The 105,657-nt window shown below is 69.0% G+C and carries 96 protein-coding genes and 1 pseudogene; 46 read left to right on the top strand and 51 right to left on the bottom strand.

Annotated features, from left to right (window positions below; all coding sequences use genetic code 11):
- The first annotated feature begins 329 nt into the window (after positions 1 to 329).
- Positions 330 to 1,541: a DUF1444 domain-containing protein gene (locus BSE24067_RS16130; protein ID WP_151067700.1), complete on the top strand. Its 1,212-nt coding sequence runs from the start codon at positions 330 to 332 to the stop codon at positions 1,539 to 1,541.
- Between the two features lie 136 nt (positions 1,542 to 1,677).
- Here BSE24067_RS16130 and BSE24067_RS16125 read toward each other — a convergent pair whose 3' ends face one another.
- Positions 1,678 to 2,316, bottom strand: coding sequence for a LysE family translocator (locus BSE24067_RS16125; protein WP_151067702.1), 639 nt, complete (start codon positions 2,314 to 2,316; stop codon positions 1,678 to 1,680).
- Between the two features lie 184 nt (positions 2,317 to 2,500).
- Here BSE24067_RS16125 and BSE24067_RS16120 point away from each other — a divergent pair, with 184 nt between their 5' ends.
- From BSE24067_RS16120 to BSE24067_RS16100, 5 genes are all read left to right on the top strand, one after another.
- Positions 2,501 to 2,965, top strand: a complete 465-nt coding sequence (locus BSE24067_RS16120; protein WP_151067704.1) for a GNAT family N-acetyltransferase — start codon at positions 2,501 to 2,503, stop codon at positions 2,963 to 2,965.
- 8 nt (positions 2,966 to 2,973) lie between these two features.
- The gene (locus BSE24067_RS16115; protein ID WP_151067731.1) at positions 2,974 to 3,564 is read left to right on the top strand and encodes a hypothetical protein; all 591 of its coding nucleotides are present in this window, start codon (positions 2,974 to 2,976) and stop codon (positions 3,562 to 3,564) included.
- 160 nt (positions 3,565 to 3,724) lie between these two features.
- Positions 3,725 to 5,101: an FAD-containing oxidoreductase gene (locus tag BSE24067_RS16110; RefSeq protein ID WP_151067706.1), complete on the top strand. Its 1,377-nt coding sequence runs from the start codon at positions 3,725 to 3,727 to the stop codon at positions 5,099 to 5,101.
- Positions 5,102 to 5,217: 116 nt separating this feature from the next.
- Positions 5,218 to 6,120: a LysR family transcriptional regulator gene (locus tag BSE24067_RS16105; protein ID WP_151067708.1), complete on the top strand. Its 903-nt coding sequence runs from the start codon at positions 5,218 to 5,220 to the stop codon at positions 6,118 to 6,120.
- Between the two features lie 136 nt (positions 6,121 to 6,256).
- Positions 6,257 to 7,246 (top strand): zinc-dependent alcohol dehydrogenase family protein, encoded by a 990-nt coding sequence (locus BSE24067_RS16100; protein WP_151067710.1) that lies wholly within the window; start codon positions 6,257 to 6,259, stop codon positions 7,244 to 7,246.
- Between the two features lie 58 nt (positions 7,247 to 7,304).
- Here the strand turns inward: BSE24067_RS16100 and BSE24067_RS16095 are convergent, their stop codons facing one another.
- On the bottom strand, positions 7,305 to 8,198 hold the full coding sequence (locus tag BSE24067_RS16095; protein ID WP_151067712.1) for an SDR family oxidoreductase: 894 nt from the start codon (positions 8,196 to 8,198) through the stop codon (positions 7,305 to 7,307).
- Positions 8,199 to 8,293: 95 nt separating this feature from the next.
- Between BSE24067_RS16095 and BSE24067_RS16090 the strand changes: the two genes are divergently transcribed.
- Both BSE24067_RS16090 and BSE24067_RS16085 read left to right on the top strand, forming a co-directional pair.
- A complete protein-coding gene (locus tag BSE24067_RS16090) occupies positions 8,294 to 9,151 on the top strand; it encodes a helix-turn-helix transcriptional regulator (RefSeq protein WP_151067714.1) in 858 nt (285 codons plus the stop codon).
- Between the two features lie 238 nt (positions 9,152 to 9,389).
- Complete coding sequence (locus BSE24067_RS16085) at positions 9,390 to 10,625, top strand: cyanate transporter (RefSeq protein ID WP_151067716.1); 1,236 nt, start codon at positions 9,390 to 9,392, stop codon at positions 10,623 to 10,625.
- Between the two features lie 147 nt (positions 10,626 to 10,772).
- On the opposite strand, the gene BSE24067_RS16080 is transcribed toward BSE24067_RS16085, so the two are convergent.
- A complete protein-coding gene (locus BSE24067_RS16080; RefSeq protein WP_151067718.1) occupies positions 10,773 to 11,210 on the bottom strand; it encodes a hypothetical protein in 438 nt (145 codons plus the stop codon).
- On the opposite strand from BSE24067_RS16080, the gene BSE24067_RS16075 reads away from it, so the two are divergent.
- Positions 11,209 to 12,687 carry an alkaline phosphatase family protein gene (locus BSE24067_RS16075; RefSeq protein WP_151067720.1) on the top strand — a complete coding sequence of 493 codons (1,479 nt, stop codon included), beginning with the start codon at positions 11,209 to 11,211 and terminating at the stop codon, positions 12,685 to 12,687. The genes BSE24067_RS16080 and BSE24067_RS16075 overlap by 2 nt on opposite strands.
- Positions 12,688 to 13,133: 446 nt before the next feature.
- Positions 13,134 to 14,696, top strand: coding sequence for a methyl-accepting chemotaxis protein (locus tag BSE24067_RS16070; protein ID WP_151067722.1), 1,563 nt, complete (start codon positions 13,134 to 13,136; stop codon positions 14,694 to 14,696).
- 126 nt (positions 14,697 to 14,822) lie between these two features.
- Here the strand turns inward: BSE24067_RS16070 and BSE24067_RS16065 are convergent, their stop codons facing one another.
- Genes BSE24067_RS16065 through BSE24067_RS16055 form a run of 3 tightly spaced genes read right to left on the bottom strand, consistent with a single transcriptional unit; the run spans position 14,823 to position 16,339 of the window.
- On the bottom strand, positions 14,823 to 15,206 hold the full coding sequence (locus BSE24067_RS16065) for a hypothetical protein (RefSeq protein WP_151067723.1): 384 nt from the start codon (positions 15,204 to 15,206) through the stop codon (positions 14,823 to 14,825).
- A gap of 30 nt (positions 15,207 to 15,236) precedes the next feature.
- The gene (locus BSE24067_RS16060) at positions 15,237 to 15,425 is read right to left on the bottom strand and encodes a hypothetical protein (protein WP_151067725.1); all 189 of its coding nucleotides are present in this window, start codon (positions 15,423 to 15,425) and stop codon (positions 15,237 to 15,239) included.
- A gap of 14 nt (positions 15,426 to 15,439) precedes the next feature.
- The gene (locus tag BSE24067_RS16055; protein WP_151067727.1) at positions 15,440 to 16,339 is read right to left on the bottom strand and encodes an IclR family transcriptional regulator; all 900 of its coding nucleotides are present in this window, start codon (positions 16,337 to 16,339) and stop codon (positions 15,440 to 15,442) included.
- Positions 16,340 to 16,632: 293 nt separating this feature from the next.
- Here BSE24067_RS16055 and BSE24067_RS16050 point away from each other — a divergent pair, with 293 nt between their 5' ends.
- Genes BSE24067_RS16050 through BSE24067_RS16020 form a run of 7 tightly spaced genes read left to right on the top strand, consistent with a single transcriptional unit; the run spans position 16,633 to position 23,493 of the window.
- Complete coding sequence (locus BSE24067_RS16050; protein WP_151067729.1) at positions 16,633 to 17,715, top strand: ABC transporter ATP-binding protein; 1,083 nt, start codon at positions 16,633 to 16,635, stop codon at positions 17,713 to 17,715.
- On the top strand, positions 17,716 to 18,720 hold the full coding sequence (locus BSE24067_RS16045) for an ABC transporter permease (RefSeq protein ID WP_174904796.1): 1,005 nt from the start codon (positions 17,716 to 17,718) through the stop codon (positions 18,718 to 18,720).
- Positions 18,717 to 19,511: an ABC transporter permease gene (locus tag BSE24067_RS16040; RefSeq protein WP_151064397.1), complete on the top strand. Its 795-nt coding sequence runs from the start codon at positions 18,717 to 18,719 to the stop codon at positions 19,509 to 19,511. The genes BSE24067_RS16045 and BSE24067_RS16040 overlap by 4 nt, the downstream gene beginning before the upstream one ends.
- Positions 19,512 to 19,513: 2 nt before the next feature.
- Positions 19,514 to 19,858: a (2Fe-2S)-binding protein gene (locus BSE24067_RS16035; RefSeq protein WP_151064398.1), complete on the top strand. Its 345-nt coding sequence runs from the start codon at positions 19,514 to 19,516 to the stop codon at positions 19,856 to 19,858.
- Positions 19,855 to 21,300: an FAD/NAD(P)-dependent oxidoreductase gene (locus BSE24067_RS16030; protein ID WP_151064399.1), complete on the top strand. Its 1,446-nt coding sequence runs from the start codon at positions 19,855 to 19,857 to the stop codon at positions 21,298 to 21,300. The genes BSE24067_RS16035 and BSE24067_RS16030 overlap by 4 nt, the downstream gene beginning before the upstream one ends.
- The gene (locus tag BSE24067_RS16025) at positions 21,293 to 22,444 is read left to right on the top strand and encodes an NAD(P)/FAD-dependent oxidoreductase (protein WP_151064400.1); all 1,152 of its coding nucleotides are present in this window, start codon (positions 21,293 to 21,295) and stop codon (positions 22,442 to 22,444) included. The genes BSE24067_RS16030 and BSE24067_RS16025 overlap by 8 nt, the downstream gene beginning before the upstream one ends.
- Entirely contained in the window at positions 22,441 to 23,493 is a 1,053-nt protein-coding gene (locus BSE24067_RS16020) for an ABC transporter substrate-binding protein (protein ID WP_151064401.1), read from the top strand. The genes BSE24067_RS16025 and BSE24067_RS16020 overlap by 4 nt, the downstream gene beginning before the upstream one ends.
- 321 nt (positions 23,494 to 23,814) lie before the next feature.
- Here BSE24067_RS16020 and BSE24067_RS16015 read toward each other — a convergent pair whose 3' ends face one another.
- From BSE24067_RS16015 to BSE24067_RS15990, 6 genes are all read right to left on the bottom strand, one after another.
- Positions 23,815 to 24,216, bottom strand: a complete 402-nt coding sequence (locus BSE24067_RS16015) for a BON domain-containing protein (RefSeq protein ID WP_151064403.1) — start codon at positions 24,214 to 24,216, stop codon at positions 23,815 to 23,817.
- Between the two features lie 38 nt (positions 24,217 to 24,254).
- Positions 24,255 to 25,313 carry a porin gene (locus BSE24067_RS16010; protein WP_151064404.1) on the bottom strand — a complete coding sequence of 353 codons (1,059 nt, stop codon included), beginning with the start codon at positions 25,311 to 25,313 and terminating at the stop codon, positions 24,255 to 24,257.
- Positions 25,314 to 25,428: 115 nt separating this feature from the next.
- Positions 25,429 to 26,727, bottom strand: coding sequence for an MFS transporter (locus BSE24067_RS16005; protein WP_151064405.1), 1,299 nt, complete (start codon positions 26,725 to 26,727; stop codon positions 25,429 to 25,431).
- A 44-nt stretch (positions 26,728 to 26,771) separates the two neighbouring features.
- Positions 26,772 to 27,932, bottom strand: a complete 1,161-nt coding sequence (locus BSE24067_RS16000) for a CaiB/BaiF CoA transferase family protein (protein ID WP_244130582.1) — start codon at positions 27,930 to 27,932, stop codon at positions 26,772 to 26,774.
- Positions 27,929 to 29,116, bottom strand: coding sequence for an acyl-CoA dehydrogenase family protein (locus BSE24067_RS15995; RefSeq protein WP_151064406.1), 1,188 nt, complete (start codon positions 29,114 to 29,116; stop codon positions 27,929 to 27,931). Before BSE24067_RS15995 ends, BSE24067_RS16000 begins: the two co-directional genes overlap by 4 nt.
- 11 nt (positions 29,117 to 29,127) lie before the next feature.
- A complete protein-coding gene (locus tag BSE24067_RS15990) occupies positions 29,128 to 30,681 on the bottom strand; it encodes an AMP-binding protein (protein WP_151064407.1) in 1,554 nt (517 codons plus the stop codon).
- Positions 30,682 to 30,782: 101 nt separating this feature from the next.
- Here BSE24067_RS15990 and BSE24067_RS15985 point away from each other — a divergent pair, with 101 nt between their 5' ends.
- Together BSE24067_RS15985 and BSE24067_RS32980 are read left to right on the top strand one after the other, a co-directional pair.
- Positions 30,783 to 31,673, top strand: a complete 891-nt coding sequence (locus tag BSE24067_RS15985) for a LysR family transcriptional regulator (RefSeq protein WP_151064408.1) — start codon at positions 30,783 to 30,785, stop codon at positions 31,671 to 31,673.
- A 155-nt stretch (positions 31,674 to 31,828) separates the two neighbouring features.
- Positions 31,829 to 31,909: pseudogene (locus BSE24067_RS32980) on the top strand (FMN reductase); the annotation flags it as partial.
- A 70-nt stretch (positions 31,910 to 31,979) separates the two neighbouring features.
- Here the strand turns inward: BSE24067_RS32980 and BSE24067_RS15980 are convergent.
- Both BSE24067_RS15980 and BSE24067_RS15975 read right to left on the bottom strand, forming a co-directional pair.
- Positions 31,980 to 33,230, bottom strand: a complete 1,251-nt coding sequence (locus tag BSE24067_RS15980; protein ID WP_151064409.1) for a YbfB/YjiJ family MFS transporter — start codon at positions 33,228 to 33,230, stop codon at positions 31,980 to 31,982.
- Between the two features lie 388 nt (positions 33,231 to 33,618).
- Positions 33,619 to 34,164 (bottom strand): RBBP9/YdeN family alpha/beta hydrolase, encoded by a 546-nt coding sequence (locus tag BSE24067_RS15975; protein WP_151064410.1) that lies wholly within the window; start codon positions 34,162 to 34,164, stop codon positions 33,619 to 33,621.
- A gap of 117 nt (positions 34,165 to 34,281) precedes the next feature.
- Here BSE24067_RS15975 and BSE24067_RS15970 point away from each other — a divergent pair, with 117 nt between their 5' ends.
- The 4 genes from BSE24067_RS15970 (at position 34,282) to BSE24067_RS15960 (ending at position 36,297) form a co-directional block, all read left to right on the top strand.
- Positions 34,282 to 34,737, top strand: coding sequence for an Lrp/AsnC family transcriptional regulator (locus tag BSE24067_RS15970; protein WP_151064411.1), 456 nt, complete (start codon positions 34,282 to 34,284; stop codon positions 34,735 to 34,737).
- Between the two features lie 55 nt (positions 34,738 to 34,792).
- On the top strand, positions 34,793 to 34,987 hold the full coding sequence (locus BSE24067_RS15965; RefSeq protein WP_151064412.1) for a hypothetical protein: 195 nt from the start codon (positions 34,793 to 34,795) through the stop codon (positions 34,985 to 34,987).
- A 175-nt stretch (positions 34,988 to 35,162) separates the two neighbouring features.
- Complete coding sequence (locus tag BSE24067_RS32790; RefSeq protein WP_006479692.1) at positions 35,163 to 35,285, top strand: hypothetical protein; 123 nt, start codon at positions 35,163 to 35,165, stop codon at positions 35,283 to 35,285.
- 58 nt (positions 35,286 to 35,343) lie between these two features.
- Positions 35,344 to 36,297 carry a CgnE/CgnB domain-containing protein gene (locus BSE24067_RS15960; protein WP_151064413.1) on the top strand — a complete coding sequence of 318 codons (954 nt, stop codon included), beginning with the start codon at positions 35,344 to 35,346 and terminating at the stop codon, positions 36,295 to 36,297.
- A gap of 8 nt (positions 36,298 to 36,305) precedes the next feature.
- Here BSE24067_RS15960 and BSE24067_RS15955 read toward each other — a convergent pair whose 3' ends face one another.
- The 3 genes from BSE24067_RS15955 to BSE24067_RS15945 form a co-directional block, all read right to left on the bottom strand.
- Entirely contained in the window at positions 36,306 to 36,815 is a 510-nt protein-coding gene (locus BSE24067_RS15955; RefSeq protein ID WP_151064414.1) for a GNAT family N-acetyltransferase, read from the bottom strand.
- 533 nt (positions 36,816 to 37,348) lie between these two features.
- Positions 37,349 to 39,367, bottom strand: coding sequence for an LssY C-terminal domain-containing protein (locus tag BSE24067_RS15950; RefSeq protein ID WP_151064415.1), 2,019 nt, complete (start codon positions 39,365 to 39,367; stop codon positions 37,349 to 37,351).
- A gap of 102 nt (positions 39,368 to 39,469) precedes the next feature.
- Positions 39,470 to 39,922, bottom strand: coding sequence for a hypothetical protein (locus BSE24067_RS15945; RefSeq protein ID WP_151064416.1), 453 nt, complete (start codon positions 39,920 to 39,922; stop codon positions 39,470 to 39,472).
- 306 nt (positions 39,923 to 40,228) lie between these two features.
- On the opposite strand from BSE24067_RS15945, the gene BSE24067_RS15940 reads away from it, so the two are divergent.
- Together BSE24067_RS15940 and BSE24067_RS15935 are read left to right on the top strand one after the other, a co-directional pair.
- Positions 40,229 to 40,876 (top strand): response regulator, encoded by a 648-nt coding sequence (locus tag BSE24067_RS15940; RefSeq protein ID WP_151064417.1) that lies wholly within the window; start codon positions 40,229 to 40,231, stop codon positions 40,874 to 40,876.
- Positions 40,873 to 42,675, top strand: a complete 1,803-nt coding sequence (locus BSE24067_RS15935) for a sensor histidine kinase (protein WP_151064418.1) — start codon at positions 40,873 to 40,875, stop codon at positions 42,673 to 42,675. Before BSE24067_RS15940 ends, BSE24067_RS15935 begins: the two co-directional genes overlap by 4 nt.
- A 30-nt stretch (positions 42,676 to 42,705) precedes the next feature.
- Here BSE24067_RS15935 and BSE24067_RS15930 read toward each other — a convergent pair whose 3' ends face one another.
- Entirely contained in the window at positions 42,706 to 44,019 is a 1,314-nt protein-coding gene (locus BSE24067_RS15930; protein ID WP_151064419.1) for an MFS transporter, read from the bottom strand.
- 113 nt (positions 44,020 to 44,132) lie between these two features.
- Positions 44,133 to 45,158, bottom strand: a complete 1,026-nt coding sequence (locus BSE24067_RS15925) for an ABC transporter substrate-binding protein (RefSeq protein WP_151064420.1) — start codon at positions 45,156 to 45,158, stop codon at positions 44,133 to 44,135.
- Between the two features lie 235 nt (positions 45,159 to 45,393).
- On the opposite strand from BSE24067_RS15925, the gene BSE24067_RS15920 reads away from it, so the two are divergent.
- Both BSE24067_RS15920 and BSE24067_RS15915 read left to right on the top strand, forming a co-directional pair.
- Positions 45,394 to 46,059, top strand: coding sequence for a response regulator transcription factor (locus BSE24067_RS15920; protein WP_151064421.1), 666 nt, complete (start codon positions 45,394 to 45,396; stop codon positions 46,057 to 46,059).
- Entirely contained in the window at positions 46,046 to 47,467 is a 1,422-nt protein-coding gene (locus BSE24067_RS15915; protein ID WP_151064422.1) for a sensor histidine kinase, read from the top strand. Before BSE24067_RS15920 ends, BSE24067_RS15915 begins: the two co-directional genes overlap by 14 nt.
- Before the next feature lie 21 nt (positions 47,468 to 47,488).
- Here BSE24067_RS15915 and BSE24067_RS15910 read toward each other — a convergent pair whose 3' ends face one another.
- From BSE24067_RS15910 to BSE24067_RS15895, 4 genes are read right to left on the bottom strand one after another with little or no spacing between them, the layout of a single operon-like run.
- Positions 47,489 to 48,253 carry an ABC transporter ATP-binding protein gene (locus tag BSE24067_RS15910; RefSeq protein WP_151064423.1) on the bottom strand — a complete coding sequence of 255 codons (765 nt, stop codon included), beginning with the start codon at positions 48,251 to 48,253 and terminating at the stop codon, positions 47,489 to 47,491.
- A complete protein-coding gene (locus BSE24067_RS15905) occupies positions 48,250 to 49,107 on the bottom strand; it encodes an ABC transporter ATP-binding protein (protein ID WP_151064424.1) in 858 nt (285 codons plus the stop codon). The genes BSE24067_RS15910 and BSE24067_RS15905 overlap by 4 nt, the downstream gene beginning before the upstream one ends.
- 11 nt (positions 49,108 to 49,118) lie before the next feature.
- Positions 49,119 to 50,930, bottom strand: a complete 1,812-nt coding sequence (locus BSE24067_RS15900) for an ABC transporter permease (RefSeq protein ID WP_151064425.1) — start codon at positions 50,928 to 50,930, stop codon at positions 49,119 to 49,121.
- Between the two features lie 19 nt (positions 50,931 to 50,949).
- On the bottom strand, positions 50,950 to 52,143 hold the full coding sequence (locus BSE24067_RS15895; protein WP_151064426.1) for an ABC transporter substrate-binding protein: 1,194 nt from the start codon (positions 52,141 to 52,143) through the stop codon (positions 50,950 to 50,952).
- A gap of 354 nt (positions 52,144 to 52,497) precedes the next feature.
- On the opposite strand from BSE24067_RS15895, the gene BSE24067_RS15890 reads away from it, so the two are divergent.
- Genes BSE24067_RS15890 through BSE24067_RS15875 form a run of 4 tightly spaced genes read left to right on the top strand, consistent with a single transcriptional unit; the run spans position 52,498 to position 56,096 of the window.
- Entirely contained in the window at positions 52,498 to 53,511 is a 1,014-nt protein-coding gene (locus BSE24067_RS15890; RefSeq protein WP_151064428.1) for a LysR family transcriptional regulator, read from the top strand.
- Entirely contained in the window at positions 53,508 to 54,980 is a 1,473-nt protein-coding gene (locus tag BSE24067_RS15885; RefSeq protein WP_151064429.1) for an NAD(P)-binding domain-containing protein, read from the top strand. Before BSE24067_RS15890 ends, BSE24067_RS15885 begins: the two co-directional genes overlap by 4 nt.
- The gene (locus BSE24067_RS15880) at positions 54,973 to 55,503 is read left to right on the top strand and encodes a CMD domain-containing protein (RefSeq protein ID WP_151064430.1); all 531 of its coding nucleotides are present in this window, start codon (positions 54,973 to 54,975) and stop codon (positions 55,501 to 55,503) included. The genes BSE24067_RS15885 and BSE24067_RS15880 overlap by 8 nt, the downstream gene beginning before the upstream one ends.
- The gene (locus BSE24067_RS15875; RefSeq protein WP_151064431.1) at positions 55,500 to 56,096 is read left to right on the top strand and encodes a peroxidase-related enzyme; all 597 of its coding nucleotides are present in this window, start codon (positions 55,500 to 55,502) and stop codon (positions 56,094 to 56,096) included. The genes BSE24067_RS15880 and BSE24067_RS15875 overlap by 4 nt, the downstream gene beginning before the upstream one ends.
- A 61-nt stretch (positions 56,097 to 56,157) precedes the next feature.
- Here BSE24067_RS15875 and BSE24067_RS15870 read toward each other — a convergent pair whose 3' ends face one another.
- From BSE24067_RS15870 to BSE24067_RS15860, 3 genes are read right to left on the bottom strand one after another with little or no spacing between them, the layout of a single operon-like run.
- Entirely contained in the window at positions 56,158 to 58,920 is a 2,763-nt protein-coding gene (locus tag BSE24067_RS15870; protein WP_151064432.1) for an Hsp70 family protein, read from the bottom strand.
- Positions 58,921 to 58,925: 5 nt separating this feature from the next.
- Complete coding sequence (locus tag BSE24067_RS15865; RefSeq protein WP_151064433.1) at positions 58,926 to 60,767, bottom strand: Hsp70 family protein; 1,842 nt, start codon at positions 60,765 to 60,767, stop codon at positions 58,926 to 58,928.
- Positions 60,764 to 61,366: a DUF2760 domain-containing protein gene (locus tag BSE24067_RS15860; protein ID WP_151064434.1), complete on the bottom strand. Its 603-nt coding sequence runs from the start codon at positions 61,364 to 61,366 to the stop codon at positions 60,764 to 60,766. The genes BSE24067_RS15865 and BSE24067_RS15860 overlap by 4 nt, the downstream gene beginning before the upstream one ends.
- 444 nt (positions 61,367 to 61,810) lie before the next feature.
- On the opposite strand from BSE24067_RS15860, the gene BSE24067_RS15855 reads away from it, so the two are divergent.
- From BSE24067_RS15855 to BSE24067_RS15840, 4 genes are all read left to right on the top strand, one after another.
- The gene (locus tag BSE24067_RS15855; protein WP_151064435.1) at positions 61,811 to 62,755 is read left to right on the top strand and encodes a LysR family transcriptional regulator; all 945 of its coding nucleotides are present in this window, start codon (positions 61,811 to 61,813) and stop codon (positions 62,753 to 62,755) included.
- Between the two features lie 93 nt (positions 62,756 to 62,848).
- Entirely contained in the window at positions 62,849 to 63,979 is a 1,131-nt protein-coding gene (locus BSE24067_RS15850) for a DSD1 family PLP-dependent enzyme (RefSeq protein WP_151064436.1), read from the top strand.
- 156 nt (positions 63,980 to 64,135) lie between these two features.
- The gene (locus tag BSE24067_RS15845; protein WP_151064437.1) at positions 64,136 to 65,107 is read left to right on the top strand and encodes an ornithine cyclodeaminase family protein; all 972 of its coding nucleotides are present in this window, start codon (positions 64,136 to 64,138) and stop codon (positions 65,105 to 65,107) included.
- A gap of 29 nt (positions 65,108 to 65,136) precedes the next feature.
- Entirely contained in the window at positions 65,137 to 65,859 is a 723-nt protein-coding gene (locus BSE24067_RS15840; RefSeq protein WP_151064438.1) for an HAD family hydrolase, read from the top strand.
- A 72-nt stretch (positions 65,860 to 65,931) separates the two neighbouring features.
- Here BSE24067_RS15840 and BSE24067_RS15835 read toward each other — a convergent pair whose 3' ends face one another.
- Positions 65,932 to 66,549, bottom strand: a complete 618-nt coding sequence (locus tag BSE24067_RS15835) for a glutathione S-transferase family protein (protein ID WP_151064439.1) — start codon at positions 66,547 to 66,549, stop codon at positions 65,932 to 65,934.
- 147 nt (positions 66,550 to 66,696) lie between these two features.
- The gene (locus tag BSE24067_RS15830; RefSeq protein ID WP_151064440.1) at positions 66,697 to 67,065 is read right to left on the bottom strand and encodes a hypothetical protein; all 369 of its coding nucleotides are present in this window, start codon (positions 67,063 to 67,065) and stop codon (positions 66,697 to 66,699) included.
- A gap of 82 nt (positions 67,066 to 67,147) precedes the next feature.
- On the opposite strand from BSE24067_RS15830, the gene BSE24067_RS15825 reads away from it, so the two are divergent.
- Positions 67,148 to 67,615 carry a MarR family winged helix-turn-helix transcriptional regulator gene (locus BSE24067_RS15825; protein WP_151064441.1) on the top strand — a complete coding sequence of 156 codons (468 nt, stop codon included), beginning with the start codon at positions 67,148 to 67,150 and terminating at the stop codon, positions 67,613 to 67,615.
- Between the two features lie 19 nt (positions 67,616 to 67,634).
- Here BSE24067_RS15825 and BSE24067_RS15820 read toward each other — a convergent pair whose 3' ends face one another.
- Positions 67,635 to 68,228 carry a TetR/AcrR family transcriptional regulator gene (locus BSE24067_RS15820; protein WP_151064442.1) on the bottom strand — a complete coding sequence of 198 codons (594 nt, stop codon included), beginning with the start codon at positions 68,226 to 68,228 and terminating at the stop codon, positions 67,635 to 67,637.
- 119 nt (positions 68,229 to 68,347) lie between these two features.
- Between BSE24067_RS15820 and BSE24067_RS15815 the strand changes: the two genes are divergently transcribed.
- Together BSE24067_RS15815 and BSE24067_RS15810 are read left to right on the top strand one after the other, a co-directional pair.
- The gene (locus BSE24067_RS15815) at positions 68,348 to 69,403 is read left to right on the top strand and encodes a saccharopine dehydrogenase family protein (protein ID WP_151064443.1); all 1,056 of its coding nucleotides are present in this window, start codon (positions 68,348 to 68,350) and stop codon (positions 69,401 to 69,403) included.
- Positions 69,390 to 70,157: an isocitrate lyase/PEP mutase family protein gene (locus BSE24067_RS15810; protein ID WP_151064444.1), complete on the top strand. Its 768-nt coding sequence runs from the start codon at positions 69,390 to 69,392 to the stop codon at positions 70,155 to 70,157. The genes BSE24067_RS15815 and BSE24067_RS15810 overlap by 14 nt, the downstream gene beginning before the upstream one ends.
- Positions 70,158 to 70,288: 131 nt before the next feature.
- Here BSE24067_RS15810 and BSE24067_RS15805 read toward each other — a convergent pair whose 3' ends face one another.
- Positions 70,289 to 71,497: an MFS transporter gene (locus BSE24067_RS15805; RefSeq protein WP_151064445.1), complete on the bottom strand. Its 1,209-nt coding sequence runs from the start codon at positions 71,495 to 71,497 to the stop codon at positions 70,289 to 70,291.
- A 116-nt stretch (positions 71,498 to 71,613) separates the two neighbouring features.
- On the opposite strand from BSE24067_RS15805, the gene BSE24067_RS15800 reads away from it, so the two are divergent.
- On the top strand, positions 71,614 to 72,603 hold the full coding sequence (locus tag BSE24067_RS15800) for an AraC family transcriptional regulator (protein WP_151064446.1): 990 nt from the start codon (positions 71,614 to 71,616) through the stop codon (positions 72,601 to 72,603).
- A gap of 72 nt (positions 72,604 to 72,675) precedes the next feature.
- On the opposite strand, the gene BSE24067_RS15795 is transcribed toward BSE24067_RS15800, so the two are convergent.
- From BSE24067_RS15795 to BSE24067_RS15785, 3 genes are all read right to left on the bottom strand, one after another.
- Complete coding sequence (locus BSE24067_RS15795) at positions 72,676 to 72,843, bottom strand: hypothetical protein (protein ID WP_170297455.1); 168 nt, start codon at positions 72,841 to 72,843, stop codon at positions 72,676 to 72,678.
- An 83-nt stretch (positions 72,844 to 72,926) separates the two neighbouring features.
- Positions 72,927 to 74,828 (bottom strand): DUF3857 domain-containing transglutaminase family protein, encoded by a 1,902-nt coding sequence (locus tag BSE24067_RS15790; protein WP_151064447.1) that lies wholly within the window; start codon positions 74,826 to 74,828, stop codon positions 72,927 to 72,929.
- Between the two features lie 192 nt (positions 74,829 to 75,020).
- Complete coding sequence (locus BSE24067_RS15785) at positions 75,021 to 75,326, bottom strand: hypothetical protein (protein ID WP_170297454.1); 306 nt, start codon at positions 75,324 to 75,326, stop codon at positions 75,021 to 75,023.
- Between the two features lie 301 nt (positions 75,327 to 75,627).
- Here BSE24067_RS15785 and BSE24067_RS15780 point away from each other — a divergent pair, with 301 nt between their 5' ends.
- Positions 75,628 to 75,786 carry a hypothetical protein gene (locus tag BSE24067_RS15780; RefSeq protein WP_170297456.1) on the top strand — a complete coding sequence of 53 codons (159 nt, stop codon included), beginning with the start codon at positions 75,628 to 75,630 and terminating at the stop codon, positions 75,784 to 75,786.
- Here the strand turns inward: BSE24067_RS15780 and BSE24067_RS33190 are convergent.
- Positions 75,777 to 76,898, bottom strand: a complete 1,122-nt coding sequence (locus BSE24067_RS33190; RefSeq protein ID WP_428839511.1) for a DUF4892 domain-containing protein — start codon at positions 76,896 to 76,898, stop codon at positions 75,777 to 75,779. The two genes, BSE24067_RS15780 and BSE24067_RS33190, sit on opposite strands and share 10 nt — an antisense overlap.
- A 432-nt stretch (positions 76,899 to 77,330) precedes the next feature.
- Here BSE24067_RS33190 and BSE24067_RS15765 point away from each other — a divergent pair, with 432 nt between their 5' ends.
- On the top strand, positions 77,331 to 78,194 hold the full coding sequence (locus BSE24067_RS15765) for a crotonase/enoyl-CoA hydratase family protein (protein WP_151064449.1): 864 nt from the start codon (positions 77,331 to 77,333) through the stop codon (positions 78,192 to 78,194).
- Between the two features lie 56 nt (positions 78,195 to 78,250).
- Here BSE24067_RS15765 and pdeR read toward each other — a convergent pair whose 3' ends face one another.
- From pdeR to BSE24067_RS15745, 4 genes are all read right to left on the bottom strand, one after another.
- Entirely contained in the window at positions 78,251 to 80,254 is a 2,004-nt protein-coding gene (gene pdeR / locus BSE24067_RS15760) for a cyclic di-GMP phosphodiesterase (RefSeq protein WP_151064450.1), read from the bottom strand.
- A gap of 652 nt (positions 80,255 to 80,906) precedes the next feature.
- Positions 80,907 to 84,545 (bottom strand): hydantoinase B/oxoprolinase family protein, encoded by a 3,639-nt coding sequence (locus BSE24067_RS15755; protein WP_151064451.1) that lies wholly within the window; start codon positions 84,543 to 84,545, stop codon positions 80,907 to 80,909.
- 131 nt (positions 84,546 to 84,676) lie between these two features.
- Positions 84,677 to 85,981, bottom strand: a complete 1,305-nt coding sequence (locus tag BSE24067_RS15750) for an MFS transporter (RefSeq protein ID WP_151064453.1) — start codon at positions 85,979 to 85,981, stop codon at positions 84,677 to 84,679.
- Positions 85,982 to 86,195: 214 nt separating this feature from the next.
- Positions 86,196 to 86,969, bottom strand: coding sequence for a putative hydro-lyase (locus BSE24067_RS15745; protein ID WP_151068289.1), 774 nt, complete (start codon positions 86,967 to 86,969; stop codon positions 86,196 to 86,198).
- A gap of 208 nt (positions 86,970 to 87,177) precedes the next feature.
- On the opposite strand from BSE24067_RS15745, the gene BSE24067_RS15740 reads away from it, so the two are divergent.
- Entirely contained in the window at positions 87,178 to 88,110 is a 933-nt protein-coding gene (locus BSE24067_RS15740; RefSeq protein WP_151068291.1) for a LysR family transcriptional regulator, read from the top strand.
- 67 nt (positions 88,111 to 88,177) lie between these two features.
- Here the strand turns inward: BSE24067_RS15740 and BSE24067_RS15735 are convergent, their stop codons facing one another.
- The 5 genes from BSE24067_RS15735 to BSE24067_RS15715 all read right to left on the bottom strand — a co-directional run bounded on the left by BSE24067_RS15735 (position 88,178) and on the right by BSE24067_RS15715 (position 93,383).
- Entirely contained in the window at positions 88,178 to 88,504 is a 327-nt protein-coding gene (locus BSE24067_RS15735; protein ID WP_151068292.1) for an antibiotic biosynthesis monooxygenase family protein, read from the bottom strand.
- Positions 88,505 to 88,569: 65 nt separating this feature from the next.
- On the bottom strand, positions 88,570 to 89,571 hold the full coding sequence (locus BSE24067_RS15730) for a YkgJ family cysteine cluster protein (RefSeq protein ID WP_151068293.1): 1,002 nt from the start codon (positions 89,569 to 89,571) through the stop codon (positions 88,570 to 88,572).
- Positions 89,565 to 90,377, bottom strand: coding sequence for a MetQ/NlpA family lipoprotein (locus BSE24067_RS15725; RefSeq protein WP_151068294.1), 813 nt, complete (start codon positions 90,375 to 90,377; stop codon positions 89,565 to 89,567). The genes BSE24067_RS15730 and BSE24067_RS15725 overlap by 7 nt, the downstream gene beginning before the upstream one ends.
- On the bottom strand, positions 90,374 to 91,423 hold the full coding sequence (locus BSE24067_RS15720; protein WP_151068295.1) for a formylglycine-generating enzyme family protein: 1,050 nt from the start codon (positions 91,421 to 91,423) through the stop codon (positions 90,374 to 90,376). The genes BSE24067_RS15725 and BSE24067_RS15720 overlap by 4 nt, the downstream gene beginning before the upstream one ends.
- 10 nt (positions 91,424 to 91,433) lie before the next feature.
- Positions 91,434 to 93,383 (bottom strand): arylsulfatase, encoded by a 1,950-nt coding sequence (locus BSE24067_RS15715; RefSeq protein ID WP_151068296.1) that lies wholly within the window; start codon positions 93,381 to 93,383, stop codon positions 91,434 to 91,436.
- A 281-nt stretch (positions 93,384 to 93,664) separates the two neighbouring features.
- On the opposite strand from BSE24067_RS15715, the gene BSE24067_RS15710 reads away from it, so the two are divergent.
- From BSE24067_RS15710 to BSE24067_RS15695, 4 genes are all read left to right on the top strand, one after another.
- On the top strand, positions 93,665 to 94,378 hold the full coding sequence (locus BSE24067_RS15710) for a hypothetical protein (protein ID WP_151068297.1): 714 nt from the start codon (positions 93,665 to 93,667) through the stop codon (positions 94,376 to 94,378).
- Positions 94,379 to 94,658: 280 nt separating this feature from the next.
- Positions 94,659 to 94,949 carry a co-chaperone GroES gene (locus BSE24067_RS15705; protein ID WP_011356207.1) on the top strand — a complete coding sequence of 97 codons (291 nt, stop codon included), beginning with the start codon at positions 94,659 to 94,661 and terminating at the stop codon, positions 94,947 to 94,949.
- Between the two features lie 12 nt (positions 94,950 to 94,961).
- Positions 94,962 to 96,602, top strand: coding sequence for a chaperonin GroEL (gene groL, locus BSE24067_RS15700; RefSeq protein WP_151068298.1), 1,641 nt, complete (start codon positions 94,962 to 94,964; stop codon positions 96,600 to 96,602).
- Positions 96,603 to 96,780: 178 nt separating this feature from the next.
- Positions 96,781 to 97,395 carry a LysE family translocator gene (locus tag BSE24067_RS15695; protein WP_151068300.1) on the top strand — a complete coding sequence of 205 codons (615 nt, stop codon included), beginning with the start codon at positions 96,781 to 96,783 and terminating at the stop codon, positions 97,393 to 97,395.
- A gap of 94 nt (positions 97,396 to 97,489) precedes the next feature.
- On the opposite strand, the gene BSE24067_RS15690 is transcribed toward BSE24067_RS15695, so the two are convergent.
- The 8 genes from BSE24067_RS15690 to BSE24067_RS15655 form a co-directional block, all read right to left on the bottom strand.
- On the bottom strand, positions 97,490 to 99,502 hold the full coding sequence (locus BSE24067_RS15690) for a family 2A encapsulin nanocompartment cargo protein cysteine desulfurase (protein WP_174904795.1): 2,013 nt from the start codon (positions 99,500 to 99,502) through the stop codon (positions 97,490 to 97,492).
- The gene (locus tag BSE24067_RS15685; protein WP_124621999.1) at positions 99,477 to 100,409 is read right to left on the bottom strand and encodes a family 2A encapsulin nanocompartment shell protein; all 933 of its coding nucleotides are present in this window, start codon (positions 100,407 to 100,409) and stop codon (positions 99,477 to 99,479) included. The genes BSE24067_RS15690 and BSE24067_RS15685 overlap by 26 nt, the downstream gene beginning before the upstream one ends.
- A 96-nt stretch (positions 100,410 to 100,505) precedes the next feature.
- Positions 100,506 to 100,763, bottom strand: coding sequence for a helix-turn-helix domain-containing protein (locus BSE24067_RS15680; RefSeq protein ID WP_244130581.1), 258 nt, complete (start codon positions 100,761 to 100,763; stop codon positions 100,506 to 100,508).
- Complete coding sequence (epsC, locus tag BSE24067_RS15675) at positions 100,760 to 101,725, bottom strand: serine O-acetyltransferase EpsC (RefSeq protein ID WP_151068646.1); 966 nt, start codon at positions 101,723 to 101,725, stop codon at positions 100,760 to 100,762. Before epsC ends, BSE24067_RS15680 begins: the two co-directional genes overlap by 4 nt.
- Positions 101,726 to 101,753: 28 nt before the next feature.
- Positions 101,754 to 102,224, bottom strand: coding sequence for a rhodanese-like domain-containing protein (locus BSE24067_RS15670; protein WP_151068647.1), 471 nt, complete (start codon positions 102,222 to 102,224; stop codon positions 101,754 to 101,756).
- 430 nt (positions 102,225 to 102,654) lie between these two features.
- Complete coding sequence (locus BSE24067_RS15665) at positions 102,655 to 104,058, bottom strand: amidase family protein (RefSeq protein WP_151068648.1); 1,404 nt, start codon at positions 104,056 to 104,058, stop codon at positions 102,655 to 102,657.
- 74 nt (positions 104,059 to 104,132) lie between these two features.
- A complete protein-coding gene (locus tag BSE24067_RS15660) occupies positions 104,133 to 104,924 on the bottom strand; it encodes an alpha/beta fold hydrolase (protein ID WP_151068649.1) in 792 nt (263 codons plus the stop codon).
- Positions 104,925 to 105,009: 85 nt separating this feature from the next.
- Entirely contained in the window at positions 105,010 to 105,372 is a 363-nt protein-coding gene (locus BSE24067_RS15655; RefSeq protein ID WP_151068650.1) for a DUF4148 domain-containing protein, read from the bottom strand.
- Positions 105,373 to 105,657 lie beyond the last annotated feature (285 nt).

The following is a 105,657-nucleotide window of genomic DNA, read 5'->3' as shown; positions in this document are numbered from 1 at the left end:
GGCTGCGGGGCACGGCCGGCGCCGGCCCGAACGCTCGGCCACGCGCAGGCCGCGCGCCGAAACCGCCGCGTCGCGCACCGGCTGCCCGCCCGCCGGCCATGCTCGATAAACCGCGATTCCGTCGCGGACTGCGGTACCATCGCGACACCCGCCGCGTGATCGCGCCCCGATGCGGGCCCGCGCCGCCGGCAACCGGCGTGCGAGGCCGCCGGATGCGTCACGGATGTCCGGCCGATATCCGCGGGAAGCAGGCAGCGTCCCGGAAGACAGGCGGCGCGGCCCATGACAACGAAAGACCAACAAGAGACGGGCCTGCCCGAACGCACACGATGCTCTTCGACTTCGTCGCGCGCCTGCGCGAGCGCTTCGCCAAACCGCCGACCCAGCAGGACTTCGCCGAGCGCCTGATCGCCGCATTGCGCGCGACCGGCGACACGCGGCAGTGGCTTCACGACGACGACAAGGGCCGCCTCGTGCAGGCCGACGCGCCGTCCAACATCATCAATCTGCACAACCTGTTCCGCGACTATGCGGGCGCGACGCCGGCCGAGCGCGAAGCGACGCTCAAGCGCCAGGCGAACGCGATGATGCAGCACGAGATTCCGTCGGACTTCGCGCAGGTCCGTGCGCGGCTGCGCCCGGTGATCCGCAGCGCGACCGAGCGCGGCGTGGTCGCGCTGCAGCTCGCCGGCCAGCCGGCCGCGTCGGAAGTCGCGTTCCGGCCGCTGTGCGAGAACCTCGAGATCGGCATCGCGTACGACGGCGAGTTCAGCGTCGCGCGGCTGACGACCGCGCGGCTCGCCGAATGGGGCGTGGGCTTCGACGAAGCGTGCGACATCGCGATCGACAACCTGCGCGGCGTGTCGTCGGCGCCGTGGGCCGCGCTGCGCGACGGCGTGTTCGTGTCGCAGTTCGGCGACTACTACGATGCCGCGCGGCTGCTGCTGACCGACCTGCTGCATCGCCAGCCGATTTCGGGCGCGCCGGTCGTGATGGCGCCGAACCGCGCGGTGCTGCTGCTCACCGGCGACCGCAACACGGCCGGGCTCGCGACGATGGTCGAACTCGCCGAGCAGGCGCGCGCGCAGCCGCGTCCGCTGCCGCCGCTGATGCTGCGCTGGGACGGCGCCGCGTGGCGGAATTTCGTGCCGGCGGGGCTCGAAGCGAAGCTGCACGCGCTGCGCGTGGACGAACTCGCCGGCGACTACCAGGATCAGCGAACGCTGCTGGACGATCTGAACAAGCGCAACGGTATCGACATCTTCGTCGCGAGCTATACCGTGTACCGGCGGCAGAACGGCGAGCTGTTCAGCGTCGGCGTGTGGAGCGACGGCGTGCCGACGCTGCTGCCCGACACGGACATCGTCGTGCTTTATCGGGAATCGACGCGGCAGTCGGCCCACGTGCCGATGGCGGAGTTGCGGCACGCGTGCGGCGATCTGATGACGGCCACCGCGCATCATCCGGTGCGCTATGAAGTGACGGCCTTTCCGGACGAAGCGCGGTTCGCGGCGCTGCTCGAGCGGTTTCCCGCGGCCTGACGGCGAGCTTGCGCGGCGCGGCCGCGCCGGCTGGCCCGGATGAATGGGGCTGCCCGGCCGTCAGCCGGAATGATCGGCGACGGCATGCCCGCGACGAATGAAGCGGACGTCAGGCTCCCGCTGACACCGACCGCAGTCAGATCCCCGCTTTCGGCGCGTTCAGGATCAGCCGCAGCCCGAGCAGCGTGATCGCGCCGGCCGCGATGCGGTCGACCCACTTCTTCGCGCGCAGATAGAGTTCGCGCGGCCGGCGGGTCGAGAAGCACAGCGCGACGATCGTGTACCAGCCGAATTCGACGCCGAACACGAGCGGCGGCAGCGCCAGGTAGCACCACAGCGGCGGATGCTGCGGCAACAGCGCCGCGAAGATGCTGCCGTACCAGATCGCCGTCTTCGGGTTGCTCAGCTGCGTCGTGAGGCCGGTCCAGAACGACTTGCGCGCGCTGCCGCCGGCGCCCGCCTGCGGATCGTCCATCGCGATCGGCCGATCGGCGCCGCGCCAGATCTTCGACGCCATGTAGATCAGGTACGCGCCGCCCGCGAGCTTGAGCCCGACGTACAGCCATTCGACCGCCTGCAGCAGCGTGTACAGCCCGGCCAGCGCGACGCCGCCGAACGCGATCCCGCCGACGCCCATGCCGAGCGCGGTCGCGAGCCCGTCGCGGCGCGACAACCCGATCGAATTTCGGGCGACCAGCACGAAACTCGGGCCGGGAATCATCGCGCCGAGCCACAGCGCGGCCAGGATCGCGAGTACGGCAGCCGATGCAGTCATCGAAATCTCCTTGATCAGCGACGCCGAAGCGCCGGCGCCTGCGTGTCGGATCGCGACGCTGTCGTGTCGCGGTGCGTCGATTCCCGACGGTGAAGCGGTTGATTCTGGCACGCTTCGCGGGCCGCCGAAAGCACCCGCGCGCTGCTATGCTGGCGGCCGTTCCCGCCCTTTTGCGCCGCCAGCCATGATCGAAATCCGCGCCGCCCGCTATCCGGACGATGCCGCCGCCGTCGAAGCGATCTTCCGCGAGTACATCGCGAGCCCGAGCGTCAGCCTCGCGTTCCAGGACTACGAGCCCGAGCTTGCCGCGCTGCCGGGCAAATATGCGGCGCCGCGCGGGCAATTGCTGCTCGCATGGCGCGGCGAGCGCGCGGTCGGCTGCGCGGCGTTCCGCGAGATCGACGCAACCACGTGCGAGATGAAGCGCGTGTACGTGTGCCCCGAAGCGCGCGGGCTGAACGCGGGACGCCAGCTCGTCGAGCGGCTGCTGCGCGACGCGAAGGCGGCCGGTTATGCGCGGATGTGTCTCGACGTGCTGCCCGAGTTCGTCGCCGCAAGGCAACTGTATGGTTCGCTCGGCTTCGCGCCCGCGCCGCCCGTGGCGTTCAATCCGGTGCCCGGCGCCGCGTTTCTCGGGCGGGATCTGTGATGGCCACGATGCGCGCGCCGGCCGCTTGCCGGGCGCTCGTTCCGCTCGCCGCCGCGTGGTGCTGTCACGCGCACGCGGCGCCCGCGTTGCCGCCGTTGCCGCCGTCGATCGCCGCGCAATTGCCGGCCGGCTACCAGCCGTTCGTCGCGCAGCAAGGGCCGGCGCTCGGCAACGGGCTGCACACCGTGCTCGTCGTCGTGCACCGCGCGACCGATACGCGCGAGCAGCCGTCGCCGCGCCCGCTGCTCATCTACGAGGAACAGGCGGACCGCGCCTACCGGCTCGCGGCACGCAACGACGACGTCGTGATGCGCGCGAACGACGCGCCGCAGTGCGACCCGTTCGACCCGGAATACGCGGCCGATGGCGGGATCGCGGTGAACGGACGTTACTTCACGGTGCAGAACGACGTCGCGTGCGGGCAGCACTGGAGCGACTACGTGACGTTCCGCTACGACGCGCACATGCGAGCGTGGCTGTTCTCCAGCGACATCCATACCGAGTCGTTCCCGCTGGACGGCAAGCCGGATTCCGTCAGCGCGGTGCGCGCGGATCCGCGAAAGCCGGTTTCGTTCGGCGCGTGGAAACGCACGGAATAGACCGTGCGCACCGCACGCAGGCCCGCTGCCTGCACGCGCCGCGCGCGCACGTACCGGCCAACGGGTCTACCATAGTCGCTCGTCGCCGTTCCGGCGCGCGCCGCCGCGGCATGCGGCTTGCGCGTGCCGTTCCCACGTTGAACCAGCGCAGGAGGACGTCATGACGCAACACTTCGACGCGATCGTCATCGGCACCGGGCAAGCCGGGCCGCCGCTCGCCGCGCGGCTCGCGGGCGCCGGCATGAAAGTCGCGATCATCGAGCGCGGCCGCTTCGGCGGCACCTGCGTGAACACCGGCTGCATCCCGACCAAGACGCTGATCGCGAGCGCGTATGCGGCGCAGCTCGCGCGGCGCGCGGAAGAATACGGCGTGTCGGTCGGCCCCGTCAGCGTCGACATGAAAGCGGTGAAGGCGCGCAAGGACCGGATTTCCGGCCGCTCGAACCACGGCGTCGAGCAGTGGGTGCGCGGCCTCGACCACACGTCCGTGTTTCAGGGTCATGCCCGATTCGAGCGCCCGAATGCCGTGCGCGTGGGCGACGAACTACTGGAGGCCGAGCGCGTGTTCATCAACGTGGGCGGACGCGCGCAGATCCCGAAGATGCCGGGCCTCGACTCGGTGCCGTACCTGACCAACTCGACGATGATGGACGTCGACTTCCTGCCCGAGCATCTCGTGATCGTCGGCGGCAGCTACGTCGGGCTCGAATTCGGCCAGATGTACCGGCGCTTCGGCTCGAAGGTCACGATCATCGAGAAAGGCGCGCGCCTGATCCATCGCGAGGACGAGGACGTGTCGCAAGCCGTGCGCGAGATTCTCGCGAACGAAGGCATCGACGTGCAGCTCGACGCGAACTGCCTGAACGCGCGGCGCGACGGCGACGGCGTCGTGGTCGGTCTCGACTGCACCGGCGGCGGCCGCGAAGTCGCGGGCTCGCATCTGCTGCTCGCGGTCGGCCGCGTGCCGAACACCGATGACCTGGGCCTCGAGCTCGCCGGCGTCGCGACGGACTCGCGCGGCTACATCACGGTCGACGACCAGCTGCGCACCAACGTGCCCGGCATCTGGGCGCTGGGCGACTGCAACGGGCGCGGCGCGTTCACGCACACCGCGTACAACGACTACGAGATCGTCGCGGCCAACCTGCTCGACGACGATCCGCGCAAAGTGTCCGACCGCATCCCCGCGTATGCGATGTACATCGATCCGCCGCTCGGCCGCGTCGGCATGACGCTCGCCGAAGCGAAGCAGACCGGCCGCAGGCTGCTGGTCGGCACACGCCCGATGACGCGCGTCGGCCGCGCGGTCGAGAAGGGCGAGAGCCAGGGTTTCATGAAGGTGATCGTCGATGCGGACAGCCATGCGATTCTCGGCGCGTCGATCCTCGGCGTGACGGGCGACGAAGTCGTGCACGGGCTGCTCGACGTGATGGCCGCCGGCGCGCCGTACACGACGATCAGCCGCGCGATGCACATCCACCCGACCGTGTCGGAACTGCTGCCGACGCTGCTGCAGGATCTGCATCCGGTTCAATGATCGGCGGCGCGCGGGCACCGCCCTGCCCGCTCGGCGCCCGCATGCGCACCGCGCACCGCGCACCGGCTTCGAACCGTGTGCGAAGATCGCCGTTCGTCACGACTCTCGACAATGCCATGGATCGTCTGCAAACGATGCAGATCTACGTACAGATCGTCGAACGCGGCAACTTCACGCAGGCCGCCGATGCGCTGCAACTGCATCGGCCGGCCGTCACGAAAGCCGTGCAGCAGCTCGAACAGGAACTCGGCATCCGGCTGCTGAACCGCAGCACGCGCCGTGTCAGCGTGACGGCCGAGGGCGAGGCGTTCTATGCGCGCTGCGTGCAGCTGCTCGGCAGCATCGACGACGCGTTCGCGTCGTTCCCGAAGCAACGCGCCGTACCGAAGGGGCGGTTGCGGCTCGATATCGCCGTCGCGCTCGCGAAGACGGTCATCATTCCCGCGCTCGCCGAATTCCAGCAGCGTTATCCGCAGATCGAACTCGTGCTCGGCGCGAGCGACCAGCCCGCCGACCTGATCGGCGAAGGCATCGACTGCGTCGTGCGGGTCGGCACGCTCAAGGATTCGAGCATGGTCGCGCGCACGGTCGGCGCGGTGCCGATGGTTACGTGCGCGTCGCCCGCATATATCGTCCGCCACGGGCTGCCGCGCACGCTCGACGATCTGCGCACGCATCGCGCGGTCAATTTCTTCACGGGCGCGAATCGCAAGATACTCGAATGGACGTTCCGCGCGAACGGCGAGCGCGTCGACGTGAAGCTGCCGAGCAGCCTCCTCACGAACAACTCCGAAGCGCTGCTGTCGTGCGGGCTGGCCGGGCTCGGCATCGTTCACGCGCTGCGCCCCGCGCTGCAGCCGCATATCGATTCGGGCCAGTTGATCGAGTTGCTGCCCGGCATTCGCGCCGAACCGAAACCCGTGTCGGTGATGTATCCGAACCGCGCGCATCTGCCGGAAAAGGTGCGGGTGTTCATCGACTGGCTCACGGACCTGTTCGCGCGCCGCTATCCGGCGTAACGCGTACACGCACGCCAGCCGGCGACACGATTGTTATTCGACGAATAACAATCAGTGATCGCGCCGCGCGTTTTTCGGGCGCAGGCGGCCGCCTACAGTTCTCCTTCATCGTCCCCGTTCATCGAAGGAGTTCACCATGCCCCGCATCGTTCGTTTCCATCGTGTCGGCGGCCCCGACGTGCTGCAGATCGACACCGTCGACGTCCCCGCGCCCGGCCCCGGCGAAGTGCAGCTGCACGTGAAGGCGATCGGCCTCAATCGCGCGGAAGTCATGTACCGCAGCGGCGAATACACGATCCAGCCGCGCTTTCCGGCGTCGCTCGGCTACGAGGCGTCGGGTGTCGTCGCCGCGGTCGCGCCGGATGTGACCGCATTCGCCGCAGGCGACGCGGTGAGCGTCGTGCCCGCGTTCTCGTTCGCCGATTACGGCATGTACGGCGACGTGGTCAACGTGCCCGCGCATGCGCTCGTTCGGCATCCGTCGAATCTGTCGTTCGAGGAAGCCGCGGCGACGTGGATGATGTTCGTCACCGCATGGGGCGCGCTGATCGAACTCGGCGGGCTCGCGCGCGGCGACGCGGTGCTGATCGGCGCCGCGTCGAGCAGCGTCGGACTCGCCGCGATCCAGATCGTGAACCGGGTCGGCGCCGTGCCGATCGCACTGACGCGCAACGATGCGAAGCGCCGGGCACTGCTCGATGCGGGCGCCGCGCACGTGATCGCCGGCAGTCCGGCCGACCTGCCGCGGCAGGTCGCGGAGCTGACGGGCGGCGCGGGCGCGCGCATCGCGTTCGATCCGGTCGGCGGCCCAGCCGCGGCGAACCTGCTGCGCGCGCTGCGCACCAACGGCACGTTCTTCCAGTACGGCGCGCTCGACACGCGCGACATCCCGGTGCCGTTGATGGACCTGCTCGCGCGCCACCTGACGCTGCGCGGCTACGAATTGTTCGAGATCACGCGTGATGCGGAACGACTCGAGCGCGCGAAGCGCTTCATCGTCGCCGGGCTCGCGGCCGGCGCGCTGAAGCCGACGATCGACCGCACGTTCGCGTTCGACGACATTGCCGATGCGCACCGGTACATGGAAGCCGGCGCGCAGGTCGGGAAGATCGTCGTCACGGTCTGAGCGCGGCGGCGGCGGGCGTGCCGGCCGGCCACGGCGGCACGCCGCACGCACGCGTGCGTCAGGCTTCGAAGTATTGCGGCCGGTCGATGTCGGCCAGCAATCCCGGCTGCGTCGGCGCCCACCCGAGCAGTGCGCGCGTGCGCTCGCTCGTTGCGGGCGCATCCATTCCGGCGAACCGCGCGAACCAGCCGAAGTGTTCGGCGGCCTGCTCGGCGGATTTCGACACGACCGGCACGTTCAAGCGGCGGCCGATCACCGCCGCGATTTCGCGAAACGGCACGCCGGTATCGTCGACCGCGTGATAGCGCTCGCCGCCGGCACCGCGCTCGACCGCGAGCCGGTACACGCGCGCCGCATCGAGCCGGTGCACGGCCGGCCAGCGATTGCCGCCGTCGCCGAGATAGGCCGACTCGCCCTTCTCGCGCGCGAACGCGATCAGCCGCGGCACGAACGCGTGATCGCCGTCGCCGTGCACCGAAGGCGGCAGGCGCACGACGGACGCGCGCACGCCGCGCGCTTCGAGCGCGGCGGCGGTTGCTTCGGACGCACGCGGATAGCCCGGCGACACCGGCACGTGCGGATCGTCCTCGGTCGCCGCACGGCCGGGCGCGACGAGCGCGAGGCCCGACGTGACGAGCAGCGGCCGTGCCGACCCGGCGAGCACCGCGCCGATCGCGTCGATCGCGCGGCGGTCGAGTTCGCAGTTTTCCGCGAAGCGCGAGAAGTCGTGGTTGAATCCCGTGTGGATCACCGCGTCGGCGGCGTCGGCGCCGCGCGCGAGGCTTTGCAGATCCTCGAGCGACCCGCGATGGACGTCGGCGCCCGCGGCCGCGACCGTCGCCGCGGCCGCGTCGGTGCGCGCGAGGCCGAGCACCGAATGCCCGGCCGCCACGAGTTCGGCGACCACGGCGGAGCCGACGAAACCCGACGCTCCCGTAACGAAGACACGCATGTTCGATACCTCCGGATGAAATGGAGGCTTACTATCTGTCGTCCGTCGCGCGCCGTGAAGACGTGACGGTTTACCGGTAAACGAACTAACAGGCTATGGCAGACGCATCCGACAACCTGCTCGGCGCGTACCTTCGGGACCGCCGCGAAAAACTCGACCCGGCCGCGCTCGGGCTGCCCGTCGCACGCCGCCGCACGCCGGGCCTGCGGCGCGAGGAAGTCGCGCAGCGCGCGAACGTGAGCGCCGCGTGGTACACCTGGCTCGAACAGGGCCGCGGCGGCGCGCCCTCGGCCGACGTGCTCGACCGGCTCGCGCGTGCGCTGCTGCTCAACGACGCCGAACGCGAGCACCTGTTCCTGATCGGCCTCGGCCATCCGCCCGAGGTCCGGTATCACGCGAGCAGCGGCGTGACGCCGAGCCTGCGGCACGTGCTCGATTCGCTCGAGTCGAGCCCCGCGATCGTGCGCACGGCGACGTGGGACGTCGTCGCGTGGAACGACGCGGCCGCGGCCACGCTGACCGACTACGCGACGCTGCCGCCGTCCGCGCGCAACATCCTGCGGCTGATCTTCGTCGATGCCGGCGTGCGCTATGCGCAACCGAACTGGGAACGCGTCGCGCGATTCGCGGTGGGCGCGTTTCGCGCCGATGTCGCACGCTGCGGCGCGACGCAGGCCGTGCAGGCATTCGTCGGCGAGATGCGCGCGACCAGCGCCGAATTCGACGCGATGTGGCGCGATCACGACATCCATTCGCAGCACGAAGGAACGAAGGAGATCCGCCATGCGCAGGCAGGCAGGATCGCGCTCGAATATTCGGCGTTCTCGGTGATCAGCCATCCCGATCTGATGCTCGTGGTCTTCACGCCAGCGACGCCAGCCGACCGTGCGCGAATCCGCGCGCTTGTCGCCGCGCGTGCCGCGGCACGGGCATCGCACGCGCCGGCTGCGTAGCCGCGCGCGGATCCGCGGCGCCGATCCCGCGCCGATCCGCGCCGACCCCGCATCGACCCCGCGCTTGCCCTGCGCAGGTGCCGCGTCCGCCACGCCGGTCCAGCCCCATCACGCCGCACGCCGCCATCGCAATCCGCACTGATTCCCAGTCGAATATTTAATTTTCCTCTGGATGGGCGCGCCTTTACCCTTTCGGCATCGCATCGCAGGGCCACGGCCCTCCCACTGGAGCATTCCGATGACCGATCCCGGCACCGCGCAGGCCGTTCCCCGCACGCACGCGGCTTCCGTGTCCTATGGCGCGCTCGCGCTGCTGGTGCTCGCCGGCCTCAACCTGCGCCCGTTCCTGACCGCGTTCGGCCCCGTGCTCGACGTCGTACGCGCCGATACCGGCCTCGGCTTTCGCGCGGCCGCGCTGCTGACCACGCTGCCGTTCGTGCTGATGGGCGTCGTCGCCGGCATCGGCGTGCAGCTCGCGCGACGTGTCGGCGAACGACGCGCGCTGCTCGCCGCGCTCGCACTGATCGCGGCGGGCTGCATCGCGCGCCTGCGGACCGGCGGCAGCACCGGCCTCGTCGTCACGGCGATCGTCGCCGGCGCGGGCGTCGCGGTGATCCAGTCGCTCGCGCCCGGCCTCGCGAAACGCTGGTTCGTCGACCGGCTGCCGCTCGCGATGGGCCTCTATTCGGCCGCGCTCGTCGGCGGCGGCGCATTCGGCGCAGTCGCGAGCCCGTGGCTCGCCGCGCACGGCGGCTGGCATCTGTCGCTCGCCGTGTGGGCGGCGCCCGCGCTCGTCACGCTCGCGCTGTGGCGCGCGAAGGCACCGCGCGATGCTGTGCCGGCCGCGACGGTATCGCCGCGCGTGACCGCGTTCGTGCGCATTCCGCGCGCATGGCAGCTCGCGCTGTTCTTCGGCCTCAGCAACAGCGGCTATGCGAGCCTCGTCGCGTGGCTGCCGGCGTTCTATCGCAGCGCCGGCATGAGCGCACAGGCGAGCGGCAACCTGCTCGCGTGGATGGCGCTGCTCCAGGCGGGCGGCGCACTCGCGATGCCGTTGCTCGCGAAACGTTCGCCCGATCGCCGCCCGGCGCTGTGGCTCACGCTCGCGTTGCAGGCCGCGGGCTTCGCCGGGTTCGCGACGATGCCTGCGTTCGCGCCGTGGCTGTGGGTCGCGAGCGCCGGCCTCGGGCTCGGCGGTTTCTTCTCGATGAGCCTGATCGTCACGCTCGATCATCTGCCCGATGCGCGGCTCGCCGGCGCGCTCGCCGCATTCGTGCAGGGCATCGGCTTTCTGATCGTCGCGGCGAGCCCATGGTTGATCGGCTGGCTGCGCGACGCGGGCGGCGGCTTCGCGATCGCGTGGTGGATGCATGTCGGCGTGATCGCGGCGATGGCCGCGCTGAACGCCGCGTTCGCGCCCGCCGGCTACCGGCGCGGCATGGCGCGCACCGCCGGCGCCACGCACCGGCACTGACCCGCCGCATTCCCTGATCCGCTCGAGCCGGCATCTCCCGCCGCGCGTCCAGCCGACGATGACGACGCGCGGCGCAAGCAGATCGACCACGCATTCGCGAGTCTGATCCAGGACGGCATCTATCAGCGCATCGCGAAGAAATACTTCTCATTCGACATTTGCGGCCGACGAGCCCGGCCCGCGGTAGCCGGCGACACGTGCAAAGGAACGTCGCGCGCGAATACGGCGCCTCCATTCGTTTGCGATGAGCGCGCCGCTTCCTTTTTGCTCGACGGGCCGTGCAATGGCGTCGAACAAACGTATGACGATCGCGTCGTCATCGGCATGTCGGCGAATGATGCGCTGCATCGCGCAGGCGCAGCGTGCTTGACACCTCAACACCGCACTACCGGTGCGACAGGCCTGCACGCGTGCTTCCCGCACCGCGGCGCACTGACGAACGCGCACGAATGCATGCCGGCGGGCATGGGGTTTGCGCGTTTGCGCCGCTCGCATTCCTTTCGACGCGAGTGCGCGTCGCTCCGCGGCTGCGATGCGTGATGGGCTGGCCAGCGCCGCATCCAATAACGAAGGAGACGCAGTCATGGACGACACGAATGCATATCGGCGCCACGATCGCCGCCGTTTTCTCGCCGGTGTCGCCGCGGTGGCCGGCAGTGTCGCGCTGCCCGGTTGCGGCGGCGGCGGCGACGGCGACATATCGAGCCCCGACGGCAATGCGGCCGCACCGTCGATCGGCGATACGCCGTCGCCGAACGGCGGCAATCGCTACAGCCTGCCGCGGCCGGCGTTGCCCGACCCCGCCAGTTCCGGCATCGACCATATCGTGCTGGTCACGATGGAAAATCGTTCGTTCGATCACTACATGAGCTGGGTTCCGGGCGCCGAAGGCATGCCCGCCAACCAGCAGTTCAAGGATGCGTTCGGCGCGACCCACGCGCCGTTCGCGCTGTCGGCCGATCCCGCGTACGGCTATCAGGCCTGCGCGTACCACGACCCGAACCATACGTACGAGGGCGGCCGCACGCAACTCGCTTCGGGCGAGATGAACGGCTGGCTGCAGACGCCGGGCACGAACCTGACGCAGGGCGACCTGCTGCCGATCGGCTACTACACGCAGGCGGACCTGCCGTTCTTCAGCGCGGTCGCGAGCAGCTACACCATCGGCGATTTCTACTTCAGCGGCATCCTGGCCAACACGTTTCCGAATCGCATCTACCTGCACAGCGGCGCCACCGACCGCCTCACCGATACCGTAGACAATTCGTCGCTCCGCACGATCTGGGACAACCTCAGCGACGCCAAGGTCGGTTGCAACTACTACTATCACGACGTGCCGTTCACCGCGCTGTACGGTACGCGCTATCTCGGCATCTCGCATCCGTTCTCGTCCTTCCTGTCGGACGCGGCGGCCGGATCGCTGCCGTCGTTCTGCATGGTCGACCCGGCGTTCGCCGGCGAGCAGGAAGGGACGTCCGCCGACGACCATCCGCATGCTGACATTCGCAACGGGCAGGTGTTTCTGAACCAGGTGTACGACGCGCTGCGCACCAGCCCGACCTGGAGCCGCACGCTGATGATCATCGTGTACGACGAATGGGGCGGCTTTCTCGAGCACGTCGTGCCGCCGACCCGGCCGATCAGCAATAGCGAGCTGGCACTCGGCAACGACGGCAAGCTCGGTTGCCGCGTGCCGCTCGCGCTGCTCGGCCCGCGGGTTCGCGCGGGCGCGGTGACGCGCTATCCGTTCGATCCGAGTTCGATTCACGCGCTGCTGCAATGGCGTTTCGGGTTGAAGCCGCTCGGCGTGCGCGGCAGCGCGCCGGCGACGTTCAACCTTGCGTACGCGCTCGATCTCGCCGGCGCGCCGCGCACGGACGCGCCGGCGTTCACGGTCGCGCAAGGGCCGTTCTCCGGCGCATGCTCGGGCGCGACCGCGCCCTCGCCGTCCAGTTCGGTGTCCGGCGTGGATCCGTCGAAAATGGCAGCCAATCCAACGGCCGAACGTTTCTCGGAGCTGCGCGCGAAGGCGGCGGCGCTGGGGTTCCGGACGGGCGGTTGATTCGCACCGTGCGCGGCAGCCGCGATCGAATGCGATACGGCCGTCCGCGTACGGCCGTGCCGGACTTCCACTTCCACCTTCTTCAGACCGGTGTTTTCGCTTGCCACGCACGATGCGCGTTCCCTGCCGCATTGCGCGGAAGTCGAGCGCCGATAACCGCAGCCGCGAAACATTCTGGTGCACGGCGGGCGCACGATGCGCGCTCGCCGACCGGCCTGCTGCCGTTTCGCCAGCGCCGCGTTCCGTTCCCGCTTCCGCATTTCGAACGCACGTGTCGCGCACGCTCAGATCGACGTCGCGTGCAGACAAAACCGTTCACTCGCCCGTGCCGTTAACCCGTTCGCAATCCCGGCGCCCCGCATTGCGACGCGGCGCCCGTCGTCGTTCGTGATCCGGAATTCATAGCCGCCGTCGGCCGCCCTTCGGGCCTCCAGCAAGGGAACGTCATGCGAAAACTCACCATCCGCGGCGGACTCGTCGCGACCATCGCCGGTTATACGATGCTGCTCGTGCTGGTCGTCGGCGCTTGCATTGCCGCGCTCTACGCGGGCAACAACTCGCTCGAGGCGATGTACCGCGACGACACCGCGTCGCTGCTGCACCTGAAAACCAGCTCGGAGCGGATGCTCGTGCTGCGCGAACGCGTGAGCGACGTCGCGCAGATCATCAGCGCCGGACAGCCGGCCAAAACGGAAATCGCGCAGCTCCATACGCTCCTCAAGCAGAGCAACGACGAACTGGATGCGTACGCGCAGCTGCATGCGCGCGACGCCGACGAGCAGGCGCTGTTCGATACGCTGCAGAGCCGTCGCCGCACGCTGCTCGACCGGGTTTTCCTGAAGGCGATGTCGCAACTGGATCAGGACAATTCGTTCGACTTCCTCGACACGCACCGCAATACGCCGCCGGCGCTCTTCACTGCGTACCAGGATGCAATCGACGCGCTCGAAGCGTTCCAGGTCGCGCGCCAGAAGGCGCGCTACGATGCGGCCGGCGAGCGTTTCCACCGGATCGTGTGGGCGATGGCGGCGGTCGCCGTGTTCGCGCTGGTGATCGGCTTCATTGCCCAGCGCGTGCTCGCGAAGGCGATCATCGAGCCGATCCACCTCGCCGTCGCGCATTTCGACAGGATCTCGAAAGGCGACCTGACCGGCACCGTCGCCATTCCCGGCGAAAACGAAATGGCATATCTGCTGAACGCGTTGAAGCGGATGCAGGACGGTCTCGTCGAAACCGTGACGCAGGTGCGCGCGAGCACGGAGACGATCGTCGGCGACGTGCGCACGATCGCGAGCGGCAACGTCGATCTGTCCGCGCGCACCGAGCAGCAGGCCGTGTCGCTGCAGCAGGCGGCGGCGAGCGTCGAGCAGCTGACGGCCACCGTTCGCCAGAACGCGGACAACGCACGCGATGCCCGCACGTACGCAGAGGGCGCCGCCGGAATCGCAACGCGTGGCGGAGACGCGATGCAGCGCGTCGTCGCAACGATGTCGTCGATATCGAACAGCTCGGCGCGGATCTCCGGCATCGTCGGCGTGATCGAAAGCATCGCATTCCAGACGAACATCCTCGCGTTGAACGCCGCCGTCGAAGCGGCGCGGGCGGGCGAACAGGGGCGCGGTTTCGCGGTGGTCGCGACCGAGGTGCGCGGGCTCGCGCAGCGTTGCGCGTCGGCGGCGAAGGAAATTCGCGAACTGATCGGCGATTCGACGCAGCGCGTCGAGGACGGCAGCAGTCTCGTCGCGCTCGCCGGCGCCGCGATGACCGAGCTCGTCGCGGCGGTCGAGCGCGTGAACGCGATCATGGGCGAAACGAGCATCGCATTCGACGAGCAGACGTCCGGCATCGAACAGGTGAATGCGGCCGTGATCCAGATGGAGCAGACGATGCAGCGCAACGCCGCGCTCGTCGAAGAGGCCGCCGCCGCGGCGCTGTCGCTCGAGGATCAGAGCGCGCGGCTGAGCGACGCCGTCGCGCAGTTCCGGTTGCGGGAAAGCGCGGCGGCATGACGTTGCCGGCCGGCCGCGATCCGGCTCGTGCTCGACGGAACGTCACGCCGCGTCACGACACGCGCGCCGCGGTGCGGCGTGGTGTCGTGACGGCAGAATGCAGATGGGTGGCTTTGCGGTTCGCGACTAGGCGGCCCGTTGCAGCAGGTCAGTCGCGAACGACCTCGCATGCGCGACGGCTTGCTGTGCATCGGAGAATACGCCGAGCTCGTCCCAGCGCTCTTCGGCCGCGTAGGTTCCTTTCACGGCGAGCGCACGCTGAACGCGCAGCTGCGCTGCGAACCGGCCGTCCTCCAGCGCGCGGGCCGTCGCGATGACGCGGTGCGGCGGGCCGGCCCGCTCCGGCTGAATCAACTCGACGGGACCGCCCGGCGCGCCGATATCCTTCAACTCGTTCCTCGCCTTGCAGTCCGGGCAGTAGAAGCACCACCCGGCGTCTTCGTGACTGGATCTGACTTGCCCGCGAGCCAGCACGGCACGGCATTCAACGTTTTCGCAGATGAACGGCATGGCAGTCTCCGGAGTTGTTTGACGGAAATCCTAGCATGCCCGGTCGACGGCGAAAGCAAAAAAACCGGCCGAAACCGGGCTGGCCTCCGCCGACGTCGCGCCGCGCGAATCGCCGCGAATGCGGCAGCGCTCGATAGCGGATGCGCGCCACGGCGTCTTCGGTTCGTCGAGCAGATGACGCAGGCCGCTGCGCTCGACCATCATGTCCGCGACCGTCATCGCGCGTTCGAGCGCTATACCGTTTTCCCGGCTAGCCCGTGCATCGGCCGCCGCAGCGCGGCGTCGAACGGATTCGTGCGCGGGCCGATCGCTTCGGCCTGACGCCGCAGCAGCTCGACGACCATCGGCATCCGGTCGTCGCCGAGCCGCGACGCGAGCGTGCCGACGCTCAGCGCGCCGACCGGATAGCCGGTGCGATCGAGGATCGGCACCGCGACGCCGGCCATCCCGTCGAGCACGCCGCTGTTGCGGCCCGCGTAGCCGAGCTGCCGCACGCGTTCGATCTCGGTGCGCAGATACACCTCGTCGAGCACGCCGTAGCCGCGGATGCGCGGCACGTTGAAGCGGATCACTTCCTCGCGCTCCGCTTCCGGCAGGAACGCGAGGATCGCGAGGCTGCCCTGCCCGACGCCGAGCGCGATCCGCCCGCCGATGTCGCCGGTAAACGACCGGATCGGAAACGGCCCTTCGCACAGATCGAGACACACGGCGTCGAAGCCGCTCTTCACGAGCAGAAAGATCGTCTCGCCGAGGCTCGCGCACAGCCGCAGCAGCGCGGGCCGGCACAGCGTGCGCATGCTGCTCGGGTTGCCGGCCAGCGCGGCGAGCGCGAAGAAGTCGACGCTCAGCCGGTACAGCTTCGACTGCTCGTCCTGCTCGACCATCCGTTCGGCGATCAGCGACTGCAGGATCCGGTGCGCGGTGCCCTGCGTGAGGCCGACGGCCTTCGCGAGATGCGTGACGCGCACGCCGTCCTGCTGCATGGCGGCCAGCGCGCGCAGGATCGCGAACGCGCGCTGCAGCATGCCGGTGCCGGGCGTGCCGGCTGCGCCGGCCGCATCTGCTGCCGCGTCCTCGTCCGGATGTGCCAACCGCGCGGCACGCGGCGTTCCGCGCGAATGGGGTTCCTGCATGCCGGCTCTCCTCGATGATTTCGTTCAATGGAATAGGCGAGCCGCCATTGTCGCGCCGCCGAAAAACGCCGGGCATCCGGGTGTGCACGGGATTGACGCGCGCTTTTCACCGTCGCGGCGCCTTCATTAAATGGAACGATTTTCCGTCGCCGTGCCGATCCATTCCGTTCACCGGAATTTTTCGAAAATTCCTCTCGTTGAGCAGAATTCGAAATTGACGCTCCGAAATATGGCTGGCTAGAGTCCGCGTCAATGACGCACCGGCCATCCGGTGCGCGCACCCGGAGCCTCCCATGTCGTTTCTCACGCTTACGGATCTGACGAAATCGTTCGGCGAGCTCACCGCCGTCGCCGACGTCAACCTGTCGGTCGAACAGGGCGAATTCGTGTCGCTGCTCGGGCCGTCGGGCTGCGGCAAGACCACGACGCTGCAGATGATCGCCGGCTTCGTCGACGTCACGCGCGGCCGCATCGCGCTCGACGGGCAGGACATCACGCACATGAAGCCGAACCGGCGCGGGCTGGGCATCGTGTTCCAGAGCTATGCGCTGTTTCCGCACATGAGCGTCGCCGAGAACGTCGGCTTCGGGCTCGACATGCGCGGCGTCGACAAGGCCGAGCGCGCGGAGCGCATCCGCGCCGCACTCGCGCTCGTGCGCCTCGATGCGCTCGCGCACCGCTTTCCGCGCGAACTGTCCGGCGGCCAGCGGCAGCGCGTCGCGATCGCGCGCGCGATCGTCATCGAGCCGCCGGTGCTGCTGCTCGACGAGCCGATGTCGAACCTCGATGCGAAGCTGCGCGAGGACATGCAGTTCGAACTGCGCGCGATCCAGCGCAAGATCGGCACGACGACGATCATGGTCACGCACGATCAATCGGAGGCGCTGTCGATCAGCGATCGCGTGGTCGTGATGGAAGCCGGACGCATCACGCAGACCGACACGCCGTACCGCGCGTACGAGCGCCCGGAGAACCACTTCGTGTCGCAGTTCATCGGCAAGGCGAACCTGCTGCCCGGCACGATCGTCGCGCACGACGGCGATGCGATCCGGATCGACCTCGGCCACGATCTCGCGGAAACGGGGCGCACCGCGCATCTTCCGGCGCGCGAGCGCGACGTGCGCGTCGGCGACGCCGTGTCGGTCTGCATCCGCCCCGAGAAGCTGCGGCTGTGCGCGCCCGGCGCGGGCCGCTTCGCCGCGACCGTCACGAGCCGCTTCTTCCTCGGCAGCCAGTGGCTGTACCGCGTCGACAGCGCGCTCGGCGAAGTGCTCGTGTGCTGCCAGAACGAAGGCGCGGAGCCGCTCGCGGAGGGCGCGCCGGTCGGCGTCGACTGGCACAGCGATGCGGTGCGCGTGATGCGCCGGGAGGCCTGAATGGGACAGCCTACCCGCCCGCTGCCGAGCGACGGCGCATCGGTCCGGCTCGCGCAGGCGGGCGCGAGCCCGACCGCCGCGGCCGCCGCCACGGCCGATGCCGTGGCGCCCCACGCCCGCGGAGGCGCCGCGCCGCGCGCGACCTGGCGCGCCCATGCGCCGCTGTGGCTGATGTGCGCGCCCGCGTTCGCGCTGTTCGCCGCGCTCGTGCTCGTGCCGCTCGCGATGACGTTCGCGCTCACGTTCTACCGTTACGATCCGGCCACCGGCCCGATCGCCGCGCTCCAGTTCGGCAACTACGCGGAAGTGCTCGGCGCGTCGTATTTCCACACGATCTTCGCGCGCACGTTCGGCATCGCCGCGCTGACCACCGCGATCTGCGTCGCGATCGGCACGCCGGAAGCGTACGTGCTGTCGAAGATGCGCGACCCGTGGCGCTCGCTGTTCCTGCTCGTGATCCTCGCGCCGCTGCTCGTATCGGTCGTCGTGCGCGCGTTCGGCTGGAGCATGCTGCTGAACACGAGCGGCCTCGTGAACCAGGCGCTCGCGCTCGTGGGCCTCGGCCCGTACAAGCTCGAATACACGACGTTCGCGATCGTGATCGCGCTCGTGCACGTGATGCTGCCGTTCATGGTGATTCCCGTTTGGACGGCTTTGCAGCGGCTCGATCCGCAGACCGAGCATGCGGCGCTGTCGCTCGGCGCGTCGCCGTTCACGACGCTGCGCCGCATCGTCGTGCCGCAGCTGATGCCAGGCGTGCTGTCGGGCAGCCTGATGGTGTTCGGGCTGTCGGCGAGCGCATTCGCGATTCCCGGCCTGCTCGGCGGGCGACGCCTGAAGGTCGCGGCGACCGCCGTCTACGACGAATTCCTCGGTTCGCTGAACTGGCCGCTCGGCGCGACGATCGCGGTGCTGCTGCTCGTCGCGAACCTCGTCGTGATGCTCACCTACTATCGCGTGCTGGAACGCCGCTACGCGCGCAGCCTCGGAGGCGCTTCCCGATGAGAAAGAATGGCCCGTTCGCGCTCGCGTTCCATACGCTCGTGATCCTGTTCGTGCTCGCGCCGCTCGCGATCGTCGTGCTGGTCGCGTTCACGCCGGACGAAACGCTGACGCTGCCCACGCACGGACTGTCGCTGCGCTGGTTCCGCGCGATCCTCGACTATCCGGATTTCGTGACCGCGTTCGCGAACAGCGTGAAGCTCGCGTTCGCATCGGCGACGCTGTCGCTCGCGATCGCACTGCCGGCCGGGCTCGCGATCGGCCGCGCGGCGTTTCCCGGCCGCGCGTTCCTGAACGGCCTGCTGCTGTCGCCGCTCGTGATTCCCGGCCTCGTGCTCGGCATCGCGCTGCTGCGCTTCTTCGCGCTGATCGGCGCGACGGACTCGTTCGCGTGGCTCGTGGTCGCGCACATGATCGTCATCACGCCGTTCGTGATGCGGCTCGTGCTCGCGTCCGTCGCGGGCCTCGACCGCAGCGTCGAGCAGGCCGCGTGCTCGCTCGGCGCCGATCCGTGGACGACGTTCCGCCGCATCACGCTGCCGATGATCGTGCCCGGCATCACCGGCGGCTGGCTGCTCGCGTTCATCAACAGCTTCGACGAACTGACGATGTCGATCTTCGTCACGTCGCCGCAGACGGTCACGCTGCCGGTACGCATGTACATGTACGCGACCGAATCGATCGATCCGATGATGGCGTCGGTATCGGCGCTCGTCATCTTCATCACCGCCGGCGCGATGCTGCTGCTCGATCGCGTGTACGGCCTGAACCGCATCCTGATCGGCCAACATTGACGATGACTTCCGTTTCCCGTTCAACCGACACCGTCGACGACGGCGCGCAGTTCGTGCGCGTCGCCGAACGCGGGCGCGACGCCGTGGCGTTCACGCTCGATGGCCGCCCCGCACACGCGCTCGCCGGCGACACCGTGCTCACCGCGATCCTCGTCTCGCAGCGCCGCGTGCGCGTGAGCGAATTCAGCGACAAGCCGCGCGCGGGCTTCTGCCTGATCGGCGCGTGCCAGGACTGCTGGGTGCGCACCGAAGCCGGCGCGCGCGTGCGCGCATGCTCGACGCCGATCGCCGCCGGCATGCGGATTCTCACCGATGCGCGGCACGCGACGGCCGGAGACGCATCATGAGCGACGCACTGCGACCGGTGATCGTCGGCGCAGGGCCGGCCGGCGTGCGCGCGGCCGAGGCGCTCGTCGACGCGGGGCTGCGCCCCGTCGTGATCGACGAGAACGCGCGCTGGGGCGGGCAGATCTATCGGCAGCCGCCGGCCGGCGCCGCGTTCGCGCGCGGCAAGCGCGCGCTGTACGGCTTCGAGGCCGCGAAAGCCGATGCCGTGCACCGGACGATGGCCGCGCTGCTGCCGCACGTCGACTACCGGCCGAACACGCTCGCGTGGGCGTGCGGCGCGGGCCGCATCGACACGCTGCAGGACGGCCGCGAGACGACCGTGCCGTTCTCGCATCTGATCGTCGCGAGCGGCGCGACCGACCGGATGCTGCCGGTGCCGGGATGGACGCTCGCGGGCGTCTATACGCTCGGCGGCGCGCAGGTCGCGCTGAAATCGCAAGGCTGCGCGATCGGCAGCCGCATCGTGTTCGCGGGCACGGGGCCGCTGTTGTATCTCGTCGCGTATCAGTACGCAAAGGCGGGCGCGCACGTCGCGGCCGTGCTCGATACGAGTCCGCTGCGCCGCCAGGCCGCCGCCGCGCCGGCGCTGCTGCGGATGCCGTCGACTTTCGCGAAGGGGCTGTACTACATCGGCTGGCTGCGCGCGCACGGCGTCGCGATCCAAACCGGCGTCACGCTCGAGCGAGTGCTGGGCGAACGGCACGTCGCCGCAATCGGATGGCGTGCAGCAGGCCCTGACGCACCGCCGCGGACGATCGACTGCGACGCGCTCGGCCTCGGCTTCGGGCTGCGTTCGGAAACGCAGCTCGCCGATCTCGCCGGATGCCGGTTCCGTTTCGATCCGCTCAACGGCGCATGGCTGCCGGAACGCGACGCGGCCGGCCGCACGTCGGTGCGCGGTATCTACGTCGCGGGCGACGGCGCCGGCATCGCCGGTGCGGATGCGGCCGAGGCGTCCGGGCGCCGTGCGGCGCTCGCGCTGCTCGACGATGCGGGCATCGCGCCGCCATCGTTATCGCCGTCTCGCGCCGGCAAGCCCGATGCCGCCGCGCTCGAGCGCACGCTCGCGCGGCTCCGCGCATTCCGCGTGGGCCTCGAAGCGGCGTTCGCGCCGCCGGCCGCGCTCGCCGCGCGCTGCCCGGACGACACGATCGTGTGCCGTTGCGAGGACATCGACGCGGGCACGCTGCGGCGCTGCATCCGCGGCGGCGAAGCGACCGAGCTGAACCGGCTGAAGGCGCTCACGCGCGCGGGCATGGGGCGCTGCCAGGGCCGCATGTGCGGCGATGCCACCGCGCTCGTGCTGGCCGCCGAAACCGGCCGCCCGCTCGCCGATGTCGGACGGTTGCGCGCGCAACCGCCTGTGAAGCCGTTTCCGATCTCGGCCGCGCTCGCGGGCGACGACGTCGCGGCGATTCCCGACGAGGCGCGCGATGAGTGAGCGCCGTCACTACGATGTCGCGATCGTCGGCGGCGGGCTCGTCGGTGCGTCGGCCGCGCTCGCACTGACGCGACGCGGGCTGCGCGTCGCGCTGTTCGAGCGCCGCGATTGCGGCGCGCAGGCGAGCGGCGTGAACTACGGCGGCGTGCGCTGCCAGGGCCGCCCCGTCGAACAGCTGCCGCTCGCGCTGCGCGCGCGGCGCATCTGGGATCGCCTGCCCGAGCTGATCGGCATCGACGGCGAGTTCGTTGTGTCCGGCCACTTGCGGCTCGCGCGCAGCGACGCCGATCTCGATGCGCTCGACGCTTACGCCGCGCTCGCCGGCGAGCACGGCCTGCCGCTGCAAGTGATGCGCGGCGACGCGTTCCGCCGCCGCTATCCGTGGCTCGGCCGCGCAGCGCTCGGCGGCTCGCTGTGCGCGACCGACGGACACGCGAATCCGCGCATCGTGTCGCCCGCGTTCGCGCGTGCGGCCCGCGCGGCCGGTGCGGACGTGTTCGAGCACACACCCGTCAACGACGTCCGGCACGACGGCGCGCGGTTTCATATCGATGCGGATGGCCGTGCCTGCACCGCGACCTGGCTGATCAACTCGGCCGGCGCGTGGGCGAACACGATCGCCGAGCGCTTCGGCGAAGCCGTGCCGATGGAGCCGATCTACCCGAACATGTGGGTGACGGAACCGCTGCCGCCGTTCATCACGCACAACCTCGGCGTGTACGGCGGCGGCGTATACGCGCGGCAGGTCGCGCGCGGCAACTGCGTGATCGGCGGCGGGCGCGGCCGCGGCGACGGCGAATTCGGTCAGCCGTCGGTCGACACGACGCGCGCGGTGATGCGCGATGCGTGCGCGCTGTTGCCCGCGCTGCGCGACGCATTGCTGATCCGCACGTGGAGCGGCGTCGAAGGCTGCACGCCGGACCACAACCCGATCATCGGCGCGAGCCGCACCACGCCGAACCTGCTGCACGCGTTCGGTTTTTCCGGCGGCGGCTTCCTGCTCGCGCCGGGCGTCGGCGACGTGCTCGCCGATCTCGTCACGACCGGCGACACCGCCACGCCACTCGATGCATTCTCGATCGGCCGCTTCTTCCCCCAAGCCGCGCCGACCGCCCCTTCCCGTCTAGAGGAGACCCAACGATGAAACTGCTCGGAACGATCGCGGCGGCTGCCGCACTCTGCGTGGCGGGCGTCAGCGCGCCCGCGCCCGCGTTCGCACAAACGAAGACGATCTACATCGGCATGAACGGCGGACCGATGGAGAAGGCCTATACGAGCCAGGTGCTGCCCGACTTCGAGAAGGCGAACAACGTGAAGGTGGTCGTGGTGCCCGGCACGTCGTCGGACGTGCTCGCGAAGCTGCTCGCGAACCGCAACAAGCCGCAAATCCACGTCGCGTTCCTCGACGACGGCGTGATGGCGCGCGCGGTCAGCCTCGGCGTGTGCCAGAAGCTCGACGATTCGCCGGTGCTGAAGGAGTTGTACCCGTTCGCGCGGATGAAGGACGACGTCGGCGCGGGCGTGCAGCTCGGGATGACCGGCATCGCGTACAACAAGAAGCTGTTCGCGGACAAGGGCTGGGCGCCGCCGACGTCGTGGATGGATTTCGCCGATCCGAAATACAAGGGCAAGGTCGTGTTCCAGTCCGCGTCGAGCAGCACGTTCGGGCTGCACGGCTTCCTTGCGATCAACCGGCTGCTCGGCGGCAGCGAGCAGAACGTCGAGCCCGGCTTCAGCAAGTGGGCGAGCACGGTCGGGCCGAACGTCGTCGAATACATTCCGAACTCGGCGAAGATCTCCGAGATGGTGCAGACGGGCGAAGCCGGCCTGTTCCCGCTGACGCCGACCGGCGTCGGCGACCTGCAGGACAAGGGCATTCCGGTCGCGTACGCGAACCCGAAGGAAGGCCCGGTGCTGCTGCTCGTCGACCTGTGCGTGGTGGCGAACAATCCGGATCCGCAACTCGCGCAAAAGCTCGCGCAGTTCCTGCTGTCCGCGCCCGCGCAGACGAAGGCGGCCGAGGCCGGCAAGCAGATCCCGACCAACCGTCTCGCGAAGATGCCGGCGGCGATGCAGCAAAGCCTCGGCAGCGTCGACGATCTGGTGCGCAAGGTGACGGTGGTCGACTGGACCGCGATCAACGCGCGCCGCGCGCAGTGGGATACGCGCTGGAACCGGCAGATCGAGCGGTAATCGACATCCGGTGCGCGGCTGCGTTACCGCAGTTTCTCCGCGACCGTGCGGGCCACCGCGCTCAGCGCATCGCCGCGCTCGAGCGCCGCACGCGGCGGGGTCGCCTCGCGCTGCGCGTCGAAAGCGCGCGGTGCGAAGTCATCATGCTCGTCGGCGGAGCGCCGTCGGCTGCTGCGGCGACCATGGCCGCCAGCGCGAGCCCGCCGGCGAGCGCGAACGTTCCGCCCCCTGGCAGCCCCTGCGGATCGCGGTAAAGCGCCGATGAAATTGCATTGACTCATGCCTCGTCGTGGAAAGGGATCGGGCGATGAGCGCGGGACATCATGGTTGCTGGCCATCGACGCGCAACTCGTTCGATACCGACGTCACGCCGTCGACGCGCCGCGCGACTGCCGCGGCGAGATTCACCTGAGCCGTATCGGTGACCGAGCCGGCGAGCGTCACGCCGCCGTCGCGCACGCGCACGAGGATGCGCGTTGCGTTCAGGTTCTTCGTGCGGGCGAGCGCGGTGCTGACGCGACGCTTCAGCTTGCGGTCGGCGGCCTTGCGCTGCCCGGGCGGCATGCCTACCGACGCCGGTGCTTGCGCTTGCGCCGATTCCTGCATGGCCCGAATCGATGACGATGGAACCGCCGCACTCGCGGCATCGGATTGCGCCTGCGCGGTGACGGTCCAGCACGCTGCCATCAGCAGCCCCGCAACCCATCCGGATGATGTACGCATGATCGATCACGCTCCTGAAAATCGTTGAATAAAATGGCTCAGAACTGCGTCATCAGCCCGATCGACACGCCGGTCGTCACGCTCGCGCCGCGTCGCAGGTTCAGCGCCGCGATGGTCGCCGGGTCACGCATGTACGCGCCGGTCATTCCGTTGCGGTCGACTTCGACATACAGCTCGGTGCGCTTCGACAGGAAATACTCGGCGATCGCGTAGGTCGTCAGCTTGTGGCCGTCCACACCCGACACGTTGCCGAGATTGCGCGCGCGGTCGTAGAACGCGGCCGCGCTCAACTGCACCGACGGCAGCGGCTGCACGACGACGCCGAACGACGGGATATCGTCGCGTCGCGACGGCGCGCCGGCCTTGTTCGCGCGCACGTTCAGCGACGCATAGCTCAGGTAGAAGCGCGCGCGGCCGAGCTGCAGCGTGCCGCCTGCCTGGATCGTCTGCGCCGACTGCGAGCCGTCCGGGCTGTACGTCTTCGCGTACGACACGCCGCCCATCAGGTCCGAATACGTGTACATCGCGGCCGCCGAATAGCTGGTGCCCGCATGCGAGCTGCCTGCCACGCCGCCCGGCGAATAGTTCGCGCCGAAGCGCAGGCCGCCCACCTGCCCGAGATACTTGATCGTGTTGTTGAAACGCGAGTCGAGCGTGAAGAAGTTGCCGTCGAATTGCACGCCCGGCTCGACCGCGAGCGACTGACCACGCCCGCCAAGCGGATCGAGCGCGATGCCGAGATCCTCCGCGACGTTGAACTGACGGCCGAGCGTCAAGCGGCCGAAATCGCCGGCGAGGCCGACATAGGCGGCCTGCGAAAACAGCGTGCCGGGCATCTTCAGCGCACCGGTGCCGCTGTTGAACGCGCCGTCGAGCACGAACAGCGCCCTCAGCCCGCCGCCGAGATCCTCCCGGCCGCGAATGCCGAACTCGTTGCCCGCGATGATGTTGTTGTTGAAGCCGACCTGGCTGCCGCCCGGCAGCCCGTTGACCCACCGCACGCCGCCGCCGATGCGGCCGAACAGCGTCACGCTCGACTGCGCGTGCGCGCTTGCGCACAGCGCGCCGACCAGCGTCGCCGCGATCATCTTCTTCATGTCTCCTCCTGCCGCGTCGTTGCGCGGCGTATCGTGGTACTACCCTGCCGTCGAGCGGCGCCGCCGCCCGGCAAGCGGTCCACGCGCCGAAAAGGATCCGATGCGGTGCACCGTGCTAGCGGCCGCACGCGCCGACCGGCGGCGCGACGCGCGCCGGTTCGCCCGCGAGACGGCGCAGCGAGCGCTGCGGATCGAGGCACCAGGCGCCAAGCGCGCCGCATGCGATCAGCACGACGCCGCACACGAGGCTCGCCTGTTCGAAGCCGCGCGCGACCGACGCGCCGGCACCCTCGATCAGCATCCCCGTGACGACCGGTGCGCCCAGGCCCGCGAGCGACGCGAAGCCGTTGCTGAGCGCGAGCACGCCGCCGCGCTGCGCATCCGGCGTCACTTCGGCGAGCATCGCGGGGCCGATCGAATACATGGTCAGCGTCAGCCCGCTGCCAAGCGTCAGCAGCACGAGCTTCGCCGCGCGCGGGACGTCCGGCACCGGGAGCATGGCCAGCATCGCGCCGGCGACCGCCAGCGTGACCGCGATGAAGGTGCCGCGTCCGTGCCGCGACGGCATGCCGCGCGCGAGCAGGGTTTGCGACAGCCACGCGAGCGCGAGGCTGAGCGGCGACGTGACCGCGACGAACAGCGCGAACATGCGGCCGGCCGCATGCGGTCCGAAGCCGAGCCCGAGTTGAAGGTAGGTCGGCATCCATGTGAGCGTCATCGCGAGAATCCAGTTCGCCGCGAAATGACCAAGGAAATTGCCGAGCACCGTTCGGTCGGTCAGCAGCAGCCCGTACGGCACGCGGTCGCCACCCGCCGCGCGCGGCGCACGCGCCAGCGCGCCCTCCTCGCCGAGCACGGCCCACGCGGCGCACCACGCCGCCCCGAGCAGCGCGAGCACCGCGAAGTTCGCACGCCAGCCCCAATGCGTCGTGACGACCGGAATCGTCAGCCCCGCGATCAGCAGGCCGAGCGCGCTGCCCTGGTGCAGCAACGCGACGGGAAGGTTGCGCCGCGTATCGGGAAACCACTTGTAGATTGCGTGCGTCGCGACCGGCGACGCCGGCCCTTCGCCGATGCCGAGCAGCACGCGGCACGCGACGACGACCCAGATCGAGCCGGCCAGCAGCATCGGCAGTTGCAGCAGCGCCCACGCGGCCGCCATCGCGAACAGCAGCCATTTCGCGGGCCAGCGGTTCGCGGCGATGCCGCCCGCGACCGCCGCGACCGCGAACAGCCAGTTGAGGCTGCCGCCGATCACGCCGAACTGCGTCGGGCTCAGATGCAGGTCGCGCATCATCGGCACGGACACGAGGCCCAGCACGACCTTGTCGAGAAAATTCACCAGCATCATCAGCGCGAGCATCGTCGCGATGGACCACGCCCGGCCGGGGCGGTACTGCGCACCATTCGTCATGGCTGTCTCCTGTTTCGTTATCGTGGGCGGTCGGCGGCGACGCGCTATCCGCCGCCGTGCTCGCCGGGCACCGGTACACGGTCGTCGCCGTCCGGCAATCCGAGCGAGAATTTCACCGGGAAGCGCACCGCAAGCGTGTGGTCGGCGCTCACCTCGCGCGCGACGGCGCGGGCACGCACGTGCGGATCGTCGAACACCTCGCCGGCATCGGGCACGCGCGACACCGGCAGCCCGAGCGCGCCGAGCACGCGCATCCACTCGTCCTGCGCGCGCGTCGCGAAGAGCGCGCGCAACTGCGCGCCGAGCGCATGCCGATGCTGCTGCCGGCCCGCGCGCTGCGCGTAGCGCGGCTCGCGCAGTGCCGGACAGGTCTCGCCGAGCGCATTGGCGAACACGGCCCAGAACTTGTCCTCGACCGTCGCGAGCACGATGTGCCGCCCGTCGGCAGTCTCGAACAGGTCGTTGTCGGGCATCACCCAGCGCGCGGCGCCGGGCGTGTCGCGCCCCGTGCGCAGCGCCCATGCCGCCGGCGCGGTCCACGCGAAGATCGCGTCGTGGATCGACACATCGAGGTACTGACCGAATCCGTTCGCCCGTGCGCTCATCACGGCGACGACCAGCGCGAGCGCGGCGTGCAACGCGGCCGCGTGATCGGCGAGGCGCACGCGCGGCCGCGCGACGGTGTCGTGCAGTTGCGCGGGCACCGCCCAGTAGCCGGCATCGGCGAGGAAGTTCAGATCGTGGCCGGGCCGGTTCGCATACGGGCCGTCCTGCCCATAGCCGGTGATCGAGCACAGCACGATGCGCGGGTTCGCGCGGGCCAGCGTCGCGTAATCGAGCCCGAGCCGCGCCATCACGCCAGGCCGGTTGCCTTCGACCACCGCATCGGCGTCACGCACGAGATCGAGAAAGCGCGCGCGGCCATCCGGCGTCTTCAGGTCGAGCACCAGCGAACGCTTGCCGCGGTTGAACTGCGCGAACGTGTCGGCGCCGAACTGGCGCAGCGCGTCGCCGCCGGGCGGCTCGACCTTGATCACGTCAGCGCCGAGCTGGCGCAGCAGTGCACATGCATGCGGACCCGGCAGCAATTGCCCGGCATCGACGATGCGCACGCCGCGCAGACATGACCAGGCGGGCGCGCCGCCCTGGCCGTCAGCGGTCGGCCACGCACCGTGCGTGCCGCGCACGCTTTCCTGCGCCGTCATGCGCGACCACCCGCCGCTGCCGGTTCGAGAATCGCCTTCGCAATCGTGTTGCGCTGGATCTCGCTGGTACCGGTCAGGATCCGGAACATGCGCAGCTTGCGGAACGTCTGCTCGACCGGATGGCCGCGCGTCACGCCCGCGTTGCCGTGAATCTGCACGGCCTTGTCCGCGACCTCGAAGCAGCGCTCCGACACGAACAGCTTGCAGGCGGACGCCATCATCCGCAGGTCCGCACCCGCATCCGCGAGCGCCGCGGTGTGCGCGATCATGCTCTCGCAGGCCCATAGTTCGGCGGCCATGTCCGCCAGCATGTGCTGGATCGCCTGGAAGCGCGCGATCGGGCCGCCGAACTGCTGGCGCGTGCGGGCATAGTCGAGCGCCGCCCGGTACGCGGACATCGCGAGGCCGAGCATCGTCGGGCAGTGCAGCAGCCGGTTCACGCTGATGCGCGACATGCCGAGCCTGAATCCGTTACCGATGCCGCCGAACACGTTCTCGCGCGGCACGCGCACGTCGCTGAAACAAATGTCCGCATCGATGTACTGGCCGGACATCGGCACGTACTCGTGATCGACGCGCACGCCCGGCAGGTCGAGATCGACGAGCACGGCCGTGATCTGCGGCGGCGTCGCGGTCGCGTCGGTCACGCACATCACGATCGCGAAATCCGCGAACGGCGCGCCGCTGATGTAGTGCTTCGTGCCGTTGATGACGAGCGCATCGCCGTCCTCGATCGCCGTCGTGCGGATGCTCATCGCGTCCGAGCCCGAGTGCGGTTCGGTCAGCGCGAAGCACGTCGATTTCTCGCCGCGCATCACCGGCTTGAAATAGCGGTCGAGCTGCGCGGGCGTCGCGTACTTCAGCATGTTGCCGATGCGCGGCGGCCCACCGAGTTCGCCGAGTACGTGCGGCGCGAGCGCCGCGCCGCTCGCAGCCAGGTCGGCCTTCAGCGCGCACACCTCGGCGATCGACAACCCCTGGCCGCCGATCTCGACGGGCAAGCTCGCGGTATAGAAGCCGAGCGCGGCCGAACGTTTCCACACGCGGCGCAGCACGTCGCGCGGCCACACGTCTTCCGAGTCGAGCCCCAGCTCGCGCTCGATCGGACGCAGCTCGTCGTCGACGAAGCGCAGCACGGCCGCGCGCAGCGCGACGAATTCGGGGCGTTGCAGATGATCGAACATGGTGGGCTCCTTCAGTTGACGCGACGCGTAACGCCGTTCCAGTACGGCTCGCGCACGAGCTTGCGGGCGATCTTTCCACTCGCGTTCTTCGGCAGTTCCGCGACGAAATCGATGGCGCGCGGCGCCTTGTAGTCGGCAAGCTGCGCGCGGCAGTGCGCGACGAGGTCGGCGGCTTGCGTGCTGCGGCCCGACCGCAGCACGACGACGGCCTTCACGGCCTCGCCCCACTTGTCGTCGGGCACGCCGATCACACATGCTTCCAGCACGTCTGCGTGCCGGTACAGCGCCGCTTCGACTTCGGTCGGATACACGTTGAAGCCGCCCGAAATGATCATGTCGTGCTTGCGATCGACCAGGTAAATGAAGCCGTCGCGATCGGTGCGGGCGAGATCGCCCGTATGCAGCCAGCCGTCGACCAGCACCTCGCGCGTGAGCTCGGGCGCATTCCAGTAGCCGTGGAACACGTCCGCGCCGCGAATCACGATCTCGCCGATCGCATCGCCTTCGACTTCTCGCCCGTGCGCATCGACCACCCGCACTTCCGTTTCACCGAGCGGCCGGCCGCACGATGCGAGCCGCTCGCGGTCGTGCAGCAGCGCATGCGCGTGATCGGCGATCCCGAGCCGCGTGACACCCGACGTCGATTCGCTCGCGCCATAGCCCTGTGACAGCACGGGGCCGATGCGCGCCCATGCTTCCTCGATGCGCGCGGGCGCCATCGGCGCGGCGCCGTAGCCGAGCACCTTCAGGCTGCGCAGGTCGGCCTGCGCGAGCGCCGGCGTGTTCAGCAGCATGTTGACCATCGCCGGCACCATGAAGGTGTGCGTGATGCGCTGGCGCGCGACTTCGGCGAGGAATTGCGCGGGCTCGAACGCGTCGAACAGCACCAGCGTCGCGCCGCAGAACAGGTACGGCTGCATCAGCATCCCCGACGCATGCGTAATCGGCCCGATCAGCGCGAGCCGGTCGCCGGGCTGCGCGGGACGATCCATCCCGAGCACGATCTTGCGCAGCGATGCGAGCCGGTTGCCGTAGCTCTGCATCGCGGCCTTGATGCGCCCGGTCGAGCCGGACGAGAAGTGCAGCACCGCGAGGTCGTCGGCAGCCGGCACGTAGTCGGGCGGCGTGTCGCCGCCCTTCGCGAGCAGCGTTTCGTAGTGGAGATAGCCGGTGGCCGCGCCGTCGAGCGACACGAACCGCTCGACCGACCCGAAGCCCGGCGAATCGGGCGTGTAGTCGGTATAGCCGCGCCCGCCGATGAACGCGACGGGCGTGCAGTTGCCGACGACGTCGGCGGCCTCGGCCGCTGTGAAACGCGGGTTCAGCGCGGCCTTCACGAGGCCAGCCTTGTACAGCGCACACTCGATCTCGACGAGCTCGACGCAGTTGCGCGCCTGCACGGCGATGCGCTCACCGCGCGCGAAGCCGAGGCCGCGCAACGCGTTCGCGAGCCGTGTCGAACGTTCGTCGAGCTGACGGTACGTGACAGCACGATCGCGATGGATCACGGCGGGCTGGCTGCCCCAGTAGCGGGCCGCGCGCCGCAGGAAATAGGTGAAGCTCAAGACGATTCTCCTGGTCGAACAGTGCCGCCAGTCTGTAAGATGCGGGGGCATCACCACAATGCATCACCGGATATAAAGTCATAACCGACAGGAATCGCCTGATGGATACGCGCGATCTGGAGTACCTGCTGGCCGTGGAACGAAACGGCAGCATCGGCAAGGCGGCCGACGCGCTGGGGCTGTCGCAGCCTGCACTGACCAAGGCCATACAGCGGCTGGAGGCGCAAGTCGGCGTGACGCTGTTCGAGCGCACCGCGAACGGCATGACCCCGACGTCGGCGGGCGCGCGCTTCGTCGCCCGCGCCCAGCGGATCGCGCTCGAATTCGACGATGCGATGCAGGAGATGCGCGCGATCCGCGGCGGCGAACAGGGCGTCGTGCGGGTCGGTTACTCGCCGACTGTGCCCAACGCGTTCGTGCTTGGCGCGTGCCGGCAGCTGATTCGCGAACGGCCGGCCGCGCGGCTGCGACTACGCTGCCGGCTCGCCCGCGAATTGCTCGACCTGCTCGCGGCCGGCGAACTCGACCTGGTCGTGGCGCCCGAGCCGCAGCAGCCGGACCCGGCGCTCGACACGATCCCCCTGTTCGACGACCGGCTCACGGTGCTCGCCGGGGCCGCCCACCCGCTGCAGCGCAAGCGCGCGCTCACGCTAGCGGATCTCGCCGACCAGGAATGGCTGCTGCCGGAGACGACGATCCCGGTACGGCACCGGATCGACGACGCGTTTCGCGCACGCGGGCTCCCGGCACCCCGCCTGCGCGTGGAGACCGATTTCGGCAACACGTCGCTGCTGCAGTTGCTGCACGGCACGTCGCTGCTGTGCGTCGGCGGCGCCGACGCGCTCGACCAGGTGACCGGGCTGCGCGCGCTCGACCTGCGGGCCGGTGAACTCGAGCTGGACCGTCGCATCGGCGCGATGCACCGCGCGGGCGCGTACATACCGCCGCTCGCGCAACGGATGATCGCGCTGCTGCAGGAAAGCGCGGCATAACGGGCCGATCATCATTTGCGGGAGTGACGACACCGCCCTTTCTTTGCGGGTTTGACCGGGGCAGAGGTACCGACAACGCCGGTCGGGAGTGCCGCATGTATTGCAAAGACGGCACGCAGCGGCCCGTTTCAGAGTCCGCCCCCCCTCCAACCGGCATCGACGCGACTTCGCTCCGCTTGCGCGACGACGGCGACGGCCTCATCTACTTCAATCGCGCGTTCCATCGCGTGTCGCGCGGCGTGCGTGCGGTAACGGTCGCGCCGCATTGCGTGGGCCGCCCGAAGCGAACCCACGCCCGCCCCCGCACTACGCCGAAGCACGCAACGCACGCTGTCCGGCCGCGAGCGCCGCGCCCGCGAACAGCGTCAGCGCCGAATACACGAGCCCGCGTGCGAGCCCCGCGCTGTCCGACACCCAGCCGATCGCGACCGGCCCGGCGATCTGTCCGAACGCGAAGATCGTCGTGAACGCGCTGATCCCTTTCGCCCAGCCTTGCGGCGGCAGGTTGTGACGCACGAACGCGGTCGTCGCCGCGACCGCCGACAGGAACGTCGCGCCGAACAGCACGCCCGACGCGAACGCGGCCGCCGGGTGCACGAACAGCGCCGGCATCAGCGTCGCGACGCCGAGCAGCGCATTGAGCACCGCGAGCGCCTGGCCGCCGCGCATCCGGTCGAGCAGCGCCGACCACAGCCGCGCCGACACGACGGTCGCGACGCCGAGCATCACGTAGAACGCGGATACGACCGTGCCGCTCATCCCGGCGCCACGCAGCAGCGCGACGATGAACGTCATGTAGCCGATGTAGCCGACGCCGAAGAGGCCGTAGCCCGCGAGCGCGAGTGCGAAGCGTGCGGGGCTCGCGGTCGCGGCGCGCGCGGCGCCGTCGCGCGGTGCGGCCGGTGCCGCATGTGCACGCTCGATCCGGCGGGCCGCCGACACGGCCATCGCCGAGAACAGCACGCACGCGAACGCGAGCGCGAACCACGCGGGCTGCCAGCCGTGCGCGCGATGCACGAGCGTCGCCGGCACGAGCAGCGACGACGCGACGATGCCCCACCCCGTGCCGCCGTAATACAGCCCGAGCAGCAGCCCCGCATCGCGCGGCGACGCGGACGCGAGCCGCGCGGCCAGCACGCCGCCGCTGATGAAGATCAGCGCGCTGCCGACGCCGGTCGCGAGCCGCTCGACGAGCAGCGCGTTCATGGCGGACGTAAGCCCGCATGCGGCCATCAGCAGTGCGGTCAGTGCGCAGCCGGCCGCGAGCAGCGTGCCGCTGCGCCAGCGGCGCGACAGGAACGGGAAAACGAGCGCGCCGATCAGGTAGCCGGCCGCGTTGGCGGTGTTCAGCGCGCCGGCCTGCGCGAAGGTCAAGCCGAGATCGGCTTTCATCGGCGGCAGCAGCAGCGCATACGAGAAGCGCGCGAGGCCGAGCGCGATCGCGCTGCCGAGCGACAGGCAGACCGCGAGCCGCCACGCGGCCACGCGGTCGGGTTCGGTGGCGCCGGTGTCCGGCCGTGCTCGGCCGGCGTGGTCCGGCTGCGGCGCTGCGCGCATCGCGGTGTCTCCATCGTGGTTCGGGCCGGGGCGGCCTCGGCCCCGCATCGGCGACGCGCTCGCGAGCGTGCGCGGCGTGGCGTCGTCGATACGGAAGCCGTATTGTGGCGGGCGCCGATCGCGTTTGCCGGGACCGGTGCGCCGATCGGCCGATGATACTTGAGCGGCCGCGAGCCCGCCGGAGCCAAGCGACGATGCCCCGCACACGCCGCGCACGCGCGCGCAAGCCGACGCAGGCGAGCGCGTGCGGACCCGTGCCGGCGTGCACCGATGCGTGCCGCCCCGTTCCGAGGTTCCGAGGTTCCGAGGTTCCGAGGTTCCGAGGTTCCGACGTGCCGAGGTTCCGACGTGCCCACGCACGCCGACTCGCACCAGCACGCATCACCCGCTACGCGCCCAACCCGGCGCTGAACGCTGCGAACAGCGCCCGCCCCTCGTCCCACGCCGCCAACCCCGACGCCGCGTTCAAGTGCCCGCGCGCGCCGAGCACGACAGGCGTCGCGCCGCGCGCCACCGCCCACGCGATCGCGCGGCCGGACGGATCGTACGGATCGTCCGTACTCGCGATCGCCAGCACCGGCCGGTCGCCGAAGGTGCCGTCCGGCAAACGCGCGAACGCGTGCGCGGCGACCGGAAAATTCGGCCCTTCCGGGTCCGGCACCGCGACGAGAAACGCCCCGTGCACCGCGCGCGCCGCAGCGGCACGCCAATGCGCGAACAGCAGGCAGCCGAGCGAATGGCACACCACGACCGGCGGCGTCGGCGCCGCCGCGACCGCCGCATCGAGCGCCGCGATCCAGTCGCGCAAATCCGGCGCGTCCCACGACGCCGGCGCGATGCGCGCCGCGCGCGGGCACGCCGTTTCCCAGTGCGACTGCCAGTGATCCGCGTCCGAGTTGCCGATCCCCGGCACGATGACGATGCTTCGCTCCATTCCCGCCTCCATGAACATGAGAGCGCTCAGTCTGACCGGCCGGAAAATCATGCGGAATGGCAAGTCATCGGATATTCGGCCAGAATTCCGATGAATCAACGGAACAGGAACGCCGAGATGCCCGACGGAGAACTGGATCGCCTGGATATTTCGATCATCGAGGCGCTGCAGGAAAATGCGCGCACGCCGTTGTCCGAAGTCGGTCGGCGCGTCGGGCTGTCGCAGCCGGCGACGTCCGAACGCGTGAAGCGCCTGGAGGAACGCGGCATCATCGCCGGCTACACCGCGCGAATCGATCCGGCCGCGCTCGGGCTCGGAATGATGGCCATCATCCGGCTGAAGACGACGCACGAGCACATCAGGCCCGCATTGAACGCATTCGCCGAGATGCCGCACGTGATCGAGGTGCACCGGATGACCGGGGAAGACTGCTTCCTGCTGAAGGTGCTCGTGCCGACGCCCGGCCAGCTCGAAACCATCATCGATGCAATTGCCCGCTTCGGCGCGGTCACGACGTCGCTCGTGCTTCGCTCCGAGCCCGTCAAGCCGCTCGGCAAGGCGCTGCTGGGCTGACGCCGGCAACAGCTTGGGCCATGCCCGCCGGGCGGAGGCGGAGACGTCCCCTGTCTTGCGTCTCGCTTCTGCCGCGCCGGGCAGCGGCGAATCCATCGTCCGGCAAATGACGCAAACCGAAACGATCGATGCAATTGAACTCGGATTTAAAAAATCCACCCGTCGATTATTTCGAAATGAGCCCTATATTCCACGAAAAAAACGGCCCGCATTGCTGCTTTTTATCGATTCCCATCGAAAAATCACCTGAAAAATCCGGATGTTTAGCAAGTCTCGGCTAAAAACATCGTGATGCATTGCATTCGCGAAATCGTCAGACTAATATCGACGCCACTCGTCCGGTATTCAAAAAATACCGAATGAGCGGCGGTAAATCCTTTACCGCGCTTTCATGTTGAATCGCTGTTCACCACAGGAGAATTGACATGCAGGAAACCCAGCAGATCGAATTGCTTGACTGGATGCAGGAAGACACGCACCCCGAGGCCGTCGACATGATGGTCGAGGATGCCGTGGTGCCGTTCGGCACCGCGCTCTGGCCGGTCTGAGCGGCCAGTTCGTTCCTTCGGAAGGGCCGCGGCCCTTCCGCCGCTTCCGGAGACACGCATGCAGAACCTGCACCGCGCGCTGGGTTTCCATCCGGCGCTGCGCGACAAGCTCGCACGCGGCGAGACGGGCAAGCTGCTGGTCGGCTACGACACCCGCAACCGCGACACCGCACTGCGCGCGTTTTCCGCGCTGCCCGGCTCGCTCGACGCGACGACCCTCTGCCTCGAAACCACGCCGGCCGCCGACATCGCCGCCGCGCTCACGCACGCGGATCTCTTCGTGCTGCTGTACGACTCGTCGTGCCTGCCGGCGCCGTCGCCGAGCGGCCCGCCGTTCCTTGCCGCGATCCGCCCGGCGATCGTCGAGCACTGGAGCAAGTCGGTGCTGTTCAAGGATTACGGCCCGCATCTCGACGAAGCGTTCGCCGAATCGCTCGACGACATCGCCGCGCGCAACGGCCGGTTGATCGAAGCGGCCGCGCGCGCGTCGCAGCTTCACTTCATCGACGAAGCCGGCAACACGCTGACCGGCTCGCTCACACCCGACCAGAAATGGACGAGCGTCGACGGGATGGGCAATCTCGACGTCGTGCCCGGCGAGATCGCGACGCACGTCACCGATCTGCGCGGCTCGATCGTGTTCAGCGGCACGTTTCTCGGCACCGTGCCGTTCGCGATCAAGTACCGTGTGGCCGAGCGGCTCGCGACGCTGCACGTCGAAGACAGCCTGATCGTCGATTTCGACAGCGACGACGCCGGCTTCCGGCGCGACTTCGCGGCCTATCTCGACCGGCATGAAAACCACCGGCGCATCGAGGAGTTCGGCATCGGCACGAACCTCGGGATCCGCGGGCTGTACGGCCGCAACGCCGGCTTCGAGGAACGCCATCCGGGCCTGCACCTCGGCCTCGGCGGCGGCGCGAACGGCAGCCACCATCTCGATCTGATCTTCGCGCGCGGCACGCTCGCGTTCGACGAGCGGATCGTGTTCGACGGCGCGTTCGCCGTGTGACTGCGGAATCAGGCGCCGGCTGCCGCCGCGTCGCCGAGCCATTTGTACATCACGAGGCAATCGACGAAGCCGAGCCGCGCGTGACGATACGCGCGCGGCAGCCGGCCGACGATGTCGAAGCCGAGCTTCTGCCACAGCGCGACCGCGACCTCGTTCGTCGCGACCACCGAGTTGAACTGCATCGCGAGGAAGCCGCGGTCGCGCGCGACCTGCTGCGAGTGTTCGCACATCAGCCGTGCGACGCCCTTGCCGCGCGCGGCTTCGTCGACCATGTAGCCGCAGTTGCACACGTGATTGCCGGGGCCGGCCGCGTTCGCCTTCAGGTAATACGAGCCGAGCAGCACGCCGTCCTCTTCGGCCACCCATGTGCAGAGCGGTGCGTCGAGCCAGATCGCGCGCGCGGCTTCGCGCGTCGGTGCGGGATCGAATGCGTAGGTCTCCTGCGCGGCGACGATCGCGTGGTACGTGGGCCAGAAGCGCGGAAAGTCGTCTTCGGTCATCGGGCGAAGCGTGATCATGCGGGGTCCTTTCGAAGCGAGGGATTGAAACGGCATCGCAACAGTAGAGCCGCGTGCCGCGGCATATCGCGCGATGGTGCCAGAAACGCGTTGGCCGTGTCGCTCCATCCGGGGACTGCCAACGAGATTGCCGCGCTCCCTCCGCATGCGCGGCCGTCGAACACACCGTCGGCGCCAATGAGATCGACCGTCCGGCCGAATCGCCATCGTACGCGCCGAATGAAAGAATGATTGTCGTTCGGAAAGCCGCCCTCAATGGCCGAAACCCGGAGCCGCGAAGGCGGCAGACACATTCCCCGTGCAGCGCGTTGACGTTGCGCTTCGTCGCGATCCGGCCGTCGACCAGCGTGCATTCCGCTTCATCGGCCCGATCCGACACCTCACCCGGCCACGTCGATACTTCTATTCGCCGTCGCCGAACGGCCCCCCCGCTCAAAACGCTACCCGCGGTGCTCGACACGGTCGGCCTGCGCCTGTCCGTCGTCGCCGCGCAACCGTCCCGGCCGTCGCACGCGTAACGTCGCACGCGCGCTTCACGGCTGCACCATCCACACGAGCAGCATCGCGCGCGGCGCCGTGCTCATCCCCGCCGGCGGCTGTTCGATTCTCGGCTCGACGTTGAGCGCCTGCGCGATCGTCGCCGCATCGTCGACCGTCGCCGTGCGTACGAACGTCATCAACCGCGCAGGCCGATGCAGCGTCTCGCGATACAGCGCGCCGTACCACAGCGGCCGCGTCCCGAGCGCATCCTGCAGCACGTACGGATACCGCCACAGCCGCAACACGAGCCGGCTGTCCGGATGCGCCGGATCGACGCGCACGAACACGCGGCGCGTGCTCTCGCCGTGCGTGTAGCGCGGCAGCACCGGCAACGCATCGGCCGGCGCCTGCGGCAGCAACCAGCGCAGCGCGGTCGCGGGCGACCACGGCGTCGCGCGCTGCCAGCCGGCCAGCGCAAGATGGCGGTCGAGCGTGTCCGACGTCGCGCACCACTGCAGCGACAGATGTTCCTCGCGATCGCCGCCGATCTCGGTGCGCCGCGTCGGCACGCGTTGCCAGCCGCCGCGCAGCCACTGATCGACGGTCATCGCGACGACGTCGCCCCCATGCGGACGCGCCGCGCGATCGAGCTGCCATTGCGCGGGCACCGTCCATACGCCGGCCGTCGCGAGCACGACGAGCACGGCGACGAGCGCGCCGCGCGGCTGCACGTGCTCGCGCACCTGCCAGTACGCATACGCGCCCGCCAGCACCGCGAACCATCCGAGCCCGAGGCTCCATCCGCCGAGCAGCCCCGACAGCCACGTCTCGCCGACGTACAGCCGCGCGAAGCCGCCGAGCACGATCCACAGCACGACCGCCGTCACGACCGGAATGCGCCACAGCGCGGGCCGGTCGCGCGTCAGCACCCAGCCGATGCCGCTGCTCGCGAGCATCGCGAACGCCGCATCGGCGTCGGCCAGCGGCATGTGCGGCGCGCCGGGCGGCAGGCTCGCGGGCGTCGTGCCGGGCAGGCCGACGCCGAACGCCGGCACGAGCACGACCGCGATGCCGATCGTGCCGAGCCACCACGCCGCCGTCCACCAGCAGCGATGAATCAATAGCCATACGAGGAACGCGGCCGCGACGATCAGCCCCGTATCGTGGCCGTGCAGCACTGCGAGCGCGCGCATCGCCGCATCGACGGGTGGCGTGCGCAGGTTCTGCAGGAACGCATAGAGTGCGATGTCGGCGTGCATCAGCGGATCGTTCGCGACGACGTCCTGCACGATGCGGGCGAACAGCCATACGCAGCCGACGAACAGCAGCGCGAACACGGGCACCGCGCCCGGCAGGCGGCGCACCTTCACGATCGCGTCGTGCAGCCACGCGCCGAAGCGCGGCCAGTGCTCCATGCAGGCATGGATGGCCGCGGCGGCCGCACGGCACAGCAACGGCCAGCCGCGCCGCAGTGCGACACGCACGCCGATCCACACGAGCGCGACCAGCGCGGCGACGACAAGCAGGATCGCGGCGACCCGCACGCTGATCGCCGCGGCGAGCGCGGCCGATGCACCGAACAGGATGCCCGGTGCGACGTGCACGGGCGCCCAGATCAGCGCCGACACGACGTTGACCGGATAGAACGAACGGCGCGGCAGTGTCGCGCAGCCCACCACGACCGGCACGACCGCGCGCACCGGCGCCAGGAAGCGCGCGAGCACGATGCTCTTCATCCCGTGGCGCAACACGAACTGCTCGCCGCGCGCATAGGCATCCGCGTAACCCAGCCTGACCCAGCCGTTGCGCACCGCGCCGCGGTAGCGCCGTCCGAGCTCGTAGCTGATCCCGTCGCCGGCGATCGCGCCGGCGGCCGCGACGCCGATCGTCGTCCACGCATCGAGCGCGCCCGCGCCGATCAGCGTGCCGGCAGCGAACATCACCGCGCCGGCCGGCACGACCGTGCCGATCAGCGCGATCGCCTCCGCACAGGCGGTGGCGAACACGATCGCCAGCACGAGCGCCGGATGGGCGCCGATCGCGCCGAGCCACGCGTGGATCGTCTCGCTCATCGCGGGCCGCGCGGCGTGACGGCGCCGGGCGCGTGCAGCGGGCCGGCGGGGGCGTCGGGAGCGTTCATCGGCACGTGCGTGCGTTCGCGGCGGCCGGCGGCGTCAGTCGAACTCGTGCTGCCGCGCGTCGGCTTCGAGCGGCGCGTCGTGATAGCCGACGGTTGCAATCTCGTGCAGATAGCGCGCGAGAAACGCACCGATCGACCCGGCTGCCTCGTACTGATGCACATGGCGGAATTCATGGGTAAGCAGGCGTCGCGTGTCGTGGCCGCGCAGCACGAACACCGCATGGCCGAGCGTGAGGCCGATCGTTCCGGGCGACAGCAGCCCGGTGTCGCGCGCGATCGCGCCCAGCGCCGGCGTGTCCGGAAACGGCAGCCGGTCGACGATCACGACGCGAATCCGCTCCGGCTGCGCGACGCCCACGGCGCGCGCGTCGTCGGCCTGCGCAGGCGTCAGCGGCACACCGCTTGCGAGCCCGTGCGCCGCTTGCGCACCTGCCCACGCGACGGCATCGGGCAGCGCGGACGGCAGTATCTCGGCGAGGTCGATCATCGTGAGTGCTCCTGCGGGCGGAACAGTGCAATCGGGCACCAGTTTATCTCCTAATCGGCGTGAGCCGCGAGGCGCCGGGGCCGCCGAAAGAACGCGGCTCAGCCGGAATGCCGGCCCCGTCTGGCCGCGGGGCTTGTACCATTTCGCGCGGACTATTTCCTTTCAAGATACATTCGCCCCCCGGATGTCTCAAAAATTTCCTTCAGATGCAGCATTTCCCGCTTCGGCGGAATATATTGATCAGAAGAACGGCCGCGGCGACACCCGGCAGCGCAGCCCGCGGCGCCATCCCGAAGAGGTCGCTAGATGATCAGGGTAATTCTGGCTGACGATCACGCAGTCATGCGGGACGGGCTGCGTCACATCCTGGAAGCGGCCGGCGGATTCGAAGTCGTCGGCGAAGCGAGCGACGGCGCCGCCACGCTCGCGCTGGCCGAGCGCCGCATCGCCGACGTGCTGCTGCTCGACCTGTCGATGCCGGGGCCGACCGGCATCGATCTGATCCGGCTGATCAAGACGCATGCGCCGTCGCTGCGGATGATGGTGCTGACCATGCACGCGGAGACGCAGTACGCGGCGCGCGCGTTCAAGGCCGGCGCGACCGGCTACCTGACGAAGGACAGCGCGGCCACGGAGCTCGTCGAGGCAGTCGCGAAGGTCGCGGCGGGCGGCGTCTACGTGAGCCCGTCGGCGGCCGAAAGTCTCGCGCGCACGCTGCGCTCGCCGGCCGGCATGCTGCCGCACGAACGGTTGTCGGCGCGGGAGCTCGACGTGATGCGCCGCATCGTCGCCGGCCAGACGGTCACGCGAATCGCATCGGACCTCACGCTGAGCGCGAAGACGGTCAGCACGTACAAGACGCGCATCCTCGAGAAGATGGACCTGCCGCACGAAGCCGCGCTGGTGCGCTACGCGGTGCGCCACGCTCTCGACCTCGACGTCGGCGACGCATGATGGGCGCGTTGCGCTTCCGCTCCGCCGCCGGCGGCGACGACGATAACGACGCGCCGGACCCGTCGCGCCTGTTCATGTCGTCGCTGCCGCCCGGCCGGCGCGAGCGGCGGCTCGCGATCGCGACGGTGCTCGTGTCGGCGCTGATCTTCGTCGCGATCGCGCCGTTCGCCGGCATGCCGCTTGCTCGCGTGTGGGGCTTCATTCCCGTGTACCAGTCGGCGATCGTCGTCAACGACATGGTGACGGCCGGCCTGCTGCTCGGCCAGTACGCGATCCTGCGCGAGAAATCGCTGCTCGCGCTCGCCGGCGGCTACCTGTTCACGGGCTTCATGGCCGGCACGCACATGCTGACCTTTCCGGGGCTGTTCACGCCGACGGGCCTGCTCGGCGCGGGCGAACAGACCACCGCGTGGCTGTATCTGTTCTGGCACGGCGGCTTTCCGCTGGCGGTCGCCGCGTACGTGCTGCTGCGCGCGGCGTCGCGTGCGCGCCCGGCGTCGCTCGAGCAGCGCCGCGCCGCGATTCCGATCGTGCTGTGCATCGTGCTCACGGGCGGCGCGACCGCCGCGCTCGCGCTGCTCGCGACCGCCGGCCACGACCTGCTGCCGCGGATCATGCAGGGCAACCGGATGACGCCGACGATGACCGACGCGATCGTCATCGTATGGACGCTCAACCTCGGCGCGCTCGTGCTGATGTGGCGGCAGCGGCGCCGCCATTCGGTGCTGGACCTGTGGGTGATGATCGTGCTCGTCGCGTGGCTGTTCGACATCGCGCTGGCATCGATGCTGAACCATGGGCGCTTCGATCTCGGCTTCTACGCCGGCCGCACCTACGGTCTCGTCGCGTCGGGCATCGTGCTGTTCGCGCTGCTGTTCGAGAACGGCCGGCTGCATGCGCAGACGGTGCGTGCGCTCGCCGGTGCGCGCGACCAGCATCTGCTCGTCGTGCAGAAGAGCGCGCAGCTCAACGACGCGAACGAACGGCTCGAACAGCGCGTCGCCGCGCGCACCGCGCAACTGAGCGCGTCGAACCGCGACCTGCGGCGCGAAGTCGAGGAGCGCGTGCGTGCCGAACGCGCGCTGCAGGCGTCGCGCGAGGAGCTGCGCGAGATCGCGGCGATCAGCGCGACCGCGCGCGAGGCGGAACAGCGGCGCATCGCGCGCGAACTGCACGACGAACTCGCGCAGACCCTCGCGACGCTGAAGAACGATCTCGAATGGCTGCTCGATCGCGTGCCGCAGGACGACGCGCTGCTCGCGCGCAAGATCGCGGCGATGCATGCGCTCGCGCGCGGCGCGGTGACGGCCACGCGGCGCATTGCATCCGACCTGCGTCCGCTGATGCTCGACGATCTCGGGTTCGCGGCCGCGATGCAATGGCTCGTGCAGGACTTCCGGAACCGTCACGGGATGGCGTGCACACTGCACGTCGAGCCGGGCGAACTGCAGCTCGACGAACCGTATGCGACGGCCGTGTTCCGCATCGCGCAGGAGGCGCTTGCCAACGTCGCGCGGCACGCGGCCGCGTCATGCGCGACCGTCGAGCTCCTGTACCGCGACGAGATGATCGCGCTGACGATTCGCGACGACGGCGCGGGCTTCGATCCGGGCGCGCCGCGCAAGTCGGCTTCGTTCGGGCTGGTGGGGCTGCGCGAGCGCGCGTATCTCGTCGGCGGCACGCTGCGGATCGATACGACGCTCGGCGAAGGAACGACGGTGGAGGTGGATATTCCGGTGTCGTCCACGCATGTGACGGTCGCGCATGAAGGAACGGACGCGCCGGGGACGAACGGGTAAAGCGGTCAACGCGGACCGCCGACGGGACGCTCACGCCCGCGCCGCCACCATCCCGCGCTCCGAACGCGTCCACGCGACCAGCGCGCCGATCCCGAGCAACGCGAGGCACACGATCGGCACGATCATCGGCCCGAATGCGGTGCCCGTCGCCTTGCCGGCGAACGGCATCAGGTTCTGGCTGAAGAAGCCGCCGAGGTTGCCGATCGAGTTGATTGCCGCGACGCTCGCCGCCGCACGCGCGCCGGTGAAGTAACGCGGCGGCATCGACCAGAAGCACGGATACAGCAGCGGAATGCATGCACCGCCGAGCACGAGCGCGATGAAGCGCAACGGCGTCGACGGCAGCACGAGGCTCAGCAGGAAGCCGAGCGCACCGAGCGCCGCGACGATCGCGATCGTGCGCAGGATGCTCTTCGCGCGGCGCAGCTTCGACGGCAGCCACACGAGCAGCACCACCGCGAGCGCCCACGGCAGCATGCTCAGGAAGCCGTTCGTCGTGCTCGACACGCCGAACGATTTCACGAGCGTCGGCAGCCAGTACGTGACGCCGTACAGCGACGTCGACATCAGCATGTAAGTCGCCGCGAACAGCATCACGCGCGGATCGAGCAGCGCCTTCCACGGCTGCGCATGCTCGGCATGCGTCGGCTTCTCGCGCTCCAGCGCGGCCGCGACGATCTGCTTCTCGCGCTCGTCGAGGAACGGCGCTTCGCGGAACGACGCCGGCAGCACGCGGAACACGACGATCGCGACGATCACGGCCGGCAGACCCGTCGCCACGAACACCCACTGCCAGCCCGCGAGCCCCCACACGCCGTTCAGGCTCAGCAATACGCCGCCGACCAGCGATCCGAGCATGTTCGCGAGCGCACTGCCGAGCGTGAAGATGCCGAGCACCTTCGCGCGGTAGCTCTGCGGGAACCACAGCGTCAGGTAATAGATCACGCCTGGATAGAAGCCGGCTTCGGCGATCCCGAGCAGAAAGCGCAGCGAACAGAACGCGGGCATCGACGTCGTGAAGCCCATCAGCACGGTGATGAGTCCCCACGTCAGCATGATCCGCGCGAGCCACACGCGGGCGCCGTAGCGATGCAACGCGAGCGTGCTCGGCACCTCGAACAGCAGGTAGCCGATGAAGAACAGCGACGACGCGAGACCGAACGCGGCCTCGGTCATCCCGAGGCTGTGCACCATCTGCAGTTTCGCGAAGCCGACGTTCTGCCGGTCGATGAACGCGATCAGGAACATCACGACGAGGATGGGCAGCAGGCGCCGCGCCATCTTCGACATGATGCGCTGCTCTTCGGCGGACGCGGGGTCCAGGGTTTCGGTGGTGGCATTCACTGCGGGCTCCTCCGTGAATCGGTTGCTTGTCGGTTGATTCGGCGCCGCGCGCGACGAACGCGCGTGCGCCATGGTGTTCGAGGAAATCGTGGCCGGCTGTCGGATGGAAGCCGTCAGCCGCTCGGGTAATCGTCGAGCATCGGCGCGAACATCTCGTGCCACGCGCGCGGCTTCGCCTTGATCGTGCCGGCGAGATACAGGAACTCGACGTAGTCCATCAGCTGGTTCGGCCGCACCGAGAACCGCGTGTCCGGCGCGGCGAGCATCCGCATCACGTCGTCGTGCGACACGCCGACACCCGACGACGCCGCATACAACGCGGCCGCCGTGCGCGGGTCCTGCGCGATCAGCCGGTTCGCTTCGTCGAGCGCGCCGAGGAACGCGCTGGCGAGCGCGGGCTCCGCATCGACGAGCCGCTTCGGCGCGAACACGACGTCGAGCGTCATCGGGCCGAGCACGTCGATCGAGTTCACGACGCGATGAATGCCCGGCTGCCGCAACTCGAGCGTCGAGAACGGCGGCGACGTGAAGTGCGCGGTGACGCCGCTCTCGCGCCGAATCAGCGCCTGCATCGCCTGCGGATGCGGCAGGTTCACGGTGATCGAATCCAGTTGCGCGAAATGCCGGGCGCCGAGTTGCCGGCTCGCGACCATCTGCAGCACGACCGCCGACAGCGACGTGCGGATGCCCGGCACCGCGATCCGGTCGGACGGCGTGAAGTCGCGCAGCGACGCGAGACCGGGACGGTTCGCGTTGAGCGACAGCGACGTCGTCGACAATCCGCTGATGCCGATCACCTCGACGTTCGGAATGCCACGCGCCCGCGCCCACAGCTCGATGAAACCCGGCGCGCCGGCACCCGCGAAGTCGAGCGTGCCGGCCATCATCGCGTCGTTGACGGAATTGCCGCCGTCGAGCAGCACCCATTCGACCGCGACGTCGCGCAGCCCGTGCCGCGCCGCGTGCCGCTCGAACAGCCGCTGCTTCTCCATCACGAGCAGCGGCAGATACAGCACGCCATAACCCTTCGAGATCCGCACCGTGCGCGGCTTCGCGCGCACCAGCGACGGCGCGCCGAGCGCGCCCAGCATGCCGAGGCCGGCGGCGAGCATCGTGCGGCGGCGGGCTGACGTCAACATTCGCGCGTCTCCGTGCGGCGCGCGGCATGCGCCGGCGCGGCAGCCGCCATCGCGCTACGCCGCCGGTCCGGCCGCGCGTTCGTCGTGCGCGTGACATGCTGCATGTTGTCGTCTCCTCTGGTATTAATGCCGTCGTCGCTCGTTCCGGCTGAACACAGGTTATCGAGCGAGTCTGAGAAAATGCTGACATCCCGGCCTCGGGAAAACCCCTAACCCTCACCCTTCAAACGGCACCATGCGCATTCTCGTCGTGGAGGACGATGCCGAAATCGGCGCGGCGATCCGCAGCCGGCTCGCGCGGCTCGGCCATGCCGTCGACCTCGAAACCGACGGTTCGACCGCGAACAGCCTGCTGCGCGTCGAGCGCTTCGATCTCGTCGTGCTCGATGCGAACCTGCCCGGCCTCGACGGCTTCGCGGTGCTGCGCAACCTGCGCGCAGCGGGCAGCACGACGCCGGTGCTGCTCGTCACCGCGCGCTCGGCGATCGACGATCGCGTGAGCGGCCTCGGCCTCGGCGCCGACGACTATCTCGTGAAGCCGTTCGATTATCGCGAGCTCGATGCGCGCGTGCAGGCGCTGCTGCGCCGCAACAGCGGCCACGCGAACGACGTGCTGACGCTCGGCGGCCTCGTGATCGACCGCAGCAGCCGGCTCGCGGAACTCGACGGCCAGCCGCTGTCGTTGTCGCGCCAGGAATTCGCGCTCCTCGAAATTCTCGCGAGCCGCCCGCAGCGGATCTTCTCGAAGGACGAGCTGCTGAACCAGTTGTTCAGCTTCGGCAACGAGCCGAGCGCGAACGCGGTCGAGCAATACGTGACGCGCGTGCGCAAGAAGCTGCAGGGCAGCTCGGTCGAGATCCGCACCGCACGCGGGATGGGGTATCAGATTGCCGCGCATTGACTGGTTCCCGAAGACGCTGTTCGGACGCACGCTGCTGTTCATCGCGCTCGTCGTCGCGACCGGCGCGCTCGCGCTCGCCGCGATCGCACGCTACTACGCGGGCGTCGCCGCCGAGCGCGCGTACGACCAGCTGCTCGCCGGCGCGTCGATCCAGGTCGCGGAGAACCTGTACGTGCAGGGCGGCGTGCTCGCGCTGAATCCGCCGGTCGCTGCGCTGTCCACGCTGTCGCGCTACGACCTCGTCTATTACAAGGTCGTCGATTCGCGCGGTGTCGTCGTCGCCGGCTACAACGATCTCGGGACCCCCGCGACGCTCGCCGCCGCGAAGCAGGGGCCGGCATTCGCGAATGCCGTCTACCAGGGGCACCGGATCCGCACTGCCACCATCGCGCGCTACATGCCCGAGGAAAGCACGCCGGGCTGGGCGCTCGTGACGGTTGCGCAGACAACCAACGCGCGGCAGCAGCTGACGAACGACATGAGCATCAAGGTATGGACGCTGATCCTGCTGATGAGCGTGCTCGCGATCGGTGCGAGCGGGCTCGCGATCCGGCGCGGGCTGCGCCCGCTCGCGCAGATCGGCGCGATCATCGCCGCGCGCGATCCGGCCGACCTGCGGCCGGTGGCCGTCGATACGCCGAGCGAGATCGACGCGATCATCGGGTCGATCAACGGGCTGATACGCCGGCTCGCCGAGCGGATCAACGCGATGCAGCGCTTCATCGCCGATGCCGCGCACCAGATGCGCACGCCGCTCGCGCGACTCGATGCGCAAATCGAATTGCTCGACGGGGAAGCCGATCCGGCCCGTCATGCGGCGCGGCTCGATGCGTTGCGCGCGACGTGCTCGGACGTCGGGCGTCTCACGGGGCAGTTGCTCAATCATGCGATGGTGATTCATCGAACCGAGGCCGTGCCGCTGCAACCCGTCGAACTCGTCGCGCTCGCGAAAGAGGTGCTGGGCCGCACGATTCCGCTCGCTGGCGAGCGCGACGTGGCGGTCGCGTTCGCCAGCGATGCGCCGCAGGCATGGATCGACGGCGATGCGATCAGCTTGCAGGAAGCGTTGTCGAACGTGCTGCACAACGCGCTGCTGCATGGGCACGCGGACGACATCGTCGTGTCGGTCGCGACTTCGGGCAACGTTGATGGTGCGGTCACGCTGACCGTTACCGACAACGGTCCCGGCATTCCGCGCGAGCATTGGGACGCGGCATTGCAGCCGTTCGTGCGGATCGCGCCGGACGGCAGCGAGCGCCGCACCGGGTCGGGGCTCGGGCTCGCGATCGTGCAGGAAGTGATGAAGGCGCACGGCGGGCGCGTCGGGTTCGCGTTTCCGGACGCGGGCGGGTTTGCGGTGGTATTGACGTTTCCGCGGGGGACGACGAGGCACACAAACGAAGCATGATTCTGCTCCGCGTATCGGCACTTACACTGCCACCGCCTCCCCACCGAGATAAGCATCGCGCACCCGCTCGTCGTCGAGCAGCACCTTCGCCGGCCCTTCGAGCACGACCCGCCCCGTCTGCAGCACGTAACCATAGTGCGCGATCTCCAGCGCGAGGCTCGCGTTCTGCTCGACCATGAACACCGTCACGCCCTGCTGGTTGATCGCATCGATCAGCTCCAGCACCTTGTCGACGTAGAGCGGCGACAGCCCCATCGTCGGCTCGTCCATGCAGATCAGTTTCGGCCGCGCCATCAGTGCACGCGCCATCGCAAGCATCTGCTGCTCCCCGCCGGACAGCGTGCCCGCGCGCTGCGCGAGCCGTTCGCGCACACGCGGAAACAGGTCGAGCACGCGTTCGTAGTCGTCGGCCACCGCCGCACGATCGCCGCGCGTGTACGCGCCCATCAGCAGGTTCTCGCGCACGCTCATGTCGCCGAACAGCCGCCGCGCCTCCGGCACGGCCGCGATCCCGCGCCGCACGCGCTGCGGCGTCGCGAGCGCGGTCACGTCGTCGCCGTCGAAGCGCACGACACCGCGGCGCGGCCGCATCAGCCCGAGAATCAGCTTCATCGTCGTCGACTTGCCGCTCGCATTGCCGCCGAGGAGGCTGACGATCTGCCCGCGGCCGACTTCGAAGCTCACGTCGAAATGCACCTGCACCGGTCCGTAAAACGTATCGAGGTGTTCGAGTTTCAGCAGCGCGTCGGTCATGGTCGTATCGGGTTCCGAAGAAAGTGCGCTCATGCGGCCGCCTGCACGGTGCGCTCGGTAGCCGCGCCGCCCGCATGGCGGCGGCCGAGATAGGCCTCGATCACGCGCGGATCGTGCCGCACGTCACGCGGTGCGCCTTCGGCGATCTTCACGCCGTTGTCGAGCACCATCACGCGGTCGGACACGCGCATCACGAGTTCGAGCTTGTGCTCGATCAGCAGGATCGTCAGGCCGCGCGCCTTCAGTGACTGGATCAGCTGCAGCATCTCGGCCGTCTCGGTCTCGTTCATCCCGGCCGTCGGCTCGTCGAGCAGCAGCAGGCGCGGATGCAGCGCGAGCGCGCGGCCGATCTCCACGCGCCGCCGGTTCGCGTACGACAGGCTGTGCGCCGGATGATCGATGCGCGGCGTGAGCCGTTCGCCGAATCCGGCGATGATGTCGCGCGCCTCGTCGCGCAGCGCCGCTTCCTCGCGCCGCACCGAGGCCGGCCGCACGAGTGCGCGCAGCACTTCGGCCGCCGCGCCGAGCGCCGGCCAGCCAGGCCGCGCCGCGCGCAAGCGCGCATGCGCGCCGAGCAGCACGTTGTCGAGCACGCTCAGGTTGCCGAACACGCGGCCGTGCTGGAACGTGCGCGCGATGCCCAGCGCCGCGAGCCGTTCCGGCGCCGTTCCGGTGATGTCGCGGCCGTCGAATGTCACGCGGCCGGCATCGGGCCGGTCAGCGCCCGCGATCAGGTTGAACAGCGTCGACTTGCCCGCGCCGTTCGGGCCGATCACGCTCAGCAGCTCGCCGTCGGCGAGCGTCAGGCTCGCGCCGTCGAGCGCGGTCACGCCGTCGAAGCGGCGCGTCAGGCCCTGCACGTCGAGCAGGGGTCGAACAGCGGTCATCTCATTCCTCCTCACACCGTACCGAGCAGGCCCTGCGGCCGGAACCGGACGAGCAGCAGCAGCACGAGACCGTAGATCAGCATCCGGTAGTCGGCCGCCCAGCGGAACAGCTCCGGCAGCCCGATCAGCGCGATCGCGCCGACGACACCGCCGAGCACGTTGCCGAGGCCGCCGAGGATCACCATCGTCAGCGCGAGGATCGACACCTGCGAATCGAAGGTCTGGTGATTGATGTAGCTGTACAGATGCGCGGCGATGCCGCCGCTCACGCCGGCTGCGACACCGCCGACCGCGAACGCGATCGCCTTGTAGCGGTTCGGCGCGATGCCGTGCGCGCGCGCGGCGACGTCGTCCTCGCGCACCGCGCGAAACGTGCGGCCGAGATGCGAGCGCAACAGCCGCAGCTGCACGAGCGCGAACGCGACGAGCACCGCGAGCGTGAACCAGTACGCGGCGCGTGCGCTCGTCGCCCACGGCAGCGGCACGATGCCTGTGATGCCGAGCGGGCCGCGCGTGAGGCCGTCCCAGTTCAGGATCACGAGGCTCACCACTTCGCCGATCCCGAGCGTCGCGATCGACACATAGTGCCCGCGCAGCCGGAACGCCGGGTACACGAGCAGCGTGCCGAGGACCGCGGTGATGACGCCCGCGCACGGAATCGTCACGGCCGGCGACCAGCCGAGATCCGACGACAGCAGCGCCGACGCATACGCGCCGATCACGAGCAGCGCCGCATGGCCGAGCGAGATCTGCCCGACCGTGCCCGCGACGAGCGTGAGGCTCAGCGCGAGCAACCCGTACAGCCACGCGTTGGTCAGCGTCTGCAGCACGTACGGCGACGCGCCGAGCCACGGCAGCACGGCCGCCAGCACGATCAGCGCCGCGAGCATCGGGCGCGGCACGCGCACGGCCTTCGCGGCCGCGAGGAACGTGCCCGTCATCGGCTCCGGCGGCAGCGCGCGCTTCGCGCTGAACAGGCCGTTCGGCCGCCACACGAGGAACACGATCAGCAGACCGAACGCGAACAGGTCGCGATAGCTCGTGCCGAACAGCGCGACGCCGTAGCTTTCGACGAGCCCCAGCAGCAGGCTGCCCGCGATCGCGCCCGGCACGTTGCCGAGCCCGCCGATCAGCAGCGCGACGACGCCCTTCAGCGTCGCCTGGAAACCCATCGCCGGATCGATGCTGTTGTAGTACATGCCGACCAGCAGCCCGCTCACGCCGCCGAGCGCGCACGCGATCGCGAACACGGTCTGGTTCACGCGATCGACGTCGACGCCCATCTGCAGCGCCGCATCGCGATCCTGCGCGGTCGCGCGTACGGCCCAGCCGAGCCGCGTAAAGCGCAGGAAGCCGTACAGCAGCGCGGCCGCGGCGATGCCGATCCCGGCGATCAGCAGGTCGAGCGAACCGAGCGTCGCGCCGGCGATCCGCAGGTGCCAGTCGGGCAGCGGCGTCGGCACCGCGCGCGGGTCGGCGCCGAATGCGAGCTGCGCGAGCTGATCGAGGATGAAGCTGATGCCGATCGTCGCGAGCAGCGGCGCGATGCGCGCGGCATGGCGCAACGGCCGCAGCCCGATACGTTCGATCGCGATGCCGAGCGCGCCGCACCCGACGACGACCGCCGCGAGCGCGATCGGCAGCGGCAGCCCGAAACGCATCAGGCACAGCCAGCCGATGAACGCACCGACCATGTACACCGAGCCGTGCGCGAAGTTGATCAGGTGCGACACGCCGAAGATCAGCGCGAGCCCGACCGCGAGCAGCGCGTAGATGTTGCCGACGATGAGGCCGTTGAGCGTGTAGTCGAGCCAGGAAGCCATCACGATGCGTCCATGGTTTTCAGCGCGCCGCGAGCTGCGGCTTCGCGCCGTCCCACAGCGCCCACTGCCCCTGCTTCACGACGAGATACACGGTGCGCGCGCCGGCGACGCGGCGCGTCTGCGGATCGAAGCGCACCTTGCCGAAGATCACGCTCGGCACGTCGGTCACTTTCGCGAAACCGTCGTGCGCGGCTTGCCGCGTGGTGCCGTAGCGGCGCAGCACCTCGGCCGACAGGATCAGCGCGTCGTACGCACGTGCGACGAACGAATCGGGATCGGCATGGAATTTCGCGCGATAGCGCTGCACGAATGCCTGCACTTCGGGACGCGGTTCGGCCGGGAAGAAGTTCGATTCCGTATAGACGCCGTCCACGGCCGTGCCGCCCAGTTCGAGGAACTTCGGCGAATACACGGAGCCGACCGCCGCGATCGGCAGCGTGAGCCCCGACGTGCGTGCCTGCCGCACGATCTGCGCGCCGTCCGCGTAGTACGAGATCAGCACGATCGAATCGGGCTTCGCTTCACCGATCCGCACGAGCGTCGAACGGAAGTCCTTCTCCGTCGGCTGATAGCCTTCGGCCGCGACGACCTGCGCGCCGAGCCCCGTCACCGCCTTCGCGAAAATGTCCTTGCTGGTGCGGCCCCAGTCGGTGTTCAGGTACAGCACCGCGATCCGCTTGAAGCCGAGCTCCTTCACCGCATAGCGCGCCAGCAGCGGCTGCTCCTCGGCCTGGCTGAGCGCGGTGCTCCACAGATAATCGCCGCCCTTCGTGAAATCCGGGTGCGAGTTCGTGAAGCCGAACTGAACCAGTTGCCCGCGCTGGTAGATCGGCGACGCGGCCATCGACGTCGCGCTGGAGAAGTCGCCGAGCTCGATCGCGATACGCGGGTCGGCCACGAACTTCTGCGCGATCGCCACCGCCTGGCGCGGATCGCTGCGGCTGTCCTGGAAGTCGATCGCGAGCGGGCGGCCATGAATGCCGCCGCTGCCGTTGATCTCGTCGAGCGCGAGATCGAAGCCGCGCTTCCATTGCTCGCCGTATTGCGCGTCCTGCCCGGTGAGCGGCCCGCTCACGCCGATCACCACCGGTTCGCCCGATACGCCCGCCGCGAGCGCGCCGCCCGTCGACAAACCCCATGCGGCGGCCAGCGCCGCGACCGTGCCCGCCATGCGCCGCCATGCACCGCGCGCGCCGTTCCCTGAAACCTTCATGCGTCCCCCGACATCCATGGATCGAAAAGAGTGAGGGCATGTAACCATCCGGCTCCGGGCGTTCCAACGAAGTTTTGCGCATATCGATATCGCGCGCGGCGCGAAGCGCAACGCGCTTGCTTCGGTGTCCCGCATATCACACCGTGCGCGACGCTCGGACATACGCCGCAGCGTATTGATTCGATTGGTGTTTGGCGCGCGCCGCCGCGTGTGGCCGATGCACGCATGCGCCTCTCCGTGTCGTTTCCCGCGCATGCGCTTCGCACTTTTCGCGCTGTCGATAGCAAAAATCATTATATGAATCACGCATGATCCGGCTCCTACAATGCGCAAATCGCATCATCGGAACGCGTCATGGAGTTGCATCAACTCGAAGCCTTTTCCGCGGTCATGTCGGCCGGCAGCGTGACAGGCGCGGGCGAGCTGCTCGGCCGCTCGCAGCCGGCCGTCACGCGGCAGATCCAGGAACTCGAAGCCGATCTCGGGTACGCGCTGTTCGACCGGCACGGCCCGCGCGTCACGCCGACCCGCCGTGCATTCCTGCTCTACGAGGAAGTCGAGCGCTCGCTCGTCGGCCTGCGCGCGATCGAAGCGCGGGCGCGCGCACTCGGCGCGGAAGCGGCCGAACCCGTACGCATCGCGGCGACGCCGTCGCTCGCGGCCACGCTGGTGCCGGCCGCGCTCGCCGCGCTCTCCGACGATGCACATGCGCCGCACTACCAGCTGCGCAGCGAATCGGCCGAACACGTCGTGCACGAAGTGCTCGCCGGCACGGCCGACATCGGGGTCGTCACGCTGCCGATCGCGCATGCGGGGCTCGACGTGCGCTGGATCGCGCAAACGCCGTGCGTCGCGGTGCTGCCCGCCGACGATCCGCTCGCATCGAAGCCGCGCATCGCACTGCGCGATCTCGCACGGCGCCGCATCGTGACCGTCGCGAACCGGCATCGGCTGCGCCAGCGGATCGATGCAGCGTTCGCCGCCGCACGCGTCGATGCGCGCGTGTTCGTCGAAACCAATGCGTCGCTGAATGCGGTGATGGCCGCGCGCGCGGGCATCGGGATCGGCATCGTCGATCCGGCGACCGGCGTCGCGTTGCCGGTGGACGGCGTCGTCGCGCGGCCGCTCGACGTCGACATTCCGTTCGCGTTCGGTGTCGCGACGCCGGCGGGGAAGACGCGCACGGCCGCTGTCGATGCGCTGCTCGACGCACTGCACCGGACGACGCGCACGCTGCTCGACGATGTCGTCTTTCACGACGCATCGGTACACGACGCGTTGTTGCGAGGCGACCGGTTGCGCAGCGATCGCCCGTCGCGCGCGGCTCGCCCGACACGCACGGCTCGTACGCGCCAGGAGACCGCATGACGACGCCGGCCTCGCTGGAAGCACTCGAAGCACGGCTCGCGCAGGACCTGCGCTGGCTCGACCTGCCCGCGCCGTCGTGGGTGCCGCCGCGCGACGTCGACGGCACGCGCGTGCTCGACGTCGCGATCGTCGGCGGCGGGATGGCGGGGCTCGCGGCATCCGCCGAGCTCCGCCTGCTCGGCATCGACAACCAGTGCGTGATCGACCGCGCGCCGGCCGGCTACGAAGGCCCGTGGGTCACGTTCGCGCGGATGGAGACGCTGCGTTCGCCGAAGCAGCTCACCGGCCCCGCGCTCGGCCTGCCCGCGCTGACGTTTCGCGCGTGGTTCGAAGCGCAACATGGCTGCGACGCGTGGGACGCGCTGTACAAGATTCCCCGCGCGCAATGGATGGATTACCTGCGCTGGTATCGCCGCGTGCTCGGCCTGCACGTGCGCAACGACACCGCGCTCGTCGCGCTGCGCCCGCGCGACGATGGCCTGCTCGCACTCGACGTCCAGGCGAATGGCGAAACGCAGACCCTGCTCGCGCGGCACGTCGTGCTCGCCACCGGCCGCGACGGCCTCGGCGGCCCGTACGTGCCGCCCGTCGCGCAACGCGCGCCGCGCACGCGCTGGGCCCATTCGTCCGAGCCGATCGATTTCGCGGCGCTCGCCGGCAAGCGCGTCGGCGTGGTCGGCGCTGGCGCATCGGCATTCGATAATGCCGGCACCGCGCTCGAAGCGGGCGCCGCACGCGTCGACCTGTTCTTCCGTCGCGCGGACATTCCGCGCATCAACAAGCTCACGGGCATCGGCAGCCCGGGCCTCGTGCACGGCTACGCCGGTCTCGACGATGCGACGAAGTGGCGCTTCATGCACTACGCGCTGACGTCGCAGACGCCGCCGCCGCGCGACAGCGTGCTGCGCGTGTCTCGGCACGCGCATGCGCATTTCCACGCAGCCAGCCCGGTCGAAACGCTCGCCGATCACGCGGACGGCCTCGACGTCATCACGCCGCGCGGCCGCTACACGGTCGACTTCCTGATCTTCGCGACGGGCTTTCATTCGGACTGGACGACCCGCGCGGAATTCGCGTCGTTCGGGCCGCACGTGCGGCGCTGGAAGGACCGCTATCGGCCGGAACCGCACACCGCGCTCGACGAACTTGCCGAGTCGCCCGATCTCGGCCCCGCGTTCGCGTTCCAGGAGCGCGAACCCGGCGCGTGCCCGGCGATCACGCGCATCCACTGCTTCAACCACGCGGCGAGCCTCAGCCACGGCAAGCTGTCGGGCGACATCCCCGCGATCAGCGCGGGCGCCGAACGGCTCGCGCGCGGCATCGCGAGCCGGCTGTTCGACGCCGATCGCGATCGCCACTACGACGCGCTCGTCGCATTCTCGAATGCGGAGCTGCAAGGCGACGAATGGCGCGACGCCGACGCGATCGGCGACTCTCTCACGACGACTGGAATCCATCACGATGACTGAACCCATTCCGACGGCCGCCGCGCCGGACACGATCGACACCGCGGCCGGCCTGCGCGGCGGCGACAAGGTTGCCGCGCTGCGCCGCGCACGCGACAAGGTGCGCGTGCATACACAGCTCAGCGAAGCCGCGCTGTTCGATCCCGCGCTGTCCGATCTTTCGCTGGTCGAACGCCTGCATGCGGCCCGGTATGTCGCGCTGCGGTCGAATGCGCACGCGCTGGCCGAGATCTACCGCACGCGGCTGATCGATGCGGGCGGCACGCCGGACGACATCGCTCACGCGGACGCCGACGCATTCGACGCGCTGCCTCGCCGCCTCGGCGCGCTGCTCGCGCATACGCGGCGCCTGACGCTCGCGCCCGTCGACGCACGCAAGACCGATCTCGATGCGCTGAAGTCGGCCGGATTGACCACACCCGCGATCGTCGCGCTGTCGCAGCTCGTTGCGTTCGTCGCGTATCAGCTGCGTGTCGCGTTTGCCGCACGCGCGTTGCAGGCGCGCGCCGCGACGGAGGCCGCATGACCGCGACGACCACCCACGGCTTCACGTCCGACACGCTCGGCTGGCGCGCATGGCTCGATACCGTGCCGCTCGATGCCGCCACGGCCGATCAGCGCGCGGTGCTCGAAGCGAGCCATCCTCAGGCGAAGACATCCGACTATTACCTGTTGCTCGTCCATCTGCCCGAGATCCTTCGGCAGCGCTCGGGCGTGTTCAACGCGATCATGTACGGCCCGGGCGGACTGTCGCGCGCGGAACGCGAGCTCGCGAGCACGGCCGTATCGCGCGTGAATGGCTGCGTGTATTGCGCGTCGGTGCATGCGCAGCGCTTCGTGCAGCTCGCGAAACTTGCCGATGCAATCGAACAGGTGTTCGACGATCCGTCGACGGCCGGCACGACGGCGCGCGAACGCGCGATCATTCGCTATGCGATCGCGCTGACCGAGCGGCCCGATACGATCGACGAAAGCGACATCGCCGCGCTCGAAGCCGAAGGGCTCACGCATGAGGAAATTCTCGACCTGTCGCATGCGATCGCGATCTTCGCATGGGCGAACCGGTTGATGCTGACGCTCGGCGAGCCAGTGTTTCCCGCGCCGGCAGCCGGCAATTGACGCGCTGAAACGTCGACACACCGTGCAGGCCGGACCCGGGATCGACGCATTCCGCCCTTGATCACCCCGCCAGCAACTTCAACCCCGCCGGCAGCGTTTCGCCGAACACGCGCGCCGTGTCGGCTTCGTCGAACGCGATCGCTTCACGCACCATGTCGATCCACGCCGCCGACGCATTCGCAGCCGACAGGCGCCTGATCACTGCTTCACGCGTGTCGTCCGGCAAATCGCGTTCGCGATCGCCGGTCATTCGCGCGATTTGCGCGACCGCGAAGGCTGCCGGTTCGACCTGCTTCCAGTCCAGCGCGAACAGCGCGTCGAGCCAGCGGTTCGCGATCTCGGGCGGCACGACGCTGTGCGCGCTGCCATAGAACGGCCGCCGCGCCCCGATCCGCCCGAGCGCCCACGCGCACAGCGTGCGCTCGGCCGGCTTCTGCAACTGCGCGATCAGCCGATCGGCAAGCTCCACCTTGCGCTCGACGGGCAGCCGTTCGAGCGACGCGGACAAACGCGTCATGTCGGCCGGGCCGACCTTGGCCGGATCGAACGGCAGCTTGCGGCGCTTGTCGTCGGACGGTTCGAGGAACGCGATCGCGTCGCGCACCTGCGCCTGCGCATCGTCGTCGAGGCCGCCGGCCACGCGCCGCCACAGCGTCCACCACTCGGACCACACCTGCGCGTCGTTCACGTACTGGATGCCGTCGTCGAACAGCGGCCACAGCTGTTCGATCCGCCATGCATCCAGCGGATGACCGAAGCCTGGCCGCAGGCAGTAGCCGGCAAGATTCAGCCACGCACGTTCGTGATCGGCCGAGCGCCGCCGGCGACGCGCGCGTGCGAGCAACGCGTCGAACAATTCACGCGCGAGCGCGACGTCCCACTCGTCGCGCGGGCCGAGCACCTGCTCGAGTTGCGCGCGCAACCGTCGCGTATCCTTCGGCGCGACGTTCGCCGACTTGCTGCCGAACGAGCGATCGATGAGCTCGATCGCTTGGTCGACACGCGGATGGCGCGCGAGCGCGGTATCGTCGGCGTGCGCGGCCGCATCGCCGCGCAGCTGGAACTCGAGCCGCCAGCGCCGTGACGGGTCGTCGGTCGCGATGCAGTGCATTTCGAGCGTGCCGACCTCGGTCAGCGACGCGGTCAGTTTCACCGGCGTTTCGTGCGCAGCGCCGCCGGCTTGCCGGTCGACGACCGTCGCGATCGGCGGCAGCCGGACGAAGTCGCCGCCGTCCAGCTCGACGAGATCGCCGGGCCGGTACGCGGTGTCGGCCACCGTCGATACGAGATGGAAGCGCACCGGCTGCGCGAGCTGCAGCGCGAACGTGCGCTCTTCCAGCCGGATCTCGCGCCCCTCTTCCGACCCGCGCGGCAGCAGGCACACGCCACGCGGCGCCGAACCGGCAGCGCCATCGTCGAGCACGAGGAAATAGCTGCGCGCGGAGCCGCCGCCGATGCGCGGCGCATGCCCGGCGCGCGCGAGCCCGTACGCCACCGCGCCGCGCGCGACGGCCACGTCCGGATGCGCGTTGTGCAGTACGTCGAGCGGCGCGCCGCGCCACGCGCCGAGCGTCTGCGCGAGACGGCCGGCGAGCGCGCCCGCGCGGAACACGCCGCCGTTGAGCAGCAGCGTGTCGGGCAGCGGGCCTTCCGCATGACGCTTCAGGAACGCGGCAACGTGCCGCGTGACGGCCGCGTCGCTCGCATACGGCAACCCGAATTCGACGATCGCGGCGCGCGCACGGCGCGGCAGCTCGCCGGCATCGACCTGCGGAAAGAACCCGTCGACGACGATCCGTTCGACTTCGTCGCGCGTCAGCTCGGCCGAGCGCGCGCCGCCGACGAGCTTGCTGCCCGCGCCGAGCAGCGTCACGGTGACGGACGCGGGCGCGTCGTCGCCAAGCAGCCGCTCCTTCGCCGTGCGGCAGCGTTCGACGAGCTGCGACAGGCTCGCGGCCGACAGCCGCGTGCCGGGCTCGGTGAGCCGGCTCTCGACCAGACGCGCGAGCGCCAGGTCCATGTTGTCGCCGCCGAGCATCAGGTGATCGCCGACGCCGACGCGCGTGAAGGCCGGCTCACCGTCGTCTCCGGGTGCGACGTCGACCAGCGTGAGATCGGTCGTGCCGCCGCCGACGTCGCAGATCAGCACGCGGCGCGGCGCGGCGAACGTGTCGCGCAACGTCGCGCGCTGGCCGTACAGCCAGTCGTAGAACGCGGCCTGCGGCTCTTCCAGCAAGCGCAGCGCCGGCAGTTTCGCGCGCCTGGCGGCTTCGACCGTCAACGCGCGCGCGCCGTCGTCGAACGACGCGGGCACAGTCAGGATCACGTCCTGCTTCGCGAGCGGCGCATCGGGAAACCGCGCGTCCCACGCGGCACGCACGTGCGCGAGATAGCTCGCGCTCGTATCGACCGGTGACACCTTGTCGACGCCGTCGGCCGCCCCCCACGGCAGGATCGCCGCGAGCCGGTCGACCGACGCGTGCGACAGCCAGCTCTTCGCGCTGGTCACGAGCCGCCCCGGCACTTGCGCGCCGAGCGCGCGCGCATAGCGGCCGATCACGGCCGGCGGTGCGGCGAACGCGTCCGCATTTGCGTTCGCATCGGCCGTCGAGCCGGACGCCCATGGCAGGCGCAACGCATCCGGCGGCAGTTCACCCGCCGCCGGGTGATAGCGCACCGACGGCAGCAGCGGCTGCGCGGCCACCGCACCGGGGCCGACCAGCTGGTCGACGTCAAACACGCGGATCGTGTCGGACCCGGCCTCGACGTATGCGACGACCGTGTTGCTCGTGCCGAGGTCGATGCCGACCGTATAGCGTTTCATCGCGCTCAGGCGGCGCCGCGCACGTCGAACTCGACCTTCCAGCGCTCGTCCGTGCCGCTCGGGATCGCCTCGAGTTCGAGCGTGCCGGCTTCGGTCACGCGCGCATGCAGCTTCACCGGCACGACTTCGCCGACCGTGCGCCCTTCGGCGGGCAGCGTTGCCTGGATTTCCTCGAGCTCCTGCAACTCGTCCGGCGACCAGTAGTCGAGCAGCGTGCCGACCTGATCCTGGCGCCGCACCGACGATCCGAAGAAGCGGAACTGCACCGGTTCGCCGACGACGAGGCCGAACTCCTGCGGCGGCAGCGCCGCGTCGGTGCCCTCCTCCATCCCGAACGGCGCGACGCACAGCGCCTGCACCGGCGGTTCGAGCCCCGGCACCGCGGGCATCGCCGATTCGATCGCGACGTAGTATGCACGCGCCGTGCCGCCGCGAATGCGCACGCCGCGGCCGCGCTTCACGTAGCCGTAATACGCCGCGCCGCGCGCAACCGCCAGATCGAGGTCCGCGCCTTCGAGCAGGCGCGCGGCCGGCGCGCCTTCGGCGGCGAGCCAGCTGTTGAGCGTATCGAGCACGCGCTGCGTGAGCAGCGTCGACTTGAACACGCCGCCGTTGAACAGCACCGCGGTCGGATGCAGGAACGTCGCGCCGTGCGGCAGCGTACGCTGCACGCCTTCGAGCGTGTCGAGCGCCGCGACCTGGCGGCCGAGAAACGCCGCGAGATGGCGCGTGATGCCCGCGTCCTGCGCATACGGCAGGCCGAGCTGCGTCAGGCCGACGCGCGCGCGGCTCACCGGACGCGCGGCCGCATCGACCTGCGGGAAGAAGCCTTCCAGAATGGTCTGCGTGAGCTCGGCGCGCGTCAGTTCGGTGCGGATCGAGCCGCCGATCAGCTTCGAGCCGCGGCTCGGCACGACGAGCGGCACCGCGTCGGTCGCCGGATCGGACAGCAGCGTTTCCTTCGCGGAACGGCACGCGTAGGTCAGTGCGCGCAGTTGCCACGGATCGGCCTGCGTGCCCTGTTGCGCGAGCTTGCGCGCGACGACGTGCGCGAGCGCGAGATCCATGTTGTCGCCGCCGAGCAGGATGTGCTCGCCGACCGCCACGCGATGCAGCTCCAGATTGCCGTCGCGTTCGACCACCGCGATCAGCGACAGGTCGGTCGTGCCGCCGCCGACGTCCACGCACAGGATCAGGTCGCCGACCTGCACCTGCTTGCGCCAGCCGCCTTCGCTCTTCTGGATCCAGCTGTAGAGCGCCGCCTGCGGCTCTTCGAGCAGCGTCATCCGCGAGTAGCCGGCGGCACGCGCGGCTTCCGCGGTCAGTTCGCGCGCGGCCGGATCGAACGACGCGGGGATCGTGACCGTCACGTCCTGGTCGGCGAACGGCGCGTCCGGATGCGCGTGGTCCCATGCTTCGCGCAGGTGCGTCAGGTAGCGAATCGAGCTTTCCAGCGGCGACACGCGCGCCACTTCGGGCGGCGCATCGCTCGGCAGGATCGCCGCGCGGCGGTCGACGCCCGGATGGCACAGCCAGCTCTTCGCGCTCGACACGAGGCGGATCGGCGTGCCGGCGCCGCGCGTGCGCGCCATCTCGCCGACCACGAAGCCGCGCGAGTCCGTCCACGGCAGCGTCAAATCGCCCTGCGTCAGCTCGCTTTCATGCGGAAGATAGAGGAACGACGGCAGCAGGTCGCGCGACTCCAGCGCGCCGGGCGCGGTCAGCTGCGGGATCGGCAGCACCTGCTGCGCGATTTTTTCGCCGTCGCTGGCGGCGCTGTCGACGTACGACAGCGCGGAGTGGGTCGTCCCGAGATCGATACCGATCGAATAGCGCGGATCGCTCACAGTTCCACCTCCGCCGGTGCGATCACCGAGGCATCGTGGCTGCCCGTCAGCTTCGGCAGGCGCACGTCGGTCACGCGCCAGCCGCGGTGGCTGACCGTGCCCGTGAACGGCGCGGAACCGACCACGTTGCCGGTCACGCGCACGGCCGTCGCGTCGAAGCCGGCGGGCAGCGTCACGCGGCTGCCTTCCGCTTCATCGCGCACCGGCACGATCGTGAAGTGCTCGCGTAGCGCGGCGCGGCAGCCGTCGTGCACGAGACGGGCGGCGGCGCCGATGTCGGCATCCGCGTAGCCGGCGATGTCTTCCTCGACGAAATCGATGAAGCGCGCGTCGCGCTGCAGCAGGCCGAGCAGTTGCAGCGCGGCTTGCGGGCTCGCTTCGCGCAGCTCCGGAGCCGGCGCCTTCACGGGCGCGGGAGCGGGTGCCGCGGCCGGGGCGGGAGCCGGTGCGACCGGGGCGGGGGCAATCGGCGCGGGTGCCGCGACGCCATCGCGCAAGCGCAGCACGTCGGCCGCGAACTCGCGATTGCCGAGTACGGAGAAGAACGTGCCGACGGCCAGCGACAGCCGGCCGAAGAAGGACAGGTTGGATTCGGGCATGGGGTCTGGACTCCTGTGGGCTCGCGACACGGCGAGCAACTTGCCTGGCGCCCGGCGGCGGCGTGCGGTCGCGCACTGCCCGGCCCGGCGCATGATTCGGACGCACCCTCGCGGGTACGGAAAACCCGTATTTTGCCCTGTGGCGGGCGAACCCGGGAGAAGTCGGGGGACAGAACACGGCGGTGTGCATGCTTTTGCGCCGCGCCGAACGCCGTCCGGATGACGTCGGATTGCCGGCTATTGGGCTACCCGGGGATGTTGCGGCGCATCAGCGCGACTTGCTGCGGCGCGCGGCCTTTGCGTCGAACTCGCGCGACAGCCGCGGTGCTCGCGGCACGGGAAGCCCGCATGCTGCATCGATACGCGTCCATGCGCATCGATGGATTCGACGCCCGATGTGATGTTTAATTAACGCCCGGCCACGCCAGCATTAACCGACAAGAAATGCTCGACCTCGACGATCTTCGGCTCGTGCGCGCAATCGGCGCGTCGCGCTCCCTGGCCGCTGCCGCCCGCCTGCTCGACCTCACGCCGCCCGCGGTCACGGTCCGCCTGCAGCGGATGGAGTCCCGGCTCGACGTGAGGCTCGCCGTGCGACAGCCCAAAGGCATCGAGCTGACCGACGAAGGGCAGCGGCTCTATCAGGAGGCCGTCGAGATTCTCGAGCGCGTCGACGCGCTGCCGGGCAACGTAACAGGCGATCACGGCGGCGTGCGCGGCACGCTGCGCGTCGTCGCACCGTTCGGTTTCGGACGCAAGTACGTCGCGCGGATCGTGCGCGACGTGCAGCGAGCGAATCCGAAGCTCGACATCTCGCTGCATCTGTCGGAGAGCCCGCTCGCCAGCGGTTCCGGCGCGGACGTGGTGATCCACGTCGGCAGCCTGAAATCGTCGTCGTGGATCGGCTATCCGCTCGCGCCGAACGAGCGCTTCTTGTGCGCGAGCCCCGGTTACGCGCGCCGCATCCACGCACTGAACCATCCTTCCGACCTCGCTCGCTACGACTGCCTGTGCCTGCGCGAGAACGACGAGGACATTCCGCGCTGGCGCTTCACGCAAAGGGTCGATGGCAAGCGCGAAGCCGGGCGATCGGCGGTGATTCGAGTAACGGGCGCGCTGTCGTCGAACGACGGCACCGTCATCACCGACTGGGCGCTGGCGGGGCTCGGCATCGTGGAGCGATCCGAATGGGACGTCGCGCCGCTGCTCGCGAGCGGCAAGCTCGTCCGGCTGCTGCCCGACTGGCATCTGCCGCCGGCGCCCGTGACCGCGCTGCTGCCGTCGCGCACCGGCCGCTCCGCGCGGCAACGGGCGTTCCTCGAAGCCGCGAAGCAATTTCTCGATCCGCCGCCGTGGCGCAACAACGCGCGCGCCGCATCCCGCGATTAAACGCCGGTTAATGCCGGATTTGGCACACGTTAAACCCGCAACGCACCCAACGCCCTACAGTGCTCGCATCGGCCACTCTCGAGACAACGCATCATGGGCGTTCCATCCATCGACACTCCCGCCGCATTGATCGACGCCGATCGCATGCGCGACAACATCGCACGCATGCAGGCGCATCTCGACGCGCTCGGCGTGCGCTTCCGGCCGCACGTGAAGACGACGAAGTGCCGGCACGTCGTCGACGCGCAGATCGCGGCCGGCGCGCAAGGCATCACCGTGTCGACGCTGAAGGAAGCCGAGCAGTTCTTCGCGGGCGGCGTGCGCGACATCGTCTACGCGGTCGGGATGATTCCCGCGAAGCTCGGCCACGCGCTCGCGCTGCGCCGGCAGGGTTGCGACCTGAAGATCGTCACCGACAGCGTACCGGCCGCCGATGCGATCGCCGCATTCGGACGCGAGCACGGCGAACGTTTCGAAGTCTGGATCGAAGTCGACGTCGACGGCCACCGCTCGGGCATACCGCCCGACGACGATCGGCTGATCGACGTCGGCCGCGCGCTCGTAGGCGGCGGCATGACGCTCGGCGGCGTACTCGCGCACGCAGGCTCCAGCTACGAATACGACACCCGCGACGCGCTCGTCGCGATCGCCGAACAGGAGCGCAGCCGAGCCGTGCGCGCCGCGCAGCGCCTCCGGACTGCCGGCTTGCCGTGCCCGGTGGTCAGCATCGGATCGACGCCGACCGCGCTGTCCGCCGAGCATCTCGACGGTGTGACCGAAGTCCGCGCGGGCGTGTACGTGCTGTTCGATCTCGTGATGCACAACGTCGGCGTGTGCGCGCTGTCCGACATCGCGCTGTCGGTGCTGACGACCGTGATCGGGCATCAGGAGGACAAAGGCTGGGCGATCGTCGACGCGGGCTGGATGGCGATGAGCCGCGATCGCGGCACGCAGCGGCAGGCACGGGATTTCGGCTACGGGCAAGCCTGCACCGAGGATGGCGAAGTGCTCGGCGAATACGTGATGAGCGCGGCGAATCAGGAACACGGGATCGTGTCGCGCGTCGGTACAGCCGATACGGACATCGCGAAGCGGTTTCCGATCGGCACCCGGTTGCGGATCCTGCCGAACCACGCGTGCGCGACCGGCGCGCAGCACCCGGAATACCACGCGCTGAGCGGCGACGGCGCCGTGCAGACGTGGCCGCGCTTCTACGGTTGGTAATTCCCGTGCACGCTGACCGCTGCTGTGGCGCGATCCGTCGGTTCAGCAAGATGAAATCGGCCGGTGCATCGACACGCGCCCCGCATTGACCATTTGTCCGCAAATAGACAAACTTTAAAATCCGCGCGTCGCATCGCACACGACAGGCTCCTTACCATGCCGACAGACGCCCAGCTCCTTCTTCTCGACCGGGATGCGGTCGAACCGGCGCTTCAAGCCGAGCACGTGATGGCGGCGGTGCGCGAAGCGTTCGTGCTGCACAGCCGGCGCGCCGGGCGCGTGTTTCCGGTCGTGCGCGAGAAACTGCATACCGGCGGCGTGTTCGGCATCAAGTCGGGCGACGTCGCGAGCCAGGACCTGCTCGGTTTCAAGGCGGCCGGATTCTGGCTCGGCAATCGGAGCCGCGGCGGCGAGCCGCATCAGGCCACGATCGCGCTGTTCGATCCGGCCACGGGCCGCCCGCTCTGCATCATGGACGGCAATGCGATCACCACCGCGCGCACCGGCGCGGCGGGCGGCCTCGGGCTGCAAGCGCTCGCGCGGCGCGACAGCGCGCGCATCTGCGTGTTCGGCACCGGCGTGCAGGCGCGCGTCCAGCTCGACCATGCGATCCGGCTGCTGCCGCAGCGGTGCACGGTGCAGTACGTGAACGTCAGCGGCGAGCCGGATCCGCGGTTCGAAGCGGCATTCCGCGAACGCTGCGACATTCGCATCGCGCGAAGCGCGAACGATGCGGTGGCCGGCAGCGACGTCGTGATCACGGCAACGCCGGGCGGCGGCGCGTTGTTCGACGCGGACGCTGTCCAGCCGGGCACGCATCTGACCTGCGTCGGCGCGGATTCCGCGGGCAAGCGCGAATTGCCCGACGGCATCCTCGCGCGGGCACGCATTTTCGTCGACGATCACGAGCAGGCGCGCAGCATCGGCGAGTGCCAATGGGCGCCGGATCTGCCGCGCACCGAAATCGGCGACGTGCTCGCCGGCACCGTGCTGGTCGATCGTTCGCCGAACGACATCACCGTGTTCGACATGACGGGGCTCGCGCTGCAGGACCTGACCGTCGCGCGCTTCCTGTATCGGCAGGCTCTCGACAACGGCGCCGGGCGTTCGATCCCGTGGGCGTGGTGAACGACGACTGCGTGGTATCTTCCACCGCCATGCGTGTTACCCAAATTTCCGCCATCTCGTTCGACCTCGACGACACACTATGGCCCTTCGGCCCGTCCGTCGCACGTGCGGAGGCATCGCTGCATGCGTGGCTGATCGCGCACGCGCCGAATATCGGCAGCGTGCTGCCGAACCCGCACGCGTTGAGTGAACTGCGCGACGAATACGAGCGTGCGCGGCCCGATCTCGCCGGCGACTATCGCGCGCTGCGCATCGGATCGATCCGGCTCGCGCTCGAACGTGCGAACGAAGACGTCGCGCTGACCGACCGCGCATACGAGGCGTTCTATGCCGCGCGGAACCAGGTCGAGTTCTTCGACGATGCGTTGCCGGCGCTCGCGTGGTTGAGCGCGCGGTTTCCGCTGATCGCGGTGACGAACGGCAATGCGGATCTTCGCCTGACCGGCGGCGGCGAGTTCTTCCGCGAAACGCTCAGCGCGCGTGCGTTCGGATTCGCGAAACCCGAGCCGGAGATCTTTCATGCGGCTGCCGAAAAACTCGGCGTGCGTGCGGCGGAATTGCTGCACGCCGGCGACGATTTTCATCTCGATGTCGTCGGTGCGTTGAACGCGGGGCTGCAGGCCGCGTGGGTCGTGCGCGACGAAATGACGGAAACGAAACACGCTGCGCATCGTGCCCCGTCTCCGCATCTGACCGTTCGCGACTTGTCGGCGCTGTGTCGCGCGCTGGGCGGCCCTGTCGACGCGTCGTAACCTCAGCCGGCAACCCATCGCGACACCGCTCAGCCGATCCCGATCACGCCCGGCGGCGCGATCGACAGCGATTCATGCCGCGTTGCGCGCGTCCGCGATCCGTTGCGGCGCCTTCGGCCGCGCGTAAAGCCGCGCCAGATACGCCTGCAACTGCGGGAACGCATCGATCAGCCGACACTCGCTCGCCCAGTCGATCAGATACGCGGTCACGCAATCGGCGACAGTCAGCGTGTCGCCAACGATGAATTCCCGCCCTTCCAGATGCCGGTCGAGAATCGCGGCCATCGCCTTGAAATCCTCGCGCGCGAGCTCGATATCGGCCGGCAGCCGCTTCTCCGGCGGATACAGGAACGTATGCCGCGTAATGCGCCACAGCGGCTGCTCGAGTTCCGTCACCGCGAACATCACCCAGCGGTAAGCGTGCGCACGCAGCACCGGATCGGTGGGCAGCAGCGCCTTCTCCGGATACTTGTCCGCGAGGTACAGCACGATCGCGGCCGACTCAGGAATCACGAGATCGCCGTCCACCAGCACGGGCACCTTGCCGGCCGGATTGAGTTGCAGGAATTCGGGCCGTTTGTGCTCGCCCGCCAGCAGGTTGACGGACACGAACTCGAAATCCGCATCCAGTTCCTTCAGTCCCCAGAGCGCGCGTTGCGTGCGCGTGCCGGCGAATCCGTACAGCTTCATCGCAATGTCTCCGTCAAGATATCGGGAAAAATCGCCGCGCGCAGACGGCGGCCAATTGGCGTGTTCAGCCGGCCCAATCGCCGCGGCCGCCTCGACGGTCTCCGCCACCTCAACCGCTTCGGCCGCACGCGCAGCGCCTGCCGCCACTCACATGCCGGGCACGGCGAGCACCGGCATCACGTCGATCGCGTCGCCCGGGAACAGCGTGAAATGCGGATGGCCTTCGAACAACGCGGCCGCCGCGTCATGCGATGCCGCGCGCACGATCGTGAAGCCAGTCATCGCATTGGCGGTGTCGGTGACGCCGCCCTTGCCGATCGTCTTCGTCTTGCCGAGCGGGCCGCCGAGCTCGACGATCGCGTCGCGGTGCCGGTCGACCCACGCATGCCACGCGGCGATCCCGTCCCGCTCGCGCGCACGCCGTTCGTCCTCCGGCAGCGCCATCCACGCCTTCATGCCGGGACTGTCCTTGCTGCCGAGGAATACCGCGAGATACAACTGCTGTTGAGCACTCATGCTTCCTCCGTCCGATGACGGGAACGGCGACCTGCCGCTCCTCGCCCTTGACACAATAGGTTGATATCAACACAATTGCAACATGGCACGCAAAGAAAATCTTCCGTTCGAAACGACGCTGATGGTGCGCGATTGCTGTCTGTGCCTGCACATGCAGCGCGCGGCGCGCAATCTCGCGCGCATCTTCGACGATGTGCTGCGTCCGCTGGATCTCACCAACGGCCAGTTTTCGCTGTTGATGTCGCTGAACCGGCCGCAGCCGGCCGCGATGAAATCGGTCGCGTCGCTGCTCGCGATGGACCGCACCACACTGACCGCCGCGCTGAAGCCGCTCGAGCGGCGCGGGCTCGTCACCATCACGCAGGACCCCGACGACAAGCGCAGCCGCCTGCTCGCGCTCACGCCGGCCGGCCATCAGCTGCTCACCGAGGCGTTCCCGCTATGGCAGCAGACGCACGCCGAGATCGAACGGCCGTTCGCGGCGGGCGAAGTCGACGTGTTGCGCGAGCAGTTGCGCGCGCTGTCGGCGGATCCGGCCACGCGCGACTGATACCGCGCGGCCCCGCGCGCTACTTCCTGCCCTTCTTCGGCATCAGCAGTTGCGCGAATTCCTGCAGGAAGCGCACGGGCCCGTACGCATGCAGCGCCTGCCCGCTGCTCAGTGCACCGTCGATGACGGTCGCGAGCCGCAGCGCGTACGTCTGCGGTTCGTCGATCCGCATCGCGCTCGCGAGCTCGTTCAGCCGGCGCCGCAATTCCTGCTTGTGCGCGACGGCGACCTTGCGCGCCGGATGATTGCCGTCCGCGTATTCGGCGGCGATGTTGATTTGCGGGCAGCCGCGATAACCGGGGCGCTCGATGCGCTCGCCGATCCATTGCAGTTGCGCATCGAGCTCGTCGCGCGGCGAGCGCCGGTACTGCGCGGCCACTGCGTCCCAGTGCGCCCAGAAATCCGCGTCCTCGCGCAACAGGAACGCCTCGATCAGGTCGTCCTTCGTCGCGAAGTGGCGGTACAGGCTCGTCTTCGCGACGCCCGCTTGCGCGACGATCAGATCGACGCCGACCGCCCGCGTGCCTTCCCGATAGAACAGCTCGCTCGCCGTTTGCAGAATGCGCTCGCGCGTATCGGGCGCGCTCCCGTTCGTGTCGTTTCGCTTTTTCATCCCAGCCCGGCCGCGACGGCCGCCCGTCCCGCAAAAAGTGCATCCGATGATAGCACTGCCTGATTGACGGCGATACAGGTCTGTACTATAAAACAAACCGGTCTGTATCGGAGTGGATCATGAACGATCGAATGACGGTTGCCGTGTATGGCGCCACCGGGCACACCGGGCGGTTTGTCGTGGCGGAACTGGAGCGGCGCGGCGTCGGCGCGATCCGCATCGGGCGCGATGCCGCGCGGCTCGCGCAACGCGGCAACGACGCGGCGCCGTGGCGCGTCGCGTCGCTCGACGATACGGACGCGCTCGATGCCGTATTGCGCGGCGCGCACGCGGTGATCAACTGCGCGGGCCCGTACCTCGACACCGCGCTGCCGGTCGCCGATGCGGCGTTGCGGGCCCGCATTCCGTATCTCGACCTGACGGCCGAGCAGCCGGCCGTCCAGGCGCTGATCGATCAGCGCGACACCCGTGCGCGCGCCGCCGGCGTGACGCTCGTGCCGGCCGCCGCGTTCTACGGCGGCCTCGCCGACCTGCTCGTGACGGCGCTCGCGAATCCGGCCCGGCCGATCGACCGCGTCGACGTCGCGACCGGCCTCGACAGCTGGCATCCGACGCACGGCACGCGCGTGACCGGCCAACGCAATCACGCGATCCGGCTGATCCAGCGCAACGGCAAGCCGGCCGCGGTGCCGCCGGCTGCCCGCACGCGCACGTGGCCGTTCCCGCCGCCGCTCGGCGACGCCGACGTGACGCTGCTGCCGTTTACCGAAGTGATCACACTCGCGCATCATCTGCGCATCGATACGATCGAGTCGTGGCTCGCGACACTCGCGCTGCGCGACGTGCGCGATGCCGACACGCCGCCGCCGCAACCGGTCGACGCGCTCGGCCGTTCGGCGCAGCGGTTCGCGATGGACGCCGTCGTCGTGCAGGACGGCGTCACGCATCGCGCGACCGCGTCGGGGCGCGACATCTATGCAGCCAGCGCGCCGATCATCGTCGAGGCGACGATGCGCGTGCTGACCGGCAGGACGTTGACGTCGGGCGGCGTACGCAGCGTCGGCGAATTGTTCGACGCACGCGATTTCCTCGCGGCGCTCGACACGATCAGCGTATCGTTCAACCACGCGACCGATTCGAATTTCCACCGGAGGGACGAGCATGAACCGCAATAACACCGAGAAAGCCGCGTATTTCCGTTCGCTTCACCGTGCGGGCCAGCCGCTCGCGCTATTCAACGTGTGGGACGCCGGCAGCGCGCGCACGGTGGCCGACGCGGGCGCTGCCGCGCTGGCGACCGGCAGTTGGTCGGTCGCGGCCGCGAACGGCTTCGGCGACGGCGAGCGGATGCCGAAAGCGCTCGTGATGGAAGTGCTCGCGCGAATCGCGCAGACGACGGACCTGCCCGTCACCGTCGATCTGGAAAGCGGGTACGGCGAGCGGCTCGAGGATGTCGCCGACACGATCGCGCTCAGCATCGAAGCCGGCGCGATCGGCTGCAATCTCGAGGACAGTTTCCCGGCGACGGGCGCATTGCGCACCGTCGACGACGCGGCAGCACGTCTCGCGGCCGCGCGCGACGCGGCCGATCGCGCGGGGACCGGCTACTTCATCAACGCACGCACCGACGTGTTCTTCACGGCCGCGGCCGATACGCACGACGAACGGCTGCTCGACGACGTGCTGACCCGCGCACGCGCTTACGCGGCGGCCGGCGCCGACGGCCTGTTCGTGCCGGGCCTGGTTTCGCCGGCGCTGATTCGCGCGCTGACGGCCGCGTCGCCGCTACCGGTGAACATCATGCGCGTCGCCGAAACGCCGACGCTCGCCGAACTCGCCGAATACGGCGTGGCCCGCATCAGCCACGGGCCGTACCCTTACCTTCAGGCGATGAAGGCGCTTGCGGCGATCGTCACGCAACACGGCTGATCGCCCGGCCCGATAAAGCGTCATGAAGCATGCGAAACGCGGGCACGCCGCATCATGCAACGTGCCCGCGCGGCGGCAGTCGACGATTCACACCGCAGTGTGCGAGCCGGCGTAGCGATCGGCGTGCCGCATCACTCGGCCAGCGCCGCCACCCCGACCCGCTTCGGCACGCCGGTCACGATCGTCGCGACCGCGACGGCCAGCACCGCGGCCGCGCCGAGGAACACGCCGCCCGCGCCGTTCGCGTCGAACACGACACCGCCCGCCGCCGCGCCCGTCGCGATCGCGAGCTGGATCGCCGCGACGATCAGCCCGCCCGCGCTCTCGGCTTCGTCAGGCACGGTGCGCGTGACCCACGTCGACCACGCGACCGGCACGCCGCCGAACGCCATCCCCCACAACGCGACGAGCACCGCATCGAGCATCGGCGCGCGGCCGAGTGCGACCAGCGCGACGCCGAGCACGACCATCAGCGCCGGCATGCCGATCAGCATCGGCCGCAGCCGGCGTTCGAGCACGCGGCCCGCGAGCGACGTGCCGACGAAATTCGCGATCCCGTAGCCGAGCAGGATCGCCGACAGCCCGTTCACGCCGACGCCGGCGACCTGTTCGAGAAACGGCCGCAGATACGTGAAGAACGCGAAATGTCCGGTGAACACGAGGATCGTCGCGAACATCCCGAGGCCGACGGTCGGCCGGCGCAGCACGTCGACGAGCGTGCGCAGCCGCGTGGTGCCGCTCGGCGGCATCGACGGCAGCGTGATCACTTGCGACAGGAACGCGACGCCGCCGAGCCCGGCCGCGATCAGGAACACGTTGCGCCAGCCGATCAGGTGCCCGAAGTAGCTGCCCATCGGCGCGGACGCGATCGTCGCGACCGCGACGCCGCTGAAGATGATCGACAGCGCGCGCGGCACCATCGCGGTCGGCACGAGCCGCATCGCGGTGGCGGTCGCCATCGTCCAGAAGCCGCCGAGCGCGATGCCGAGCACGACGCGGCCGATCAGCAGCATGGCCAGGTTCGGCGCGAACGCAACGGCGAGATTCGACGCGACGAGCAGCACCGAGAACGCGAGCAGCACGCGGCGGCGGTCGATCGTGCGCGTGAGCGCGGAGATCAGCAGGCTCGTGACGAGCGCGACCGTCGCGGTGGCCGTGACGGCCTGGCCGGCGACGCCCTCGGTCACGCCGAGGCTGTCGGCCATCGGCGTGAGCAGGCTCGCGGGCAGGAATTCGGCGGTGACGAGACCGAACACGCCGAGCGTCATCGCGAAGACGGCGCCCCAGGCCGGCTCGCGCGGTGCGGCCGGGGTGGCGGCAGAAGAGATTCCGGGATTCATGCGTCGTTCCGTGTCGTATAGGGAAAGTACTGATGTCGACGTATCGTAAGGAGCGGCGGCAGGACGGTCTATGACATACAATCCGTCATTGTTGATCAATCGTCCGAAATCTCAACATGTCCGACCCGCTGCTTCCTCCCGTGCCCGACGTGCACGACCTCGTCAGCGAGCTGCTGCTGGGGATGCGCCTGAGCGGCGTGCAATACCGCCGGATCCACGTGCCGCGGCCGTTCGGGCTGAGCTTCGGGCATGCGCCGGGCCGCGCGCAGTTTCATTTCGTCGGGCGCGGCCCCGTACTGCTGCGCGACACGGACGGCACGACGGTCCGGCTCGAGGCCGGCGACGCGATCCTCCTGCCGCACGGCCGCAAGCATGCGCTGCTGTCCGATCCGGACGCGCCGTGCCGCGAGATCGGCGGGTTCGAGGCCGCGAAGATTTGCGATACGGTCGCGTCGGTCGGCGCGGCGTCGTGCGCGGCGGCAGAGCCGGCCGCCGGCGATGCGCTGATCTTCAGCGCGTGCATGGAACTCGATCTCGGCGGCATGCAGCCGCTCGTCGGCACGATGCCGGCGTTCATGCACGTCGGCACGCTGCTCGCGCGCTACCCGGAAATCCGGCCGATGCTCGACGCGATGGAGCGCGAATCGTGCTCCGCGCGCGCGGGTTTCGCGGGCATTCTCGCGCGGCTTGCGGACGTCGTCGCCGCGTTCATCGTGCGCGGCTGGGTCGAGTGCGGCTGTGGCGACGCGACGGGCTGGGTGCAGGCACTGCGCGAACCGAAGCTCGGCCGCGCGATCGTCGCGCTGCATCGCGATCCGGGCCGCAACTGGAGCGTCGCGGAACTGGCCGCCGAAGCGGGCGTGTCGCGCTCGGTGTTCGCGGAGCGCTTTCTCGCGGCCACCGGGATGACGCCGGTGCGCTACCTGACCGAGCTGAGGATGCGGCTCGCCGCACAGTGGATCGCGCGCGATCGCGAGACGATCGAGGCAGTCGCGTACCGGCTCGGCTACGGGTCGCTCGCCGCGTTCAGCCGCGCGTTCAAGCGCGTGGTCGGACGGCCGCCGGGCGCGGTGCGCGCGGAAGCCGACGCGCCCGCCGACGCGTAACGCGCGGCACGGCAAACGCCTGTCGCGTCACGCACGCTTCGCGCGATCGTGCGCCGCCGGCAACGATCCCGCTCAGCCGCTGCGCGCGTCCAGCCGGTCGATCAGCGCCGTCGCGCACTGCACGGCCAGCGCCGCGCACTGTTGCGCATCCACCGGCGCTCCGCTCGTTACCGTGCCCTGCACGATCCGTCCCAGCAATTCCTTCGACAGCTCGGCGATTTCGTGTTCCCGTTCCGTCATGTTCGTCTCCTGCGCGACGGCCCGCTTCGGCCGCGCGCGTCGGGTCATGCCGGGCGCATGCGCACACGTGCCGCGCCCGGCCGTCAACGTTGCTTCGCCCGCACGACGATCTGCGCCTGCGTGTCGCGCTCGATGCGTTCGAGCGACGCGCGCAGCGCGGTGAACTCGTCGGCCGTGCAGACCTGCCGCCCGAATTCGGCCGTCATCCGCCGCGTAACCTGCACGACGTGCGCGGCCGGATCGAACACGTAATGCGACGTGAAATCGACGAAGCGGTCGCGCACGGCCGTATCGGCCGGCAGGTCCGTCACCGCGACGTCGGCCGGCAGCGCGATCTGGCCGGTCTCGTCGAACGCGCCGCCGAGACACGTCCACGGCTGCGTGCGCACCGGTTCGGCGAGCCAAGTCTCGACCTGCGTCGCGATCCCGCCGGTGACGCTCGACAGCGCGGGCACCGCGGTCGTGCCGTCCGGCCACACGAAGTGATCGAGCGTGCCGGTAAACGTCACGTCGAACGGCCCGCCGGTCGCGCGGCGATCGCTCGTTGCAATCTGCGCGCGGCCGCGCAGCCCGGTTTGCCGCAGCCGTTCGTTCGCGAGCTGGCGGAGGCGGTCGGGCGGCGCCCGGCGAAACAGGTTGCGTTCGAGCTCGGCCGTCCAGCCGGCGTCCTCGACGAGCGCGTGAACGCGCGCGGCGCCCGGCTGCGCGGCGTCGATCTCCACGCGGGCGGTGCGGCGCTTCGGCTGCGTGGCCGGCGTACGCGACAGCACGCCTGTGTCGACGAGCAGCGCCGGCCGGTCCATCACGATCGGCGGCAGGTAGCCGAAGGCGATGCCGGCCGTCGTGGTGTCCGCGTAGACACCCAGATCGGGCAACCACGTGATCGCATGATTGATCGCGCCGCCGCCGTAACCGGGCACCGACGGCAGCGTGTACACCGAGCCGAGATTGATCAGCACCGGTTCGCTGCGGATGCCGGCCGCCGCGAGCAACGCGCCGAACAGCGCGACGTGGTCCTTGCAGTCGCCGTAGCGGTTGCGCAGGATGTCCGTCACGCGATGCGGCGCGGCGGCCGTCTCGCCGAGAAAGATCGCGACGTACCGCACGTTCGCCTGCACCCAGTCGTACAGGATGCGCGCCTTGTCGTGCGGATCGGCGGCGCCGGCGGTAAGCGCGCGCGCCAGCTGCACGACGGCCGGATCGCGCGCGCCCGGATCGACGGCCGCGTCGCGGTAGCGCGCGGCGAACGCCGCATAGTCGGGCAGCGTGGACACCACGAGCCGGTCGCCGTAGGTCGGATAGCCGACCGAGCCGCTCTCGATCCGGTCGTACGGGCCGTGCCGGTAGTCGAATTCGTAGCGCGTGCGGCCGTTCGCCGTGACGGGCGGCAGCGCGACATAGCCGCGCGCATCCGCATGCAGCGGCATATCGGCCGGCACGTCGAAGATCAGCCGCTGGCTCTCCACCGGCTCGCGCGACGGTTCGACGGTGTAGCCGAAGTAACCGGCGTTGACGGGCCTCGTGCGCGACTTGCGGAACGCGATGCGCGTGCTCGATCCGGCTTCGACGCCGGGAAACACGACGGTGCGCAGCAGCCCGTCCTGGAACGTCGGCGCGCCGGCCGAACGCGGCTCCTGGACGTCGCGGATGCCGTCCGGGCCGACCGGATGCGCGACGCCGTCGCGATCGATCGTCTCGGCGGCGACCAGGTCGACCTTCTCGAGGTTCTTGTCGAACCACACGTAGCGCTGCGCGATCGCGTCGATCCCGTTCGCATCGTTCGCGCGCAGCGTCGAATCGTCGTGCTCGTCGAGCGAGCCGTCGCGTTGCAGCACGAACACGTGCACGTCGCTGACGATCGTGACCGGCGGCACGTCGTCGCCGGCCGCCGCGAATACCGGGCGCGCGAGCGCGGCGACGGCGACCGCAAGCGCAACGGTGCTGCCGGGCAGCGCGACGGTCGATCGAAACGGAAAACGCACCAAGTCGAAGCTCTCCGCGCGTTCAGGTTGATGTCGGGACGCGACGGGCGCGCGTTCCCGCGCGTCGCGCCGCGTCGTTCAACCCAGTGTGGGTGACGTGCCGGCGACCGTCAAGGCGCGGCGCGGCGAGCGATGTCGCCACGCTCGCGGGCGGACCGGAATGCGTGATGCGCCGACGTCCGGGTTGCCGAACTTTCACGACTTTCCCGGCGCGGGATCATCGATCATGTCACGCCGCGATATAAATTCAGTCACGCGGGGCAGCGCGCATGCGACGTCGCCGAAACGAACGACGATCCGACCGGATACATCGCGCTCGGGTCTCGCGCTGCGCACGGCGCTGCATCTCGAGCGCTGGCATCCGAAGCGGGTCGGGACGGCGATCGGCGCGTTGCGCGGTCTCCCGCCGATCGAAGCGATGCCGATCGCTCGCGCGAGCACGGCTGCGGGGTCGGAACGACGGAGCCGGGAATAGAAAGCGATGGAATCGCGGCTGCGCATGACCTATCGTCAATATGAGATCCGCCGGGCGCGCTGATCGACGCGCAGCGGACGAAGGGCCCAAGCCCGGCGCGCTGTACCAGCCGCTCGCGTTCGTCCGCCGGCGTGATGCCAGCGCACGGCACGACGCGCGCGTGCCCGATCGGAAGCCTCACGCACGCGCTCCGCCACGACGCAAACGCGCGGCGGATCCCGATCGCGCTGGCGAAGCGCTTCATCGACACGAAGCTCGCCGGCACTTCTGCACCCGCGGGCCGACGTCCGCCGGCGCGTATATCGGCTCCCACCAGCCGGAGGCGACATGGAAAACGGCATCGTCCCCATCATCGTGCTGCTCGCAGTCCTGCTGTTCGCGGTGCTGTTCTTCGCGGAACGGCGCAGCCGCGACCGCACGCGCGACCGGCTGCTGCATCGCTCGTCGCGGCGCTCCGCGCGCTCGCATACGCATCGTCATTCGTAAGCGGAAAGCCCGCCCGCAGAAATGTGACGCAGTCTCGCGTGCGGCAAGGATGGCAGCGGTTGTGCTGCTGAAACGCCAACGAGCGCGCCGGGGACGGCGCCCGTCCTCGTGCGCGTTGTGCGCGTTGTGCGGGTTGTGTGCCGTTGCGTCAGCGGCAATCGCCGACGCGCTTGCCGCGCCATGTCCACGCGAGCGTGTACGCACCGGCTTGTGCATGCTGGCCACGCAGTTGACCTTTCAGGTCGTAGCGCGTCGGCGTCACGTCGCCCGTCACGGTCGCGTTGCCGCGGCCCTGCTCGTTCGCGCAGGCGAGCGCGACGGTCAGTGTCGTGCCGGCGTAGTTCCAGTCCGTGATCGCGCATTGAACGTTGTCGCGCCGCAGCCGCGCGTCCATCGAGCTGCGGCTTCGATTCGGGCTTCATTTGCGCCTTGTCGGTGTCGAAGTAGATGCCGTACAGCGCGACCTTGCCGGTCGCCGCGAACCCCTTCTGCAACGCGCCGGAGCCGAGCACCTTGACCTGCCCCGTCTGCATCGGCCTCACTTCGACGACTTCCTCGTAGACGAGCGTGCGCTTGTTCGATGCCGAATCGTCCATCACGTGCAGGAACACGTACGCATCGCCAGACGCACGCGGCAGCTTCGCGAGAATCGTCCGGTGCTTGTCGCCGAAGTACGCGTCGCCACCGCCCGACTTCCTCATCTTGTCCGAGCTGATCACGAAGCGCTGGAACTCGAGACCGTTTCCCTGACCGCACTGGTCCTGCGTGCAACGAAACAGGATCTGGAATCCGCCCTTCTGCAATGCATCGAGATAGTTGCGCTCGACTTCCAGCGTCGATTTGTTGCCGCCGATCGTATAGGCGACACGCGTGACCTTTCCTTCCAGCGTCAGGCCCTTGGCTGCCTTGACGTCATCGATCGGCTGGTTCGGCAGGAACGCCTCGTCGAACGCGGTCTGCGAATACGCGTCGATCGTCGCGCCTGCGAAGCGCGTGAGCGGCGGATGATCCTTCGAACCCGGTATGTCGCCGGCAGCAAACGCCAGCGTGGAAAGCGACAACAACACGGCGGCCGACGACGCGCGGATTGCGGACGATGCAGCGTTCTTCATGGAGCCTCTCGGAATGGATTTGTTATGCGATCGAAAGCAACGAAGCGCGCGCATATCACCAAACCTGTTTGAGCCTTTTCCGACGCCGGCCGCACGCTAACGTTTGCGCGCGCAAGAACCGCGTCGAAACATGGGGCAGCAGACGCGGCATCGTCATCGCGCGTCCTCCGTCAACGCGTCGCGGAGCCGATACCGGCATCCCGCGCCGCTTCGTCCATCGAGCGGTCTCGTCGTTCGCGTCGTTTGCATGGATCGCGCGGCGCGCGTCGCCCGCGATGCGCGCGATGTCCACGTCGTGCGTTTTTCCCCGCAATTAGACCTTTGTGTGCGCGCAACAATGGCGATGCCTCGCGGCCGGCGCCATGCGGGGGCGCAGGTTTCCATGGCACCGGCCGCGGTGGCTTTGAAAACCACATCTCACGAGGACATACCATGCAACTCCAATCCCATCCGGCGTGCCGTCCGTTTTATGAAGCAGGCGAACTCACGCAACTGACCGCGTTCTACGAAGAAGGCCGCAACGTCATGTGGATGATGCTGCGATCGGAGCCGCGGCCATGCTTCAACCAGCAACTCGTCACCGACATCATCCATCTCGCGCGCGTCGCGCGCGACTCGGGCCTGCAGTTCGACTTCTGGGTGACGGGCTCGCTCGTCCCCGAACTGTTCAACGTCGGCGGCGACCTGAGCTTCTTCGTCGACGCGATCCGCAGCGGCCGGCGCGACCAGTTGATGGCCTACGCGCGCTCGTGCATCGACGGTGTGTACGAGATCTATACGGGCTTCGGCACCGGTGCGATCTCGATCGCGATGGTCGAGGGCAGCGCGCTGGGCGGCGGCTTCGAAGCGGCCCTCGCCCACCACTACATGCTCGCGCAGAAGGGCGTGAAGCTCGGCTTTCCCGAGATCGCGTTCAACCTGTTTCCGGGCATGGGCGGCTATTCGCTCGTCGCGCGCAAGGCGGACCGCGGGCTCGCGGAATCGCTGATCTCGTCCGGCGAAGCGCATGCGGCCGAGTGGTACGAGGATCGCGGGCTGGTCGACGAGACCTTCGACGCAGGCGACGCGTACCTCGCGACGCGCACGTTCATCGACGTGATGAAACCGAAGCTGAACGGCATCCGCGCGATGCTGCGCGCGCGCGAGCGCGTGTTCCAGATCACGCGCTCGGAGCTGATGGACATCACCGAGGAATGGGTGCACGCGGCGTTCACGATCGAGCCGAAGGATCTCGCGTATATGGAGCGTCTGGTGATGCTGCAGAACCGGCGTGTGTCGAAGCTGCGCACGGTGTGACTTGAGCGAAGCGCGCCGCCGTTCGGTCGGCGGCGCTCGCCGTCATGCGGGGATGCTCAGGCGATCAGCCTGAGTTTTCTCGTTTCCGCGAGCCAGGCTTCGAAGGCCGCTGCCGGCATCGGCCGCGCGAAGTAGAAGCCCTGTGCGTGGTCGACGTTGATCTGCTTCAGGAAGTCGGCTTCCGCGCGCGTCTCCACGCCTTCGGCGACCACCGAGAAACTCAGCGCCTTCGCGAGCGACACGACGGAGCGCACCAGCGCCTGCGAGCGCGGGTTGCGGTCGATGCCCGTGATGAAGCTGCGATCGAGCTTGATCGAGTCGAGCGGCAGCCGCGACAACTGCGACAGCGACGAATAGCCGGTGCCGAAATCGTCGAGGTGAATCTCCGCGCCGAGCTGGCGGAACTGCTTCATCAGCTCGTGCGCCGCTTCTTCGTCCTCGATGAAGCTGCTCTCGGTGAGCTCGATGTCGACGAGGCTCGGCTTGAGCGCGGCGCCGTCGAGAATCGACGCGAACTGATCGACGATGTTCATGTCCTGCAACTGCCGCGCGGACACGTTCACCGCGATCCGCACGCCGAGCCCCTTCGCCTTCCATGCGGCGGCCTGCGCGGCCGCGGTGCGCATCACCCAGCGTCCGAGCGGCGCGATCAGCCCCGACTCTTCCGCGAAACGGATGAACTCGATCGGCGCGACGAGCCCGCGATCGGGCGACTGCCAGCGAATCAGCGCCTCGACGCCGTGCACGTCGCCGGTCGCGATGTCGACGACCGGCTGGTAGTGCAGCACGAACTGCTCTTCCTCGAGCGCCTTGCGCAGGTTCGTGTCGAGCCACATGTACTTCGCGACCTTCTGGTTCATCTCCATCGAGAACACGCGGTACGTATGCTTGCCTTCTTCCTTCGCGACGTACATCGCGGTATCGGCGCTGCGGATCAGTGTTTCCAGCGAATCGCCGTGCTGCGGATACATCGCGATGCCGATCGAGCAGCTCGTGTAGACCTCCACCAGTCCGAGATGGATCGGCGTGCGCAGCCGCTCGAGGATGATCTGCGCGGTTGCCTCGAGCAGCGGGCGCGTGCCGTGCTCGAACAGCACCAGGAACTCGTCGCCGCCGAGCCGCGCGAGCGTCGCGCCGGACGGCAGGCAGCCGCCGATGACGGTGGACACGTCCTGCAGCAGGCGGTCGCCGGTGATGTGGCCGTAGTGATCGTTGACGCGCTTGAAGTTGTCGAGATCGAGGAACAGGATACCGACCTGGCCGCGCACGGCGGTGCGGTCCGCGGCCAGCGCGACGCGGATGCGCTCGTTGATCGCGTGACGATTCGGCAAGCCGGTCAGCACGTCGGTATTCGCGAGTTCGGTGAGCCGCTGCTGCGCGTTGCGCTCCTCGGTGATGTCGATGCCCGAGCAGATCAGGAACTGCTCGTCGGCGCCGCTGCCGCTCTGCACGAACTTGTTGCGGAACTGGAACAGGCGCGGCCCGTTGACCGTGTTGATGTAGCGCTCGACCGCGAACGACTGGTTGCTCGCGAAAAAGCCGGTGATGTTGCTGCGCGACTGCGCGCCCTGCTCGGGGCTCATGAACAGCTCGAACGCGCTGCGGCCGATCACGTCGACCTCGCGCTTGCCCGTCACTTCCTCGCACAGACGGTTGAAGCGCTGAACCATCCCATTGCGGTCGAGGATCACGACGAGCGAGTTCACTTCGGACACGACCTGCTCGGCGAACGCGAGCCCGTGCGCGAGATCGCCCGCGACGGACGCGGTATCGGAATACGCGGACGCGGTGCCGGCCCAGTTCGCGGTGTCGACCTTCCTGCCGACCAGATGGAAGCTGACCGTATCGCCGAACAGCGCGAGTTCGAGCACGAGGTGCGACGTGACGCCGGTGAGCGCCCGAATCCGCGCGGCCTGTTCGCCGGTGAGCGCCACCGCGATATTGGTGAGGCCGCGAACGGCGGCCAGCTCGAGTGCATTGCTGTCGCTGCCGAGGCGCCAGCATGGGCTGCGCGTACCGAGATGCGCCTCGAGCACCGCGCTATCGTTTTCGTCGTCCATGGACTCGCCCCGATCCAGAAAAAACGCACAGTGTAGACGGAGGCGAGCCGGCCGCCGCGCTCCGGGGGGCGCGGCGCGCACACCCGGAACGGCAGCCGTGATGGCCGTGACGGCATTCCTCGTTCCGTACTTGTTGCCAGCTAATGCGACCCGGCGTACGCGCATGACGCACGCAGATTCCCAAACGATTGCTTCATCCCATCTTATCAAATGACGATGGAGATTGGCACTCACATTTAGTAGGACGTGTCAAGGAATCAGCACTCGATTTGCATGGCGATCTTCTCTGGTCGGCGGCTGCCGCCGACCGGGCGCCGTGGGCTGGAACCGGATCGGCGGAATCGCTGGAAAGCCCGGCCGGACGGGCATTTGGCGGAACGCTAGCCCCGCCGTTGCAGCGTGCCGCCGTAATTGCGGCACCGCGGGGTCGGATCGCGTTGCAGCACGCCGGACATCGCGAATTTTCGTTTCGTTGGGCGTGAATGCGCATCTTCATTCCGTTCGCCGGTGCAATATCGCGCGAGCACGCGACGGCCCGGCGGCGCGAATGGAACCGGTGCGGTCGGCCGGCCGGTACGCGGGGAAGCGGCCGGACCGAGGCGCCGGAACCGGCGCCGCTGCGCTTCCCCGCGCATCACGTCGCGAACGCCGGTCAACCCGCCGCGCCGTAACCGCCGCCGCCCGGCGTTTCGACGACGAACACGTCGCCCGGCGCCATCTGCGCGCGGCCGATGTGCTCGAGCGTCTCGACGGTGCCGTCCGCCCGCTCGATCGTGTTGCGGCCGAGCGCGCCGGCCTCGCCGCCTGCCGCGCCGAACGGTGCGTGGACCCGGTTGTTCGACAGGATCGACGCGGTCATCGGCTCGAGGAAGCGAATCCGCCGCACCGCGCCGTCGCCGCCGCGCCAGCGCCCGGCGCCGCCCGATCCGGCGCGCAGCCGGTGCGAGTCGAGCCGCACCGGGTAGCGCCATTCGAGCACCTCGGGATCGGTGAGCCGCGAGTTCGTCATGTGCGTCTGCACCGCGCCGACGCCCGCGAAGCCGTTGCCCGCGCCGCTGCCGCCCGCGATGGTCTCGTAGTACTGGTATCGATCGTTGCCGAATGTGAAGTTATTCATCGTTCCCTGGCTCGACGCGACGCAGCCGAGCGCGCCGTACAGCGCGTTGGTGATCGCCGACGACGTCTCGACGTTGCCCGACACGACCGCCGCCGGATACTCGGGATTCAGCATCGAGCGCGCGGGCACGATCACGTCGAGCGGCTTCAGGCAGCCGGCGTTCAGCGGAATGTCGTCGCCGACCAGCGTGCGGAACACGTACAGCACCGCGGCCATGCAGACCGCCTTCGGCGCGTTGAAGTTGTTGTCGAGCTGCGCGGACGTGCCGGTGAAGTCGATTTCCGCGCGCCGCGCCGCGCGGTCGACGCGGATCGCGACGCGAATCTCGGCGCCGTTGTCGAGCGGATAGCGATACGCGCCGTCCTGCAGCGCACCGATCACGCGCCGCACCGCTTCCTCCGCGTTGTCCTGCACGTGCCCCATGAACGCGAGCACGACGTCGAGGCCGAACTGCGCGACCATCCGCCGCAACTCGTCGACGCCCTTCTGGTTCGCGGCGATCTGCGCGCGCAGGTCGGCCATGTTCTGCTCGACGTTGCGCGCCGGATAGCGGCCCGACGCGAGCAGCGCGCGCGTGTCGGCGTCGCGCAGCACGCCCGCCGACACGAGCTGCCAGTTGTCGATCAGCACGCCTTCTTCGTCGATGTGCGTCGAGTCGGGCGGCATCGAGCCCGGCGTCGTGCCGCCGATGTCCGCATGGTGGCCGCGCGAGCCGACATAGAACAGCGGCGCGTCCGACCCGTCCGCGAACACCGGCGTGATGACCGTGACGTCCGGCAGGTGCGTGCCGCCGTGATACGGGTCGTTCAGCATGAACACGTCGCCGTCGCGCATGCGGCCGCGGTTGCGCTCGATCACCGTGCGGATGCTCTCGCCCATCGAGCCCAGATGCACGGGCATGTGCGGCGCGTTCGCGATCAGGTTGCCGTCGCCGTCGAAGATCGCGCACGAGAAGTCGAGCCGCTCCTTGATGTTCACCGAGTACGCGGTGTTCTGCAGCCGCAGCCCCATCTGCTCGGCGATCGACATGAACAGGTTGTTGAAGATCTCGAGCCGCACCGGATCGGCGTCGGTGCCGAGCGAGCGGCGCGTTGGCAGCGGCGTCGTGCGCGTCAGCACGAGATTGCCCTGCGCGGTCATCTCGGCGCGCCAGCCGGGCTCGACGACGGTCGTGCCGTTTTTCTCCGCGACGATCGCCGGGCCGTCGATCGTGTCGCCGGCGAGCAGCGTGTCGCGCACGTACAGCGCCGCGTCGTGCCACTGGCCGCCCGAGTAGAACCGCACCGCGCCGTGCGCACACGGCGCCGCATCCGCATCGCGCGGCGCGAGCGGTGCGACCTCGACCGGCGCGTCGGAGCGGCCGATCGCCTCCACCGACGCGAGTTCCGCCACCAGCGGCGTGCCGGGCATCAGGAATGCATAGCGCTGCCGGTACGCGGCTTCGAACGCCTGCTGCATCGCAGCGACACTGCCGGCCGGCACGTCGAGCGCGGAATCGGTGCCCTGGTAGCGCAGGTGCACGCGCCGCTCGGTCGTAATGCGCTCCGGCGGCACGCCCTGTTCGAGCAGCGCGCCGATCGCGTCGTCGGCCAGCCGGTCGAGCGTCGCGTTCAGCGCGGGCAGCGATGCGTCGGACAGCACCGCTTCCACCGCGCGCTCGCGCATCGCGGTCTGGTCGGCCAGGCCCATCCCGTAGGCGGACAGCACGCCCGCGAGCGGATGCGCGAACACCTGCGTCATCCCGAGCGCGTCGGCCACGCCGCACGCGTGCTGACCGCCGGCCCCGCCGAACGTCGTCAGCACGTAGCGCGACACGTCGTGGCCGCGCTGCACCGAGATCTTCTTGATCGCGTTCGCCATGCTGCCGATCGCAATTTCCAGGAACCCTTCGGCGAGCGCCTCGGGCGTGTCGCGCCGTCCGGTTGCCGCGTGGATCTCGTCCGCGAGCGCCTCGAACTTCGCGACCACGCCGTCGCGGTCGAGCGGCTCGTCCGCGTGCGGGCCGAACACGCGCGGGAAATGATCGGGCTGGATCTTGCCGAGCATCACGTTGCAGTCGGTCACCGTCAGCGGGCCGCCGCGCCGGTAGGCAGCCGGCCCCGGGTTCGCGCCGGCCGATTCGGGCCCGACACGCAGCCGCGCGCCGTCGAAGCCGAGCACCGAGCCGCCGCCCGCGGCGACCGTATGGATGCTCATCATCGGCGCGCGCATCCGCACGCCGGCCACCTGCGTCTCGAACACGCGCTCGAATTCGCCGTTGTAGTGCGACACGTCGGTCGACGTGCCGCCCATGTCGAAGCCGATCACGCGCTCGAAGCCGGCCGCGCGCGCGGCGCGCACCATCCCGACGATCCCGCCGGCCGGGCCGGACAGGATCGCGTCCTTGCCCTGGAATGCGTCGGCGCGCGTCAGGCCGCCGCTGCTCTGCATGAACTGCAGGTTCACGCCCGGCATCTCGTGCGCGACCTGCTCGACGTAGCGGCGCAGGATCGGCGACAGGTACGCGTCGACGACGGTCGTGTCGCCGCGCGACACCATCTTCATCAGCGGCGACACCTCGTGCGATACCGACACCTGCGTGAAGCCGATGCGGCGCGCGAGCTCGGCCAGCGCGCGTTCGTGCGCGGTGTAGCGATAGCCGTGGATCAGCACGATCGCCAGCGCGCGTACGCCCGCGTCGAACACGCGGCGCAGCGCGGCTTCGGCGCCGTGCAGATCGAGCGGCACGACGACGTCGCCGTGCGCGCCGATCCGCTCGTCGATTTCGACGACGGTCTCGTACAGCGCATCGGGCAGCACGATGTCGAGATCGAACAGGCGCGGGCGGTTCTGGTACGCGATGCGCAGCACGTCGCGAAAGCCGCGGGTCGTCGCGAGCGCGGTGCGTTCGCCCTTGCGTTCGAGCAACGCGTTGGTCGCGACCGTCGTGCCCATCTTCACCATGTCGACGCGTTCGGGCGTGATCGGCTCGCCGTCGGCGAGGCCGAGCAGATGACGAATGCCGGCGACGGCCGCGTCGCGGTATTGCTCGGGGTTCTCCGACAGCAGCTTGTGCGTGACGAGGGTGCCGTCGGGCCGGCGCGCGACGATGTCGGTGAACGTGCCGCCGCGGTCGATCCAGAATTGCCAGCGTGCGGCGTCGGAGGAAACGGGAGAGGGGTGTCGGTCAGTCATGGCGATGAACTCGATGCGTCGTTGATTCGAAGGACGAGCGCCGCCGCACGGCGCGCGTCGCGCGCCGCGGGAGGGTTTCGATGAACAGGGAGAGGTAATGCAGCGGGCGGGCGGCGGATGCTGCCGCCCGCTTACGCGGCGTCGAGCTCGCGGCCGCGCGTTTCGGGCAGCGTCAGTGCGGCGACGATCATCACGCCGTACGCGGCGACCGCGAAGATGCCGATGCTCGCGCCGAGGCCATAGTGCTTCGACAGCGCGCCGATCAGGAACGGGAACAACGCGCCGACCGCACGGCCCACGTTGTAGCAGAAGCCCTGCCCCGAGCCGCGCACGCGCGTCGGGAACAGCTCGGTCAGGAACGCGCCCATGCCGGAGAAGATGCCCGATGCGAAGAAGCCGAGCGGAAAGCCGAGCCACAGCATCGACGCGTTCGTGAGGTGCAGCGCCGGCGACGTATACGCGAACGCGATCACCATCGAGCCGAGCGCGAACAGGATGAAGTTCGGCTTGCGGCCGAGGCGGTCGGTCAGGTAGGCGCTCGTCAGGTAGCCGATCCACGAGCCGATGATGATCGTCGCGAGATAGCCGCCGGTGCCCATCACGGTCAGGTGCCGCTCGGTTTTCAGGAACGTCGGCAGCCACGTGGTGATCGCGTAGTAGCCGCCCTGCGCGCCGGTCGTCAGCAGTGCCGCGCGCAGCGTCGTCGACAGCAGCTTCGGCGCGAAGATTTCCGTGAGGCGCGGCGCGTCGGCGCCTTTCGCCTGCGTGGCCTTCTCCTTCTCGTAGACGTCCGGCTCCTTCACGTAGCGGCGGATCACGACCACCAGCAGCGCGGGCGCGAGGCCGACGAGGAACAGCGCGCGCCATGCCTCTTCGGCCGGCAGCACCGAGAACAGCAGCGCATACAGCAGCGCCGACAGCCCCCAGCCGATCGCCCAGCCCGACTGCACGAGGCCGACCGCCTTGCCGCGATCGCGCGCACGAATCACTTCGCCGATCAGTACCGCGCCGGCCGTCCATTCACCGCCGAAGCCGAAGCCCATCAGCGCGCGCGCCGCGAGCAGCTGGTGATAGTTCTGCGCGAGCCCGCACAGCGCGGTGAACACCGCGAACCACAGCACCGTCAACTGCAGCGTGCGCACGCGGCCGATCCGGTCGGACAGGATGCCCGCGATCCAGCCGCCGAGCGCCGACGCGAGCAGCGTCATCGTGCCGATGAAGCCGGCGTCCGCGAGCGAGATGCCCCAGGTCGCGACGATCGTCGGGATCACGAACGACAGCATCTGCGTGTCCATCCCGTCGAGCATGTAGCCGACCTTGCAGCTCCAGAATGCGCGGCGCTCGCGCGGCTGCGCGTCCGCATACCATCCGAACAGGCCGTTGCGCGCGGGGCCCGCGGGATCGGCGGCGGGCGCCGCGAGGATCTTGCTTTCCATGGTGAAGCTCCTGTCGAAATGTGCGGTGGAAACCTGCACGTTGTGCGTGTACGTGTGGTGCGTGTGCTTCATTCGTGTACTGCATGCGCCGCGCTCCCGCGCGCCGGGCCGCGGTTACGCGCCGCCCTCCGGCCGGGCGGATCGTCGGCGGCCGCCGGGCGCTGCCGCGACCGGGCCTGGCCGGCGGCCGCGCGGGCCGCCGGCATCGATCGGCTCAGAACACGGCCAGCGACGCGTTCGTGATGTCGGTCATCAGCATGTAGCCGGGCGTATGCGCGATCGCGAGCGGCAGCTTCGCTTCCATCAGCGCGGTTTGCGGCGTCACGCCGCACGCCCAGAACACCGGCAGCTCGCCGTCGCGCACCGTCACCGCGTCGCCGAAATCGGGCGCGCCGAGATCGGCGATGCCCAGTGCTTCCGGATGGCCGATATGGACCGGCGCGCCGTGCACGCCGGGGAACCGGCTCGTGATCTGCACCGCGCGGATCGCGTCGGCGCCGCGCAGCGGCCGCATCGACACGACCAGCTGGCCGCCGAAGATGCCCGCGCGGCGATTCGCGATCGACGTGCGGTACATCGGCACGTTGCACCCCTCCTCGATGTGGCGCAGCCCGATTCCTTCGCGCGCCAGCATGTCCTCGAACGAGAACGAGCAGCCGATCGCGAACACGACGAAATCGTCGCGCCACAGCGCTTCGAGAGAATCGACGCGCTCCGTCAGCACGCCATCCCTGTATACGTTGTAGCTCGGCACGTCGGTGCGGATGTCGAGATCCTCGCCGAGCACGTCGACGCGGAACGCGCCCGGTTCGCCGACGCCCAGCAGCGGGCACGCCTTCGGATTCGCCTGACAGAAGCGCAGGAAATCGTGCGCATACGCGTTCGGCAGGATCGCGAGATTCGCTTGCGCGAACGGGCCGCACTGGCCGGCGGTCGGGTTGCGGAATGCGCCGCTGCGTACGGACTGGCGGAATTCGGAAGGCGTCATGATGTCGGGTAGCGGATCGAGGTGTTGTCGGGCCGACGATGTCGTTGCGTCAGCGGATACGGCGAAGAATAGAAAAGAAAAAATTTTGTCGCCAACGAGTTTTTTTGCGCCCGGTGTATAGAATTGCTTAACGGTTCTCCGGGTTTTCCCCGGTCCCGTTCAGTTTTTTTCACCGGCAAGCTGCGCGTCCACCGTCCGCCCGATCGCCATGAACACGCGTTTTCTCGAAACCTTCGTCACGCTCGCGAAGCTGCGCAACTTCCGCACGACGGCGGCCGCGCTGCATGCGACGCCGGCCGCGATCTCGCAGCGACTGAAGGCGCTCGAGGACGAATTGCAGACCGTGCTCGTCGATCGCGACAGCCGCGCGTTCCGGCTCACGCCGAACGGCGAGTATCTGCTCGGCTATGCGAAGGCCGTCGTCGAGGCGACGCACGAGCTGCAGGCGGCCGCGGCCGGAGAAAGCGCACTGCGCGGCAAGCTGCGGCTCGGCGTGATCGAGACGGTCGTGCACAGCTGGCTGCCGCACTACCTGCGCCGTCTCGCCGCCGACTATCCGCAGCTGGAGATCGACCTGACCGTCGACGTCAGCGTCGTGCTGCAGCGCCGGCTGATGGCCGGCGAGCTCGATCTGATCATTCGCGTGGAGGGCAGCGACGAGGCGTCGGTGATCTGCGACGCGCTGGCGAACTATCCGGTGCGCTGGATCGCGCGGGCGGGGCTGCTGCCGAACACGCGCACGGGCCTCGCGCGGCAGGTGCTGCGCCAGCCGATCCTGACTTATGGGCGCGGCACCGCGCCGCATCGCGCGCTCGAGGACATCGTGCGCACGCTCGCGCACGCGCATGGCGTGCCGCTGTCGGAGACGCGGATCACCGGTTCGCCGTCGATCTCGGTGATCGTGCAGCTCGTGCGCGACGGGTTCGGCGTCGCCGCGATTCCGGTGCTGTTCGTGGATGCGCTGATCGAGAGCGGCGAGGTGGTCGAGCTGCCGCTGCAGCCGTCGCCGCCGTCGATCGTCGTGTCGATGTCACGGCGGGCCGACGCGCCGAAGTTCGTGCATGGCGCGTCGATCGCGGCGCGCGCGGCGTGTCACGAGTATTGCGGGAAGAGCAACCGGTTGCTGGTCGAGGCGCTTTGATGCGGCGCGCGGATACCGCGCGGTGTGCATCGCGCAGCACGTGTGACGCGTTGCTTCGGCCATCCGCTCACGCCGGCTGCCCCGCATGCGGCTGCGCGAGCTTGCCGTCGCCATACTCGCGCAGCACCTGCGAAATCACCACGCGATAGCCGTCGAGCCAGCGCGCGTGCTTCGCCTTCGCCTCCCGATGCGCGGGATGCTGGATCAACCGCTGCAAGGCCGCCTCGGATTCCCAGTAGTAGACGTTCTGGATCAGCCCCGCTTCAACGTTCTCCCACGTCTCTTCACCGAGATAGCCGGGTGTCGCCCGCGCCATGTCGGCGATCTGCCGATCGAGCCGGTGAAATTCGTCGTCGTACTGCCCGGCGCGAAAGATGAAGGTCGATGCGTACATGTGCGCTCCGTCGGAGACGATGAAAGGAGCGCCAAGTGTAAGGCACGCGTCGCGCGCCGCTGTCGTCACACGGCATGCACGTCGATGTCGCTGCCGTGTCGGCCGTCGAGCCACGCGCCGATGCGGGATGCATCGGCGCGCGTATCCGGCGTGGCAACCGGCATTGCAGCGAGCGCGTGCCGCGCACGTTCGAGTGCGTCTGCGAAGCCGCGCAGTTCGCGCGTCGCCGGCCGATCGTCGAGACGCCGCCGCGCGAGCGCCGCTTCGATGCGTGCATCGATCGACTGGCGCTGGGCGTCGATGAAGTCGATGCACAGCGCACGGCAATGTTCGGATACCGATGCGACTGCGAACAGCACCGGCACGATCGACATCGTCAGGTAGCCGCCCGGCACAAGCCGCGACAACGCTTGACGTACCTGCGGCCCACCGTCGATCAGCGACGCGAACACGGCGTCGCGCCACACCGCACGCTCGAACACGAGCGAATCGCGAAACGTGTCGAGCGCGGTGCGATCGACTACTTGTCCTGCCTTCACCAGCGGTATCGCCGCCGATGCATCGGCGGAAGCCGGCGCCGCGCTTTCGGCTCCCGCACCGACGATACAGTTCGCACCCAGCCATGCCGTCTCGTCGCGCCGCCCGGCGAGCACGCGCGACTGCAAGCGGTCCGGCAGCATCGGATCGAGCGGCACCGCACCGCAGATGGAAGGCTTGTCGGCGTGCATGCTACAGCGGCCATCGTCGGCCAGTGCCGGACACCGCCCGAGCGACGGATAGTCGTAGCCTTGCAGCGTCAGCGCGATCCACTCGTCGCCGGCGCCCGTCGCGCGATGGAACAACGTATCGGCCAATGCAACGGACGCGGCGACATCTTCCGCGTCGAGCACATCATCACGCCGCTGCGCGTGCGACCGTTCGCCGATGCGCGGCTTCGGCACGCGGCGGATCGTCAGCGCACCGACGAAGGTATGCCGATGCCGGAACAACTCGCGCAACGACAGCGTCGGCGCGCTATTGCAGCAGCGCCCGCACGCGTTGCAAGCGAGGCGGTAATCGTCTACCACGGCCGCCGCACCGAATCCTGGTAGCGCGCGAGGATGAAATGCGCGACGTCGTTCGAGTGATACGCGGCCACGAGCTGCGCGACCCACGGCTTCGTGCGGTCCGCGTCGCGCACGGTCAGCACGCTCGCGTACGGCGAGCGCGCGTCTTCGAGATTGATGCTGTCCCGGGCCGGTTGCAGGCCCACGCGCGCGGCATCGTCGCGGTCGATCGCGACGAACGCGGCCGAGTCGAGCGCCGCATGCAGCCGATCGCGGCGCAGCGCGACGAATTTCAGCGCGAGCCGGTTGCCGGTTACGTCGCGCAGCGTCGCATGCAGGCCGGCCTGTTCGCGCAACGTGACCAGCGTGTCGTTCTGCAACAGCACGAGCGCACGCGCCATCCCGCGTGGATCGGCGGGGAGCGCGACCGTCGCGCCCGGCTGCAGTTCGTTCAGGCTCTTCAGCTTGCGCGAATACAGCGCCATCGGCAGCGTGACGGTCGGCGCGACGGCGGTCAATGCGTAGCCTTTTGCCGCGCGCGTCGCGGCAAGGCGCTGCGCGTCCTCGAAGCTTGCCGCGTCGATCCGGCCCGCGGCAAGCGCGGTATCGATGCGCGACGCGTCGTCGAATTGCACGACATCGACACCGAGGCCGCGCGTGGCGGCGACGCGCTTCACCTCGTCGAGAATCTCCGCATGCACGCCGCGCGTGACGCCGACACGTATCGTCGGCGGCACCGCTTCCGCGGCAACGGCCCGGCCCGAACCGGCGAAGCCGCACGCAACGACCAGCGACACGGCAACGCAATGCATCATCGTCCGCTTCATGAAGCATCCCTCAGGATCGTGCGAAACCCGATGTGCGACGCACCGAGATCGGCCTCCTGCTGCTCGCGCGACGATGCGCGGTAACGCACGCAGTAATCGCGCGAGCACAGGAACGAGCCGCCCTTGATCACCATCGGCGTATCGTGCCGGCGCGTCGGCGGCGCGACGGCCGCCGTGTCGCCGTTCGCATGCGATTGATGCGGGCCGGTGTACGCGTCCTTGGTCCATTCCCACGCGTTGCCGATCATGTCGTACAGATGGAAGCCGTTCGCTGCGTAGCAGCCGACCGGCGCGAGGCCCGCATGACCATCCTCGGCCGTATCGAGCACGGGAAACGCGCCCTGCCAGTAGTTCGCCGCCGGCTTGCCCTGCGTGTCGCGCGGCGCCGCATCGAGCGACGCGTCGTCGCGGCCGGCCTTGCCCGCGTATTCCCATTCGGCTTCGGTCGGCAGATCGCGGCCGAGCCACTTCGCATACGCGAGCGCGTCGCGCTGCGTGACGAGCGTGACCGGCAGGTTGCCGAGCCCGTCGACGTTGCTGCCCGGGCCGCGCGGCTGCCGCCACGATGCGCCCTTCACCCAGGTCCACCATGCGAGGTCGCGCGCATTCAGCTCGTCGCGCGTCGGCACGTGGAACACCGCCGCGCCGCCCTGCTGCTCGGCCTCCGTCACGTAGCCGGTCGCCTTCACGAACGCGGCGAACTGCGCGATCGTCACGTCCGTCTGGTCGATCCAGAAGCCGCCGACGCGCGTCCTGCCATCGCCGGCCGGACGCTCGTCCGCATAGCCGCGCGTGCTGCCGAGCACGAACGCGCCGCCGCTCAGGTGCACCATCCCGGCCTTCGGATCGTCGCGCCACTTCGCGGGCAGCCCCGAATAGCGCGCGCACTGTCGCTCCGAGCCGAGCGGGGCGAGCGGGCGCCCGCGATTCGCGTCGTCGAACGCGCCGGCAGCCGACGCCGACGGGCTCGCGTAGCCGGCGGCGAACGCAGCCGCGAACAGCGTGGCCGCGAGCGCCGCGACGAGCGTCAGGAAGCGGAACCGCATCGTGCCGTCCTCAGTAGTAGCCGCGCGGGCGCAGCGGCTCCACGCCGCCGACGTTGTTCATATAGGTTTTCCACTGGTCGACCAGCGTGCTGATCACGGAAGGGTTCTGCGCGGACACGTCGGTCGTCTCGCCGCGGTCCGCCGCGAGGTCGTACAGTTGCCAGTGGCCGTCGAGCGGCCCGAGCGGCGGCTCGGTCCACAACGCCTTCCAGCGGCCGTCGGCGCTGCGCAGGTACGCGCGGCCGTACGCTTCGTCGCCGAACGGCGTCGTGTGTACTTCGCCCGACGCCGAGCCGGTCAGCACCGGCAGCAGCGACTGGCCCGTGACCGGATACACGTAGCGGTTGTTGTAGACCACCTTACCCTTGTTCTGATCGACGCCCGTCAGCGTGTTCACGAGCGGCGGCGCAGGCTGCGACGGCGGCGTGACGCCCGCGATCGCGAGGAACGTCGCCGTGTTGTCGGTCACGTGCGTGAACGCGCGCAGCGTCGGCAACTGCTGCGTCTGGCCCGGCAGGCGCACGATCGTCGGCGTCGACACGCCGCCTTCGGCCGAATAGCCCTTCGTGAGCCGGAACGGCGTCGCGCTCACTTCGGCCCAGCGCAGCCCGTACTGCAGCCGCTGCGCGTTCTGCTTGCCGTTGTCGGTGCCGAGCGCCGAATAAGTCGGCTCCTGTGCGTTCGCGGTGTCGGTCGCCGTCGGGTCCGCGCCCGAATCGATCGGCCAGCCTTCCGCGCCGTTGTCCGACTGGAACATGATGAACGTGTTGTCGTATTCGCCGATGTCCTTCAGGTGCTGGATCAGCAGGCCGATGTTGTAGTCGAGGTTCTCGACCATCCCCGCGTAGATCTCCATGTAGCGCGCCTGCGCCTTGCGCTCGGCGGGGCTCAGGCTGGCCCACAGCTTGTCGACCTTGCCGGTGCCGTAGTCGCTGTAGCCGTCGGCCGCCGAATGCACGGCGCTGATGTACTTCGCGTTCGCCGTGCCGTTGTTCGCCGTCGCGGGCGACGCCGACGTCGTTTCCGGCAGGCCGTCGAACGGCTTGAAGTCGGCCGGGATCAGGCCCAGCGCTTTCTGCCGTGCGATGCGTGCGTTGCGGATCGCGTCATAGCCGGCGTCGTACACGCCCGCGTATTTGTGCAGCCACGGGTCCGGCACCTGCAACGGCCAGTGCGGCGACGTGTACGCCGCATATGCGAAGAACGGCTTGCCGTCCCGCCTGTTCGCATCGATGTACGAGATCAGCTTCTGCGTATAGAAATCCGTCGAATAGAACACGGCCGGATTGCCGCCGGTTCCGCCCGGCTGCCCGGGCTGGCCCGGCTGCACGTAGCGGCCGTCTTCCGTGTAGTTCGACGAGCCGGCCGGTTCGTGCGCGAAGTGGTTCGTCGCCGCGCCGCCGAGCAGCACGTAGCTGCGCTCGAAGCCCCACTGGTCCGGCGTCTGTCCGCTGCCCGTCGCGCTGCCGACGATCCCCGAGCCGATGTGCCACTTGCCCGCGATGTACGTGTGATAGCCGGCGTCCTTCAGCAGTTGTGCGAACGACAGTGCGCGATCGTTCAGGTAGCCCTCGTAACCGGGCAGACCGCGCCGTTCGTCGGTCGGCACGCCCATCGTGCCTTCGCCGACGAGGTGGTGATCCGTGCCGGAAATCAGCATCGCGCGCGTGATCGCGCAGACGGTGCCGGTGTGATGGTTCGACAGGATGCGGCCCGACGCGACGAGCGCGTCGAGGTTCGGCGTGTTGATTTCGCCGCCGAATGCGTGGATGTCGGAATAGCCGAGATCGTCGGCCATGATGTACAGGATGTTCGGGCGCTTGGCGGGCGGCGTCGTGCTGGCCTGCGGCGGTGGATTGCTGTCGACGCCGCCGCACGACGCGAGCGACAACGCGCCGGCAATCGCGGCGCAGACGACACGGAAACGAAAAGCATGCAACGGCGACGCGGACTTTTTCATTCTTGTTGACGCTCGATCTACGGGAGCGGCGATCTTAGCGTTGCCCGCGCGGCGGCCAAAGTCGGATTCGTCACATGCTAACGGGGTGGGGGAATATGCACGTGGTCCGCGCTTGCCCGTGCTGGCCGTTCCCGATATCGACGATATCGAGACAGGAAGTGGAATCCCGAACGCATAATCCGGTCGCGTACCGCGATGAAAACGTCGGCCGCATAGTGTCGTCGGTGCGAAAGCGCAACGCGTGTATGCCGCCCGACCAAGCAATGTCCAACGGAGACCTCATGTTCAAGATCAACGAACTACTGAAAACCCTCTCTACGTTCGAGCCTTACCGGCCGGCAAAAGCACTGTCGATGGAGCGAGCGCGGAAAGCCTCGATACTTCTGCTTGGTGGTGGCGGCATTTGCTTCTTGCTGCTTCTCTCGATGTTGGCCTGGCACAAACTCGCGCCTGCGGCATGGCAAATGGCGCCGGCCTTGACGCTCTATGCGTTCACCGTGTTCCTGAGCCTTCTCTCCCTCGTTGTCGAGCCTATCGTCGGCGTCCTTCACATGTTTCGATGGAAACAGAAAGCGCTGGATACGCTCATTCGCGAGATAGAGACTGACGAGAGGAGCGCACGGCTTCTGAACGGCTATGCCGACAACACACTGAAATACGCGCAGCACTGCCTGCAATTGAAGGTGAAGCGCCTCGACGCACGCGTCGTTTCATTCTTCGGTGGCGGTACGGCGGCCTATGCACTGCTTGCCGTCACGCTCACCAATATCAAGGATGCGGGCGGATTGCCGTGGCTGCAGAACACGCTGACGAGCGGATTCGTGTCCGGAAACTTCATCAATACGGCAATTCTCTGGGGGATCGCGCTGGTTTTCGGTCTGTCCGTCGGCTCGATGATGCTGAAGCGCGTCCAGTCGCGCTTCGCTTACCAACTCGAGCTCATCGAACTGACGTTGCTGCGGCGATCGTTGGAGAACACGGAAAAGAACGCATAGCGCTGGGCGGCGCTGTCGGGGATGCGCAAGCCAGCCGGGTTGTCGTCAGGCCTCTGCGTCGTTGCCATGCTGCCGGCCTTCCGTATGGCGAATGCGCGATGCGAGTCATACGCGCACATTTCGTGACGCCGCAGGGCGCGCACCGCCCGCCCAAAGCGCATCCGCGCAAATGCTTTTCCGAATCCGTTATTGGATCGCGCCGCCGCGCATTTTTATACTCGTCAGCACTCTCTATTGAAGAGTGCCAGCCAATCCGGACAGAACAGCACAGGACGAAAAAATGAGCCTACGCCCCTTGCACGATCGCGTGATCGTGAAGCGACTCGACCAGGAAACCACCACCGCGTCGGGCATCGTGATCCCCGACAGCGCGGCAGAAAAACCCGACCAGGGCGAAGTGATCGCCGTCGGCCCCGGCCGCAAGGATGCGGACGGCCAGCGCATCGTGCCCGACCTGCAGGTCGGCGAACGCGTGCTGTTCGGTAAATACGCCGGCCAGGCCGTCAAGGTGGACGGTAACGAATTCCTCGTACTGCGCGAAGAAGACATCGTCGCGGTCGTCAATCAATAACGGAGCGCAATCATGGCAGCGAAGGAAATCACTTTCAGCGACGTCGCCCGTGCGAAGCTGACCGAAGGCGTCAACATTCTCGCGAACGCGGTCAAGGTCACGCTCGGGCCGAAGGGCCGCAACGTCGTGCTCGAACGCAGCTTCGGCGCACCCGTCGTCACGAAGGACGGCGTGTCGGTCGCGAAGGAAATCGAACTCGCGGACAAGCTGCAGAACATCGGCGCGCAGCTCGTGAAGGAAGTCGCGTCGCGCACCAGCGATGCAGCCGGCGACGGCACGACGACCGCCACCGTGCTCGCACAGGCGATCGTGCGCGAAGGCCAGAAATACGTCGCGGCCGGGCTCAATCCGCTCGACCTGAAGCGCGGCATCGACAAGGCCGTCGCGGCCGCCGTCGACGAGCTGAAGAAGATCAGCAAGCCGACCACCACCAGCAAGGAAATCGCGCAGGTCGCGACGATCTCCGCAAACGGCGAGGAGTCGATCGGCCAACGCATCGCCGAGGCGATCGACCGCGTCGGCAAGGAAGGCGTGATCACCGTCGAGGACGGCAAGTCGCTCGCCGACGAGCTCGACGTCGTCGAAGGGCTGCAGTTCGATCGCGGCTACCTGTCGCCGTACTTCATCAACAATCCCGACAAGCAGATCGCCGAGATCGAGAATCCGTACATCCTGCTGCACGACAAGAAGATCTCGAACATCCGCGATCTGCTGCCGGTGCTCGAACAGGTCGCGAAGTCGGGCCGGCCGCTGCTGATCATCGCGGAGGACGTCGAAGGCGAAGCGCTCGCGACGCTGGTCGTGAACAACATCCGCGGGATCCTGAAGACGGTCGCGGTGAAGGCGCCGGGCTTCGGCGACCGCCGCAAGGCGCTGCTCGAGGACATCGCGATCCTGACCGGCGGTCAGGTCATCGCCGAGGAAACGGGCCTGACGCTCGAGAAGGCGACGCTCACGGAATTGGGCCAGGCGAAGCGGATCGAGGTCGGCAAGGAAAACACGACCGTGATCGACGGCGCCGGCGACGCGAAGAACATCGAGGCGCGCGTGAAGCAGATCCGCGTGCAGATCGACGAAGCGACGTCCGACTACGATCGAGAGAAGCTGCAAGAACGCGTGGCGAAGCTCGCGGGCGGTGTCGCGGTGATCAAGGTCGGCGGTGCGACCGAGATCGAAGTGAAGGAAAAGAAGGACCGCGTCGACGACGCGCTGCACGCGACGCGTGCGGCCGTCGAAGAAGGCATCGTGCCGGGCGGCGGTGTCGCGCTGATCCGCGTGCGCCAGGCGATCCGCGAGCTCCACGGCGCCAACGCCGATCAGAACGCCGGCATCAAGATCGTGCTGCGCGCGCTCGAGGAACCGCTGCGCCAGATCGTCACGAACGCGGGCGAGGAAGCGAGCGTGGTCGTCGCGAAGGTCGCGGAAGGCACGGGCAACTTCGGCTACAACGCGCAGACCGGTGAATACGGCGATCTCGTCGAATCGGGCGTGCTGGATCCGACCAAGGTCACGCGTACCGCGCTGCAGAACGCGGCGTCGGTCGCGGGGCTGCTGCTGACGACCGACGCGACCGTGTTCGAAGCGCCGAAGGACGCGGCGCCGGCCGCCGCGCCGGGCGGCCCCGGTGCGGGCGGGCCGGGGTTCGATTTCTGACGATCCGGCGACGCGCCGCGGCGTGCCGGTTCGCCGGCATCCGCGACGTGGCCGCGGCAATGCGAAACGCGTGGCGACACAAGTCGTCACGCGTTTTTGCTTGAATCAGGTTCAGGCAGGCGCTCGCCGGTGCCGAGGTAACATGAAGACCCGTTCCCTCTTGCCGGCCCCCAAAGCCATGTCGACCACCGTCAACGCGTTGCTGCCGCTCGCCGGCGTCCTGCTGCTGAGCGTCGCCAGCCCGGGCCCGAACTTCGTGATCGTCACGTCGACGGCGGTCGCGCAGCGCCGTGCCGGCGTGATCACCGCGCTCGGCCTCGCGGCCGCATCGGGCACCTGGGCCGCGATCGCGATTGCCGGCCTGAGCGTGCTCGTGACGCACGTCGCGTGGGTGCACACCGCGCTGCGGCTGGCAGGCGCGGCCTATCTGGTCTGGCTCGGCCTGAAGATGGTACTGACCGCGCGCAAGCCGTTGACCGTGTCCGCGCCCGCCGTGTCCGCCGGCTGGCACGCGGCGACGAAAGGCTATGTCGCCAGCATGACGAACCCGAAGGCCGTCGCGTTCTACGGCAGCATCTTCGCGTTGATGGTCCCGGCCCACGCGCCGGCCTGGTTCGATTTCACGGTCGTTGCGCTGTCGATCGCGATTTCGGGCGCGTGGTACTGCACGATGGCGCTGCTCGCGTCGCACCCGTCCGTGCGCCGGGTGCTGATTCGACGCAAGGCCGCGATCGATACGACGGCCGGGGTGCTGCTGATGGGGCTGGGCGGCAAGATGCTGGCGGGGCGCTGAACGCGATCCAACACGCTCGTGCCGCGACAAAAAAGGCCGCTTGCGACATCCCGTTACCGGGAGGCGCAAGCGGCCTTGTCGTCGATAGCCGCGATCACCGCCGCGTCGCCAGCCTCCGCACGACGCTCACCAGCGCATCGACCTCGTCGCACGTGTTGTAGAACGCGAGCGACGGCCGCACCGTCGCCTCGAGCCCGAAGCGCCGCAGGATCGGCTGCGCGCAGTGATGCCCGGAGCGCACCGCGATGCCCTCCTCGTTCAGCGCGCGCCCGACTTCCTCTGTCTCGTAGCCCTTCAGCACGAACGACAGCACGCTGGCCTTGTCACGGGCGGTGCCGACGAGCCGCACGCCGGGCACCGGCGCAAGCACGCTCGTCGCGTACGCGAGCAGATCGTGCTCGTAGCGGGCGATGTTCTCGATACCGACGCGGCTCACGTAGTCGAGCGCCGCGCCGAGCCCGACCGCATCGGCGATATTGCCGGTGCCGGCCTCGAAACGGTTCGGCGGCGGCTGGAACACGGTGCGCTCGAACGTCACGTCCGCGATCATGTTGCCGCCGCCTTGCCACGGCGGCATGTCGTCGAGGATCGCGCGCTTGCCGTACACCACGCCGATCCCGGTCGGCCCGTAGATCTTGTGCCCGGAAAACACGAAGAAATCCGCATCGAGCGCTTGCACGTCGACGCGCATGTGCGAAATCGACTGCGCGCCGTCGACGAGCGCCTTCGCGCCCGCACGATGCGCGAGCTCGACGATCTCCTTTACCGGCACGACCGTGCCGAGCGCATTCGACACCTGCGTGACGGACACGATCTTCGTGCGGTCGTTGAGCAGCTTCCGATATTCGTCGAGCAGCACCTGCCCCGAGTCGTCGACCGGAATCACACGCAGCTTCGCGCCCTTTTGCGCGGCAAGCTGCTGCCACGGCACGATGTTCGCGTGATGTTCGAGATGCGACACCACGATCTCGTCGCCCTCGCCGACGTTCTGCGCGCCCCACGTCTTCGCGATCAGGTTGATCGCCTCGGTCGTGCCGCGCACGAACACGATCTCGTCCGGCGACGATGCGCCGATGAAGCGCCGCACGGTGTCCCGCGCGTGTTCGTACGCATCCGTCGCACGGCCCGCCAACGCATGCGCGGCGCGGTGAATGTTCGAGTTCTCGTGCGCATAGAAATACGCGAGACGGTCGATCACGGCTTGCGGCTTGTGCGTCGTCGCAGCGTTGTCGAACCAGACGAGCTGCTTGCCGTTCACGCGTTCCTGCAGGATCGGGAAATCGCGGCGGATCGCGTTCACGTCGAACGGCGGGTGCGCGCCGCGATGCAGATTGCCGTGCGGCGCTACCGCATGCGCATCGCCGATGAAATAGCGCGGGACGTCCTCACCCGTTGCACGCGCAACCGGTTCGTCGCGATGCACGGCCAGCAGCGCGCGCAGTGCGTCATCGCCCGGCAGCCCGAACGCTTCAGGCGACGCAAGGCCGTTCGACGGCACGACGAAGTCCTGCGGCGTCGCATGCCAGCTCTGCAGCGAGCCGTCGGTGAAGTAGTACGGCGACGCAGTCGGCGCGGTTTTCACCGCACCTTCCGACACCGCCGCATTCGCCTGCGGCACACCGAGCGCCGCGCCGCCCACCCGCGGTTCGAACGCGGGCGCGATCGACACCGCGTTGTCGGGCAATCCGTTCTGGGCGGACGCATGCGGCGCGAGCGCCGGCACGCGATTGCCGAGTGACAGCACGTGCGTCGGCGCCGACGGCGCGAGGTTCGCGCCGGGCGCCTTGCCTGGCGGCAATGCGAAGCCCGGCACGCCGGTGCCCGTCCCGCCCGGCCCCGCGAGCGGCGAGCCGGCCGGCGCCGGGTTGCTCGCCGACGCGAGGATCGGCACCGCGGCCGGCAGTGCCGACGGCACACCGCCGACCGCACCGCTGCCCGCCGACAGCCCGGGCGCGCTCGCCTGCCCGGGCGGCGCTGCGAAGAACTCGGACGCGAGCCGCGCGAGCGTCGCCGGGTCCGGCAGACCGGCCGGCAGCGGCGCGTGCGGCAACACGAGCGCGTCGCGGCCGGTCGAGCCGGGATTAACGGTAGGTGTCGGGGTAGTCATGGTACTTGGCGATTTCGACGTCATCGAGGACAGCCAGCGCATCCGGCGAGTGGACCGCGAGCGAGCAGTACAGCGAGATCAGGTACGACGCGATCGCCTGGTCGTTGATGCCCATGAAGCGCACCGACAGGCCCGGCCCCTGTTCGCCCGCGACGCCCGGCTGGTAGAGACCGACGACGCCCTGACGCTTGTCGCCGACGCGCAGCAACAGGATCTTGGTCTTGCCGTCCGCGACGGGCACCTTGTCCGACGGGATCAGCGGAATGCCGCGCCACGTGAGGAACTGCGAGCCGAACAGGCTCACCGTCGGCGGCGGTACGCCGCGCCGCGTGCATTCGCGGCCGAACGCGGCGATCGCGAGCGGGTGCGCGAGGAAGAACGCCGGCTCCTTCCACACCTTGGTCAGCAGTTCGTCGAGATCGTCCGGCGTCGGCGCGCCGGTCAGCGGGAAGATCCGCTGTTCGTCGGTCACGTTCGCGAGCAGCCCGTAGTCCGGGTTGTTGATCAGCTGGCTTTCCTGCAGCTCCTTGATCGTCTCGATCGTCAGGCGCAGCTGCTCCTTGATCTGGTCATGAGGACTGCTGTAGAGATCGGAGATCCGCGTATGCACGTCGAGCACCGTGCTCACCGCGTTCAGGAAATATTCGCGCGGCTGTTCCTCGTACGGCACGAAGGTTCGCGGCAGCACGCGTTCGTCCTCGAGCTGCGTGCACGCGGCGCGCACGGCTTCCGGGTTCTTCACCTGGTTCAGGCGATAGATGCCGGCCTCGACCGGCACCCACTGCAACAGATGGGTCAGCCAGCGCGGCGTGATCGTGGAAAGCTGCGGGACGGTCTTGGTAGCGTTCGCTAGTTGGCGGGCGGCGTGATCGCTCAGCGCGGCCGTGCCGCTTGCAACGGTCGACATGTGTGGCTCCGGGTTCTTAAGATGAAAAACGGGATTGCTTATGACGCTGGGTGATTATCGGAAGCTCGCACCTGCCGGCTCAACATGCTATAGCCGTCATACGGCACCACCGAACGGGAAAAGCAGCGATGCGTCAGGCGACGGACACGCCGGGCAGCAGTGTCGAGACGACACGTCGAACGCGCGCGCGATCTTGTCGGCGGTGACGATCGATGCGATCGCCTCGCCACGCTCGATCTCGCCGACGTACGAGCGGTTCAGCCCCGCGTGTTCGGCGAGCTGCTCCTGCGACCACGTGCGCGCTTCGCGCAGCTTACGCACGTTGGCGCCGAAGTGCTGGATCAGGTCGCTCATGGCGTCACCTGCGCGGCGGGTGCCGGCTCGGCCGACGGGGCGGAATCGGGCCGCGCGCGCGGCGCGTTCGCCTCGCTGCGCAGCACGGCCTGCGTGACGTTCGCGCCGGCCGGCACGTCCTGCGTGAGCCATACGTTGCCGCCGATCACCGCGCCGCGGCCGATCGTCACGCGGCCGAGTATGGTTGCGCCCGCATAGATCACGACGTCGTCCTCGACGATCGGATGGCGCGCCAGCCCCTTCTCAAGATGCCCGGCCGCATCGCGCGGGAAGCGCTTCGCGCCGAGCGTGACGGCCTGGTACACGCGCACGCGCTCGCCGATGATCGCGGTCTCGCCGATCACGACGCCGGTGCCGTGATCGATGAAGAAGCCGCCGCCGATGCGCGCGCCGGGATGAATGTCGATGCCGGTTTCCGCGTGCGCCTGCTCGGCGATGATGCGCGCGAGCAGCGGCAGCCCGAGCCGGTACAGCTCGTGCGCGAGCCGATGGTGAATCATCGCGAGGATGCCGGGATAGCACAGCAGCACTTCGTCGACGCTGCCTGCCGCCGGATCGCCATGGAACGCGGCCAGCACGTCGCTGTCGAGCAGCCGGCGAATGTCCGGCAAGCGCGCGGCGAACGCCTGCACGGCCGTGGACGCAATCTCGTCGATCTGCGCGTCGGCGTTGCGCTGCCGCGCCGCGTAGCGCAACTCCAGCGTCACCTGCGCGAGCAGCGCGTTCAGCGCCGCGTCGAGCGCGTGCGCGACATAGAAGTTCTCGCTCTCCTGCCGCAGGTCGGGCGGCCCAAGCCGCATCGGAAACAGCACGCCCTTCAGCGCGCCGACGATCTGTGCGAGCGCCTCGCGCGCCGGCAGGTCGCGCCCGCCCGGTTCGAGCGAGCGCCGCTGCTTCTCGCGCCACGCGCGGCGCACGGTCTGGAGCGACTGAACGATGTCGTCGATTTCGAATGCGGCCATGCTGACTTCTCCCCGTAACGGCCGTGCTTCAGTCCTGCGCCCACGGCAGGCCGCGATGGCGCCAGCCGTTGCGGCCGCCGCGATGCTGCTGTTCGTCGAGGTCGCCCTCGAACCCTTCGAGCACGTTGAATACCTGCGTGAAGCCGGCTTTCGCCGCCGCCTCGGCCGCCTGGGCAGAGCGGTTGCCGCTGCGGCAGAGCAGCAGCACCACCGCGTCCTTGCCGGTCTTCGCTTCCAGCTCGCGCACGAAGCGCGGGTTGCGCGTCAGGCTCGTGCCGGTCGCCCACGGCACGTGCAGCGACTCCGGCACGTGGCCGACGAATTTCCGTTCTTCCGCGGTGCGCACGTCCACCAGCAATGCGTCGCCGGCGGAAAACAGCGCCCATGCTGCTTCCGGCGCCACACCGCCCGCGTACGGCGTGCCCGCCGCCGCCGCGGCCGCGCGGGCGTCTTCGAGTGCCTGCTGGGCAGCGGTTCGTTCTTCCAATGCAAACGTCATCACGCTTCCTTGTTCTTGCAGATTCGTATGATCAAAACCACCGGGAATGCGGCCGGTGCAGCATGCGTGCTGTCTATAGCCGTCAGCCCCACTATGCGAGCGTGGCCGGGGAAGCAGAACCAATAAAAATTCATTTCCTAATCAGCGGAGCGCGAAATGCAATAGCAGAGACGCGCTATGCGTAAGGGCTTGGGCGGGATGTCGGGCAGCGACCGTTCGATGCCGCGCATCGAAGGATTTGAAAGGAATCGCAGCGGCGGAGCCGCGAACCGTGCAGCACGCTTCGCGCCGCACGATGTCATGGATCCCGAAATGGATTGACGCGCCGGTGGAGTCGCGCGCTTTGATGGAGCCGTGAAAAACGAACGACAACGGGCGGGCGCGCAGCATCACCAACGCGCCACGCCCGTCACCGCATCGGACGACCGGATTAAACGACCGGGTCGACGACCTCGATCGGCGCACCGCGCGCCTCGATATCGCGCCCGGCAAGCAGGCACAGATCCTCGCGATGATGCGCGGCGACCACCTGCACGCCGACCGGTACGCTGCCGACGATTCCCGTCGTCACCGCGAGCCCCGGCAAGCCCATCGCCGGCAGCGCACGCAGCGTCAGTTGCGCTTCCCACACGCGCGCGAAACCTTCCGGCCCTTGCCGGTCGAGATCGTCCGGGAACGGCAGCTCCGACGACACTGGCAGCAGCAACACCGCGTATTCGTCGAGGAACAGCCGCCACTGCCGCGTGAGCGTCGTGCGCCGTACGAGCGCGCGGCTGATCACGTCGGCCGGCAGATCGCGCACCTTGCCGCGCACCGAGGCGATCACCGCGGCCGCGCCCGGATCGCCGTCGCTGGCGACCGCGTTCGCCAGCGCATCGAATCCGTCGCCGAGCCACAGTTGCTCCTGCAGCAGCGCTGCTTCGCGCATCGGCGGCGTATCGTCGATTTCGTCGACGGTCCACCCGGCATCGGCGAGCCGGCGCGCGGCATCGCGCAACGCGGCCTCGACTTCGGGCACGACGTGCAGGCCGCCCGGACGCACGCACAGCGCCGCGCGCTTCGGCACCGCGCGTCCGTCGACCGGCACCGGCACGTACCACGGATCGCGCGGGTCCGGCGCGGCGAACGCGCGCAACGCCAGCGAGAGATCGTCGATCGTGCGGGCGATCGGCCCCGTCGTCGACATCAGTTGCGCGCCGATCGCACGCTCGGGCGACGACGCATTGAATGCCGGCACGCGTCCGAGCGACGGGCGAATCCCATGTACGCCGCACGCATAGGCCGGGTAACGCACCGAGCCGCCAATGTCCGTGCCGAGCGCGATCGCGCCGATCCCGACGGCTACGGCGGCGGCCGCGCCGCCGCTCGATCCGCCCGGCGTCAGCGACCGGTCGCGCGGATTGTACGTATGGCCGTGCACGAGATTCGACGTGAACCAGCGCAACGCGAACGTCGGCGAATTGCTGCGGCCGAGCAGCACCGCACCGGCCTTTCTGAGGTTCGAGACGGACGGGCTGTCGGCGTTCGCGATCAGGTGTTCCTGCAGCCGCGTGCCGTTGGTCGTCGCGAATTCCGCGACGTCGACGTTGATCTTCACGGTCACGGGCACACCGGCGAGCGGGCCGGGATCGTCGCCGCGTGCGATCGCGCGATCGACTTCGTCGGCCTGCCGCCGCACGTCGTCGGGGCGATGCTCGACGATCGCGTTGATCGCCGGATTCACCGCGTCGAGACGGGCCAGCGCCGCATCGGCCACTTCCCGCGCGGATACGTCGCGGTTGCGCACGCGCTTCGCGATTTCGGTCGCCGACAATTGCCACAGCTGCTGCGTCATGACTTCTCCTCGTGAAAGGACATCACAATCAGTCGCGGCTCCGCGCATCGCGCGCAGCGTGGCGCCGCCCTCGCTCACTGCGCATCGTGCTTCGCACGTTCCGCGGCCGCGATGATCGCGTCGGCCACGGCCTTCGGCTGGCTCAGCATCGCGACGTGGCTGCCGTTCACGCGCGTGACCGTCGCGCCGATCCGCTTCGCCATCGCGCCCTGCAGTTCGGGATCGATCATCCGGTCCTGCGTCGCGACGACGAACGACGACGGCTTCACGTGCCACGCTGCTTGCGCCACCTTCTCCGAAATGCACCCACCGTACCACGGCCCTTGCGTCGCCGCGACCACACGCTGCTGCGCGGGCGGCAGGTCCGGCGCGAAATCCTGTGCGATCGCCTTGTCCGACAGTGTCGTGAAGCCGCCGGCGTCCTTGCGCAGCTCGCCTGCCCACGCGGGTGCCGGCAGTCCCTGCGTGACGTCGGCGATCGACTGGCCGTTGTCCGGCGCGAACGCGGCGACGTACACGAGCGACTTCACCTTGTCGTCGTTGCCCGCGTCGCTGATGACGACGCCGGCCCACGAGTGGCCGACCAGCACGACGGGGCCCTTCTGCGCGTCGATGGCCCGCTTCGTCGCGGCCGTATCGTCGGCGAGCGAGCTCAGCGGATTCTGTACCGCGACCACATGCAGGCCGCGCGCTTCGAGCAGCGGAATCACGCGGTTCCAGCTCGAGCCGTCCGCGAACGCGCCGTGCACGAGCACGACGTTCGTGCCCTTCAGGTCTTCCTTCGGCGCCGCCTGCACCGCAACCGCACCGGACAGCCCGCCGAGCAGCGCCGCGGACACCAGAACCCGTTTCGTCAAACCAGCCATCGTCATGCTCCTGTCTGTCGTGTCGTTCATCATCTGAAGTGTTGGCGATCGCGCCGCGCGTGCGTGACGCAAGCGCGGCCGCGGATCACGAATGCGCGTACAGATCGTCGGCATCCGTGCGCGTGGTGCGTGCGCTGCGCACAGCGTGCGGATCGGTCGCGGCGAAGCGGACGGTCGGCGCCACGGCGGCGACGTTGTCGCCCTGCGACTTCGACGGGCCGTTCTGATCGGAACGCGCGACCTGCTCGGCAGCCTCGGCAGCGCGCTCCGCGGCGGCGATGTCGTCCGGGTAATGCGCTTCGCTGCCGGCCGGGTTGTAGCCGGCCTTCTCGAGCCGGATGAGATCGGCGCGCACGTCGGCACGCGTGAGGCCGTGGCCGGTATCGGCGAACGACAATGCGGGGATCACGGCGAGTACGGCAACTGCGAGGATTCGAGCGGCTTTCATGACAGTTCTCCTTGACGGAAAGTTGGGGTATCGATCATTCGGAATCCGGTGCGAATGTCCGGCACCGAACGTTTGCTGCATGTCGACAGTAGAACCCGCTCACGTATCCGGCATGTTTCCGGAACCGGGGTGCTGTGCAACCCGATGTTTCCGCAACGGCGCCGGATACAGTGCGATACACACCGGCCGCTCGCAGCACCGCCCGATAATCGGGATAGGGGCGGTCAGAGAGTCTGGCCGATCCCCTCCCACACCACCCGGCATGCGGGTCCGCACCGGGCGGTT

It is taken from the genome of Burkholderia latens, assembly GCF_902499045.1.
GTDB lineage: Bacteria > Pseudomonadota > Gammaproteobacteria > Burkholderiales > Burkholderiaceae > Burkholderia > Burkholderia latens.
This window is presented reverse-complemented; position numbering and strand designations above follow the sequence as displayed.

Coding starts and splice junctions, on each gene's coding strand:
- BSE24067_RS15920 (WP_151064421.1), top strand. CDS start 45,394: ATGCGCATTCTCGTCGTGGAGGACGATGCCGAAATCGGCGCGGCGATC.
- BSE24067_RS16075 (WP_151067720.1), top strand. CDS start 11,209: ATGGACGACACGAATGCATATCGGCGCCACGATCGCCGCCGTTTTCTC.
- BSE24067_RS15935 (WP_151064418.1), top strand. CDS start 40,873: ATGATGGGCGCGTTGCGCTTCCGCTCCGCCGCCGGCGGCGACGACGAT.
- BSE24067_RS16050 (WP_151067729.1), top strand. CDS start 16,633: ATGTCGTTTCTCACGCTTACGGATCTGACGAAATCGTTCGGCGAGCTC.
- BSE24067_RS16085 (WP_151067716.1), top strand. CDS start 9,390: ATGACCGATCCCGGCACCGCGCAGGCCGTTCCCCGCACGCACGCGGCT.
- BSE24067_RS15745 (WP_151068289.1), bottom strand. CDS start 86,969: ATGACGCCTTCCGAATTCCGCCAGTCCGTACGCAGCGGCGCATTCCGC.
- BSE24067_RS16000 (WP_244130582.1), bottom strand. CDS start 27,932: ATGACGGCGCAGGAAAGCGTGCGCGGCACGCACGGTGCGTGGCCGACC.
- BSE24067_RS15695 (WP_151068300.1), top strand. CDS start 96,781: ATGTCGACCACCGTCAACGCGTTGCTGCCGCTCGCCGGCGTCCTGCTG.
- BSE24067_RS16035 (WP_151064398.1), top strand. CDS start 19,514: ATGACTTCCGTTTCCCGTTCAACCGACACCGTCGACGACGGCGCGCAG.
- BSE24067_RS16030 (WP_151064399.1), top strand. CDS start 19,855: ATGAGCGACGCACTGCGACCGGTGATCGTCGGCGCAGGGCCGGCCGGC.
- BSE24067_RS15725 (WP_151068294.1), bottom strand. CDS start 90,377: ATGAAGCGGACGATGATGCATTGCGTTGCCGTGTCGCTGGTCGTTGCG.
- BSE24067_RS15910 (WP_151064423.1), bottom strand. CDS start 48,253: ATGAGCGCACTTTCTTCGGAACCCGATACGACCATGACCGACGCGCTG.
- BSE24067_RS16095 (WP_151067712.1), bottom strand. CDS start 8,198: ATGCGTGTCTTCGTTACGGGAGCGTCGGGTTTCGTCGGCTCCGCCGTG.
- BSE24067_RS16020 (WP_151064401.1), top strand. CDS start 22,441: ATGAAACTGCTCGGAACGATCGCGGCGGCTGCCGCACTCTGCGTGGCG.
- BSE24067_RS15850 (WP_151064436.1), top strand. CDS start 62,849: ATGGGCGTTCCATCCATCGACACTCCCGCCGCATTGATCGACGCCGAT.
- BSE24067_RS15710 (WP_151068297.1), top strand. CDS start 93,665: ATGTTCAAGATCAACGAACTACTGAAAACCCTCTCTACGTTCGAGCCT.
- BSE24067_RS15825 (WP_151064441.1), top strand. CDS start 67,148: ATGGCACGCAAAGAAAATCTTCCGTTCGAAACGACGCTGATGGTGCGC.
- BSE24067_RS16045 (WP_174904796.1), top strand. CDS start 17,716: ATGGGACAGCCTACCCGCCCGCTGCCGAGCGACGGCGCATCGGTCCGG.
- BSE24067_RS15975 (WP_151064410.1), bottom strand. CDS start 34,164: ATGGAGCGAAGCATCGTCATCGTGCCGGGGATCGGCAACTCGGACGCG.
- BSE24067_RS15750 (WP_151064453.1), bottom strand. CDS start 85,981: ATGGAAAGCAAGATCCTCGCGGCGCCCGCCGCCGATCCCGCGGGCCCC.
- BSE24067_RS15950 (WP_151064415.1), bottom strand. CDS start 39,367: ATGAGCGAGACGATCCACGCGTGGCTCGGCGCGATCGGCGCCCATCCG.
- BSE24067_RS15925 (WP_151064420.1), bottom strand. CDS start 45,158: ATGTTGACGTCAGCCCGCCGCCGCACGATGCTCGCCGCCGGCCTCGGC.
- BSE24067_RS16060 (WP_151067725.1), bottom strand. CDS start 15,425: ATGACGGTCGCGGACATGATGGTCGAGCGCAGCGGCCTGCGTCATCTG.
- BSE24067_RS16025 (WP_151064400.1), top strand. CDS start 21,293: ATGAGTGAGCGCCGTCACTACGATGTCGCGATCGTCGGCGGCGGGCTC.
- BSE24067_RS15765 (WP_151064449.1), top strand. CDS start 77,331: ATGCAACTCCAATCCCATCCGGCGTGCCGTCCGTTTTATGAAGCAGGC.
- BSE24067_RS15830 (WP_151064440.1), bottom strand. CDS start 67,065: ATGAGTGCTCAACAGCAGTTGTATCTCGCGGTATTCCTCGGCAGCAAG.
- BSE24067_RS15740 (WP_151068291.1), top strand. CDS start 87,178: ATGAACACGCGTTTTCTCGAAACCTTCGTCACGCTCGCGAAGCTGCGC.
- BSE24067_RS16110 (WP_151067706.1), top strand. CDS start 3,725: ATGACGCAACACTTCGACGCGATCGTCATCGGCACCGGGCAAGCCGGG.
- BSE24067_RS15660 (WP_151068649.1), bottom strand. CDS start 104,924: ATGGCTGGTTTGACGAAACGGGTTCTGGTGTCCGCGGCGCTGCTCGGC.
- BSE24067_RS16130 (WP_151067700.1), top strand. CDS start 330: ATGCTCTTCGACTTCGTCGCGCGCCTGCGCGAGCGCTTCGCCAAACCG.
- BSE24067_RS15705 (WP_011356207.1), top strand. CDS start 94,659: ATGAGCCTACGCCCCTTGCACGATCGCGTGATCGTGAAGCGACTCGAC.
- BSE24067_RS15970 (WP_151064411.1), top strand. CDS start 34,282: ATGCCCGACGGAGAACTGGATCGCCTGGATATTTCGATCATCGAGGCG.
- BSE24067_RS16005 (WP_151064405.1), bottom strand. CDS start 26,727: ATGACGAATGGTGCGCAGTACCGCCCCGGCCGGGCGTGGTCCATCGCG.
- BSE24067_RS16090 (WP_151067714.1), top strand. CDS start 8,294: ATGGCAGACGCATCCGACAACCTGCTCGGCGCGTACCTTCGGGACCGC.
- BSE24067_RS15670 (WP_151068647.1), bottom strand. CDS start 102,224: ATGACGTTTGCATTGGAAGAACGAACCGCTGCCCAGCAGGCACTCGAA.
- BSE24067_RS15980 (WP_151064409.1), bottom strand. CDS start 33,230: ATGCGCGCAGCGCCGCAGCCGGACCACGCCGGCCGAGCACGGCCGGAC.
- BSE24067_RS15820 (WP_151064442.1), bottom strand. CDS start 68,228: ATGAAAAAGCGAAACGACACGAACGGGAGCGCGCCCGATACGCGCGAG.
- BSE24067_RS15780 (WP_170297456.1), top strand. CDS start 75,628: ATGGAAAACGGCATCGTCCCCATCATCGTGCTGCTCGCAGTCCTGCTG.
- BSE24067_RS15840 (WP_151064438.1), top strand. CDS start 65,137: ATGCGTGTTACCCAAATTTCCGCCATCTCGTTCGACCTCGACGACACA.
- BSE24067_RS15690 (WP_174904795.1), bottom strand. CDS start 99,502: ATGACTACCCCGACACCTACCGTTAATCCCGGCTCGACCGGCCGCGAC.
- BSE24067_RS15995 (WP_151064406.1), bottom strand. CDS start 29,116: ATGTTCGATCATCTGCAACGCCCCGAATTCGTCGCGCTGCGCGCGGCC.
- groL (WP_151068298.1), top strand. CDS start 94,962: ATGGCAGCGAAGGAAATCACTTTCAGCGACGTCGCCCGTGCGAAGCTG.
- BSE24067_RS15960 (WP_151064413.1), top strand. CDS start 35,344: ATGCAGAACCTGCACCGCGCGCTGGGTTTCCATCCGGCGCTGCGCGAC.
- BSE24067_RS15795 (WP_170297455.1), bottom strand. CDS start 72,843: ATGACGGAACGGGAACACGAAATCGCCGAGCTGTCGAAGGAATTGCTG.
- BSE24067_RS15890 (WP_151064428.1), top strand. CDS start 52,498: ATGGAGTTGCATCAACTCGAAGCCTTTTCCGCGGTCATGTCGGCCGGC.
- BSE24067_RS15895 (WP_151064426.1), bottom strand. CDS start 52,143: ATGAAGGTTTCAGGGAACGGCGCGCGCGGTGCATGGCGGCGCATGGCG.
- BSE24067_RS15955 (WP_151064414.1), bottom strand. CDS start 36,815: ATGATCACGCTTCGCCCGATGACCGAAGACGACTTTCCGCGCTTCTGG.
- BSE24067_RS15715 (WP_151068296.1), bottom strand. CDS start 93,383: ATGAAAAAGTCCGCGTCGCCGTTGCATGCTTTTCGTTTCCGTGTCGTC.
- BSE24067_RS15885 (WP_151064429.1), top strand. CDS start 53,508: ATGACGACGCCGGCCTCGCTGGAAGCACTCGAAGCACGGCTCGCGCAG.
- BSE24067_RS15800 (WP_151064446.1), top strand. CDS start 71,614: ATGTCCGACCCGCTGCTTCCTCCCGTGCCCGACGTGCACGACCTCGTC.
- BSE24067_RS15735 (WP_151068292.1), bottom strand. CDS start 88,504: ATGTACGCATCGACCTTCATCTTTCGCGCCGGGCAGTACGACGACGAA.
- BSE24067_RS16055 (WP_151067727.1), bottom strand. CDS start 16,339: ATGCAGGAACCCCATTCGCGCGGAACGCCGCGTGCCGCGCGGTTGGCA.
- BSE24067_RS15680 (WP_244130581.1), bottom strand. CDS start 100,763: ATGAGCGACCTGATCCAGCACTTCGGCGCCAACGTGCGTAAGCTGCGC.
- BSE24067_RS15805 (WP_151064445.1), bottom strand. CDS start 71,497: ATGAATCCCGGAATCTCTTCTGCCGCCACCCCGGCCGCACCGCGCGAG.
- BSE24067_RS16010 (WP_151064404.1), bottom strand. CDS start 25,313: ATGAAGAAGATGATCGCGGCGACGCTGGTCGGCGCGCTGTGCGCAAGC.
- BSE24067_RS15720 (WP_151068295.1), bottom strand. CDS start 91,423: ATGCGGTTCCGCTTCCTGACGCTCGTCGCGGCGCTCGCGGCCACGCTG.
- BSE24067_RS32790 (WP_006479692.1), top strand. CDS start 35,163: ATGCAGGAAACCCAGCAGATCGAATTGCTTGACTGGATGCAGGAAGAC.
- BSE24067_RS15835 (WP_151064439.1), bottom strand. CDS start 66,549: ATGAAGCTGTACGGATTCGCCGGCACGCGCACGCAACGCGCGCTCTGG.
- BSE24067_RS15845 (WP_151064437.1), top strand. CDS start 64,136: ATGCCGACAGACGCCCAGCTCCTTCTTCTCGACCGGGATGCGGTCGAA.
- BSE24067_RS15905 (WP_151064424.1), bottom strand. CDS start 49,107: ATGACCGCTGTTCGACCCCTGCTCGACGTGCAGGGCCTGACGCGCCGC.
- BSE24067_RS16065 (WP_151067723.1), bottom strand. CDS start 15,206: ATGCCGTTCATCTGCGAAAACGTTGAATGCCGTGCCGTGCTGGCTCGC.
- BSE24067_RS16100 (WP_151067710.1), top strand. CDS start 6,257: ATGCCCCGCATCGTTCGTTTCCATCGTGTCGGCGGCCCCGACGTGCTG.
- BSE24067_RS15855 (WP_151064435.1), top strand. CDS start 61,811: ATGCTCGACCTCGACGATCTTCGGCTCGTGCGCGCAATCGGCGCGTCG.
- BSE24067_RS15880 (WP_151064430.1), top strand. CDS start 54,973: ATGACTGAACCCATTCCGACGGCCGCCGCGCCGGACACGATCGACACC.
- BSE24067_RS15810 (WP_151064444.1), top strand. CDS start 69,390: ATGAACCGCAATAACACCGAGAAAGCCGCGTATTTCCGTTCGCTTCAC.
- BSE24067_RS16070 (WP_151067722.1), top strand. CDS start 13,134: ATGCGAAAACTCACCATCCGCGGCGGACTCGTCGCGACCATCGCCGGT.
- BSE24067_RS15985 (WP_151064408.1), top strand. CDS start 30,783: ATGGATACGCGCGATCTGGAGTACCTGCTGGCCGTGGAACGAAACGGC.
- BSE24067_RS15900 (WP_151064425.1), bottom strand. CDS start 50,930: ATGGCTTCCTGGCTCGACTACACGCTCAACGGCCTCATCGTCGGCAAC.
- BSE24067_RS15860 (WP_151064434.1), bottom strand. CDS start 61,366: ATGCCCGAATCCAACCTGTCCTTCTTCGGCCGGCTGTCGCTGGCCGTC.
- epsC (WP_151068646.1), bottom strand. CDS start 101,725: ATGGCCGCATTCGAAATCGACGACATCGTTCAGTCGCTCCAGACCGTG.
- BSE24067_RS15870 (WP_151064432.1), bottom strand. CDS start 58,920: ATGAAACGCTATACGGTCGGCATCGACCTCGGCACGAGCAACACGGTC.
- pdeR (WP_151064450.1), bottom strand. CDS start 80,254: ATGGACGACGAAAACGATAGCGCGGTGCTCGAGGCGCATCTCGGTACG.
- BSE24067_RS15655 (WP_151068650.1), bottom strand. CDS start 105,372: ATGAAAGCCGCTCGAATCCTCGCAGTTGCCGTACTCGCCGTGATCCCC.
- BSE24067_RS16105 (WP_151067708.1), top strand. CDS start 5,218: ATGGATCGTCTGCAAACGATGCAGATCTACGTACAGATCGTCGAACGC.
- BSE24067_RS15875 (WP_151064431.1), top strand. CDS start 55,500: ATGACCGCGACGACCACCCACGGCTTCACGTCCGACACGCTCGGCTGG.
- BSE24067_RS15815 (WP_151064443.1), top strand. CDS start 68,348: ATGAACGATCGAATGACGGTTGCCGTGTATGGCGCCACCGGGCACACC.
- BSE24067_RS16115 (WP_151067731.1), top strand. CDS start 2,974: ATGCGCGCGCCGGCCGCTTGCCGGGCGCTCGTTCCGCTCGCCGCCGCG.
- BSE24067_RS15755 (WP_151064451.1), bottom strand. CDS start 84,545: ATGACTGACCGACACCCCTCTCCCGTTTCCTCCGACGCCGCACGCTGG.
- BSE24067_RS15685 (WP_124621999.1), bottom strand. CDS start 100,409: ATGTCGACCGTTGCAAGCGGCACGGCCGCGCTGAGCGATCACGCCGCC.
- BSE24067_RS15665 (WP_151068648.1), bottom strand. CDS start 104,058: ATGACGCAGCAGCTGTGGCAATTGTCGGCGACCGAAATCGCGAAGCGC.
- BSE24067_RS15940 (WP_151064417.1), top strand. CDS start 40,229: ATGATCAGGGTAATTCTGGCTGACGATCACGCAGTCATGCGGGACGGG.
- BSE24067_RS33190 (WP_428839511.1), bottom strand. CDS start 76,898: ATGAAGAACGCTGCATCGTCCGCAATCCGCGCGTCGTCGGCCGCCGTG.
- BSE24067_RS16015 (WP_151064403.1), bottom strand. CDS start 24,216: ATGCGTACATCATCCGGATGGGTTGCGGGGCTGCTGATGGCAGCGTGC.
- BSE24067_RS15945 (WP_151064416.1), bottom strand. CDS start 39,922: ATGATCGACCTCGCCGAGATACTGCCGTCCGCGCTGCCCGATGCCGTC.
- BSE24067_RS16120 (WP_151067704.1), top strand. CDS start 2,501: ATGATCGAAATCCGCGCCGCCCGCTATCCGGACGATGCCGCCGCCGTC.
- BSE24067_RS16125 (WP_151067702.1), bottom strand. CDS start 2,316: ATGACTGCATCGGCTGCCGTACTCGCGATCCTGGCCGCGCTGTGGCTC.
- BSE24067_RS15785 (WP_170297454.1), bottom strand. CDS start 75,326: ATGCGCAGCCGCGATTCCATCGCTTTCTATTCCCGGCTCCGTCGTTCC.
- BSE24067_RS16080 (WP_151067718.1), bottom strand. CDS start 11,210: ATGACTGCGTCTCCTTCGTTATTGGATGCGGCGCTGGCCAGCCCATCA.
- BSE24067_RS16040 (WP_151064397.1), top strand. CDS start 18,717: ATGAGAAAGAATGGCCCGTTCGCGCTCGCGTTCCATACGCTCGTGATC.